Annotated in this window: 92 protein-coding genes, 17 tRNA genes, 2 rRNA genes, 1 pseudogene, 1 riboswitch and 2 other annotated features (2 of these 115 cut by a window edge); of the genes and pseudogenes, 18 read left to right on the top strand and 94 right to left on the bottom strand. The window is 29.9% G+C overall.

Annotated elements, in window-relative coordinates:
* The 31 genes from hpt to purR form a co-directional block, all read right to left on the bottom strand.
* Positions 1-63, bottom strand: the start of a protein-coding gene (gene hpt, locus KEC93_RS00605; RefSeq protein ID WP_011967463.1) for a hypoxanthine phosphoribosyltransferase. It extends 477 nt beyond the left edge of the window; only the first 63 of its 540 coding nucleotides appear in the window; its start codon is at positions 61-63; the stop codon falls past the left edge of the window.
* A 2-nt stretch (positions 64-65) separates the two neighbouring features.
* Complete coding sequence (tilS, locus tag KEC93_RS00600) at positions 66-1,472, bottom strand: tRNA lysidine(34) synthetase TilS (RefSeq protein WP_023976916.1); 1,407 nt, start codon at positions 1,470-1,472, stop codon at positions 66-68.
* Positions 1,473-1,738: 266 nt separating this feature from the next.
* Complete coding sequence (gene spoIIE / locus KEC93_RS00595; protein ID WP_077723627.1) at positions 1,739-4,150, bottom strand: stage II sporulation protein E; 2,412 nt, start codon at positions 4,148-4,150, stop codon at positions 1,739-1,741.
* 664 nt (positions 4,151-4,814) lie between these two features.
* Positions 4,815-4,890, bottom strand: a tRNA-Met gene (locus KEC93_RS00590).
* A gap of 19 nt (positions 4,891-4,909) precedes the next feature.
* A tRNA-Leu gene (locus KEC93_RS00585) sits at positions 4,910-4,998 on the bottom strand.
* Positions 4,999-5,068: 70 nt separating this feature from the next.
* A tRNA-Met gene (locus KEC93_RS00580) sits at positions 5,069-5,144 on the bottom strand.
* Positions 5,145-5,165: 21 nt separating this feature from the next.
* A tRNA-Leu gene (locus tag KEC93_RS00575) sits at positions 5,166-5,254 on the bottom strand.
* A gap of 6 nt (positions 5,255-5,260) precedes the next feature.
* A tRNA-Met gene (locus KEC93_RS00570) sits at positions 5,261-5,337 on the bottom strand.
* Between the two features lie 7 nt (positions 5,338-5,344).
* Positions 5,345-5,420: transfer RNA gene (locus tag KEC93_RS00565), tRNA-Met, on the bottom strand.
* A 21-nt stretch (positions 5,421-5,441) separates the two neighbouring features.
* Positions 5,442-5,530: transfer RNA gene (locus tag KEC93_RS00560), tRNA-Leu, on the bottom strand.
* A 6-nt stretch (positions 5,531-5,536) separates the two neighbouring features.
* Positions 5,537-5,613: transfer RNA gene (locus tag KEC93_RS00555), tRNA-Met, on the bottom strand.
* Between the two features lie 7 nt (positions 5,614-5,620).
* Positions 5,621-5,696: transfer RNA gene (locus KEC93_RS00550), tRNA-Met, on the bottom strand.
* Positions 5,697-5,717: 21 nt separating this feature from the next.
* A tRNA-Leu gene (locus tag KEC93_RS00545) sits at positions 5,718-5,806 on the bottom strand.
* A 275-nt stretch (positions 5,807-6,081) separates the two neighbouring features.
* Positions 6,082-6,492, bottom strand: a complete 411-nt coding sequence (locus KEC93_RS00540; protein WP_017209499.1) for a S1 domain-containing RNA-binding protein — start codon at positions 6,490-6,492, stop codon at positions 6,082-6,084.
* A 149-nt stretch (positions 6,493-6,641) separates the two neighbouring features.
* Positions 6,642-6,929, bottom strand: a complete 288-nt coding sequence (locus tag KEC93_RS00535) for an FtsB family cell division protein (RefSeq protein WP_023976792.1) — start codon at positions 6,927-6,929, stop codon at positions 6,642-6,644.
* Between the two features lie 77 nt (positions 6,930-7,006).
* A complete protein-coding gene (gene yabQ / locus KEC93_RS00530) occupies positions 7,007-7,399 on the bottom strand; it encodes a spore cortex biosynthesis protein YabQ (protein WP_011967458.1) in 393 nt (130 codons plus the stop codon).
* Between the two features lie 9 nt (positions 7,400-7,408).
* Positions 7,409-7,702, bottom strand: a complete 294-nt coding sequence (gene yabP / locus KEC93_RS00525) for a sporulation protein YabP (protein WP_011967457.1) — start codon at positions 7,700-7,702, stop codon at positions 7,409-7,411.
* A 203-nt stretch (positions 7,703-7,905) separates the two neighbouring features.
* Entirely contained in the window at positions 7,906-8,166 is a 261-nt protein-coding gene (locus KEC93_RS00520) for an RNA-binding S4 domain-containing protein (protein WP_011967456.1), read from the bottom strand.
* A 70-nt stretch (positions 8,167-8,236) separates the two neighbouring features.
* Positions 8,237-8,512 (bottom strand): non-specific DNA-binding protein Hbs, encoded by a 276-nt coding sequence (locus tag KEC93_RS00515; RefSeq protein ID WP_008422747.1) that lies wholly within the window; start codon positions 8,510-8,512, stop codon positions 8,237-8,239.
* A 220-nt stretch (positions 8,513-8,732) separates the two neighbouring features.
* Positions 8,733-10,184 carry a bifunctional methyltransferase/pyrophosphohydrolase YabN gene (gene yabN / locus KEC93_RS00510; RefSeq protein WP_077830336.1) on the bottom strand — a complete coding sequence of 484 codons (1,452 nt, stop codon included), beginning with the start codon at positions 10,182-10,184 and terminating at the stop codon, positions 8,733-8,735.
* 17 nt (positions 10,185-10,201) lie between these two features.
* A complete protein-coding gene (locus tag KEC93_RS00505; protein WP_077830337.1) occupies positions 10,202-11,737 on the bottom strand; it encodes a putative polysaccharide biosynthesis protein in 1,536 nt (511 codons plus the stop codon).
* Between the two features lie 95 nt (positions 11,738-11,832).
* Complete coding sequence (gene spoVT / locus KEC93_RS00500) at positions 11,833-12,381, bottom strand: stage V sporulation protein T (RefSeq protein WP_011967453.1); 549 nt, start codon at positions 12,379-12,381, stop codon at positions 11,833-11,835.
* Positions 12,382-12,636: 255 nt separating this feature from the next.
* The gene (locus tag KEC93_RS00495; protein ID WP_023976795.1) at positions 12,637-13,671 is read right to left on the bottom strand and encodes a peptidylprolyl isomerase; all 1,035 of its coding nucleotides are present in this window, start codon (positions 13,669-13,671) and stop codon (positions 12,637-12,639) included.
* 288 nt (positions 13,672-13,959) lie between these two features.
* Positions 13,960-17,460: a transcription-repair coupling factor gene (mfd, locus tag KEC93_RS00490; protein ID WP_077868642.1), complete on the bottom strand. Its 3,501-nt coding sequence runs from the start codon at positions 17,458-17,460 to the stop codon at positions 13,960-13,962.
* Positions 17,461-17,474: 14 nt separating this feature from the next.
* The gene (gene pth / locus KEC93_RS00485) at positions 17,475-18,050 is read right to left on the bottom strand and encodes an aminoacyl-tRNA hydrolase (RefSeq protein ID WP_011967450.1); all 576 of its coding nucleotides are present in this window, start codon (positions 18,048-18,050) and stop codon (positions 17,475-17,477) included.
* 22 nt (positions 18,051-18,072) lie between these two features.
* The gene (locus KEC93_RS00480) at positions 18,073-19,494 is read right to left on the bottom strand and encodes a HAMP domain-containing sensor histidine kinase (RefSeq protein WP_077868641.1); all 1,422 of its coding nucleotides are present in this window, start codon (positions 19,492-19,494) and stop codon (positions 18,073-18,075) included.
* A complete protein-coding gene (locus tag KEC93_RS00475; RefSeq protein WP_011967448.1) occupies positions 19,495-20,181 on the bottom strand; it encodes a response regulator in 687 nt (228 codons plus the stop codon).
* Between the two features lie 318 nt (positions 20,182-20,499).
* Positions 20,500-21,465 (bottom strand): ribose-phosphate diphosphokinase, encoded by a 966-nt coding sequence (locus tag KEC93_RS00470; protein WP_011967447.1) that lies wholly within the window; start codon positions 21,463-21,465, stop codon positions 20,500-20,502.
* 47 nt (positions 21,466-21,512) lie between these two features.
* Complete coding sequence (gene glmU, locus KEC93_RS00465; protein WP_023976797.1) at positions 21,513-22,880, bottom strand: bifunctional UDP-N-acetylglucosamine diphosphorylase/glucosamine-1-phosphate N-acetyltransferase GlmU; 1,368 nt, start codon at positions 22,878-22,880, stop codon at positions 21,513-21,515.
* A 195-nt stretch (positions 22,881-23,075) separates the two neighbouring features.
* Positions 23,076-23,351 carry a septation regulator SpoVG gene (gene spoVG, locus KEC93_RS00460; protein WP_011967445.1) on the bottom strand — a complete coding sequence of 92 codons (276 nt, stop codon included), beginning with the start codon at positions 23,349-23,351 and terminating at the stop codon, positions 23,076-23,078.
* Positions 23,352-23,681: 330 nt separating this feature from the next.
* Positions 23,682-24,497, bottom strand: a complete 816-nt coding sequence (gene purR, locus KEC93_RS00455) for a pur operon repressor (protein WP_011967444.1) — start codon at positions 24,495-24,497, stop codon at positions 23,682-23,684.
* A gap of 287 nt (positions 24,498-24,784) precedes the next feature.
* Here purR and murC point away from each other — a divergent pair, with 287 nt between their 5' ends.
* From murC to asnS, 3 genes are all read left to right on the top strand, one after another.
* Positions 24,785-26,164, top strand: coding sequence for a UDP-N-acetylmuramate--L-alanine ligase (gene murC, locus KEC93_RS00450; RefSeq protein ID WP_077868640.1), 1,380 nt, complete (start codon positions 24,785-24,787; stop codon positions 26,162-26,164).
* A 36-nt stretch (positions 26,165-26,200) separates the two neighbouring features.
* Positions 26,201-26,899, top strand: coding sequence for a metallophosphoesterase family protein (locus KEC93_RS00445; RefSeq protein WP_023976799.1), 699 nt, complete (start codon positions 26,201-26,203; stop codon positions 26,897-26,899).
* 332 nt (positions 26,900-27,231) lie between these two features.
* Positions 27,232-28,626, top strand: a complete 1,395-nt coding sequence (gene asnS, locus KEC93_RS00440; protein WP_023976816.1) for an asparagine--tRNA ligase — start codon at positions 27,232-27,234, stop codon at positions 28,624-28,626.
* 501 nt (positions 28,627-29,127) lie between these two features.
* Here the strand turns inward: asnS and serC are convergent.
* Positions 29,128-30,210, bottom strand: coding sequence for a 3-phosphoserine/phosphohydroxythreonine transaminase (gene serC / locus KEC93_RS00435; protein ID WP_011967440.1), 1,083 nt, complete (start codon positions 30,208-30,210; stop codon positions 29,128-29,130).
* 381 nt (positions 30,211-30,591) lie between these two features.
* On the opposite strand from serC, the gene KEC93_RS00430 reads away from it, so the two are divergent.
* Together KEC93_RS00430 and KEC93_RS00425 are read left to right on the top strand one after the other, a co-directional pair.
* Entirely contained in the window at positions 30,592-31,677 is a 1,086-nt protein-coding gene (locus tag KEC93_RS00430) for an HD-GYP domain-containing protein (RefSeq protein WP_077868639.1), read from the top strand.
* Positions 31,678-31,752: 75 nt separating this feature from the next.
* Positions 31,753-32,718 carry a glycosyltransferase family 2 protein gene (locus KEC93_RS00425; RefSeq protein ID WP_023976818.1) on the top strand — a complete coding sequence of 322 codons (966 nt, stop codon included), beginning with the start codon at positions 31,753-31,755 and terminating at the stop codon, positions 32,716-32,718.
* A gap of 55 nt (positions 32,719-32,773) precedes the next feature.
* Here the strand turns inward: KEC93_RS00425 and KEC93_RS00420 are convergent, their stop codons facing one another.
* From KEC93_RS00420 to KEC93_RS00395, 6 genes are all read right to left on the bottom strand, one after another.
* Positions 32,774-32,971 carry a hypothetical protein gene (locus KEC93_RS00420; protein ID WP_023976819.1) on the bottom strand — a complete coding sequence of 66 codons (198 nt, stop codon included), beginning with the start codon at positions 32,969-32,971 and terminating at the stop codon, positions 32,774-32,776.
* 127 nt (positions 32,972-33,098) lie between these two features.
* On the bottom strand, positions 33,099-33,710 hold the full coding sequence (locus KEC93_RS00415) for a DNA-3-methyladenine glycosylase (protein ID WP_023976820.1): 612 nt from the start codon (positions 33,708-33,710) through the stop codon (positions 33,099-33,101).
* Between the two features lie 165 nt (positions 33,711-33,875).
* Complete coding sequence (gene nrdG / locus KEC93_RS00410) at positions 33,876-34,385, bottom strand: anaerobic ribonucleoside-triphosphate reductase activating protein (protein ID WP_017209516.1); 510 nt, start codon at positions 34,383-34,385, stop codon at positions 33,876-33,878.
* Between the two features lie 207 nt (positions 34,386-34,592).
* Positions 34,593-36,515, bottom strand: a complete 1,923-nt coding sequence (locus KEC93_RS00405; protein WP_077868638.1) for an aconitate hydratase — start codon at positions 36,513-36,515, stop codon at positions 34,593-34,595.
* 15 nt (positions 36,516-36,530) lie between these two features.
* The gene (nifV, locus tag KEC93_RS00400) at positions 36,531-37,700 is read right to left on the bottom strand and encodes a homocitrate synthase (protein WP_077868637.1); all 1,170 of its coding nucleotides are present in this window, start codon (positions 37,698-37,700) and stop codon (positions 36,531-36,533) included.
* A 574-nt stretch (positions 37,701-38,274) separates the two neighbouring features.
* A complete protein-coding gene (locus KEC93_RS00395) occupies positions 38,275-40,383 on the bottom strand; it encodes an anaerobic ribonucleoside triphosphate reductase (protein WP_065416621.1) in 2,109 nt (702 codons plus the stop codon).
* A gap of 460 nt (positions 40,384-40,843) precedes the next feature.
* Between KEC93_RS00395 and KEC93_RS00390 the strand changes: the two genes are divergently transcribed.
* On the top strand, positions 40,844-41,692 hold the full coding sequence (locus KEC93_RS00390; RefSeq protein ID WP_039773399.1) for a DegV family protein: 849 nt from the start codon (positions 40,844-40,846) through the stop codon (positions 41,690-41,692).
* Between the two features lie 409 nt (positions 41,693-42,101).
* Positions 42,102-42,202: riboswitch (TPP riboswitch) on the top strand.
* A gap of 54 nt (positions 42,203-42,256) precedes the next feature.
* On the top strand, positions 42,257-42,934 hold the full coding sequence (gene thiT / locus KEC93_RS00385; RefSeq protein ID WP_077869386.1) for an energy-coupled thiamine transporter ThiT: 678 nt from the start codon (positions 42,257-42,259) through the stop codon (positions 42,932-42,934).
* Between the two features lie 230 nt (positions 42,935-43,164).
* Here thiT and KEC93_RS00380 read toward each other — a convergent pair whose 3' ends face one another.
* The 15 genes from KEC93_RS00380 to KEC93_RS00310 all read right to left on the bottom strand — a co-directional run bounded on the left by KEC93_RS00380 (position 43,165) and on the right by KEC93_RS00310 (position 60,064).
* The gene (locus KEC93_RS00380) at positions 43,165-43,356 is read right to left on the bottom strand and encodes a ferredoxin (protein ID WP_011967430.1); all 192 of its coding nucleotides are present in this window, start codon (positions 43,354-43,356) and stop codon (positions 43,165-43,167) included.
* Positions 43,357-43,485: 129 nt separating this feature from the next.
* Positions 43,486-44,325 (bottom strand): Mrp/NBP35 family ATP-binding protein, encoded by an 840-nt coding sequence (locus tag KEC93_RS00375; RefSeq protein WP_017209521.1) that lies wholly within the window; start codon positions 44,323-44,325, stop codon positions 43,486-43,488.
* A gap of 18 nt (positions 44,326-44,343) precedes the next feature.
* Positions 44,344-45,126, bottom strand: coding sequence for a YhfM domain-containing protein (locus tag KEC93_RS00370; protein ID WP_207716411.1), 783 nt, complete (start codon positions 45,124-45,126; stop codon positions 44,344-44,346).
* A 43-nt stretch (positions 45,127-45,169) separates the two neighbouring features.
* Positions 45,170-45,940, bottom strand: coding sequence for a prolipoprotein diacylglyceryl transferase (locus KEC93_RS00365; RefSeq protein WP_023976828.1), 771 nt, complete (start codon positions 45,938-45,940; stop codon positions 45,170-45,172).
* A 219-nt stretch (positions 45,941-46,159) separates the two neighbouring features.
* Positions 46,160-46,732, bottom strand: coding sequence for a hypothetical protein (locus tag KEC93_RS00360; RefSeq protein ID WP_077869387.1), 573 nt, complete (start codon positions 46,730-46,732; stop codon positions 46,160-46,162).
* Between the two features lie 11 nt (positions 46,733-46,743).
* Positions 46,744-48,840 (bottom strand): DUF7922 domain-containing protein, encoded by a 2,097-nt coding sequence (locus KEC93_RS00355; protein WP_077869388.1) that lies wholly within the window; start codon positions 48,838-48,840, stop codon positions 46,744-46,746.
* Between the two features lie 169 nt (positions 48,841-49,009).
* The gene (rsmA, locus tag KEC93_RS00350; protein WP_011967424.1) at positions 49,010-49,855 is read right to left on the bottom strand and encodes a 16S rRNA (adenine(1518)-N(6)/adenine(1519)-N(6))-dimethyltransferase RsmA; all 846 of its coding nucleotides are present in this window, start codon (positions 49,853-49,855) and stop codon (positions 49,010-49,012) included.
* A complete protein-coding gene (gene rnmV, locus KEC93_RS00345; protein ID WP_011967423.1) occupies positions 49,856-50,413 on the bottom strand; it encodes a ribonuclease M5 in 558 nt (185 codons plus the stop codon).
* Between the two features lie 162 nt (positions 50,414-50,575).
* A complete protein-coding gene (locus KEC93_RS00340; protein ID WP_011967422.1) occupies positions 50,576-51,628 on the bottom strand; it encodes a resuscitation-promoting factor in 1,053 nt (350 codons plus the stop codon).
* Positions 51,629-51,923: 295 nt separating this feature from the next.
* Positions 51,924-52,709 (bottom strand): TatD family hydrolase, encoded by a 786-nt coding sequence (locus tag KEC93_RS00335; RefSeq protein WP_077869389.1) that lies wholly within the window; start codon positions 52,707-52,709, stop codon positions 51,924-51,926.
* A gap of 358 nt (positions 52,710-53,067) precedes the next feature.
* The gene (gene metG / locus KEC93_RS00330; RefSeq protein ID WP_077869390.1) at positions 53,068-55,005 is read right to left on the bottom strand and encodes a methionine--tRNA ligase; all 1,938 of its coding nucleotides are present in this window, start codon (positions 55,003-55,005) and stop codon (positions 53,068-53,070) included.
* A gap of 273 nt (positions 55,006-55,278) precedes the next feature.
* Positions 55,279-55,522: a binding site (T-box leader), on the bottom strand.
* Between the two features lie 147 nt (positions 55,523-55,669).
* Complete coding sequence (locus KEC93_RS00325) at positions 55,670-57,445, bottom strand: aminopeptidase P family protein (RefSeq protein ID WP_077869391.1); 1,776 nt, start codon at positions 57,443-57,445, stop codon at positions 55,670-55,672.
* Between the two features lie 107 nt (positions 57,446-57,552).
* Positions 57,553-58,797 (bottom strand): aminopeptidase P family protein, encoded by a 1,245-nt coding sequence (locus KEC93_RS00320; protein ID WP_039773403.1) that lies wholly within the window; start codon positions 58,795-58,797, stop codon positions 57,553-57,555.
* A 116-nt stretch (positions 58,798-58,913) separates the two neighbouring features.
* The gene (locus tag KEC93_RS00315; RefSeq protein ID WP_023975935.1) at positions 58,914-59,435 is read right to left on the bottom strand and encodes a spore maturation protein; all 522 of its coding nucleotides are present in this window, start codon (positions 59,433-59,435) and stop codon (positions 58,914-58,916) included.
* Between the two features lie 53 nt (positions 59,436-59,488).
* A complete protein-coding gene (locus KEC93_RS00310; protein ID WP_023975936.1) occupies positions 59,489-60,064 on the bottom strand; it encodes a nucleoside recognition domain-containing protein in 576 nt (191 codons plus the stop codon).
* Between the two features lie 112 nt (positions 60,065-60,176).
* Between KEC93_RS00310 and KEC93_RS00305 the strand changes: the two genes are divergently transcribed.
* Positions 60,177-60,362 (top strand): hypothetical protein, encoded by a 186-nt coding sequence (locus KEC93_RS00305; protein ID WP_011967415.1) that lies wholly within the window; start codon positions 60,177-60,179, stop codon positions 60,360-60,362.
* Positions 60,363-60,417: 55 nt separating this feature from the next.
* Here KEC93_RS00305 and KEC93_RS00300 read toward each other — a convergent pair whose 3' ends face one another.
* The 4 genes from KEC93_RS00300 to ileS all read right to left on the bottom strand — a co-directional run bounded on the left by KEC93_RS00300 (position 60,418) and on the right by ileS (position 66,839).
* Positions 60,418-61,791, bottom strand: a complete 1,374-nt coding sequence (locus tag KEC93_RS00300; RefSeq protein WP_023975937.1) for an MATE family efflux transporter — start codon at positions 61,789-61,791, stop codon at positions 60,418-60,420.
* A complete protein-coding gene (locus KEC93_RS00295) occupies positions 61,784-62,227 on the bottom strand; it encodes a MarR family winged helix-turn-helix transcriptional regulator (RefSeq protein ID WP_077869392.1) in 444 nt (147 codons plus the stop codon). The genes KEC93_RS00300 and KEC93_RS00295 overlap by 8 nt, the downstream gene beginning before the upstream one ends.
* A 238-nt stretch (positions 62,228-62,465) precedes the next feature.
* A complete protein-coding gene (locus KEC93_RS00290; RefSeq protein WP_011967412.1) occupies positions 62,466-63,464 on the bottom strand; it encodes a LacI family DNA-binding transcriptional regulator in 999 nt (332 codons plus the stop codon).
* A 261-nt stretch (positions 63,465-63,725) separates the two neighbouring features.
* Complete coding sequence (gene ileS, locus KEC93_RS00285; protein ID WP_077869393.1) at positions 63,726-66,839, bottom strand: isoleucine--tRNA ligase; 3,114 nt, start codon at positions 66,837-66,839, stop codon at positions 63,726-63,728.
* Positions 66,840-66,932: 93 nt separating this feature from the next.
* Positions 66,933-67,180 (bottom strand) — a binding site (T-box leader).
* Between the two features lie 261 nt (positions 67,181-67,441).
* On the opposite strand from ileS, the gene KEC93_RS00280 reads away from it, so the two are divergent.
* Both KEC93_RS00280 and KEC93_RS00275 read left to right on the top strand, forming a co-directional pair.
* Entirely contained in the window at positions 67,442-67,744 is a 303-nt protein-coding gene (locus KEC93_RS00280; RefSeq protein WP_077869394.1) for a zinc-ribbon domain-containing protein, read from the top strand.
* A gap of 5 nt (positions 67,745-67,749) precedes the next feature.
* Positions 67,750-68,115: a DUF2085 domain-containing protein gene (locus KEC93_RS00275; RefSeq protein WP_077869395.1), complete on the top strand. Its 366-nt coding sequence runs from the start codon at positions 67,750-67,752 to the stop codon at positions 68,113-68,115.
* Positions 68,116-68,268: 153 nt separating this feature from the next.
* On the opposite strand, the pseudogene KEC93_RS00270 reads toward KEC93_RS00275, so the two are convergent.
* Positions 68,269-68,496, bottom strand: a pseudogene (locus tag KEC93_RS00270) (ATP-binding protein); the annotation flags it as partial.
* 155 nt (positions 68,497-68,651) lie between these two features.
* Between KEC93_RS00270 and KEC93_RS00265 the strand changes: the two are divergent.
* Positions 68,652-68,870 carry a (2Fe-2S)-binding protein gene (locus KEC93_RS00265; RefSeq protein WP_011967406.1) on the top strand — a complete coding sequence of 73 codons (219 nt, stop codon included), beginning with the start codon at positions 68,652-68,654 and terminating at the stop codon, positions 68,868-68,870.
* A 188-nt stretch (positions 68,871-69,058) separates the two neighbouring features.
* On the opposite strand, the gene KEC93_RS00260 is transcribed toward KEC93_RS00265, so the two are convergent.
* From KEC93_RS00260 to mnmL, 3 genes are all read right to left on the bottom strand, one after another.
* Complete coding sequence (locus KEC93_RS00260; RefSeq protein WP_031276413.1) at positions 69,059-70,669, bottom strand: IS1182 family transposase; 1,611 nt, start codon at positions 70,667-70,669, stop codon at positions 69,059-69,061.
* Positions 70,670-70,798: 129 nt separating this feature from the next.
* Positions 70,799-71,515: a 2-phosphosulfolactate phosphatase family protein gene (locus KEC93_RS00255; RefSeq protein ID WP_039773405.1), complete on the bottom strand. Its 717-nt coding sequence runs from the start codon at positions 71,513-71,515 to the stop codon at positions 70,799-70,801.
* A 40-nt stretch (positions 71,516-71,555) separates the two neighbouring features.
* The gene (gene mnmL / locus KEC93_RS00250; RefSeq protein ID WP_039773406.1) at positions 71,556-72,485 is read right to left on the bottom strand and encodes a tRNA modification radical SAM protein MnmL/YtqA; all 930 of its coding nucleotides are present in this window, start codon (positions 72,483-72,485) and stop codon (positions 71,556-71,558) included.
* Between the two features lie 118 nt (positions 72,486-72,603).
* Here mnmL and KEC93_RS00245 point away from each other — a divergent pair, with 118 nt between their 5' ends.
* Together KEC93_RS00245 and KEC93_RS00240 are read left to right on the top strand one after the other, a co-directional pair.
* Entirely contained in the window at positions 72,604-73,680 is a 1,077-nt protein-coding gene (locus KEC93_RS00245; RefSeq protein ID WP_077868837.1) for a YkvI family membrane protein, read from the top strand.
* Positions 73,681-73,737: 57 nt separating this feature from the next.
* On the top strand, positions 73,738-74,706 hold the full coding sequence (locus tag KEC93_RS00240; RefSeq protein WP_077868836.1) for a radical SAM protein: 969 nt from the start codon (positions 73,738-73,740) through the stop codon (positions 74,704-74,706).
* Between the two features lie 132 nt (positions 74,707-74,838).
* Here the strand turns inward: KEC93_RS00240 and KEC93_RS00235 are convergent, their stop codons facing one another.
* The 5 genes from KEC93_RS00235 to murI all read right to left on the bottom strand — a co-directional run bounded on the left by KEC93_RS00235 (position 74,839) and on the right by murI (position 80,680).
* The gene (locus KEC93_RS00235; RefSeq protein ID WP_077868835.1) at positions 74,839-78,024 is read right to left on the bottom strand and encodes a S8 family serine peptidase; all 3,186 of its coding nucleotides are present in this window, start codon (positions 78,022-78,024) and stop codon (positions 74,839-74,841) included.
* 152 nt (positions 78,025-78,176) lie between these two features.
* Positions 78,177-78,845 (bottom strand): helix-turn-helix domain-containing protein, encoded by a 669-nt coding sequence (locus KEC93_RS00230; protein WP_017209542.1) that lies wholly within the window; start codon positions 78,843-78,845, stop codon positions 78,177-78,179.
* A gap of 1 nt (position 78,846) precedes the next feature.
* A complete protein-coding gene (locus KEC93_RS00225; RefSeq protein ID WP_011967399.1) occupies positions 78,847-79,218 on the bottom strand; it encodes a DUF3783 domain-containing protein in 372 nt (123 codons plus the stop codon).
* A gap of 52 nt (positions 79,219-79,270) precedes the next feature.
* Positions 79,271-79,795, bottom strand: coding sequence for a peptidylprolyl isomerase (locus KEC93_RS00220; protein WP_039773411.1), 525 nt, complete (start codon positions 79,793-79,795; stop codon positions 79,271-79,273).
* 105 nt (positions 79,796-79,900) lie between these two features.
* Positions 79,901-80,680 carry a glutamate racemase gene (gene murI / locus KEC93_RS00215; protein ID WP_039773412.1) on the bottom strand — a complete coding sequence of 260 codons (780 nt, stop codon included), beginning with the start codon at positions 80,678-80,680 and terminating at the stop codon, positions 79,901-79,903.
* Positions 80,681-81,163: 483 nt separating this feature from the next.
* On the opposite strand from murI, the gene KEC93_RS00210 reads away from it, so the two are divergent.
* The gene (locus tag KEC93_RS00210; RefSeq protein WP_017209545.1) at positions 81,164-82,273 is read left to right on the top strand and encodes an HD-GYP domain-containing protein; all 1,110 of its coding nucleotides are present in this window, start codon (positions 81,164-81,166) and stop codon (positions 82,271-82,273) included.
* A 121-nt stretch (positions 82,274-82,394) separates the two neighbouring features.
* Here KEC93_RS00210 and KEC93_RS00205 read toward each other — a convergent pair whose 3' ends face one another.
* The 8 genes from KEC93_RS00205 to trhA form a co-directional block, all read right to left on the bottom strand.
* Positions 82,395-82,628, bottom strand: a complete 234-nt coding sequence (locus KEC93_RS00205) for a hypothetical protein (RefSeq protein WP_017209546.1) — start codon at positions 82,626-82,628, stop codon at positions 82,395-82,397.
* Between the two features lie 194 nt (positions 82,629-82,822).
* Positions 82,823-86,032 (bottom strand): carbamoyl-phosphate synthase large subunit, encoded by a 3,210-nt coding sequence (gene carB, locus KEC93_RS00200; protein ID WP_011967394.1) that lies wholly within the window; start codon positions 86,030-86,032, stop codon positions 82,823-82,825.
* A 14-nt stretch (positions 86,033-86,046) separates the two neighbouring features.
* Positions 86,047-87,096, bottom strand: a complete 1,050-nt coding sequence (gene carA, locus KEC93_RS00195) for a glutamine-hydrolyzing carbamoyl-phosphate synthase small subunit (protein ID WP_017209548.1) — start codon at positions 87,094-87,096, stop codon at positions 86,047-86,049.
* A gap of 640 nt (positions 87,097-87,736) precedes the next feature.
* Positions 87,737-88,516, bottom strand: coding sequence for an SDR family NAD(P)-dependent oxidoreductase (locus tag KEC93_RS00190; RefSeq protein ID WP_077868834.1), 780 nt, complete (start codon positions 88,514-88,516; stop codon positions 87,737-87,739).
* A gap of 293 nt (positions 88,517-88,809) precedes the next feature.
* A complete protein-coding gene (gene mgsA, locus KEC93_RS00185) occupies positions 88,810-89,169 on the bottom strand; it encodes a methylglyoxal synthase (RefSeq protein ID WP_011967391.1) in 360 nt (119 codons plus the stop codon).
* 274 nt (positions 89,170-89,443) lie between these two features.
* The gene (locus tag KEC93_RS00180; RefSeq protein ID WP_077868833.1) at positions 89,444-90,688 is read right to left on the bottom strand and encodes a glutamate-5-semialdehyde dehydrogenase; all 1,245 of its coding nucleotides are present in this window, start codon (positions 90,686-90,688) and stop codon (positions 89,444-89,446) included.
* A gap of 25 nt (positions 90,689-90,713) precedes the next feature.
* Positions 90,714-91,517 (bottom strand): glutamate 5-kinase, encoded by an 804-nt coding sequence (gene proB / locus KEC93_RS00175; protein WP_017209551.1) that lies wholly within the window; start codon positions 91,515-91,517, stop codon positions 90,714-90,716.
* Between the two features lie 229 nt (positions 91,518-91,746).
* A complete protein-coding gene (trhA, locus tag KEC93_RS00170) occupies positions 91,747-92,394 on the bottom strand; it encodes a PAQR family membrane homeostasis protein TrhA (protein ID WP_011967388.1) in 648 nt (215 codons plus the stop codon).
* Positions 92,395-92,615: 221 nt separating this feature from the next.
* Here trhA and KEC93_RS00165 point away from each other — a divergent pair, with 221 nt between their 5' ends.
* Entirely contained in the window at positions 92,616-93,209 is a 594-nt protein-coding gene (locus KEC93_RS00165) for a DUF1836 domain-containing protein (RefSeq protein ID WP_077868832.1), read from the top strand.
* Between the two features lie 232 nt (positions 93,210-93,441).
* On the top strand, positions 93,442-95,037 hold the full coding sequence (locus KEC93_RS00160; protein ID WP_041893271.1) for an ABC-F family ATP-binding cassette domain-containing protein: 1,596 nt from the start codon (positions 93,442-93,444) through the stop codon (positions 95,035-95,037).
* A gap of 147 nt (positions 95,038-95,184) precedes the next feature.
* On the opposite strand, the gene KEC93_RS00155 is transcribed toward KEC93_RS00160, so the two are convergent.
* Together KEC93_RS00155 and KEC93_RS00150 are read right to left on the bottom strand one after the other, a co-directional pair.
* Positions 95,185-95,973: a Cof-type HAD-IIB family hydrolase gene (locus tag KEC93_RS00155; protein WP_011967385.1), complete on the bottom strand. Its 789-nt coding sequence runs from the start codon at positions 95,971-95,973 to the stop codon at positions 95,185-95,187.
* A 161-nt stretch (positions 95,974-96,134) separates the two neighbouring features.
* Positions 96,135-96,719: a TetR/AcrR family transcriptional regulator gene (locus KEC93_RS00150; protein ID WP_017209556.1), complete on the bottom strand. Its 585-nt coding sequence runs from the start codon at positions 96,717-96,719 to the stop codon at positions 96,135-96,137.
* Between the two features lie 381 nt (positions 96,720-97,100).
* Here KEC93_RS00150 and KEC93_RS00145 point away from each other — a divergent pair, with 381 nt between their 5' ends.
* Positions 97,101-97,991, top strand: a complete 891-nt coding sequence (locus KEC93_RS00145) for a phosphatidylserine decarboxylase (RefSeq protein ID WP_011967383.1) — start codon at positions 97,101-97,103, stop codon at positions 97,989-97,991.
* A 34-nt stretch (positions 97,992-98,025) separates the two neighbouring features.
* Here KEC93_RS00145 and KEC93_RS00140 read toward each other — a convergent pair.
* The 3 genes from KEC93_RS00140 to KEC93_RS00130 all read right to left on the bottom strand — a co-directional run bounded on the left by KEC93_RS00140 (position 98,026) and on the right by KEC93_RS00130 (position 99,890).
* Positions 98,026-98,100, bottom strand: a tRNA-Arg gene (locus KEC93_RS00140).
* Positions 98,101-98,287: 187 nt separating this feature from the next.
* The gene (locus KEC93_RS00135) at positions 98,288-99,193 is read right to left on the bottom strand and encodes a sensor histidine kinase (protein WP_020372901.1); all 906 of its coding nucleotides are present in this window, start codon (positions 99,191-99,193) and stop codon (positions 98,288-98,290) included.
* Positions 99,194-99,407: 214 nt separating this feature from the next.
* Positions 99,408-99,890 carry a DUF1189 family protein gene (locus KEC93_RS00130; RefSeq protein ID WP_017209559.1) on the bottom strand — a complete coding sequence of 161 codons (483 nt, stop codon included), beginning with the start codon at positions 99,888-99,890 and terminating at the stop codon, positions 99,408-99,410.
* A 215-nt stretch (positions 99,891-100,105) separates the two neighbouring features.
* Between KEC93_RS00130 and KEC93_RS00125 the strand changes: the two genes are divergently transcribed.
* Positions 100,106-101,287 (top strand): L,D-transpeptidase, encoded by a 1,182-nt coding sequence (locus tag KEC93_RS00125; RefSeq protein WP_077868831.1) that lies wholly within the window; start codon positions 100,106-100,108, stop codon positions 101,285-101,287.
* Positions 101,288-101,357: 70 nt separating this feature from the next.
* On the opposite strand, the gene addA is transcribed toward KEC93_RS00125, so the two are convergent.
* The 15 genes from addA to KEC93_RS00050 form a co-directional block, all read right to left on the bottom strand.
* On the bottom strand, positions 101,358-105,095 hold the full coding sequence (gene addA, locus KEC93_RS00120; RefSeq protein WP_077868830.1) for a helicase-exonuclease AddAB subunit AddA: 3,738 nt from the start codon (positions 105,093-105,095) through the stop codon (positions 101,358-101,360).
* Positions 105,096-105,187: 92 nt separating this feature from the next.
* Positions 105,188-108,667 carry a helicase-exonuclease AddAB subunit AddB gene (gene addB, locus KEC93_RS00115; protein ID WP_077868829.1) on the bottom strand — a complete coding sequence of 1,160 codons (3,480 nt, stop codon included), beginning with the start codon at positions 108,665-108,667 and terminating at the stop codon, positions 105,188-105,190.
* Positions 108,664-109,179, bottom strand: coding sequence for a GNAT family N-acetyltransferase (locus KEC93_RS00110; protein ID WP_023976924.1), 516 nt, complete (start codon positions 109,177-109,179; stop codon positions 108,664-108,666). The genes addB and KEC93_RS00110 overlap by 4 nt, the downstream gene beginning before the upstream one ends.
* Before the next feature lie 125 nt (positions 109,180-109,304).
* Positions 109,305-109,395 (bottom strand) — tRNA-Ser (locus KEC93_RS00105).
* A gap of 18 nt (positions 109,396-109,413) precedes the next feature.
* Positions 109,414-109,504, bottom strand: a tRNA-Ser gene (locus KEC93_RS00100).
* A 242-nt stretch (positions 109,505-109,746) separates the two neighbouring features.
* Positions 109,747-109,837: transfer RNA gene (locus tag KEC93_RS00095), tRNA-Ser, on the bottom strand.
* Between the two features lie 30 nt (positions 109,838-109,867).
* Positions 109,868-109,958 (bottom strand) — tRNA-Ser (locus KEC93_RS00090).
* A gap of 119 nt (positions 109,959-110,077) precedes the next feature.
* Positions 110,078-110,305 (bottom strand): DUF1667 domain-containing protein, encoded by a 228-nt coding sequence (locus KEC93_RS00085; protein ID WP_011967376.1) that lies wholly within the window; start codon positions 110,303-110,305, stop codon positions 110,078-110,080.
* Positions 110,306-110,321: 16 nt separating this feature from the next.
* Positions 110,322-111,707: an NAD(P)/FAD-dependent oxidoreductase gene (locus KEC93_RS00080; protein WP_023976925.1), complete on the bottom strand. Its 1,386-nt coding sequence runs from the start codon at positions 111,705-111,707 to the stop codon at positions 110,322-110,324.
* A gap of 2 nt (positions 111,708-111,709) precedes the next feature.
* Positions 111,710-112,231, bottom strand: a complete 522-nt coding sequence (locus tag KEC93_RS00075; protein ID WP_023976926.1) for a transcription repressor NadR — start codon at positions 112,229-112,231, stop codon at positions 111,710-111,712.
* A 14-nt stretch (positions 112,232-112,245) separates the two neighbouring features.
* Complete coding sequence (locus tag KEC93_RS00070; RefSeq protein ID WP_039773422.1) at positions 112,246-112,761, bottom strand: HD domain-containing protein; 516 nt, start codon at positions 112,759-112,761, stop codon at positions 112,246-112,248.
* Positions 112,762-112,854: 93 nt separating this feature from the next.
* Positions 112,855-112,930: transfer RNA gene (locus KEC93_RS00065), tRNA-Ala, on the bottom strand.
* Position 112,931: 1 nt separating this feature from the next.
* Positions 112,932-113,008, bottom strand: a tRNA-Ile gene (locus tag KEC93_RS00060).
* 12 nt (positions 113,009-113,020) lie between these two features.
* Positions 113,021-113,137, bottom strand: a 5S ribosomal RNA gene (rrf, locus tag KEC93_RS00055).
* A 109-nt stretch (positions 113,138-113,246) separates the two neighbouring features.
* Positions 113,247-115,343, bottom strand: a 23S ribosomal RNA gene (locus tag KEC93_RS00050) (it continues 812 nt past the right edge of the window).

Here is a 115,343-nt window from a genome sequence, read left to right as displayed (position 1 = left end):
TTCTTTAATTCTCTTACTTAAAATTTCTTCTGAGTATAGTATCTCTTGTATATCTTGTTTCATATTTAATATTCCTTTCTTTGAACGACTACTTTTAATATATTCGTACTTTTACTTGTAAGTTTATATTCTTCTGAGATTCTAATTCCAATAACCCATGCAATCCTTTCATCAAAGCATAAAATAGGGATGCATTCTCTTTCATTCTTAGGAATTTTCATATCAATAAAAATATCTTTTAATTTTTTGCTACCACTCATTCCTAGTGGAATAATTTTATCTCCATTCTTTCTATTTCGTATTGAAATATTATTATTAATTTTATCAAAATCAAAATACTTAACGAAATCTCCTTGCTTTAAGTTTATAGAATTTTCATTATAACCATTAATTATAGAAAATTGAATAACATACTTATGAAACTCAACTGTATTTATATATATGTTATCTTTACCTAAAATTATTTCTTCTTTTTTACTATTTATATCTGATTTTTTTGTCTTTGTTTTTATGTATATATCTCCATAAACATTTTCAGCACAAACTCCATTTGGAAGATGCACTAACTTTCCAGAGTACTTTTGAGCCAAACAAGATATTTCATATATATGCTTAACTTCAAAATCGTAATTAGACTTTGAATACCTTGTTAACGCATGCCTTAATACTCTATTAACCAAAGATTCTTCCTCTTTAAATATTTCCTTTTTTATTATAAAATAATCATTACATTCCATACAATATTTATTGTATAAACCAGCGGATAATTTTTCAAGGAATTCATTATCTTTTTGCAATAATGTAGACATCCTATTCAAAGTCTGTACTATATCTTCATTAAAATTTTCTTTCATATATGGCAATATATCTAATCTTATTTTATTTCTATTATAAATTTTTTCAAAGTTAGTTTTATCAATTCTTGGATTTAAGTTCTTTAGTTTTACGTAGTTTTCTACTTCTTCTCTACTCAAGCATAAAATGGGTCTTATTATTTTATCATCTCTAGACGCCCTAATTCCTCCCAACCCTTCAAGGCCTGTTCCTCTCATAAGCCTAAATAAGACTGTCTCCGCCTGATCATTTGCATTATGCGCAGTAGCAATCTTATTAAAGCCTTCTTTTTCTAAGATTTCATCAAAAAAATCATATCTAGCATTCCTCCCAGCCATTTCCGAAGACAACTTACTTTCCTTAGAATAAGCATTAATATCTACACGTTTGACAAAACATTTTATTCCCATATCATTGCATGTATTAATGACATATCTCTCATCTTCAAATGCATCTTCGCCTCTTAAAAGATGATTTAAGTGTGCAGCAGCTATACTTATATTTAATTCTTCTCTTAGCTCAAATAAAACATTCAAAAGACATATAGAATCTGGTCCTCCAGAAAGAGCAATCAAAATTTTATCATTGGGTTTAATAAGGTTATTGTCTTTTATATAAGACAGTACTTTTCTATACAAAAATAACACTCCTACTTATTTATTATTATGTCATATACAATTCCGCTTCTTATATTTTACGTATATATGTTCTAAATGTAAACATTATTGCTTCAATTTAACAGTTCAAAACTCATTCTATATAAATATAACATTATTCTTAAAAACAATCTTATTTATTTACTTAAATATGAAACAAATATAAATAGCTGTTTCAAATTTAACTTACGATTTAAATTTTTGAAACAGCTATTTATAATATTTTAATAACTTATTGCATGATAATCTTAGCTATCTAAATAAACTTTTGAAACTACTACTGTCATATCATCTTTAATTGTTCCATTACTTAATTTTTTCGCTCTTTCTAACACCTTTTCTGACAGTTCTCTAGGATCTGAATTAATTGTCTTTAAATATTCTTCAATCCAAGTTGATTCTCCCGAGTTTGATTTATCTATATCTAAAATACCATCGCTGACATTAATTAAAATATCACCAGGTCGTAGCACTTCTCTTATAACTTCCACGTCCACTTCATCTACAAGTCCAAAAGGTAAATTCTTAGAATTAATAGATATTACATCACGGCCTCTTTTTATAAAGCTAGGTGCTGCGCCTATCTTTACAAATATTGCATTACCATTATATAAGTCAATTCTATTTAAATCTAAAGTTGCATATTTTTCATCTTCCGAAAATCTCATTCCCATTATAGAATTAACTGTGTTGACCGTTATATCTTCATCGAACCCTGCTTCAATAAGCTTTTCTACCAAATCAACAGTTGCTTTGCTTTCTTCCTTAGCCTCTGGTCCAGACCCCATCCCATCACTTAGAATTGTCATATACGTTCCATTTCTTGTCCTTCCAAAACTATAACTATCACCTATTTGAGTTTCTCCACCTTTTGGTTCCATTGCACCATAAGACACCATATAATACTTTGGTTTTTCCTCTATCGTTATAATACATTCATTTGTCTGTGGATTTATTTTACAACCATCATCCCCAATACATAATTTCATTCTCATAGCACTGCTCAATAGAGAAACTATGTTTTTTCCATAATAATCAGCTCCTTCGCAATTATTTACACTTAATCTAATCTTAACCCTACCGCTTTTATCTATATAGCAAAAAATATCATTGTAATATATGGAGTTTTTATTCAGTATACGTTTCGTCAATCTTTCTAAATCAGTATCTATTCTAACCTCCTTTTTAAAATCATTAAGAAGATTATCTAAAGTACACGATATGTTAGTTATATGGGATGATAATATATTTCTTCCTTCTGCTAATCTTTCCTTTATTGATTCATTTACATTATAATTGGTTACAATCCCCTCTGCATTTTTTAAAAGTGTAAAATTTTTGATACATCTTTTTTGCAAATCCATAGGAATTGCTAATTTGCCCTCCTCCTTACTTTGAATTAACATTTGAAAAGAATTAAATGTTTGATGAAACTCTCTTTCCCAGCATAAAGGCCTATTTTCACAGCTTGAACAACTTCTATCTGCCAAGTTTTCTACTAATGCACTCCCTTTCGATTTAATCAATAAATTTTCATTATCATTGTTAGTTAATAAGCATCTTGATACATTTGTAAGTACACTTGTAAGCTCTTTTAATTTAAAAGTAAATTCCTCCTTTATTGCATTTAATTGAATTTCGCCTAAAGATGCTTTCTTTCTATATGGATTTATCTCAATTTCAATACTTGTAAATACAGGTTTTGGAACACACAAGAATAAAACAGAACTAGTAAGAACCTCAACTCCCAACTTCAATGTTACTGCATTAGAGTACAAAGCTAATGCAGTATAAATTATTATACCTGATAGTATTGAAAATATTTTCCCAGTATCTTTAAATATGCCAACAATTAAGCCTCCAACTCCAAAAAAGGCTACACTATACATCATGTCATTTGAAGCAACTCCAAGCATTATACCCATAGAAACTCCAATCATAGTTCCATATGTTGCACCGCCTACATACGCAATCGTCAAAACTAATGTAAGTGCGCATATATTTCTTATAGAGTAATTACTAATATTTATATTACCTATTCCTGCAACTAATAAACATAAAAATATTCCAATACTTACTATTTCCTCCGAAGAAAAGAAGTAATTGGTATTAACCTCTTCCAAAGAATTTAACGCATACTTTATAACATAATATATGGGCAATACAATTAATGTCTGTATTAAACATAAAGTTATATTTACGCCAAGTTCATATTTATTAACTAGTAAACCATAACAAAAAAAACTACTTAGAATTATTACAAAACCTACTAATTCCTTTTTTCTATTTTTAGCTGGTGCTATAAACACATAGTAAATTGTAACTAAAGCTACAGCTACTAAATATACATAACCGTCTGTCAGTAAACTACTTATTGTTAGATATCCTATAGCGATTCCTATCGCCACAGTTAAACTATTTCTCCTATTCTCTTTTGTAACTACAGCTATCAAATACGCAATTCCTATTGGCGCTATACCAAGACTATCTGATTGATTTAATAATAAATTTACTCTACCGAGCAAGATTCCTGAAATTAGAATAATCCCTAACTTCACTATAGATGTTTTCATCCATAACTTTTTTCTTAAGTTTTCTACTCTAGTTATTCCTTCATACTTATCCAACCCTAATCCATACTGCACATTAGCTCGCCTCATTTCCAAATAATGTAATTTGATTATAGCATCATAACCTTACGATAAATGTCATAAGGTGTTTATCGTATAAAGTTTTCGTAGGACAACTTCATCTATATTTCTCTAATATCTAATGATTTAATAGATTATTTTCTTTATTACATTTTGATCTAATATCATACTTAGTCAAGGTAAATCAAGATATCTGGCTAATTATTAAACTTAGAACGTTATAATTAATTTGTCGTTAATCTCATTTTATTAGAAATTTATATATAAAATATTTTTCATAAAATTATAAATCGTGAATACACTTTTTAATTACTCCTTAAAATAATATTTTTTACGATTATTCTCGGATTTTCTTGGCTTAAGTGACCAAAATTCGTATTCGGTAATCAATCTTATGACAAGTTAACTTACAGTACTCAAAATATTAAGTACTAAAAAAAGCCTAACATAAGTGTAGTCATCTACATTCATATTAAACTTCTATCTATAACTAATTTAAACACCATGTTAGAAAAGTAAACTTTAAATATCTCATTCTTAGCATTATAAATAGATGCTAAAGTTTTCTTCTCACTGGCTAGGAATTTATTCATAATATTATGCCTTTATCTTATACTTCATATAATAAATATTTTCCAAACAAAAAAAGACCTGAGCTACTGCTTAAGTCTTATGGTTGCGGAGGCAGGACTTGAACCTACGACCTTCGGGTTATGAGCCCGACGAGCTACCAACTGCTCCACCCCGCGATATTATTTTTTTCATATATGGTGCCGAAGACCGGAATCGAACCGGTACGGTGTTTAACTACCGCAGGATTTTAAGTCCTGTGCGTCTGCCAGTTCCGCCACTTCGGCATATTCATTGTATCCTACAAGTTCACGACATATAAGTTAAAGCTTTGATAACAAAGCTTACTAAACTTTATGGTTGCGGAGGCAGGACTTGAACCTACGACCTTCGGGTTATGAGCCCGACGAGCTACCAACTGCTCCACCCCGCGATATTATTTTTTTCATATATATGGTGCCGAAGACCGGAATCGAACCGGTACGGTGTTTAACTACCGCAGGATTTTAAGTCCTGTGCGTCTGCCAGTTCCGCCACTTCGGCACATATTGGTAGCGGAAATAGGACTTGAACCTACGACACCTCGGGTATGAACCGAGTGCTCTAGCCAGCTGAGCTATTCCGCCATATTTATGGTTGCGGGGGCAGGACTTGAACCTACGACCTTCGGGTTATGAGCCCGACGAGCTACCAACTGCTCCACCCCGCGATATTATTTTTTTCATATATATGGTGCCGAAGACCGGAATCGAACCGGTACGGTGTTTAACCACCGCAGGATTTTAAGTCCTGTGCGTCTGCCAGTTCCGCCACTTCGGCACATATTGGTAGCGGAAATAGGACTTGAACCTACGACACCTCGGGTATGAACCGAGTGCTCTAGCCAGCTGAGCTATTCCGCCATATCAATGGTTGCGGGGGCAGGACTTGAACCTACGACCTTCGGGTTATGAGCCCGACGAGCTACCAACTGCTCCACCCCGCGATATTATTTTTTTCATATACATGGTGCCGAAGACCGGAATCGAACCGGTACGGTGTTTAACCACCGCAGGATTTTAAGTCCTGTGCGTCTGCCAGTTCCGCCACTTCGGCATATCTTATAAACTAAGTGCCAACGACAAAGCTAATTATAATACATATTCTTTTTAGTGTCAACAATATTTTTTTATTAATCTTATATATTTAAAATTTTAATTGCAATAATCAGTAAATCACAAGTTTTAAGCACTATAAATATCCATTTATAATCTTAATAATGCAGAATAAACTGTAAACAAATATAAAAATTTCTCTACAAATCTATTCTACATTTGAAATTTATCAAGCAAATTTTATATTTATTTTCCTAATAAAGATTTTAAAAATTTTTAGTAGCCTTTTTTTCCACCTTTACTTTTAAATTCTTGATGTTTCTTTACATCTTGCATTCTTTCTTCACTATCTTTTAGAAACTTAGACATAATATCTTCGAAATTTCCTGAATTAGTAGTTTTCTTCTTATCAGGTGCCTTCCAATCAATCTCTGCTGGTTTAACCGATTTTCTTTGAACATTTGCTTGCTTTATTGAAAGACTGATTTTACCATTATCATCAATTGAGATAACTTTCACTTTCACTTTATCTTGCTCACTAAGATGTTCTCTAATATCTTTTACGTAAGAATCTGCCACTTCTGAAATATGAACTAATCCAGTTTTGCCTTCAACTTCAATAAAAGCTCCAAAGTTTGTGATGTTTATCACTGTGCCCTCTACTATGTTTCCTGCCATTAAGGTCATGTTTAAAAGACTCCTCCTTAAATTTAAAAATATATAAATTTATAAGAACAAATCTGCTGTGCAGATGCTCTTTAATTTAGAATACAAATTTAATTATTTAGCTACTATAATATTACCAGAGTTTTATAAGTTTTTCTATAAATTGAAATTTAATTTTGATTTGTTATCTCACCATTAACAACTTTTTCACCAGGCTTAATCATCCCAAGTCTTTCCCTTGCTAATTTTTCAAGATAATCCGATGAGCTTGAATTAATTTTATCAACTTCATCTTGAAGTCTTTCGTTTTTTTGCTTAATTTCATTTAACTGAACTTGTTTACTGTCAATTTCCTTTTGAATTCTATTCATTGTCATACTTTGCCTAATGTAACTAAAGACAAAGAAAATAATAAATCCAGTAATTATTGTCCGCTTTAATATTAACTTCGTTTTCATCTATAAGAACCTCTATTTTGCAAATTCTCTTAAGTCTATTGTAAACACTATATTAGTATTATTCAAGTAATTTTTTATCATTTCCTTTTATCAGTAATTTTATATGCAATTATTTTTAATGGATATAATAAATTTTTCAATAAAATTCTAATCAACTTATAAGATAATTTTGCAATTAGCATCTCGCTGTTATAAAAATACTTACTAATAAATTTAAAGTATAATATAATGGCCATAATTATGAAAATATATACATAGGGAGTTAAAAATGCATAATTAGTATATAATAAAAAGGTAAAAACAATCAAAGCAATAAGTACACAAAATAGCATATCTTCTATTATTGTTAATATCTTTATAGAGTTTAATCCTCTTATTCCTCTATATATATCAAACAATATTCCCGTTATAACACCTCCAATTAAGCTGCATATAACAAGATTAATCTGCATATTCAATCCTAAAGGCATACTATATTCCTACTTAAACAATCTGCTTATTATGCTTTCATTGCTTTTCTTAGATATCTTTCCGTTATATACCATAGATGCAATGCTTCCAGCAATTATAACATCACCATTTTGCACATCCAACTTGTTCATTTTTAACTCTTCTCCCTTGATAGTTAAATTTCCTAGATTAGTTGTTAAATCTATTTTTTGCTCATCAAAACTTATAACCTCTATAACACCACTTAAAGTTAATTTTTTTCTATTCTCTAGAGATAAACTTGATTTATTATCTTCTACTTTATTTTCCACTCTTTTCTCCATTAAAAATTCCTCCATTTATTTTTCTTATACAATATATGTTTGTATTTTGCATTTTAGAATTTAGAACCTTTAATAAGTTAAGTATAGTGGAATTTATTTCTTAAAAGCTGTTAAGTGGAATTATTTATGATAATTTCACTTAACATAAATCTTTTTTGTTCAATCCCCATATATAGATAAAGAGTAGATAAACTATATAGTTTCTACTCTTTATCTTCTTCACCCTCAAGGATAATATACATTTCTTTTGCTTCTTCTTTTCTCACATGTTCTACTACACTAGCAATTTCCGCTTTTAATACTTTATTAGCAAACGTTATTTCAATTATATCCCCTTCTTTTATTTTTGTAGAAGGCTTTGCTACTTTCCCGTTTATTAATATACGGCCACTCTCACATATTTCTTTCGCTACAGTTCTTCTTTTTATAATACGCGATACCTTTAAATATTTATCTAGCCTCACAATTTCTCCTCCATTCAAAAGAACCCGAGAAAACTCGGGTTCATATTTACTCTGTCTAACTTGTATTTTATTACTTGTTAACTTTATCTTTGAATTCCTTACCTGCTTTAAATACTGGAACTGTTGTTGCAGGAATGTTTATAACTTCTTTAGTTCTAGGATTTCTTCCTTCTCTAGCTGCTCTTTCTCTAGTTTCAAAAGTTCCAAATCCAACTAATTGAACCTTTTCTCCTTTTTCTAGTGCTTCCTCAACACTTTCAATTAAAGCTTTTAATGCTAATTCTGCATCTTTTTTTGTTAATTTACTTTTTTCCGCCATACTAGTAATTAATTCTGCTTTATTCACAATAACATCCTCCTTAAAATCCAGTTACATATTTTCTAACTGTTTTCTTTATGTACTAAATTGCACTTCTTTATTATATAACCTCTTCAGCTACCCGTCTATAGAAAAACGCTTTCTTTTCCTATATATAACTAAATAATCCAATAAATCGTTACAAAGTAGTTCTTTATAAAATTATTATTCTTCATAAACTAGAAAATTCCTTTATTTAAATTACCTATTAACCTAAGTTTTTTGAAATTTCCCATAGTTCATTCATTTCATCTAAAGTCATACTTGTTAATTCAATATTCTTATCCTTAGCTGCTCTTTCAATATACTGAAATCTTTTTATAAACTTGTCTATAGTATAATTTAATGCTATTTCTTCGTCTACTTTCAGAAACCTTGCAATATTTACACATGAAAATATTAAATCTCCGACTTCTTCTTCTATTTTCTCCACATTTTCTGTATTATATACATCAATTACTTCTTTTAACTCTTCTTTTACCTTACTTACAGCAAAATCTATATTTTCAAAGTCAAATCCAACCTTACTTGCCTTTTCTTGAATCTTATGTGCTCTTAAAAGTGCAGGTAGTCCCTTTGTTATTCCTTTCAGTTCATCTACAACACTATTATATCCCTTTTCTTTCTTCTTTAACTCATCCCACTTTATTAATACATCTTCTGATGAATTCAATCCATCAGCATCTTTAAATACATGAGGATGCCTACTTATCATTTTATTACAAATTCCTTCTATCACATCTCCTATATCGAAATATCCGTCTTCTTTTCCAATAGATGCATGAAAAACAACTTGTAGAAGTACATCTCCTAATTCTTCGATTAACGAATTATCATCATCTTGATCTATTGCGTCTATTACCTCATAGCTTTCTTCTATTAAAGCCTTCTTAAGAGACTTATGGGTTTGTTCTCTATCCCACGGACATCCATCTTCACCTCTCAAAACTTCTATTATGTCTAAAAAGTCATTAAAGTCTTTTTTGTTTTTTAAATCCTTTGGTATATAAATAGATGTTAAATAATCTATGTCCTCCTGCATATCCAGTTCAAATAACGGTATCTTTCTTATGCTTTCCTGACCGTCTATTCCGGCTGCTCTTACATAATAAATCTCTGTTTCATCATTATAGCATTCTAGCAATCTTAATTTAACTTCTGATGCTATCAATTGATTGTATACCTGCGTAACAATTGTTCCTATTCTTTTGTCTAAAATTTGGTTACTTATGTCAAAAGAGTCTATAACCTTTAACCCCTCTATAGGATCAATCTTAAGGCTTTCAATCATTGCATCGATAAAACTTACTGCTGGTATAACTTTATATTCTATTCCATTTTTTTTACATAGTTCTATTAAGTTAAATACTGATTTTTCTGCAACCAATGGATGACCTGGAACTGCATAAATTAAATCAGTCATATTTTTATGCTTATTAATTATGTCTTTTGCGATATTTAAGTATACTTCATCAAAATTATCTATACTATCATAAATATTATCATAAGTATCAAATACGATATTTTTTTCCTTCAGGTAATCTACTGTTGGATGCTTTTCCGTTCTTAGAAATATATGTTTGCTTGCTTCGAGTTCATTTATTGTTCCTATTGTCAATGCATCCTTACTTCCTGGTCCTAATCCCACTATCTTAATCATTAGAATTTCTCTCCTTTTTACTTTCTTTTAAATCTATCTCTTATTTCTTCAACATTAAATACCTTGAATACAATTATCATTATAATATATACTATCATACCCAAAAATATAGATGTCAAGCAAGATATTCCATTACTAATTGTATTCTTATATAAAATATTATAACTTATTAATACAATTAACATCATAATACTGGATGCATAGCAAGGTTTTATTAATATTTCGTATAAGTTAAGTCTTACTCTTAGTGTAAATTTCATCATCATTATATTTAAAATACTTACTGTTAAATAAGCTCCAAAGCTCGCCAAAACAGCACCATATATGTTAAACATTTGCATAGGAACTAATACCCATGTTAATACAATTTTAATCAAACATCCAATCAGGAGGTTAATAACAGGTTTTATATAATGCCCTGTTCCTTGTAGTATTGCTGTTGTTGTTTGAGTAATTATTATAAAAGGAATTGTTAATGATAAATATTTTAATATCTCTATTCCTTCAAACCTACCTGGAAATATAAACTTCATTACTGGTTCAGCTAAAAAGAATAACCCAAAAGTGCACGGAATAGCAATTACTGATGCCATTTTCATAGATGCATCTATTTTGCCTTTTAGCTCTTTCTGCTTCTTAAGTATGAAATTCTCAGCTATGATAGGAATTAGAGATGTACAAATAGCCATAGAAAGAGTTAATGGAATATTTACGATTACAGACGCTTTACCTGTTAATTGCGCATATAATACAGTTGATTGTACATTTGTGAAGCCCGCATCTAATAGTTTTTGTGGTACTAAAATGGAATCTATTAAATTCATAATACTTGATACTGTAGTACCTAATGATATTGGTATTGCAATCTTTAATATAGTATTTAATATTTCTGGATTGCTTTTTATTTTTTTAATGGCATAACGTTTCTTTACTCTTTTATAATTCGAGTATAAATAAGCTCCTCCAAGAACAGCTCCCGCAGTTGCTCCAAATGCTGCACCACCTGCTGAGTACTCTATGCCTCTAGGTAGTAAAAATACAGCAAGTCCAACACCGAATATGACTCTACCAATCTGCTCTATTATCTGTGATATAGCTGACGGAGTCATATTTTGCAGCCCTTGAAAGAATCCTCTAAATATAGTTACAAATGATATTACAATTGGTGCAAATGATATTCCGATTAATGAATAATACGCTTTTGTATCCCACTTCAAAAATAATACTATTGGTTTTGCAAAAAAGAATAACGCTAAAGTTGTGCCTGTCCCTATTATTGTCATTAAAATAGCAGATTCTTTCATTACTTCAAAGCTTCCATATATATCATTTGTTGCATTCTTTTCTGATATCATCTTAGAAATTGCAACTGGAACTCCAGAAGCCATAGCTATAAAAAACATATACAGCGGGTATGACATTTGATAATATCCAATTCCCTCATCTCCAATTAACATTATTAGTGGCCATCTAAAAAATAGACCTAAAAATCTTGTTAATATTCCTGCAACTCCAAGAATTATGCTCCCTCTTATTAGGGATTGTTTTTTCATAAAACACCTCCAAACTTACATGTTACTAATTAATTATTATTGTAAGTTTGGAGGTATTATTCCTTTTATTTTCATAATGTGGTTATTTATAAGTATTATTGCTCCATTTGTTTGCCTAAGAATGCTGCAGCTGTCTCAACTAGCTTTGTTTCAACTTCGCCAAGCTCTCCATCTTCTTTTGAAAGAATAATTACAGCTCCTATTTCATCACCTTCAGCTATGATTGGTGATATAACTTGACTAGTGTACTCTGTTTCATCGTCATCATTATGTAATGGTATTACTGCGTTATCAGCTTTATTTAATAATACAGTTTTTCTTCCGTCCATTATCTTTTCTAGCTCACTGCTTACTTTTCTTTCTATGTAGTCTTTTTTTGGTGCTCCACTTACTGAAACAAATGCATCTTTATCAGCTATTAGTACTACATGACCTATAACTTGTTGCAAGCTTTCACAATATTCCTTTGAAAAGTTAGTAAGTTCTTCAATTGGTGAATATTTTTTTAAAATTACTCCACCATCTCTATCGGTAAAAATTTCTAAAGGATCTCCTTCTCTTATTCTTAAAGTTCTCCTTATTTCCTTTGGTATTACTACTCTTCCTAAATCATCAATTCTTCTAACAATTCCTGTTGCCTTCATTGGTTATATAACCTCCTTTGAACTCTATTAATTGGTTGCACTATTATTATTTGAATTTCTAGAAATTTTATACACTTATAGACAAATTTTATATTAATTATTTTTTTGTTAATATAAATGCTGTTATTTCAATGTAATACATATAGTAGAAACAAAAATAGGACTACTTTGAATAATCAGAGATATTTCAAAGTAGTCCTAACTTTCATTATTAAATAGCTAAATTATTAATAGATACCTAATTATATTTTAGTATTATAATTTATCTTCATAAGTTTTTACTTTTAGGTCTGTTTTCCATTCTGTAATCTTAGCACTTAAAGCATCTTGTTGCTTTTGTTGTAATAATGATGATTTTATTTGATCTTTAACTTGTTCAAAAGGAGTTACTTGTGAGTCTTTTAATCCAGTAGCCTTAATTATATGATATCCGAACTGACTCTTTACTGGCGCTGAAATTTCCCCTTCTTTCAAATTCTTAAACCCATCCATAAATTCAGTAACTAATTGTGTTGAGTTGTATGCTACAAATCCTAAACTACCACCATTATCTTTGGTTGCTGCATCTGTTGAGTTCTCCTTAGCTAATTTCGCAAAATCAGCTCCGGAATCTAATTTTGATTTTATAGCATTAGCTTTTGTTAATGATGCATCATAATCTATTGATCCATCACTAGCCTTTTCAGCTATTAAAATATGCGATGCATTAGCTCCAGCTCCTTGTGTATATTTTGAATCCTTATTTTCATTATAATATGTTTGAACATCGTCATCAGTAACTTCTATATCTTTCACTATATCTTGTTGAACAGCCTGCATTATAACATTATTTTTTACAACATCTTTTAGCTGATCTTCAGTCAATCCATTTTGCTCTAGAACACTTTCAAATTGTCCTTCTTCTGAATATTGGGATTTAATTTGAGCTATTTGATCATCAACTTGCTTATTTATATCATCATCAGATGGCTTAAGATTTAACTCAGTAGCCTTTTGTAATACTACTTTTTGAGTTACTAAGCTATCTAATTCCTGTTTTTTTGCTTGTTGCAACTGATCTTTAACTTGAGCATTACTTTCATAATTATCTCCATACTGCTGTTTTAGTTGTGCAGTATACTTTTCCATTTCTTTATCTAAATCACCTTTTGTTATTTTTTCATTTCCAACTGTTGCAAGAACTGTTTTCTGTATCGCTTCTGGTGTTTTCTCAATCATTTTGCAACCCATAGCTGATACCGCAATTGTCACCATAGCTAAAGCTGCAACAAATTTTTTTAATTTTTTCAAAGTTTTCCCCTCGCTTATTCTAGATTTAAACCCACTAAAAAATAACTTTCCACATAAATATATATAATTTAGACAAGCTAAAATCACTTTTCAAATTCTACTTAAACAAAACTTTCTATAATTATAAAACGAAATTTGAAAAGCTAAATTAATTTTTGTCGGACGATATTATTCTTTTAGGTTTTTTACTGTAAAAATTCATAACATTAGTATATCAATATTGCTTTTATAATTCAAATTTTTTACACTATTTTATTTCTTCTACTTTTCTTTTATATCATAGATTTGTTACAATATTATGTCATCGAAAACTTCCTTCAGAAACTCCAATTTATTTTCCTTCTTAATATATTTTAATTTAAATGCGAAATAAGGGTTTGAACCAAACTTTAATACTACGCTATTCTTATATTTTTCCATCAATATTTTAAATATATTTTTATATTCACTTTCACCTTGTGCAAACTTGAACAATAATTCTTTTGGAGTTTCTTTTATCTCTTCAATGAATATAGATTTAGCTCTACTCTTTATATAAGCAATATCCATTAAATTATACACAGGTTCTGGTATCTTAGAGTATCTATCTTCTAGTTCTTCTTTGATATCACTATAATCGTCTAATCCCTCAATTGCAGCAATTTTCTTATAAACTTCAATTTTTTGAATTTCATCTTCTATATAATTTTCTGATATAAAGGCATCTACTTTTATATCTAAGGTTGTTTCTATAGGTTCTTTTTGAATTTCACCTTTAAGAAGTTTAACAGTATCTTCAAGCATTCTGCAATACAGATCATATCCTATAGAGGCCATATGTCCATGTTGAGAAGATCCCATCATATTACCTGCACCTCTAATTTCCAAATCTCTCATAGCTATTTTAAAACCAGAGCCCAATTCAGTGAAATCCTTTAATGCTTTAAGCCTTTTTTCAGCAACTTCTGTTAATACTTTATCCTTAGTATATAGCAAATACGCATATGCAATTCTATTTGATCTTCCAACTCTACCTCTAAGCTGATATAACTGAGAAAGTCCCATCTTATCTGCATCATATATTATTATAGTATTTACATTTTGAATATCCATTCCAGTTTCTATTATAGTAGTGCAAACTAATACGTTATACTCTTCTGACATAAAGTCAAACATTTCCTTCTCAAGTTGTCTTTCTGCCATTTGACCATGAGCAATTCCGACTTTACTCTCTGGAACTAACGATTGAACATACTTAGCCATCCTTTCGATATCTTCCACTCTATTGTATACGAAGTAAACTTGGCCGCCTCTACCTATTTCCCTAAGAATTGCGTCTCTTATAAGCTGATCATTTTGTTCAACAACATATGTTTGGACAGGGTATCTTTCTTCTGGTGGTGTTTCTATGACTGAAATATCTCTAACTCCACTTAGCGACATATGCAGGGTTCTAGGAATTGGAGTTGCACTTAGAGTTAAAACATCAACATTTTTCTTAATTCCCTTAATCTTTTCTTTTTGCTTAACTCCAAATCTTTGCTCTTCGTCTACTATTAATAAGCCTAAATCTTTAAATTGAATGTCTTTAGATACCAATCTATGAGTACCTATTAAAATATCTAAATTACCTTCCTTCACCTTTTGAAGTATTTCTTTTTGCTGTTTCGCTGTCCTAAACCTGCTAACCATGTCTATCTTTATCGGAAAATCTGAAAATCTATTTTTTATATTTTTATAATGTTGCTCTGCTAAAATGGTAGTTGGAACTAAAAGAGCAACTTGCTTTCCATCCATTACTGCTTTAAATGCAGCCCTTATAGCAACTTCTGTTTTACCGTATCCAACATCTCCACATAAAAGTCTATCCATAGGTTTATCAGATTCCATATCTATCTTTATTTCTTCTAGTGATGTTAATTGGTCTGGAGTTTCTTCAAACGGAAACTCATCTTCAAATTGTTTTTGCCATTCAGTGTCCTTGGAAAACTTATGTCCTTTTACAGTACTTCTCATTGCGTAAAGCTTAACTAGATCTTCAGCTATTTCATTTATTGATTTTCTTGCCTTTGCTTTTGCTTTTTGCCATTCAGCGCTTCCAAGTTTATTAACTTTAGGTGACTTTCCTTCACTTCCAATATACTTTTGAATTAAATCTAATTGATCTACTGGAACATATAATTTATCACCTTTATCATAAACAATATCTAAATAATCTCTTTTATGCCCTCCAACATCTATTTGTTTAATTCCTTTGTATACTCCGATACCATGATTTGCATGTACTACGTAATCTCCCGGCTTTAATTCCGCAAAGCTCTTGATTTTAGAAATTCCCTTTTTCTTTGCTTTACTACTTTTTAATTTTCTCTTTGCCGCACCAAATACTTCTTTATCTGATATTATACATACTTTATATTGTGGATATTCAAATCCTCTCAACTGATTACCAAAAGTTATTACAACTTCACCATGCTCAATTTTATCAACAGTATCCTTGTAGACACTTTCTATCCCTCTGTCTCTTAATGTTCCAACTAAACGTTCCCCTCTAGCTCGAGTTCCTGATAAAATTAGTGTCTTATATCCTAAATTCTTTTTACCTAATATTTCATCAATTAATAAATCTAGCTGACCTTGATAGTTATTTAATGTTGTCTGAGCTACATTTATTATTGATAGTGGCTTTAGCCAGCCAGAAACTTTTGTCAATGCTTCGATAAAAGCAATCTTTTCATCTTCAAATGATTCTAATACTTCTTCTTTATTTATTAATAAATTTCCTTGCCCGGGAAATATATCTCCTCTTTGAGAAAAAGCTGTGAAATTTTCTTCAAACTCTAAATAAGTTGATTCTAATTTTCCATTACATCTTTGAACATTATCTACTATAAATAAATAATTCTTAAAATAATCAAAAAGACTTTCTGTTTCTTTGGTAAAGTACGGAAGATAACTATCTATTGTTTCAAAAGACGAAGTCTCTTCTAGTAGTTCTAAGTTTTTATTTAATATTTTTCTTAGTTTTTCTACTCTTTCACTATCTTTATCACTTTCAGCAATTTTATTAAACTCTTCCTTAAGTTTATTTCTTCCAACCTCTAACATCTCTTCTGAAACTATTACTTCTTTTGCAGGGAAAATATCTATCTTTTTAACTTTCTCAATACTTCGTTGAGATTCTGTATTAAAAGTTCTTATTGATTCTATTTCATCGCCAAAAAGTTCAACTCTATATGGATAAGTTGAACCTGTTGGAAATACGTCTAATATGCCTCCTCTAAGTGAAAATTGTCCTTTGCCCTCAACCATTTCCACTCTTTCATAACCTGATTGAATTAATTTCTTTGATATATCGGCAAGATTAACTTCATCGCCTTCTTTAAATTTCATGCTGTATTCCAAAAATAAATTATGAGGAGTATATTTTGCAGCAAAAGCTTCTATTGATGTCACTATTATTTTTTTCTTATTATTTAATATTTCATTTATTACTTTTAATCTTGCCCATCTCAAATCTCCAGAGATAGCATCAATATTATAGAAAACCATTTCCTTTACTGGAAAATAATATACCTCACTAGTATAAAATATCAAATCTTCATAAAGATTTTTTGCCTCCATATCGCTTTGAGTTACAACCACAATTGATCTGTTAGTATTTTCAAATATTCCACTTATAATGTATCCTCGACCTGATTCAGATGCACCATATATACCAATAGGGTATCTTTTACTTTCAATCCCTTGTATTATGTCTTGAAATTCTAAACTACTTTCCAAGGGCTCCAATAACCCTTTTAATCTCATCCCATGCACCTTCCTTAAACTGTTGTACTCGCCTTGAATCCATTGAACTGATTCATAGCTGTCTTAACATCATTTTTAATTATTTCCGCCGCCGCCTTTGTGGACGCTTCTATACTTTCACTTAGAATAGCAGTTTCTTCTTTTGTAAATTTACCTAATACATGCTTTACTAAATCTCCATTAGGTTGTCCTACCCCTACTTTTATCCTTGAGAAAATTTCACTATTTAAATGTGCTATAATGCTCTTTATTCCATTATGCCCTCCAGCACTTCCTTTTTCTCTTATTCTTAATTTTCCAACTTCTAGACTTATATCATCATATATAACTAGTATCTCATCGTTGTTAAGATTATAAAAATCAACTACTTCTCTTACACTTTCACCACTTAAGTTCATGTAAGTAGTTGGCTTTAAAAGCATAACCTTTTTTCCATTTATAAAACCTTCTCCATACATACCTTTAAATTTTTGCCTGTTTATTTCAATATTATACTCTTTTGCAATATTATCAATAACTTTAAAACCAATATTATGTCTTGTATTCTCATACTCATTCCCTGGGTTTCCAAGACCTACTATTAAAAACATACTTGTGTCCTCCTTAGCGCTCTTATCTAATCTTATTATTTTTATATTTTGTAAGAGAAAATGTAAATGTGACTCCTATATTAGGATGATTCTTGACCCATACTTCCTCACCTTGTTGCATAATTATCATTCTTACTATTGGCAATCCGAGTCCAGTACTAACTTTGTTTGTTCTAGATTTATCTGATTTATAAAATCTATTCCATATATGCCTTATTTCTTCATCTGCAATTTTAGGTCCATTATTATATATCTCAACAAATACTTTAGAACCCTTGGAATATGTACTAATTCTTATAATTCCATTATTTCCGCAGTATTTTATTGCATTATCTAATAAATTAGTTATGACTTGCATTGTCTTATCTTCATCAGCTTTTACATAACAATTCTGGTCTTTCAAATCTATTTTTAACATTATTTGCTTTTCTCTTATCTTTTGTTCATTATTTATAACACATAATCTAATTAACTCATTTATATCGATCTTTCTCATATTGAATTTTAATTTACCTGATTCAATGGCTGATAAATCTAGTAAATCATTAATTAATCTTGTAAGTCTTTTTATCTCACTGTATACTATGTCTAAATAATATCCTTCTTTATCCCTTGGAATCACTCCATCTATTATTCCAGCAATAAATCCCTTTATAGAAGTTATTGGTGATCTCAACTCATGAGAAACATTTGATATAAAATCTCTTCTATTATTCTCAACCTTTTCTAAAGACTCCGCCATTATATTAAATGAGCTTGCCAACTCACCAATCTCATCACACGATTCTATATGAACTCTTTTATTAACTTCTCCATTAGCAAACCTTTTGGCTGCCTTGTTTATTTCAGCTAAAGGATTAATCAATATTTTCTTTGAAACTAATGATAAAACTACAGATGCAAATACCATTGCTCCTAATGCCGATATCCATACAATAAGATATATTCTATGCAACTGTTTACCTATTGTTGATAAAGGAGCTGTCATGACAATATATCCTTGAAACTCATCATCTTCTAATATCGGATATATATAGGTGTAACGATCTCCAATATACTCTACTGGCTTTCCATCCAATAAAGAATATTTACTATTATCTAGATTCTCTGGTTTATTGTCTATCTCCTTAGTACTTGAAGTTTTGGAGTATATATATATATTATCAAACTTATCAGAAACAGTAATATCAGCATTTGCTCCAACACTTGACATATCCACTATAGCCTGTAATTTATCATATTCCAATGAATTTTTGTTAGAATTGTATGTTTTTATAGATTCGGATATATACTCTCCATCTTTCTGAAACTGCACCTTCTTTTCAGTAAAATATGTTATTCTAAACCATATAGATAATAACCAAGCTAATGAAACTAAAACAATAGTCAAAATAACTATAAATGTTATTATAAGTTTTTGAAGTAAGCTTCCACTCTTTTTCATTTAATTTACCTCAAATTTATAACCAACACCCCATACTGTTTGGATTTCCCACTGTTCTCCACTACTTAATTTTTCTCTTAATCTTTTTATATGAACATCTACAGTTCTAGAATCTCCTGGATAATCATATCCCCATACTTCACAAAGTAATTGCTCTCTCGTAAAAACTTTATTTTTATTATTAGCCAAATAATATAATAGTTCAAATTCCTTTGGTGGCATTTTTATTTCTTCTTCATTATATATAACTTTATACGAAGTTGAATCTATTGATAAATCACTTAATTTTATTACTTCATTTTTAATATTCTCTGAAGAATATCTCCTTAATACAGCTTTTACTCTGGCTAACAACTCTTTAGGTTCAAAAGGTTTTACTATATAATCATCTGCACCAATTTCCAGTGCTAAAACCTTGTCAAAGGTGTCCCCCTTTGCTGTAATCATTATAACTGGAGTTTCCTTCTGTTTTCGTATCCATTTTAGAATATCAATTCCATCTATATACGGTATCATAACATCAAGCAAGACAATATCTGGATTATATTCTAAATAAAATTCTTGAGCCTCTTTACCATTCAAGGCTATCTTTGTATTATATCCAGAGCTTTTTAAATACATGTCTATAACTTCACTAATGTTTTCATCGTCATCCACAATCAGAACCTTGGTTGTAACTCCATCCATTCTTCTTTCCTCCTTAATTTATTACTATTGCATAAGCATTCATATCCTAATATAACATAAATATACTATTTATTATAGAAAACAAAATTATCCTTTAATTATAATAAATATTCTAAAAATATATAAGTATAATAATTATTTAATAGATCCTATTTTAATTAAATCATAAAACTTTTCTCGTTTACAATCTTAATATTGACTTAATAAAATAAATTTATTTAACTATAAAAAATAGAATATATATTTACCCTAATTACTTAGAGTAAATATACATTCCTTTCAATATCTTATTTATTTAAAAACTCTTTAAATTATTATTTATTGTTGACATTCAAATAACTTACTTATTGGTTGATCATCATAAATTCTCTTTATTGCTTCTGCAAATAAAGGAGCTACTGATATAGATCTAATTTTGCTATTATCGTTACCTTCTTTTAACGGAATTGTATTTAATAGTACTAATTCTTCAATTGCTGAAGTATTTATCCTGTCCATTGCAGGGCCAGACAATACTCCATGTGTACAGCAAGCATATACATTCTTAGCCCCTAAATCCTTAAGTGCATTCGCTGCATTTGCAATAGTTCCTGCTGTATCTATCATATCATCAATTAATATACATCTTTTTCCTTCAATATCACCAATAATATTCATTATTTCTGAAACATTTGCCTTTGGCCTTCTCTTATCTATGATTGCTATTGGAGCATGTAAATTATCCGCAAATTTTCTTGCCCTCGTTACACTTCCTAAATCTGGTGAAACTACAACAACATCATCTTGATCTACTAATCCTTTTGATATATAATGCTCAGCAAGTATTGGTGCTCCAAGTAAATGATCTACTGGAATATTAAAGTATCCTTGAATCTGAGATGCATGTAAATCCATAGTTAAGACCCTGTTTGCTCCCGCTGCAGTCAATAAATCTGCAACCAGTTTTGCAGTTATAGGATCTCTTGATTTAACTTTCCTATCCTGCCTAGCATATCCATAATATGGAATAACCGCTGTAATTCTACCCGCTGATGCCCTTTTAAATGCATCAATCATAATTAGCAATTCCATTAGATTGTTATTAACAGGTGAAGATGTAGATTGAACTATGAACACATCATTCCCTCTAACAGTTTCATTAATATCAACAGATATTTCACCATCACTAAAAGTTGAAACCTTAGAGTTTCCTACTGGAACTCCTAAAATCTCTGCTATATCTTGAGCTAACTGTGAGTGCGAATTTCCAGTAAATACTTTTATATTTCTTCCATGAGTTATCATAATTGAGAAGACCTCCTTAAAATTTTGGCTGATTTATTATTAAAAAATTATTTTTTTAATCCCTTTTTATCTACCCATCCACTGATATTTCTTTGCTTAGCTCTTGCAACTGCAAGATCACCTTCTTTTACTTCAGATGTAATGGTCGATCCTGCCGCAATATAAGTATTATCGTGAATTGTGACAGGTGATACCAAATTGGTATTACAGCCTATAAAGCTATGATCTCCTATAATAGTCTTATGTTTATTCTTACCATCATAATTTACAACTACTGTACCACATCCGAAATTACATTCCGATCCCACTTCTGCATCTCCTATATAAGTTAAGTGAGAGACTTTAGTTCCATCTCCAATAGTAGATTTCTTTATTTCTACAAAATCTCCTATTCTTGCATGCTTACCAATTGTAGTTTCTGGTCTTATATACGCAAACGGACCAACAGTAGTATTATCACCAATATTACTATTTAATATAACTGAAGCTTGAACATCTACCTCATTACCAATATTACTATCAACAATTCTTGAATTTTGATAAATTAAGCAGTTATTACCTATCTTTGTATTTCCCTCTAAAATATTATTAGGATATATTATTGTATCTTTGCCTATTTCAACATCAATCCCTATATATGTTGTTCTAGGATCAATTAGAGTAACTCCATTTTCCATATGCATAAGATTTATTCTATTCTTAAGTATTTCTTCTGCTTCTGCTAACTGAACTCTTGAATTTACTCCTATAGTTTCTTCATATTCAGTTACGACTGCACCTATTTTTTTACCTTGAGATTTTAATATTCCTATAGCATCTGTAAGATAATATTCACCTTGTCCATTATTATTTGTTATCTTACTTAACGCATCTACAAGTAGCTCAATATCAAAACAATATATTCCTGAATTCATCTCGTTTATCTTAAGCTCTTCTTCAGTGCAATCTTTATGCTCTACAATTTTTGATACGCCGTCATTCGTTCTTACTATTCTTCCATAACCTGTAGGATCATTAACTATTGCTGTTAATATAGTTGCTGAATTTTTTGCTTCTATATGTTCATTAAATAGCCTTTCAATTGTTGATTGCTTTATTAAAGGAGTATCACCAGTAAAAATTGCGACTACTCCTTTCTTATCCTTTAAGAACTCTTCAGCACACTTAACAGCATGACCAGTTCCTAATTGTTCAGCTTGCATTGAATAACTAACATTTCTATCTAATGTTCTCTCTTTAACAAGCTCAGCACCTTTCCCTATAATTACATCTATATCATCAATTCCTGATTTTCTTATCGAATCTATAACATGTTTTAGCATTTCTTTACCACATACTTTATGCAATACTTTAGGTAAATCAGATTTTATTCTTTTACCTTGACCCGCTGCTAAAACCAGTGCACATTTATACATTATATACCACACCTCATTTATAAATTTATATTAACACGATTATTTACTTACAATAATCGGTTAAATATTCATATCAATTTAATTATATTGGAAAGCTACTCTTATTTCAACCCATTAGTACATTTAATATTTGGCTATAGAAATACTTTATGACAAAACAAAAGGAAGTTATTAAAACTTCCTTTTGTTAAAATCCTAGCCTTCTACAACTTCTTCTGAGACTGCTTTTTCATAAGCTTCTAAAATTGCAGTTTGTATTTTTTCTCTTGCTTCTGTATTTATTGGGTGAGCTATATCCTTAAATTCTCCATCTGGTGTTTTTCTACTAGGCATAGCAATAAATAAACCCATTTGTCCTTCTATAACTTTGATATCATGAACTACAAATTCATTATCAAATGTGACAGAAACTATTCCTTTCATTTTACCTTCTGATGCAATTTTTCTAATCCTAACATCTGTTATTTGCATTTTACTCCACCCCTCCCAGTTGCCTTAAAAATATTTAATATTATATAATTTCTCCACAAATTTCTAAATTCCTTTTTTATATTTGATAAATCCTTATAAAATTTATTTTTTTGTGTAATCTTATACAAATACCAAATTTCTGGGATTGTCCTATTTGAATTTCAGAACAATTTCTATTCACGACAACTTGAAGTAACAATAAATATTTACCATAAAATCAATATTTTTCTTGTTGGGCCTATCTACAAATTTAATGTTCATTTATATGTATACTGAATTAAAAGTATTTGGAATTACGCGGCATCTTTAGAGTAAAATTTTCTGTTAATTTTAAGAAAATGTTTTTGAAGGTTGTATCCCTATAATTGCTGATTTATCAACAGCTTTTAACTCTACAATAGAAACATATTCGTCTACTAATTTTTTTTCAATTTGTTTATTATCGACTAATACTCCTATTCCTACTAGCTCGCTATCGAACTCTTTCAATAAGTCCTTAATACCTATTGCAGTTCCTCCACCCTTCATGAAATCATCAATGAATATACATTTACTTGATGGTTTCATGGACTTTTTTGATAGAGACATTTGTTGCAATCTTCCATTGCTTCCTGATACATAGTTTATAGTAACTGTAGGACCTTCCGTTACTTGACTATCTCTTCTAGCAATAACTAATTGTACGCCTAAATTTCTAGCAACCTCATAAGCTAAAGGAATACCTTTAGTTTCTACCGTTATTACATAATCAATCTCTTTTCCTTGAAAACACGATGAAAGCATGACTCCTGCTTTATTTATTATCTTAGGATCATACATTAGATCCGTCATATATATTATATTTCCCGGTATAACTCTTCCATCATCACTTAATTGCTGACATAATTCTAATGCAAAAGCTTTCTTCTCTTCTTCGCCACTTTGAGGAATGTATTTTATCCCACCTGCTACTCCTGCAATTGTTTCAACTTTACCCATTTCAAGTCTTTCTAGAATTTCTCTAACAACAACAATATCTTCACTTATAGTAGATTTAGCTGCATTTAGTAATTCTGAAAATTTATTTAATCCCAATATTTTATTTGGGTTTTCTAATAATATTTTTGTTATGGCAACTACCCTATTATTTCTTGTAAACTTCTCCATAAAATCACCCACACGAATTTTTTTTATATTAAATCGCTTTAATATTCATATTTTATGCTAATTTCAAGTTAATATCAATATTTTTAGTTATAAAGTTAATTTATATTTATAACTTGTTCACAAACTCGCTAAATATGCATAAAATATTGTGTATTTATTTTTTACTATGGTTGATTTTTTGAAAAATGTATATAATTATAGTTAAAGTATAAAACTAAAAATTCTATACTCAAATTTTGGAACTTATAATAACATTTAGTTTTATTAATTAAAAAGGAGTTGATCATTTGTCTTTCAATTTTATAAAAGATAAAGATAAAAAAATTCATTTCATTGGCATTGGTGGAATTAGTATGAGCGGACTTGCTGCTGTTTTATTAAATAGTGGTTATAGTGTATCTGGCTCTGACTTTAAGGATTCTGCAATCATTGATAAATTAAGATCTTCAGGTGCTGAAATTTACATAGGTCATAGAAGAGAGAATATTAATAATGTAGATTTAGTAGTCTATACCGCTGCAATCCCATCTGATAATCCTGAACTTTTAGAAGCCAAGGAAAAAAATATTGCATTAATGGACAGAGCTGAATTCTTAGGGCAAATTATGAAGGGGCATAAATACAGTGTTGCAATATCTGGAACTCATGGAAAGACTACATGTACATCCATGCTTTCTCATATAACACTTGCTGATAATTTAGATCCAACTATCTTAGTTGGTGGTGAATTAGATGCAATTGGAGGAAATTTCAGAATTGGTAATAGTGAATATTTCTTAACTGAAGCTTGTGAATATAAACGTTCATTTTTAAAATTCCCACCTTACGTTGGAATAATTCTAAATATTGATTCTGATCATCTTGATTACTATAAAGATATAGATGAAATTGCTGATACATTTTTACAATTCTCAAGACTTATCCCAGAAGATGGTTATCTTGTTGGATATGCTGACGATCAAAGGGTAAATGAAATTCTGTCTGAGACAAATTGCAATACTCTAAGTTATGGATTTAGTGACAATGCTAATTTAACTGCTAAAAATATTCATTTCAATACAAATGGTTGTGCCACTTTTGATGTGTATAAGGACTGTAAAAACTTATTCAATATTACTTTAAATGTGCCAGGTAAGCATAATATATTGAATGCCCTTGCTTCGATTTGTGTTTCTCTTATATTTAATATTTCTAATGACTGTATTATTGAAGGATTATCGAACTGCAAAGGAGCGCATAAAAGATTTGAATATAAGGGAAAATTAAATGGTGTAACTGTTATAGATGACTACGCTCATCACCCTACAGAGATTAAAGCCACATTAAGTACTGCTAAACAAATGAATCATAATAAGACTTATTGTATTTTTCAACCTCACACTTATACTAGAACAAAGGCCCTATTTGATGAATTTACAGAATGTTTCAATGATGCAGATGAACTTATACTAATGGACATCTATGCAGCTAGAGAGAGAAATACTGGACTTGTATCTTCTGACGAACTTGGTGATGCATTAAGAAATAAAGGATTGAAATGTATCAATGTTCACTCACATGATGAAGCACTTAATTACGTAAAATCAAAACTAGTTTCTGGTGACTTGCTATTAACAGTAGGTGCTGGTGATGTAGTTATTGTTGGGGAAAAATACCTAAAATCCTAAATACTTAATTTGCTAAATAACTTAGGAGGAATGCTCATGAAAATAGCAATAATTTCAGATATTCATGCTAATGTCTATGCTCTTATTAATCTTTTAGAAGATATTGATATTGAGAAAGTTGATACAATTATTTGCCTAGGAGATTTGGTTGGTTATGGTCCTCACCCTAACGAAGTAATTTCCATGATCAGGAGACGTCATATTCTTTGCATAAGAGGAAATTATGATAGTTCTGTAGTTGATAATGAATATTCATATATAAGAGAAACTCCTATTAATGCTTTTTCTCTTCCTTGGACAGTTAAAGAATTAAGAGAAGAAAACAGACTATTTCTTGCTAATTTACCTTCAACTTTAACCTTGAATATTGCTAATAAAAGTCTCTTATTTGTTCATGGAAGTCCAGATAAAATAGATGAATATCTCTTAAAGGACGGAGATAATACTTCAGAAGTTATGAACTCCATTTCTAACGACGTATTAATTTGTGCACATACGCATATACCTGGAATGAAGGATTTTAAAAATAAGGTATATATAAACTCTGGCAGTGTTGGAAAGCCTAAGATTGGTAGGCCAAATAGCACTTATTGTATTTTAAATATCAGTAAGGAAGATGGAATGAAAGTTCAGATAAAAGAAATTTCCTACGCATATAAAAGGATAGTTAAAGATATGACAATGTTAAACTTTCCAAAAGAATTGATTCAGAGTTTTGAAAACGGCTTAGAATAGACAAGCATGTTAAATAAATACTCTTAATATAAAAAAAGCTTTATTTTTTATAATTTTACTATAAAAAATAAAGCTTTTTTATGATAAATTACATATATTCGTAGTTTATATATTTATTTCACGTATTATTTATACTCAGACGCTCTAAGGCACTGGTTTATTATATGTTTAGGGACAGGTCCTAAGTTGCATTCACAAAAAAAGTATTGTAAAATCTATTTATTATCAAGGGTAATAGGTTACATAAATGATATTTTAAAATAGTGAAAAATTTTTTTCATTAATAATATGTTTTGATCACAAGATTAATTATAAAATGGAGGTCATGCAATATGGCAAAATCAATTTTAATTAGAAGTCTTTACAGAAATACTGATGATTTCTTATCAAAGGAAATAACAATATCAGGTTGGATAAAAACTTTAAGATCATCTAACGCTTTTGGATTTATAGAAGTTAATGATGGTTCTTTCTTTAAAAATATTCAAGTAGTTTTTGACGATAAGTTAAATAACTTCAAAGAAATATCTAAATTACCTATAAGTTCATCAATTTCAGTTATTGGTATCTTAGTTGCTACTCCTGAAGCAAAACAACCTTTTGAAATTCAGGCTAAGAATATTATTATCGAGGGTATGTCAAACTCTGATTATCCACTTCAAAAAAAGAGACACACTTTCGAATACTTAAGAACAATAGCTCATTTGAGGCCTAGAAGTAATGCATTTGCTGCAACTTTTAGAGTTCGCTCTGTTGCTGCTTATGCAATACATAAGTTCTTTCAAGATCAAAATTTCGTGTATACTCACACACCAATAATAACTGGTAGCGATTGTGAAGGTGCTGGAGAAATGTTTAGGGTAACAACACTTGATCCTAAAACTCCTGAATTAAGTAAAGATGGAAGTGTAGATTTCAGCAAGGATTTCTTTGGCAAAGAGACTAATCTTACTGTATCTGGTCAGTTAAATGCTGAATGCTTTGCTTTAGCGTTTAGAAATATCTATACATTTGGACCAACATTCAGAGCTGAAAATTCAAATACTACAAGACATGCTGCTGAATTTTGGATGATTGAACCTGAAATTGCCTTTGCAGATTTACAAGATGATATGGACCTTGCTGAAAATATGCTTAAATATGTTATTAAATATGTTATGGATGAATGTCCTGAGGAATTAGAGTTCTTTAATCAATTTATTGATAAAGGTTTATTAGAAAGATTAAATCACGTAGTTTCATCAGATTTTGCTAAAGTTACGTATACAGAAGCTGTTGAAATACTACAAAAGTGTGGAAAGAAATTTGATTACGATGTATCATGGGGCATTGATTTACAAACAGAACACGAAAGATATCTTACTGAAGAACACTTTAAAAAGCCACTATTTGTAACAGACTATCCTAAAGATATTAAAGCTTTCTATATGAGATTAAATGATGATGAAAAAACAGTAGCTGCTACTGATCTTTTGGTACCAGGAATCGGAGAAATTATAGGTGGTAGCCAAAGAGAAGAAAGACTAGATGTGCTAAAAGATAGAATGACTGAATTAAACCTATCTGAAGATGATTACTGGTGGTATTTAGAATTAAGAAAATATGGAGAAACTAAGCACGCTGGTTTTGGTTTAGGTTTCGAAAGATTAATTATGTATATAACAGGAATGACTAATATTAGAGACGTAGTTCCATTCCCTAGAACTCCTGGAACAAGCGAGTTCTAATTACTTAACTGTTAATTTTATATTATCAATAAAGAGGGGTATATCGATTAATTCGATAGCTCCTTTTTTGATATTATGTAATGATTAATTTAATATATATATTGCAATAGTAACTTTGCATTTAAAATTCTATCAAGTTAGTTAGCAAATTAAGATTTATGAACTAATCCAAAACATATTTATATTAAATTTTTCCACCTTGTATTCTGCTTGAATATCTTTATATGGCTATTATACTTCTATAGATTTATTTAAAATTTATTTCATCTGTAATCTATACTTGAGTATTCTTTTATATGTCTTTTATATGGCAATTAATCTAATATTCGCTTATAAAAACATTACATGTACTAACAATATTTAAAATTGTATATATTGTATTGATTATCTATACATAATACATATTATAATTCAGATATTAGTATAATTTTATTTATAAAATTAATTAAGGAGATAACCAAAAGCTGATTATCTCCTTAAATTTAGTTGATTTTTATTCTATTACTTATTGTCTTCTTCGAATTTTCTCATGAATTCTACTAAATCTTTAACACCTTCAATTGGCATAGCATTATATATACTTGCTCTCATCCCACCAACTGTTCTATGTCCTTTTAGATTTTCAAATCCTACTGCTTTAGCTTCTTTTACAAATTTAGCATCTAGTTCATCTGAACCTGTTACAAATGGTACATTCATTAAAGAACGATCTTTCTTTACAACAGTTCCTTTAAACATGCTACTTGAATCAAGAAAATCATATAAAATAGAAGCTTTTTCTTCATTAATTTTCTTCATAGCTTCTAGTCCACCCTTATTCTTAACCCATTTAAATACTTTTCCGCATATATATATTCCATATGCTGGTGGTGTATTATATAGTGATTTATTGTCTGCATGAACCTTATATCTTAACATTGTTGGAGTCCCTGGTAATACATCTTCTGTGATTAAATCTTCACGAATTATTACTACAACAACACCAGCTGGTCCTGCATTTTTTTGTACTCCTGCAAATATTAGTCCATATTTTGATACATCTACTGGCTCAGATAAGAAATCTGATGACATATCTGCTACTAATATCTTATCCCCAACGTTTGGTAATTCTTTATACGTAGTTCCATAGATTGTATTGTTATGACATATGTAAACATAGTCTGCATCCTCTGAAACTTTTAAATCCTTTAAATCTGGTATATATGAAAAAGTTTTATCCTCTGAAGACGCTAATATATTAACTTTTCCAAATATTTTTGCTTCTGACGCTGCTTTTTTTGCCCATTGCCCTGTAATAATATGATCCACAACTTTATTTTTCATTAGATTCATTGGAATCATTGCAAATTGTTGTGATGCCCCACCTTGAAGGAATAATACCTTATAGTTATCCGGAATATTCATTAATTCTCTTAATGTTTTTTCAGCATCGGTGATGATTTCTTCGAACGCTTTAGAACGATGACTCATCTCCATAACTGACATGCCTGTCCCCTTGTAGTCTAGCATTTCCCCCGCAGCTTCTCTTAGGACTGACTCCGGTAATACAGCTGGTCCTGCTGAAAAATTATAAACTCTTGACATTGAAAAAGCCCCCTTTGATATTTTTATTTGTAATCTATAATATTATAACACAATTTAAATATCAAGTAACAAAATTATCATTTATTAATATAAAAAGTTAATGGACTTATATATACTTAAATCTGCTAAAATACTTAATTTATTATCAATTATGAGTTTAGTATCTTATATCAAATCTGTTGTATAAAAATCTAATTATCAGACCTGTTTTCTAACTAGTAGTTAGTTCTATTTTTTAAATATGTTAAACAAAATAATATATTTTTTCATCATAATACTATAAATACGCCAATTTTACTGATATACTACTATTATGTTTAACATTTAACTAAGAATTATGTTGTAAATTGTACTATAACCAACATTTGAGGAGAAGATAATATGAGATTAATTCCAATTGAATGTGTAAAACCGAATACAGTTATTGGTAAGACATTATACGATTCTGATGGTAGAGTATTAGTAAGAGCTGGTATGGTCCTTAGTGAAAGAATTATTTTTAAGATAAAGGATTTAAATATTTTATCAATATATATAATTGATGAATTTAGTTCTGATGAAATTGAAGATATTATTAAACCTGAATTAAGACAAAAAGCAATTCTAACAATAAAAGAAGCTTTTTCAAATATAAATAGACTTACTGTTGCTGATAAGTTTTCAAAAAAGGAATCAGTATATTTCAATAATATTGAGTCTATGGCTGAAGATTTAATTGAAAATGTTCTAAATAATAAAAGTGTCTTACTTTCACTAATAGACATAAGAAGCATGGATAATTATATCTACTCTCATTCTGTGAATGTTGCCGTAATATCACTAGTCCTTGGAATTGCATTGAAGCTTCCAAAAAGACAACTTCAATATCTTTGTATTGGAGCATTGCTTCATGATGTTGGGAAAACATTTATTCCAAAGGAAATTCTTATGAAAGAGGAAGAACTAACGGATGAAGAAGTTACAATATTAGACCAGCATCCAATACTCGGATATAAATATTTATCAGACTCTTATAATCTGAGCGCTAATAGCAAAATAATAACACTACAGCATCATGAAAGACCTGACGGATTAGGTTATCCTAATAGGCTAGCTAATGATGAGATAAGTACCTTAAGTAAAATTGTAAGCATTGCTAACGCATATGACTCCTTATCAACCGGTAGACCTAATAAAAGAGCAATGTTTCCAAGTGATGTTCTTGAATATTTAATGTCTAATGCAGGCAAAAAATTTGACTATGAAATTGTTAATATATTCTGCAAAATTGTAATTCCTTTCTCAAAAGGAACTTTAGTTGATCTAAGTAATGGTGACATAGCTGTTGTGCAAGAAACTATACCTAACTTCCCACTAAGACCTATTGTAAAAATTCTTAAAAGTTCTAGACCAGGTAGGGTTAACACTGAAATTAATTTAATAAGCGAAACCTCTGTAGTTATATCAAATATAAGATATGAATTATAAAATAATGAATATTAAGATTACAATTGAATAATATTGTTAACTTATTTGGTTATACTAATCATTGGAGGCGATTTTATGAAGGATATACTATATCTTGTAATTCCTTGCTACAATGAAGAAGAAGTTTTACATGAAACTAGTAAAAGATTGCTCGTAAAAATTAAGACTATGATTTCAAATAACCTAATATCTAATAAAAGCAAAATACTTTTTGTTAATGATGGTTCAAAAGATAGAACTTGGAGCATAATTGAAGAGCTTCATTCTAAAAATAATATATTTTCAGGAATCAACCTTTCAAGGAACAGGGGCCACCAGAATGCCTTACTTGCTGGGCTCATGGTTGCTAAAAATTATTCAGATATGACTATATCATTAGATGCAGATTTACAAGATGATATAGATGTCATAGATGCATTTGTAGAAAAATATTATGATGGATGCGATATTGTTTATGGAGTAAGATCCACTAGAGAAACTGATACCTTTTTCAAGAGAACAACTGCATTAGGTTTTTATAAATTAATGCGTATTCTTGGCGTAGACATGGTCTATAATCATGCAGATTATAGGCTTATGAGCAAACGTGTTGTAGACGGGTTAAGTCAATATAAGGAAGTTAATTTATTTCTTCGCGGAATGATTCCATTAATAGGATATAAATACTCAGTTGTTGAATATGAACGTCATGAAAGATTTGCTGGTGAATCTAAATATCCTCTAAAAAAGATGATTGCCTTTGCCTTAGACGGAATTACATCCTTTAGCATAAAACCAATAAGATTAATAACCCTCCTTGGTTTTACTATATTTTTTGCTGGAGGCGCAGCCCTAATTTATACTCTTATAGTTAAAATTTCAGGCCGTACAGTTACTGGTTGGACTTCATTGACCCTTTCAATTTGGGTACTTGGCGGAGTTCAGCTCTTATCTCTTGGCGTAATAGGAGAATATATCGGAAAAATATATAATGAAGCTAAACACAGACCTAGATTTATCATTTCAGATAAATTAATCAATGTTGATAAAGAAAATAAGTAATACAAAGATGACAATACATGTCTTAATTAATCCATGTACTGTCATCTTTATATTACTATTTTTTTATAGACTTAGATATATTTCTATTAAGATCTGATACTGATATAATTCCTTTTTTCCTAAGCATTTGTACATTCTCGAGTATTTCACTAAACGATATAATATTTTCTTTAGTAACTTTTATTTTTAAAGATGCTTTCCTCTTTTTATATTTATACATACTAAAATTTCTATTAATTACTCTAGCAATCATAAATCTATCTCCTATAAAAAAATATCTTATGATAGATTTATCGTATTAAATATATTACTCTTTATTTCTTTTTAGTAAAAATTTGTATTTAAATTAAATGCTCAATGGGAATTACATTGAAAGTTTGTTACTTTTTCGATATGTATTTATTTCCCTCTATATAAAATCTCCATGGAAAATCTATTGCTTCTTCTGCATAATCTATTCCGATTCTTTTCGTTTCCATTATTTTAAACGTATCTTTTTCTCCTTCTTCTATATAAAAATCACCTTCCTCGTATAACCTTTTATAATTTTCCGATTTATCTATTGAAAATGCAATACACAGTTTTGATGGTCCATTTGTAATTGCCTTTTTCTTTGTTTCTGAAAGTTCATCATAATTTTGATTAAACCTTTTTTTTGCAAGATAATCAAATTCATTTAACGGCTCCAATGCTCTTATTAGAACTCCTTCTCCCTTGTCTTCTAATCCACTTATAACATTAAAACAATAGTATTTTCCATAAATGAAATAAACATAAGCAATCCCACCTTCTCTAAATAAAGGTTCAGTTCTTTCAGTCCTTCTTCCATTATAAGCATGCGATGCCTTATCTATTTCTCCTATGTACGCTTCTGTTTCAACAATTTTGGCTCTTAAGGCCACTCCGTCAACCTTTCTTATAATAACTTTTCCCAAAAGTTCCTTCGCTAAAATTAATGCACCTTGTTTATAAAATTCTTTATTTAAAATCAAGCTTCATTCACCTAACTTTCACTATAAGTAATATAACTTATATTGTGATATATGGGCCTATTTTATTACTCCAAAATTTATCCACATAGTTCAAATAATAATCCACAACTTTTTTAATTATACTCACACATTTGTGGATATTTTTAAAAACATCTTATATTAATGTTAAAGTTCTATAGTAACAATTTGTTCTTTTTTTATACTTTCTTTAACATCTATTATTCTTTGATTAGTTGAACCTCTAAACTTAAGTCCATCCGACATCTTACTTTCTTCAAATTTTCCATCTACAAGAACATCAATATTGTTTAATAAATCACTCCAGCCTAATCTCGAATCCTTATTTTCTAAAATATATTCATAAGTATATCCTGTATAGCTCCAAATATTTAAACCTTTTTTTCTAAACTCCTTTGCCATATATGCAAATTTATCTGCCTGTTCCCACGGATCTCCGCCACTAAATGTTACTCCCTTTATAATTTCATTATTTAATGTATCATTAATTAATTCATCTATATCTCTTTGCTCTCCTCCATAAAAATCATGAGTATCAGGATTAAAACAACTTTTACAGTTATGCTTACAGCCTTGTGAAAAAAATACTCTCCTTATACCAGGCCCGTTAACTAAACTCTCATATGCTATCCCTGCTAATCTTATAGTCTTTTCCATTAAACTTACACTTCTTTCTCATCAATCTATTTATATACATTCTATTAGATAATTAATTATAACGTAAGTATAATCACATTTACAAATCACCTGCATATTACACCTATCTTGAACTTGAATTATAGCCCTTAAGCATTTACATGCTTATTTGTATAAAAAAATGCAGAGTCTTAAAGACCCTGCATTTTCACTCTCTTTATCTTATAATTAACTATTTGCTTTAACATAATTAAGTCTTCCGCCTTCTTTAATAACAGCAATTTCTTTCTCTGTTAAATCAACTGTAGCATCAAACTCAGTTCCCTTAGTTAAGTTCTTAACTTTAACTATTCCTGATTCTAAAGCTGCTTGAATGTCTTCCAGCTTCAAGTCATCAGTTAACTCAATCTTGTCATAATCAGCTTCATTCTTAAATTCAATTGGAACTATTCCATTATTAATTAAGTTTGCTTTATGAATTCTTGCAAATGATTTAGCTATAACAGCCTTAACTCCTAAGTACAATGGTGCCAATGCTGCATGTTCTCTACTTGATCCTTGTCCATAATTTCCTCCAGCAATTATAAATCCACCATTAAACTCCTTAGCTCTCTTAGGGAATTCTGTATCAACTGTGTTGAAGCAATATTCTGCAAGATAAGGTATGTTCGATCTAAATGGCAATAACTTAGAATTCGAAGGCATAATATGGTCAGTTGTAATATTATCTTCAACCTTTATTAATACTTTACCAGCTAATTCTTCTGCTAATGGCTTACTTACTGGGAATGGCTTAATATTAGGTCCTCTAACAACTTCAACTTCAACATTAGTTGGTGCTGGTGCTAAAATCATTGAATCATCTATTAAGAATTCCTTTGGCATATCTATTGTTAAATCTACATCTACTTCTGTTGGATCAGTTAAAAATCCATTTATAGCCGAAACTGCAGCAGTTTCAGGACTTACTATATATATTTGTGCTGATAATGTTCCACTTCTACCAAAGAAGTTTCTATTTACAGTTCTAAGCGAAATTGCATCAGTTCCTGGTGATTGACCCATACCGATACATGGTCCGCAACCATTTTCAAGTATTCTTGCTCCTGAACTAATTATATCTGCTAGAGCTCCATTTCTAGCTATCATTTCCATAACTTGTCTTGATCCTGGTCCAATTACCAAACTAACGTCTGGATGTACTTTATTTCCCTTTAATATCTTGGCAACTTTCATTAAATCTTCATAAGAAGAGTTGGTACAGCTTCCTATAAATACTTGGTCAACTTTAATCTTACCAATTTCGCTAACCTTAGCTACATTGTCTGGGCTATGAGGCTTAGCTGTAAGTGGTGTCAATTCACTTAAATTAATTGTTACTACTTCGTCATATACAGCATCTGCATCTGGCTTAAATTCTATAAAGTCTTCTTCTCTTCCTTGTGCCTTAAAAAATTCTAAAGTTCTTTCGTCACTTGGGAACATCGAAGTTGTAGCTCCAAGTTCTGCTCCCATATTAGTTATAGTTGCTCTTTCAGGAACTGAAAGTGTTTTAACACCTTCACCAGCGTATTCAAATACTTTACCAACGCCGCCTTTAACTGTTAATTTTCTTAGAACTTCAAGAATAACATCTTTTGCAGCAACCATTCTATTTAGTCTTCCAGTTAGTTCAATCTTTACAACTTTTGGAGTGTTAATATTGTACGCTCCACCTCCCATAGCAAGAGCAACATCTAATCCACCTGCACCCATGGCAAGCATACCAACACCACCAGCTGTTGGTGTATGACTATCAGAACCTATTAATGTATCTCCTGGTGTTGAAAATCTTTCTAAGAAAATTTGATGACAGATTCCATTCCCTGGCTTTGAAAAATATACTCCATATTTAGATGCAACTGTTTGAATAAACTTATGATCGTCTGCATTTTCAAAACCTTGTTGTAACATATTATGATCTATAAATGCTACTGATTTCTTTGTCTTAACTCTATCTATTCCCATAGCTTCTAATTGAAGATATGCCATTGTTCCTGTCGAATCTTGAGTCAACGTTTGATCAATCTTTAATGCTATAGGCTCTCCTGCCTTTAATTCACCTTCAACAATGTGGCTTTTTAAAATCTTATAAACTAAATTATCTCCCACGTTTACGCCCCCCTATTATTGCTTATTTCTTTCTTCTAATCGTCTATGATACTCTTTATATAATTGAACTACTTCTTTATCAAATAAAGTTCTCTTTAATCTAACTGACGTAGCTCTTACAAGTTCAAGTATTCCTTTTGCCTCATCCTCTGTAAGTTCTCTATTATATTCTCTAAATTTATTTATTATTGAAGCTCTTCCTGAATGCTTTCCTATGACAATTTGTCTTTCAAGACCAACTATATCTGGATCAAATGCTTCATAATTCTTAGGATCTTTTATTGCTCCATCTGCATGTATTCCTGATTCATGTGCAAACATATTAGTTCCAACGATTGCTTTCCATATTGGAAGCTCTCTACCTGATGCTCTTGATACATATTGTGATACTTCTCTAAACATTTGCGTATTTATTCCATCACCATTATATCCGTAAACAAGCATTAATGCCATTATAACTTCTTCTAATGCTGCATTACCTGCTCTTTCTCCAAGACCATTTACAGTTACTCCAACATGCGATGCTCCACCCTTAATACCTGCTACCGCATTAGCCGTTGCCATTCCAAAATCATCATGAGTGTGCATTTCTATATCAAATCCTGTTTTATCATATATATATTTAATATCATCTCTAATCTTAAATGGCTCCATAATTCCTACAGTATCGCAATATCTAAATCTATCTGCACCTGCTTGTTTAGCTGCATTAATATATTCAACTAAAAAGTCTTTATCTGCTCTAGATGCATCTTCCCCATTAACAGATACATAAAGACCATTTTTCTTTGCAAATTCTACGGATTTAACCATGCTTTCTAATACCCATTCTCTAGATGTTTTAAGCTTATGCTGAATGTGTATATCTGATACTGATATTGATATGGCAACTGCATCAACTCCACAATCTATTGATTGTTCTATATCACTGACTACAGCCCTATTCCATGCCATGATACTCGGTTTTAAATTTCTTTTTACAATCTCTTTTATAGCCTTCTTTTCGTCCCCACCCATTGTAGGAATTCCTACTTCTAGTTGATCAACACCTAAGTCACTTAACATTTCTGCTATTACTATTTTTTCTTCATTAGCAAAAACTACCCCTGCTGTTTGCTCACCATCTCTAAGAGTAGTATCTACTATAATAACTTTTTTATTAGTTTTTAAATTACTAAGTGCCATTTTAGTCCCCCCATTTATATTATTTTCTTATTACTTAAAGCATATTTTTAATAAATTAACATTTTTACTGTATATTTATAATATCATATATTAATAAATCTATACAAGATTTATTTTATTTTTTTGCAACGAAACAGCTACTCTCCTTCATGTATTTTCAAATTTTAATTGTTTTTAATGAAAATCCTCTCAATTATTGCAAGTTTTTTTTTTGATGTTGCAATACATTGATAAATTAACAGTCCATTTTCTTTAGCAGATTTACCCAAAGCATTTAGTATTCATACCAAATAATTACATTATATTCTCTATTAATTTCATTAATATATTAAAGTTTACTTTTTATACCTCTATTTTTTAATAATTCTTATAGAAAATATGTTTTTTTGCTTCCTTAATATATAACTTCTGTATTATATAACTCATTCCTCATAAAATTATTTGTTTCATATTGCCTTATAAGCCAATATAACATCTGATGAATTAAATATAGAAAAAAAAGATGAGATTAATAAATCCATCTTCTTTTTCTATATTATAATTTATAAATTAAAAATCTATCATCATTATGCTTTTAGTAGTGATGCCCATGTCTCTCAGTATGTGATATTCTATCTTCTCTTTCATGATACTTTCCAGCACCGAATCTTTCATCTAAACTTAAATATCCTGTAACTCTTGATATTCCTTGAATATTCTGACTGCCACATTTAGGACACTTGTTTTCATTGTTTTGAAGATAAGTACCACATTCTCTACAATATCTTATATGAAAATTAATACCCATATAACTGATATTAGTATTTCTATATGCATAATTTATTATATCCATTATTGTTTCTGCATCTGGTGTGTCATCTACTTCAATATAACTTATATGTCCACCATTACAAAGTTTATGGTATGGTGCTTCAATATCAATCTTATCTTTAATAGATATTGGGTACGAAACAGGTATATGATAACTATTTGTGTAATATTCCTTATCAGTTACTCCTTTTATTAATCCAAATATCTTTTGATCTTGCTTTATAAATTTACCTGAAAGCCCTTCTGCTGGAGTCGCATAACAACTCCAATTTAGTTTATATTCCTCTGTAAGCCTATCGCAATATTGTCTTATATGTTCAACAATCTTTATTCCCAATTTTCTTGCTTCTTCATCTTCACCATGATGCTTCCCAACCAAAGCTAATAATGCTTCTGCAACACCTATGAATCCTATTCCCCAAGTTCCTTGCTTTAATATTGGTTCTATAGAATCATCAGGTTTTAAGCCTTCTGAACCCTTCATAAGTCCTTGACCTGCAACAAAAGGTAAATCCTTAACTTTTAGATTTTTCAAAATCTCATATCTATGCATTAAAGAATCTTTTGCTAATTCTAATCTTGCATCTAATATACTGAAAAACTTATTTATATCATTTTTAGCTTGCAACCCTATTCTTGGAAGATTAAGAGTTGTTGGTGCTATATTCCCTCTTCCCTTACAACCAGGCTCACCATTTACATTTTTCATAAGATAAGTTCTACATCCCATTGTAGCTGGAACATAACCTTTATCGTAATATTCCTTATTAAAATCTGCATCAATATTCATAAAAGTTGGATTCATTCTCTTTGCAGCTACTCTACATGCTAGTTTGTATAAATAAAAATATTCATCATTCTCTTCCCTATTAACACCTGACTTAACTCTAAAAATTATGTTAGGAAAAATTGGTTGTTCACCTTTACCTAATCCTTTTTCATATTCTAAAAGAAAAACTTCACATACTAATGCTGCATCTGAGCTTGTAGGTAAACCAATATTAATTGAACTAAATGGTACTTGAGATCCCGCTCTAGAATGCATTGTATTAAGATTATAAACTACACCTTGCATTGCTTGTTGTACCTTTTTTCTTACTTTCTTTTCTACCATAGCTTCTAACTTTTCTTCTGATACACCTAGTTCCAATAATTCTTCTCTAATTTCTTCTCTAGTTGGCTCTACAAATATACCCATGTCATTATCAAAATCCGGATGAGATTGACCACCAAACATATCATTTTGAGTTGATTGCAATAATATACATGATAATTCAGCAGCAGTTTCAATTCTCTTAGGAGCATTAATTGTTCCATATCCAGTATTAAATCCATTCTCTAATATCTCTTTTGTTGGTATATGCAAGCAGTTTACAGTTAAATTATAGCTATCTAAGTCATGATAATATAAATCACCATTCTCATGAGCCTTTGCCAAATTCTTTGGCATAGTAGCTAGTGTATTCCACTTATTTGATTCAGATGCTATTCTTAATAACTTAGAACTGAAATTATTTCCTACATTTGCATTATCTCTATCAGTTTCAACTCCAATTTGTCTTATAGCCTTCATTAAATCTGATTTTATATCTCTGACTTTAGTTCTTTCACGTCTGTATGCTGAATAAGCGACTGCTATATCTTTGTGTCCCTCATTTCTTAATGCTTTCTCTACAAAATTTTGTATTTGTTCTACAGTTATAGTCTTCTTATACTCTTCTTCTATATAAGTAATCACCTTATGTACAGTATCTAGAACTTGACTTTCTTTTAAATTTAAACCGATTTCACTAGCTGATCCTTTAATTGCTTGAGCTATCTTATCTGAATTAAATTCAACTTCTCTTCCATCGCGTTTCACAACATATAGCATTATTATTCCCTCCATGGCACAATATATAGTATTTTTACTACCGTACTATTATACTGTATTAGGTATTCATTAGCAACACTTCTAATTTTTTATTTTTAAACCACTAGATTTTAATTATCTCAATTTATATCCTATTATCTTTCGATTTATTCAATTTTTACGACTTTTTTATGTTTGACTTATTGTAGATAATCTTTATTGTTGTAATTTACTATGATTTATAGTATTTTTTCATAACAAACTATAAGAAAATTATTATTATATGTGTTCTAAAAAGTTAAATTGATTAAAATTTACTGTAAATTATCATCTTGTGCGAACCAAAAAGTTTTATTAAAAGCATAGTTTATTATCTAAAAATATAATATAAATTATTTCTTTAAGTAATATATAAGAAATGTATTTTTTACAAATAGTGTTATAATTAAACTAAGACTATATATTTCTAGGAGGAACTAAGATGGATAAAATAGCATTAATAACTGATAGTGCTTCTGATTTGAATACAAATTTCGTAATAGAAAATAATATTAAAATAGTCCCGTTTAAAATTATATTCTCTGATAAAGAGTATATTGATGGAATAGATATAACGCCAAAGGCCCTATATGAATATTTACCTAAGGAGATACCCAAAACTTCCTTACCTGGTGTTGATGATTTTACATTTGCTTTAGAGCAAGTAAAAAACGAAGGATATACACATGCAATTATTATAACAATATCAAGTGGCCTTTCTGGCGCTTATAACTCTGCAAGACTTGCATCTGAAAATGTCCCTGAAGTGAAAACTTTTGTATTTGATTCTATGACTTTAACCATGTCAGAAGGAGCTATGGTCATTGAAACTCTAAACCTAATAAAGCAAGAAAAATCCTTTGATGAAATAGTGATAACTTTACCTTCATTTAGAGATAAGATTGATGTGTTTTTTACAATAGATACATTAGAATACTTAATAAAGGGAGGACGAGTTGGTAAAGTTGCCGGAACTATAGCGGGCGTGCTCAATCTAAAGCCTATTATTACTGTTGGCGATGACGGCATATACCATACGGTTTGTAAGATAAGAGGCATAAAACAGTGTATATCTAAATTAACAAATATATTAACAAATTATCTAGAAAATCATAAATGTAAAGTTTGGGTTTTAGACGGGAATGCACCTGAAAAATCTAAAATGCTTTATGATTCTATAAAAGATATTCCTAATCTAATTGAATGTACTTTAGGAGGATCAATAGGCCCTGCTCTTGGCGTTCATACCGGACCTGGCCTTGTTGGATTTATAGTTGAAAGATTAGATTAAGCGAAAAATATATATGTTAACTATTCATTCATAATTAAAGAGCTAGATATTAAAATTCATATTTTTTTATTTAGCTCTTTGTTATTATTATTTACAAGTATACTTACTTTTCTACTTGTAAATAATAATAACAAAGAAATCTTTACTGAAAGGACTGTTTTGTTATTATGAAAGGTTTTATATTAGATTCAACATACAAAGATGCTACTATTGTTAATAGAAATGATGATATATTCACCATTTCATCAAATAAATTGCCAAATAGCACAATCCCACATCACTCTATAAATTTGATTGCGTCTAGCTCAAATTCACATTCCAATTTAAGTAATAATAACAAATTTAACACATACAATGTAATTGACTATCTATAATAATAGGTATAAAATAGTATAAGTGTAATATATTTATAATGTGCTAGGGGAGCCGAGAGGCTGAGATTTGATATTCATAAACCCTTAAAACCTGATCTAGTTAATTCTAGCGTAGGGAATGCAACCTCTTAAAAACTTTAAACTATTTATTTGGTTGATAATCTCCGAGCACAATTAAGGAGGTTTTTTTATGTCAATTTTTAATGATTGGATCGAACAATTTTCTAAACTTTTCCAGAATTTCTCCCAAAACGTTCAAGATATTCTTGCAAGTCCAATGTCAATTATAACTTTATTAGGATGTATTTTACTACTTATAGCATTAGCTAAGGCAAAAAAGATAAAATTCACGCCAGAACTAATTGCTAGAATTGGTATAGCATTAGCGTTAGCCACCATATTAAAAATGCTAAGATTATATCATTTTCCTCAAGGTGGTAGCATAACTTTAGGCAGCATGATACCAGTATTGCTTATAGCATTCATATACGGTCCTGAAGTTGGATGTTTAACAGGATTTCTTTATGGTGTAATAACCCTAATACTGGATCCATATATACTACATCCGGTTCAAGTTTTATTTGATTATCCATTGCCCTTTACAGCATTAGGTCTTGCCGGATTCTTCAAACAAAGAAGATTAGTTGGAGTGAGTATTGCAATACTGGTCAGATTTTTATGTCATCTTATTTCTGGTATAGTTTTCTTCGGGTCATTTGCCCCAGAAGGGATGTCTCCAGTAGTTTATTCTTTACTTGTTAATGGTCCGATGATTGGAATAGAAGGAATCATATGCTTAGTAATTTTATCCGTTCTTCCTATAGAAAGAATTTTTCATGCATCATCAGTAAATACTATTTCAAACTAACTATCATATAAAACAATTTATATATACAATTAAGTTTCCAAGCTATGCGAAGTAACTAAACATTTCACTTATCAGCATTTTAAGCTTATTAATACAAAATATATAGAATAAAAATAGGATTAATTTTGTTTTATAAAACAAAATTAATCCTATTTTTGATCAAATAATAAATAACTATGATTTATAAATTATTTATTTTAGACGTTTTAGTCGTATTTTGCAATCAAATTTTATTCTTCTATTTCAATTGCATTTACTGGACAGCTTTCTTCTGCTTCTTTTGCCTCATCTACACAACCTTCTGGAACTTCATCAACTATAGCTCCTGCTTTTCCATCATCTTGCATGTCAAAGCACTCTGGACATATAGATGGACATAATCCGCAAGCTATACAAGTATCTTTATCTACTTTTGGTTTCATGGTTTACTTCATCTCCTCTAATATCAAATTACAAGCTTATTATTTCCCAAGAAATATTAAGTTATGTATATTTAATAATATAATTTAAAATGATGAAATAAGTATAGTATAAGGAAAAGAAGTTTTCTTTTAATACAATCCTTCAAATATTAGTGAATATAGCGGATTCTCCTTAACGTATTCCTCTGCTTTTCCTTGCTCCAATGCTTCTGTAAGTTCAATATTAATTGGTAACTCTCCTATTAAAGGAATTCCAAGATACTCCGCATTTTCTTCTGATGACTTTCTGCTAAATACTCGTATCTTTTTATCACAATCTGGACAGTTTATATATGCCATGTTCTCTACTACGCCCTTAATCTTCACCCCTATCTTTTGGGCCATAATAACAACTTTCTTGACTATCATGGACACCATATCTTGTGGTGTAGAAACTATTACAATTTCATCAATAGGGAATTCCTGCATTACAGTTAAAGCAATATCTCCTGTACCTGGTGGCATATCTATAAGTAAATAGTCAAGCTCTTCCCAATTAGTTTCTACAAACATCTGCTTTAACACCCCTGTAATTACAGGTCCTCTCCAGATTACAGGTTCATCTTCTACCGCTGTTAAAAGATTCATGGAAATTATTTTTATCCCGCTTTCTGTTTCCACTGGCTCAAATTTTACCATATCATTTTCTAATGGAATTATTTTAGCTCTTTTATTGTTAACCCCAAAAAATCTAGGCATAGATGGACCTGTAATATCTGCATCCAACACTCCTACTTTATATCCCTTCTTAGATAACATACTTGCCATCATTCCAGTTACAGTTGATTTACCAACTCCACCTTTTCCACTTATAATACCTATAACATTTTTAATATTTCCATATCTGGATGTTAACTTTAAACTTTCTTCACTACATCCTGTTCCTTTAGATTGACATGTGTCTTTACTTTTACAACTTTCACAACTCATTTATATATGCTCCTTTACTTACCAATCTTGTGGGACCTTATTAGGCTCACTTATTTTAATATCCCAGTCTTTATAATTATATTCTGCCGTTACATAGTAACTTTCAAAGGAATTATCCTTTTTATTATCTACTGTTATTAGTGTTTTGAAAACAGTACTATTATATCCTCTATTTTTTACTTTAATTATTGTATCAAAATCTTCATAATTATTGTTTACTAAATCAACACTAGGTAAAGTTTTGTTCAAACTTTTCTTAAAATCTTCTAAATCCACAGAAAATATGTATTTCAAACAATCTGTATCTCCAGATATGTTCACTCCAACTTTGTTTCCGTTGGATAAGCTATCTTTTTTCTTATCAATAACTTTTAATATTGATTGATAATATATATAATTAAAGTCTCTTGGCTTTCTTATGAATGAAAGATTTTGCATTATTGTATTCTCTAAATTTTTAGGTACTGAAAATGCCTTATCGTCATCATAAAAGTTTCCTGTCCCATGTTCGTTAGCTCCAACTACATACTGATACTTTCTCACTTCATCTCCGGTACACACCTCAAAAATATAATCTGGATCTAATGAGCTTTTCTTTGAAACTTCACTTCCATCTGATAAAATCTTGTAAATGTCATCTATGGCTTTAGGATCATTAACTACAAACCTAAATCCACTATCTCTAACACTTTGTATAATAATTTTATCCACCTTATTTTGCTTTATATAATCAAATTGTTGATTTTTAAGATTCATTTTAACTTCTATATTATCAATGAAGCTACATCCTGAGAGCATCATACTAGAGACCAATACCAATGGTAAAACTATTGTTAAAAACTTACTATTTCTCACTATTCTTCTTCGCTCCTTTGAAAATCCTATGGTTATTAAATACAACAATACCAATCACCAAAGTAAATATTGCGATAAATTGTGATGTTGATAGAATCCCGACACTCCCTCTTGGATCATCTCTTAAAAATTCTACTAAAAATCTACCTATACTATATACTATTAAATATAGTCCCACTATCTTTCCTGTTTGTTTTTCTTTCTTACTATAGTACAAAAGTATAAATCCTAGCAAAAAGTCAAATATTGATGAATAAATTTGCGTTGGATGCACGTGTATTCCTGCTGGTGCTAAAGATCCTTTTGGAAATGTAACACCTATTGGTAATTCGGTTTCTGCTCCATAACAACATCCAGCCAGAAAACATCCAATTCTACCAAAACCTTGGGCTATTGCAAGACCTGGAACCGTCATATCCAACATTTCAACAATGTTCCAAGACTTTTTCCTAGAATATAAGTACATAGCCAAGGCTCCTCCACCTATGGCACCATATATAACAAATCCATATCCAAAGTTCAGCAATATGCTTGGCTCTTTAATAATATCTTTAATCTCAGTTAATATAAATAATCCCTTTCCACCAAGCGCTCCACCTATTACAGCTAAAATCACTAAATTTAATAAAGAATCCTCATCATAGCCTTTTTTCTTTCCTTTATTTATAAATATAGCAGCTGCAACTATTATTCCAATTGCAATCATTAATCCATAACTCTTTATTTGTATCCCAAATATCTCAAATAATATTATCCTCATTGCTCGCCTCCAAACGTCAAATAAGTATCAAGGAGAAGCTATTCTGGCCTCTCCTTGATACTTAAATTATAATACTTATGCTTATCCTTGGCAAATCTTATTTAACTCATCAACTCAACATTCACACAATTATATATTTTATATCAAACATATAATGTAGTCTTTTCATATCAACCACTTATAATCCATAAAACTTTATATACAATAAATTGGCTAATTTCAACTTTGAGATGATTTAATACTTGAAATAATCGTATTTAAAATAGTCTTCATATTATCCTTATAATCCTTTGACTTAAGATTAAATAATATCTTTGCTGTCTTACCTTCTCCTAAATTTAGATAATAGCATTCATTGTTAAAATCATATCCATTCTTTACTTTTGTTTCATATTTAACTAATACTCCAGAATTATAGGAATTTTTAAAAGGTGTTAATTCTGAATTATAATATTCTAGGCATTGACTATTTAAATCTTTTTCTGCAAACACGTTTATATCATCTTTGGTATTTACTACTTGCAATAAACCAGTAAGCTTATTATTTTTGTCTTTAAAATCTAATTCATAACTCACATATTGCCCTTTACTTTCTTTTTCCTCCACATTCCATTCACTTGGCAGAGATATAACATATTTATTCTCGTCAAAAGAATATTCTTTAAATCTATTTATTCCCTGATCCATAAGAATTACCTGTTCGAAATTTTCTTTAAAGAAGCCCTGGGTTATGACCAGTATCAACATCAATGATAACAATATTGACGTAACAATCAACTGCTTCTTATTCATAACAATGTTCTCTATCTTGCCGGAATTACGATTGAAGAATTTTTAAAATCATAGAACATTAACCAATATCCTTGGCCATTATTACTATCATTAGTCCATGTTACGAAACCTGTTCTTCCACCATATGGTTGATCATTTTTTTCTTTGCTTCCTGGTATTGCATATATAATATATTGCATTTCTCCATCTTTATTGCATTTATATCCTAATAAGAAATGTCCTTTTTTACTAATGTAAGGATAATAATTTAACATTGGATAATATGCTAATGTATATTTGTTATAATTTGTATCATTTGATAAGTCTTCTATACCATTTACAATGATTTTATACCACTTACAGAAGTTTATATCATTCAATTTTCCAATAAATGGCTTAAAGTCTTGTGCTAACTTCTCAAAATACTTACCTATATCTCCACTTATAGTGAATCCCTGATTTGAAGTATTTTGATTATTATTATTTTCATTTGATGTATCTCCCATATTTAAGTCTAGCTGTCCCATACCTCCAGTTTCACCGCTAGTCTCTGGCTGTTCCATTGTCTCTGTGTTCATTTGATTCATTCCAGTATTTGATGATGTTTGATCTATTCCAGTATTACTGCCGGTCTGGTTCATAGCTCCTGTGCCAGTCTGACTTACCGAGTTCCCTGACCATGGTTGCCACATTGTTCCTGTATTAATCTGGCCCATTCCAGTATTAGAGTTGCCTTGTTCCATAGACTCCCCTGTACCAGTCGTATTCATCGTAGATGTATCATTTGCTCCTGTGGCTCCACCTAAATTTCCTTGTTGAATATTATTTTCATATTCATCGAAATCTATTATGTCCATTCTGTCGGATGTATCCACGTCATTCAATTTATCCAATTTAAAGTTTTCTTCTATTCTCCTAGAGCTAACTTGCACATTATCTATATCCTGATTTTCATTTCTACATTTCTTTTCTAATTTGAATTTCTTCCATTTAGAATTATCATTCTTCTTATCCTTTATAAATCCATATACTATAACCTCTTCATACATGTGATGACTTACTTTTAGGTCTATTACCCCATCATAAGTATCTAATTTATTAGCTATTTTACCAATAACATCATCTATATCTTCCTCTTTTTCAAAATAGTCATACTTATCATGTTTATCATATTTATCACACTTATTATATTTTTCATCTTTATCCCATTTATCATATTTGTCGTACTTATCATATTTATCCGCTTTATCATATTTGTCATGTTTATCGCATTTATCGTGTTTATCACACTTATCATATTTGTCTTCTTTATCACATTTATCGTGTTTATCACACTTGTCATATTTATCTTCTTTATCATGCTTATCGCACTTGTCATGTTTATAATCTTTCTCACATTTTTTGCTCTCTTTATTCTTGTTTCTTTCCTCATCTAAATTATCTATAGTTTCAGTTATGTTTTGATGATCTTCTGGAATCCTATTTTGTTTATCTTCAACTTTAGATTCTATGTTCGCTTTAGGTTGAAGATCAATATCATCTTTTTTTCGTTCAACTGATTCATCTTGTAATTTAGGTGCCTTTACTAATTCATCCTCTTTCGTACCTGATTGAGTGATAGTTTTATTTAATGTACTTACAGTCAAATTTTCTTTTTCCTTAGTTTGTAATGTTGTTTTATCAACATATTTCCTAGAATCAGCTTTTATAATCTTAAACTTTCTCCAATTATCAGCAGATTCTTCTCCATTCATAAAACCATGCATTACAAATTCTGTTTCATTATCTTTTACCCTACATATAGCAGCACCAGATATTTTTTCATAAGATATTCCAAGACTAGCTATGTTATTTACATAATATTCTTTGCTAGTATCTCCTTTTCCGACTTCATTTATTGCTAAAGGTCCAATATCAATTAATTGTTTTAAATCCTTCTTACAACATATAAGTACCATGGAATAATTATCTTCCTGCCTAAGATTCTGCGCATAAAATGAGATTTTACACTTATCACCTTTAGCCTCCACCTTAGCATATCCAGACAAAGCTTTATCATTAGATTGAGAATATCCTCTTTCATCTTCTTGTAATATTATAAAGTTTCTATACAATTTGTTGTGTGCCAACCCTATATTCCCTCCACATATATTTATTCCATATAGTATATGTTTGGAAATTAGAATTATGATTTAACTAATACTTTTCTATATTTTCATACTCTATATAGCCCAGCAATTTTAATAGAAACTAAAAAGCAGAGAACGAATAATTCAATAATTACTCATTCTCCACCTTTTAGTTTCTTATATCATATATACAATCTGATAAGGCCGCAAATTCTTCTAGTGTTAATGTTTCAGCTCTTCTCTTAGGATCAATTCCTGATTTCTTAAATGCTTCTTCTAATTTCTCTTTATCTACTTTTAATGTTTTTGCTGCATTCCATAAAGTTTTTCTTCTCATATTGAAACCTGCTCTTACAATCTCAAACATAATATTGATATCCTTAGTTTTAACTCTTGGTTCATCTAATCTATCTAGTCTTATTACTATAGATTCAACCTTTGGTCTAGGAATAAAACAAGTTGGTGGTACCTTCCTTATTATGTCTGTATTACAATAATACTGAACTAAAACCGATAATGCACCATATTCCTTACAATTAGGTTCAGCATTAATTCTCTCTGCAACTTCCTTTTGAATCATTATAGTTAATGATTTAAAATTATATCCACCTTTTAGAAGCTTAACTATTATAGGGGTTGTAACATAGTATGGAAGATTTGCTACAAGCTTAACACTTTTCTCATCTCCAATAAGTTCATTAAAATCCACTTTAAGTGCATCTTTATGTATTAAACTAAAATTCTTGTGCTCCCCCAACTCTTGCTCAAGTATCGGAATTAAATCATTATCTAATTCAATAGATGTTACTTTTTTAGCTTTCATCAAAAGTTGAGCGGTAAGCGTACCTACACCTGGTCCAATCTCTATAATAAAATCTTCATTGTTAACTTCTGCTCCATTAACTATATCATCAAGAACAGAATCATCAACTAAGAAATTTTGCCCAAGGCTTTTTGAGAACTTAAAATTATATTTTTTGACTAGTTCCTGAGTTTTTATATCTTTTAAATCCATTTATTTCTTACCTACTTCCAATTGTTTTTCTATTTCTTTTATAGCATTAGTAAATTCTTCTTTAGTTATTCCATAATTATTTAATCTAGAAACCATCTGCGCCGCATTTCCATAACCTATTCCTAATAACTTACCAAGCATATTTCTTCTAATCTTTGAAGTATTATCTCCTGTAAGCTTGAAATAAAACATATCCTGCATAGTAAAAAATGATTGTTTTTCTTCTTGTGTTATCTTTGCCATTTCAAGCGCCTTCAAAATAACTTCTGGGCATGCATTTTCTACTCCAATATCTCCGTTCTTAAGTCCATCTTCTTTTGCAATATATGCATGTTTTATTCCTTTAACTCTTTTTGCTATTATTCTTCTTATTTTTTCCCCTGCAAAATCTGGGTCTGTTAATACAATTACCCCTTTTCTTTTCTGGGCCTCCTGTATTCTTGCTATGACCTTTGCATTTATTCCAAATCCTCCTACAGCGATTATTTCTGCATCTATAGCTTTCTTTACAGCGTCAACGTCATCTCTACCCTCAACGACTATTACTTCTTTTATCAATGTGTTACTTCCTTTCTTTATTAATAATTACTTTATTGCATTCATATATCTATACCATAAAATAGCCTTAAATTTATTTTATCTCATTTCTAATAATATGATAAAACATCCACAAATTCAAAGAAAAAAATAGAGATAACATCTGTTATCTCTTAAAATAGCTTACCATTGCCCTGGGTAAGCAACTACTAATACATCAACTGGTCTTCTTCCCCACGAATCACATTCATTTGACGAATTAAGGTATATGTCAATTCTGTCGCCCTTTATAGCACCACCTGTATCTGATGCAATTGCATATCCATACCCTTCCACATATACTTTACTTCCTAGCGGTATTACGGATGGATCTACTGCAATCGTACTCATACCACCTTGATTTCTAACAGGCGTTCTTCCTGTAGCTGTAGTAGAATGGTTACTATAAGCTGTTGCTGTGCAATTAATCTTTTTCTTATAAGTTATTCTGTCTCCACCTCTGCTTGCGTACACTTGACCAGTTCCTTTGACCACAACTTCATTTTGTGGTTCCAATATGGTTTTAGTACTCTTTACATTACGAGAAATTTCTACCCCATCTTTATATATTATTTGATAAGTAATTTGTTTCTCACCATTAACTCCTTCACTCTTAACCTTCTGAACACTACTGTCCAAATTTTCATCTTTTTCTACAATTGTATCGAAGTTAATTGGCTGTTTTTCGGTGACATCTTTTGTTTCCACTTTGACAAGTTGGACACTTTCGTTACCCTCTAACTTAGACTCTAGGGATGGTGATACTTCATCTACGTCTTTGTCAAATTCTATTCCTTGATCTTTTAATGTATTTTTCTCTGCATCCAGCATATCCTCAACCGTATCCTCTGCCGTTTGCAATTGTACTTCCATTCCACCAGCCTTAATATCTACTGGAACAGCCTTTTTTACTTTAATAGTTTCTTTTTCAGATACTTTGGATTCCAAGGACGGTTGCACTTTATCTTTAGGCGATACTTCTATCCCATTTTCTTGCAACACACCTTTAACAGTCCCCTTGTAAGTGACAAAAGTCGCTTCTTTACCGTCTATACTTATTACGAGCGTTTTTCTTATGCTCATTATAGTCACTGCTGTAACAACTACAAATGCTATCGCAATTGTTCCAATTATAATTTTTGCCTTCGGACCGTTAGAAAAACTTTGCCTAATAAATTGTCTCAATTTTTCTATCATTATTTTCCCTCCTTTGGCAAGAGTGTCTTTTGAATTATATATTAATATTCTAGACTTGTCAAATTAGTAAACTCTTGCAATATAATGAAGCATTGTAATAATGCACTTTGTGCATAAAATATAATATATAAAAATGATAGCGGTATTTAATATTACTTCATTATGAAATTAAAAATTTAATGATATGAAATTATAGAAACATTTATTAAACTTAATGATAATTTCAGTTTAATATTAGATTTACTTTATGTTGAATACAGAAATTATATTTAAAGTGTACATTTAATATTTTACCTTATTTTTCCTTTCTTATCAATCTAAAAAAATTCTCGTTAAATCTCAAATTTGCCTCATAAGGGTCAATATTCTTAATTTCTGCTATCTTAGTTATTATATATTCAATATAGTCTGATTTATTTCTCTTTCCTCTGTTTGGTTCAGGTGCCATATACGGGCAATCAGTTTCTACAAGTATTTTTTCTAAAGGGATTTCTCTAACTACTTCAACAACTTTTTTTGCATTTTTAAATGTAACAACACCTGTTATTCCTATATAATATCCTAGTTTTACGCATTCCCTTGCAAATTCTACACTTCCTGAAAAACAGTGAACTACACCTGTAACTTCTGGAAATTCCTTAATTATTTCTAATGTGTCTTGATGTGCATCTCTATCATGAATAACAACTGGATAATTTAGTTCTTTAGCTAAATTCATATGGCTTCTAAATACATCCTTTTGAATATCTTTAGGTGGATTTTCATCCCAATAATAGTCTAATCCAATCTCCCCAATAGCTACTATTTTGTCATTATTCTTAATATAAGATTTAATTTCATCTAGTGTATCGCCTTTCATCTCATTCGCATTTTCCGGATGTATTCCTAAAGCTCCAAAGACAAAATTATGATCTTTAGTTAGTTGATCTGTTGTTTTTAAACTATCATATGATGATGCGCAATTTAGGATTCCAATAACTCCATTTTGATTAATTTCATTTAGCAAGGATTCCCTATCTTCATTAAAAGCTTCATCATCATAATGAGCATGACTATCTATTATTTTAAATTTTTGATTCATAAACCAATATTCCTTTCCTATTAACATTATTTCCAAATTGTCATATTCTAAAACTACTGCATTTAAATTTAGGATTACTTATTTAAATAATAACATAAAATTATTACTTATACCTCTTTATGATAGCTTTACTTAAAACTATATGATCAAATGCAAATCATAGCAATTAAAATAAAAATAAATTCGTAAATACTAATTTTTTTACGAATTTATTATTTGACACTTAAATGACATATTAATGCATTAAAATTAATATTGTAAAGTAGTTAAAGCATTATTATTTACCCCTTTTAACCATTTATTTAGTATGGTTAATGAACGTCTCACTCCCCTAAGTGAGACGTTCTATTTTTTATAATTATCTTACAATGCTACCTGTTGGAATCTCACCTGGATCCACTGCTTTTAATATACTGTCATCATCTGTTGCAGCACATAAAATCATTCCTTGTGATAATTCGCCTCTAAGTTTTACTGGCTTTAAGTTAGCAACTAAAACTACATTTTTACCTACTATTTCTTCTGGTTTATAAAACTTAGATATTCCAGAAACCACTTGTCTTTCTTCTCCACCTAAATCAACTTTTAATTTTAATAATTTCTTAGCTCCCTTTATTGGTTCACATGCTAATACTTTTACTACTCTTAAATCAACCTTTTCAAAATCATCTATTGTTATTTCTTCTTTTATAGGTGTAATTTCTCTCTTAGCTGGTGTTTGAGCAGCCTTTAAAGCTTCTAATTCTTCTAATTTCTTATCTACATCTATTCTTGGGAATAAGTTGTCAGCCTTTACTACCTTAGTTCCTGCCTTAATTCCATCAAATGACTTTAATGATTCCCATGAAATTTCTGTAGTATTAATTTGCTCATTAATCTTCTTAGATGTTTCTGGCAAGAATGCTGAAATCATTACTGATGCAAATCTTAAGCTTTCGGCTAAATTATAAAGAACTGTTCCAAGTCTAGCCTTTTTACTTTCATCTTTAGCTAATATCCATGGAGTTGTTTCATCTATATATTTGTTTGCTCTTCTTATTAATTCAAAAACATATTCTAAAGCTTGAGGTATATTTAATTCGTTTATTGCCTCCTCAATTTTAGCTGGTGCTGATAATGCTAAATTTATTAATTCATCATCAATAGCTTCTTTTTCATCTTGAGCTGGCATTTCTCCACCAAAATATTTTTCAACCATTGCAACTGTTCTTGATAAAAGATTACCTAAATCATTACAAAGGTCTGAATTTATTTTCTTTATAAATATTTCATTATTAAATAATCCATCTGCTCCAAATGGAATTTCTTTTAATAAATAATATCTTACAGGATCAACTCCAAATTCATTTACAAGAACAACTGGATCTACTACATTACCTTTAGATTTTGACATTTTCCCACCATCAACAAGTAGCCATCCATGACCGAAAACTTGCTTTGGAAGAGGTAGATCTAGCGCCATTAACATTATTGGCCAATAAATAGTATGGAATCTTAAAATATCTTTTCCTATTAGATGTACATCTGCTGGCCAGTATTTATTATATAAATCTTTATTTTCTTGGCCATATCCAAGGGCAGTAATATAGTTTGATAATGCATCAATCCAAACATATACAACATGACTTTCATCAAAAGTTACAGGTACTCCCCAGTTAAAGCTTGTTCTTGAAACACAAAGATCTTGAAGACCTGGTCTTAAGAAATTATTTAGCATTTCATTTTTTCTTGATTCTGGTTGAATGAACTCTGGATGGTCTTCAATATATTTGATTAACTTATCAGCATACTTGCTCATCTTGAAGAAATATGCTTCCTCCTTTGATTTTTCAACTGGTCTTCCGCAATCAGGGCAATTTCCATTTACTAATTGTGTATCAGTCCAGAAAGATTCACAAGGTGTGCAATACCAACCTTCATAAGAACTCTTATATATATCTCCTTGATCATATAATTTCTTAAATATATCTTGAACAGCTTTAATATGATAATCATCAGTAGTTCTAATGAACTTATCATAACTTATATTCATCATGCGCCAAAGATCTTTAATACCAGCAACAACTTCATCTACATGTTGTTTTGGTGTGATTCCCTTTTCTTCAGCTATTCTTTGGATCTTTTGACCATGTTCATCTGTTCCTGTTAAGAACATTACATCATAGCCTGTTAATCTCTTAAATCTTGCTAAAGCATCAGCAGCTACAGTTGTATAGGTATTACCTATATGAAGCTTTGTTGATGGATAATAAATTGGTGTCGTAATATAATATGTTTTTTTACAATCTGTACACATTATTTGTGTCCTCCTTATATTAAAGCAATTATTTATTGCTATTTTTCTATTATAATATTAATTTTTACCTTCTATATATTGTGTCATAACATATCCAGCCCGCATTTTTCAAGCATATTCTTCAGAATATTAGAATATTAGAATATATATTCTAAAGAATATATATTGTTAAGATTATTATCATCTTCATGTTTTTGTCTTCAAATTATCTTGGCTCTATCTTTTAATCTTTTCATAAGCACAAAAAAATCTCTATATAAGTATTAAAACCTATATAGAGACGTATTATACGTGTTACCACTCTAATTCTTATTTACCTCACAGCAAATAACTCAGTAGGTGACCAACATCACCCTGCAATATAACGGTCGCTTCCGTATTTCCCTAACCAAATAATTTTGACTCAAGAAACATGCTCTGAGACCATCTTCATAAAATTCACAAACGCTAACTTTCAGCATATATTAGCTCTCTTATAGAATGATTCTTTTATTACTCTTCTCTTCATAGCATTCTATTTAATTAATACTAGTTTATTTAAGAGATTATTTTATGCAAACTTTATAGATAAAATTTTTAACCTATAATATATATTAATCCCCAAATTATTTACATTATACTATTTGTTGCTTACAAGTGCAATAACCTATTTATAATGTTTAAATTATATTTCCTTAGTTGATTCCTTAAGAAATTGTTTTTCACTATCACTTAAGAATGGACTTAATTTATCATAAGTCTCTTTATGATAATTATTTAACCATTCTTTTTCATCCTCTGTCAGCAATTCAACATTGATTCCACCTAAGTCTATTGGACAATATGACATGGTTTCAAATTTATAAAATTCTCCAAACTCAGCATTTCTTTCGTCCTCAACAACTAGCATAATATTTTCTGTCCTTATTCCATGTTTGCCTTCTCTATATATTCCTGGCTCATTAGTTAATATCATTCCCGGTTCTAATTCTATTGTATTCGGTACTGGCCTTATTGTTTGTGGACCTTCGTGAACGCTTAAGCAGAATCCAACCCCATGACCTGTTCCACATTTGTAATCTATTCCTTCTTCCCATAAAACTCTTCTACTTAAAATATCTATATTGGATCCTGTAGTTCCTTTTAAAAATTTTGCTTTCATAAGGCTGATATGTGCTTTTAGAACCAGCGTAAAATCTCGTTTTTCTTCTTCAGTTAATTTTCCCAAAACAATGCTACGTGTTATATCTGTAGTCCCATCAAAATATTGTCCACCGCTATCGACTAACAATATTCCTTCTTTTTCTAACTTATATGCACTTTCTTCTGTTGCAGAATAATGCATCATCGCTGCATGTTCTTTATATCCTGCAATTGTTCCAAAGCTTTCCTCAATAAATAAATCTCCTTGACTCCTAAAATCGCATAACTTTTCCGCTAAGGTGATCTCTGTTATATCTTCCTTATCTAGACCTTCTTTGATCCACTTAATAAACCTTACCATTGCAACTCCATCTTTAAGTTGACAATTTTTAAGATTTTCTATTTCCTTCTTATTCTTTATGGCCTTTAATTTTGTAGTTATATTTATTTCTTCTATCTTCTTTATTCTTTTATTAATCTGATTGTATATATACGCACTTATTTTACTTGGGTCTAATATAACACTATCTTGTACTTCTTTTATATCTTCAAATATATCCTCATAATTTTTTATTATTATGCCTTCTTTAGTTAATGTTTTTTCATCAGCAGATGATATCTTTTCTCTATCTATGTATAGCACAGCTTTCTCTTCATCAATTAATGCATATGCTAAAGTTACTGGTGTATACTTTACATCATTTCCTCTAATATTAAAAATCCATGCTATATCATCTAATGATGATATTATATATGACTTTCCACATAGCTTTTTCATTTCATTTCTTACTTCTTGAATCTTTTCATTTGCAGTTTTTCCGCAATACTTTACTTCATGCAAAAAAACTTTTTCTTTAGGCATTTTAGGTTTATCTTCCCATACTTGTTCAATTAAGTCTTTATTCATTACTATGTTTATATTTTTATTTTCTTTTATTTTTAGAATTTCTTTATATTGATTAACCGATAATACTCTTCCATCAAAACCTAAAGTTTGGCCATCCATCATATTTTCCATCAACCACTCTTCTAAAGTCGGCCATCCAGGAATTCTCATCTTAAAAAGCTCTACTCCAGAATCTTTTAATTGTTCATTGGCTTGTATAAAGTATCTTCCATCTGTCCATAGTATTGCTTTTTCCATTCCGATCAATGCTGTTCCTGCTGAACCAGTAAATCCTGTTATATATGCTCTAGACTTAAAACATTCAGCCACATATTCACTTTGATGAAAATCTTCACTTGGCACTATATAATAATCTATATTCTCTTTTTTCATTATTTCTCTTAATTTTTGTATTCTTTCTGATACTCTCATATTTATTCCCTCTTTTAAATATATTTTTTAAGAACGTCATAAGACCTAATAAGTAAACACATATATGTATCTTAATCTTATTAGGTTCTTATTTTGGCAACAATATATTATTTCATGAATTCTTCGATTTCATCAATTTCCTTAATCATGTTCTTTGTTAAAACTTCACATCCATCTTTAGTAACTAAAATATCATCTTCAATTCTTATGCCTATATTTTCTTCAGCTATATATATACCTGGTTCCACTGTAAATACCATTCCTTCTGCAAATGTAAATTCTCTACCAAGTATACCTAAATCATGAGTATCTAGGCCTAAACTGTGACCTATTTTATGCCAATAATATCTGTTAACTTCTGATTTTTCTTTTATAAGCCCTAATCCAATACATTCTTGTGCAATTAAATCTTTAGCCCATACATTTAATTCTCTTGAATCCACTCCAGGCTTTATTCTTTCAATTACTGCTTTATTAACTCTAAGTACAGCTTCATAAACTTCCTTTTGTCTTTGAGTGAACTTACCATTTATAGGGAATGCCCTTGTTATATCTGCATTATATAAATTCCATTGAGCTCCAAGATCAAATAGAATTAAATCTCCATCTTTTAACTCACTGTTATTATCTACATAATGAAGTATTGTTGCATTTTTCCCTGCTGCTGCTATTGTCCTAAAAGCATAATCTTTAACGCCTCTTGTTTTGCATTCAAAATCAAAATAAGCCTCGATTTCATATTCCTTCATTCCAGCCTTCACATTTTTCATTAAAGACTTTACACCTTCAATAGTTATTTCTATTGCTTTCCTCATTTCTTTTATCTCATTCTCAGACTTAACCATTCTTAGAGGTGCAATTATACTTGTAAAATTCTTTATATTAATATGTGGATACTTACTAATAATCTCTTTTGCAAATCTATTTGATACAGAATCACTTTCTTCAAACTCTTCTCTATCCAAATCTAGATACAAATTAACTTTTTCTTTTCCCTTTATTAATACATTTAGGTAGGAAGTAAACTCCTTCATATAAGATACATCATTTATTCCAGATATCTCTTTTCCCTCAAAATCTCTTAATGTTTTTCCACTCCACATTTCTTTATCCAAATCTAAATCTGTCAAAAATAACTTTTCACTTACTATATTATTATATTTAGATAATACAACCAAATGTCCGTCTTCTTGTATTCCTGTTAAATAATAAAAGTTCTTATCTGGAGTAAATTGATAGAATTCATCTCCAGTCTTTTTAGCTGGTTTACCTGCAAATAATATCATTACTGAATTATCTTCTACACTATTCATAAGTTTGCTTCTGTTTTCTATATAAGTATCTTTATTCATAATTTAGCCTCTTTTCTACTATTAAAATATATTCCTATGTTAATATAATACTCCAATGATTCTAACTAATAAATATTCTGACTAACAAATTTTATCAAATAATTAAACTTGTTATTTTAAAAACATATATTTACCATAAATATAGCCATAATTATTGCTGTTGCATCAGCAAATACTGCTGCCCATAAAGTATGCCTTATCTTTTTTACCTTAATTGCTCCAAAATACACTGTAATTGTATAAAATATAGTTTCTGTGCTTCCCATTACAACTGACGCTATAAGACCTGTTCTTGTATCTGGTCCTAAACTTTTTATTATATCTGTAAACACACCAATTGCACCACTTCCTGACAGTGGTTTTATTATTAGTAATGGTATTAGATCTTTAGGTAATCCTATTAAATTTGCAAGTGGAGCAATTAGATTATTTAGTAAATCCATTAATTTTGCCTCTCTAAATACTTGCACTGCAATTATCATAGCTAAAAGATATGGAAATATTCTTAAGGTTACCATCAATCCGTCCTTAGCACCCTCTATAAACCATTCATAAACCTTTCTTCCTTTGAACATACCATATGTTATTATAATTAAAAATATTATTGGTATTATGCTTTTACTTAAGTAATTAAACATAATTCTATAATCCTCCTTGCAACATTTCTAATTAAATTGCATTGTTGAAATTTCTAAAAGTATTTCTGTAATATCTTGCAGCATATTACTCCAACTATTGCAGCTGTTGCTGTTGATGCTATAGTGGGTAAAATTATTATTCCAGGATTAACCGAATTACATGCTGCTCTTATAGATATTATCGTCGATGGAACTAACTGTATACATGTAGCATTTAAGACAAGAAAAAGCGCCATATCATTTGAGGCTGTTTCTTTATCTGAATTAAGTCTATCCATTTCTTCCATCGCCTTTATTCCAAAAGGGGTTGCTGCATTTGACAATCCCATCATATTAGCAGTAAGATTCATAACAATAGCACCTAAAGCCCTTTCATCCTTTGCAGCCTCTTTAAAAATTCTTTTAAGAATAGGCTTTAATAACTTTGATAATTTTTCAGTGAGTCCGCTATTTTCAGCAACCTTCATAACTCCACACCAAAAGCACATTATTCCTGTAAGTTCAATTATAAAAGTTACAGTATTACCTGACGAACTAATTATTGCTTTGGAAATAAGCTCTCCATTTCCAGTCAATAATCCAACTAGAATTCCAAAAAATATTAGAAAAAACCAAATATAATTTATCATATTCTCCCCCATAGTATAGTTATTCTTTACATTTATATTCCTTGCACTTATTTTTTAGTAGTGATAGGATATAATTACTAAACATAATTATATTATTTTAAGGAGAATTTTTATGAACGATTCAAATTTAAAGATAGCTCAACAAGATGTAGAAGAAGCTCTAAAGACTGTAGAAGACATGGAAAAAGTTATAAGCAATGATGAACCGTCAAAAGAACAGTTAAAAGAAAAGTTTATTTGTTTATCAAATAGAGTTCAGAAATTAGAAGATATTCTAAAAAACGAAGGAATCCTTTAAATAAAATAGGTATGTCTCAATATATTAAGAACTACATTGAGGCATACCTATTCTTTTAATTTTCTAAAATAACTTTTTGTTCTTTTCCATTTCCCATTAAATCCTTTGATGTCTTAACAAATACGATGAGTGTAATTATAACTGATAGTATATCAGATGTTGCTCCTGCGATCCATACTCCATCTAATCCTTTGAACCTTGGAATTATTATAAGACATGGAATTAATATTATTACCTGTCTCAATAAGCTTAAAAACATCGATATTTTTACTCTTCCTATTGATTGAAAGAAATTCGTAATTATAATTTGCGCTCCTATAAATGGCAGCATAATTAAAAATATTCTCATTCCATGAGCAGTTACTTCTATAAGCGATGATTCATTATTAAAAATCTTAACTAATGTTTCTGGAATTCCCTCAATTATTATAAATCCTATTACCACTATTATTGTAGCTGTAATAACTCCATATTTTACTGCTTGCTTAACTCTATCATATTTTCTTGCACCAAAATTATAACCTATTATAGGCTGAAGACCCTGATTTAATCCAAATATAGGCATTAAAAATATCATAGCTAAGCTGTTCACTATAGTCATTGCTCCTACAGCTAAATCACCACCATATGACTGCAATGAATTATTAGTTATTACTTGAACTGCACTTTGTGCAAGCTGCATGCTAAATGGACTGACCCCTATAGCAAAAATACTTAAAACTGCGTCCTTTTCCAATTTTAAATTTTTCCTTCTTATCTTAAGTACACTAGATCCCTTTGTGAAATAATATAAAATCCATATACTGCTTATTGCCTGCGCAACAACAGTTCCAAGGGCTCCTCCTTTAACTCCAAGGCCTAAACCGAATATAAATATTGGATCTAAGATGATGTTTATAATAGCACTCATTAGCATAGACGCCATTGCTATTTTTGGGCTTCCATCACTTCTAATTGAATGATTCAAACCGAAACTCATCAAATTAAATATACAACCGCTAATAATTACCCTTATAAAATCTTCACCATAACCTATAATATTTTCACTCGCTCCAAATGCTTTCAAAAGCGGATTAGCAAATATATGACCAAACAACGTTAACAATACACCAATTATTATTATCAATGTAAACGCATTTCCTAGAAGCCTTTCTGCCCCTTCCTTATCATGCTCTCCAAGCTTTATTGACACTTTTGTAGCTGTACCTATTCCGATTAACATACCAAATGCTAAAATTATAAACATTATTGGCATTGTAATTCCAACACCAGCCATGGCGAGTTCACCTATGCCTTCTATATGCCCAATAAATATTCTATCTATTATGTTATATAATGTATTAACTAACATTCCTATAACGGCAGGGATTGAAAACTCAAGCAACAATTTTCCTACACCCATTTCTCCTAATCTATTCTGCTTATTCATGAATATCCTCCTTATTAATTAAAGAACTCTTAGATAACTTATTCAACAAATTCATTAATTCTTGAGATTCCTCATCAGTAAAACACATTCTAATCTCAGATTCCCATTCATTCATTATAGAATATACATCATCTTTAATTTGTTCTGCTTTCTCAGTTAGTTCCAATCTATATGCACGCTTATCACTTTCTTTTTTTATTCTCCTTACATAACCTTCATCCTCTAATTTCTTTATTGCCCTAGCTGTTGTCGCTTTATCTAATCTAACCTTTTTCGTCAATTCTTCTTGTGTTATACCATCATTTTCATAAAGATTTAAAAGAAATAAGTACTGACCAGCCCCTATCCCAAATTTACTAAATCTCTTGCCAAAGTACATATAGCTAGATCTATGTATTTCACCAATATACTTACCTATATGCTGATAGCAATCCATATTACTTCTCCCCTACCTTAATCATATTAATATAGTATTAACAATAATCATATTTCATATCCAAATAATTACATACAAATTATATTAACACAAGTTAGTTGTATATGCAACTAATTACAACTTTAACGCTAATAAAGGACTACTCCCAAATAGCTTTAAACTATCTTGAAGTAGTCCTCTATAAACATATACATTTAATCTTTATACTAACTAAACATAAAATTTAATTATTTTTCTATTAAACTGTACTTTCTCTTTCAACTAGCTGATGTTCTAAAACATAATGTGGCTCATCTAGCTCTTTCTTATTTAAAAGTTTTATAAGCATTCTCATAGCAACAGATCCCATATCATAAGTTGGTTGAGAAATTGTTGTGATCTTTGGATAGAAAATTGAAGCTGCAAAATTATCATTAAATCCAATTACACTTACATCTTTTGGAATATCTAAGTTATTATCTCTTAGTGCATTAATTGCGCCCATTGCAATATCATCAGAAGCACATACAACACCTCTAAATTTCTTATTTTGCTTTATGAACTTTTGTATGCCTTCGTATCCACTCTTTACTTTCATTGAGCTTAGATGAACTAGTTCAGGATCTATTTCTATTCCTGATTCCTTCATTGCATTTTCATAACCAACGTATCTATCACCCCAAGCATTTTTGCTCTCTTTTTCAGCTCCTATAAAGGCAATTTCTTTTATTCCCTTTTCAATTAATAACTTTGTACTATCATAGCTAGCTTTAACATTATCAATTGTTACACTTGGTAGAACTCCTTCTTTATCCTTAGTTTCAACTAAAACAGTTTTTATATCTAATTCATTGATTAGTTCTAATATTTCTTCATTAAGAGAACTACTCATATAAATTACACCATCAACCATTTTTTCTCTAAGTACCCTTAAGTACTCTTTTTCCTTTTCTATATCAAGGTCTGAATTACAAAGTATTATATTGTAATCGTATATATTTGAAACATCTTCAGCACCTCTTACAATTTCTGGGTAAAACTGGTTTGATATATCAGGAAGTAAAATTCCTATTGTCTTTGTTCTTTGAGTTTTTAAACTTCTTGCAACTATATTTGGTCTGTATCCAAGCTTTTTTATTGCATCTAAAACTTTCTTCTTAGTATCTTCGTTTACTACATCGATATCATTTAAAACTCTAGAAACGGTTGCAATTGATACTCCTGCTTCTTTTGCAACATCCTTAATAGAAGTAGCCATTATTATTCCTCCTTTGAATTTTTCTAGATAATCTCATTATACTAACATATTGCCTTATAAATCAACATAACTTAAAATAAATTATTATTTTATTGTAAGTTTTGTCAAAAATCATAGTTTTTAATCTTAAATTTATAAACATATTAACTAATTTACAATCTTATATAAGAAATATATATGAAAACCATATTAAATATGTATATAAATATTAAAATGACTAGGAATATTAATAAAATCTTTTATTCCTAGTCATTTTAGTTTTTATCTTACAACTTCAACATTCATGTTTAATGTTTCACTATTTATAACTGTTTCTGAATAATTAGATTCTTGATTATAAAGAACTTCACAAGTTAAAGTCTCTTTCTTTATTGTTTGTTCGAATTTCTTAATAACATCAATTAACATATCGTTATTTGATACATAAAGATTTATTCTATCAGCAACTTCAAATCCTTTATCTTTTCTCATATTTTGAATCTTTGAAATAACTTCTCTTACATGCCCTTCCTCTTGAAGTTCTGGTGTTACAGTTGTATCTAAAACAACTCCAAGTTCACCTTCTCCTGCGAATGCATAACCTTCTAAACCTTGCATTGTAACTAAAAGATTCTCATTTGTAAGAACTATTTCTGTATCATTAACAATTATAGTTTCACTTCCACCATTTTGAATCTTTTGAGCCAATTCCATTTGGTTCTTTTCAGAAATTGCCTTTCTGATTTGAGGAATTAATTTTCCATATAACTTACCTATAACAGGTAGATTAGGTTTTATTTCAAAGTTAACATATTTTGAAAGGTCCGCTCCAAGCTCAACCTTTTTAATATTTAATTCTTCTTTTACAATATCTCCATAATAATCTGGAAGAGATTTTGTTGATATAAGTAATTCAGAAAGTGGCTGTCTATTCTTAACATTTGCAGCATTTCTAGCACTTCTTCCAAGCTTAACAAGCGTATACGCTAAATCCATTTCTTTCTCTAATTCCTTATTTATTGCAGCCTTATCAACTTCTGGCCAAGCACATAAATGAATGCTTTCTTGAGCATTTTTATCAAGGTTAACAACTAAATTTTGATAAATTTCTTCAGTCATAAAAGGTACAAATGGTGATGCCACTTTAATTAAATTTGTTAGTACCTTATATAAAGTTACATAAGCTCCTATCTTATCGTTTGTTAACTCTTGTGACCAATATCTTGATCTGTTTCTTCTTACATACCAGTTTGATAATTCATCAGTAAAATCTTCAATCGCTAATGCTGCTTGAGTAATTTTATAAGTATTTAATCCATCATCAACTGTTTCGATTAATGTGTTTAATTTAGATATAATCCATTTATCCATTATATTATCTGAAACAAAATCAGAGTACTTAGTTGGATCAAATTTATCTATTTCAGCATATAAAACATAGAAAGAATAAACATTCCACAATGTTCCTAAAAACTTTCTTTGAGCTTCTGCAACATCATCAATAGAGAATCTTGTTGGAAGCCATGGTGCACTTGCAGTATAGAAATGCCATCTTGTCGCATCTGCTCCTTGACTATTTAATACTTCAAAAGGATCTACAACATTTCCTTTGTGCTTAGACATCTTAAGTCCCTTTTTATCTAAAACGTGACCTAATACTATACAATTTTCAAATGAATTTGTGTCAAATAAACATGTTGAAATCGCAAGTAATGTATAGAACCAACCTCTTGTTTGGTCAACTGCTTCTGAGATAAATTGTGCTGGGAAGTTCTTTTCAAAAGTTTCCTTGTTTTCAAATGGATAGTGCCATTGTGCAAAAGGCATTGATCCTGAGTCAAACCAGCAGTCTATAACTTCATGTGTTCTCTTCATTTCTTTACCACAATGTGGACATTTTAACTTTATTCCATCTACGTAAGGTTTATGCAATTCAATCCCCTTACAATCTGTAGTTGCTTTTTCTTCTAATTCTTCTCTGCTGCCAATACACTCTTGATGACCACATTCACATTGCCATATTGGAAGTGGTGTTCCCCAATATCTGTCTCTTGAAATACCCCAGTCAATAACATTTTCAAGGAATTTACCCATTCTTCCTGTTCTAGTGTTATCAGGATACCAATTTATTTTATTATTATTTTCAAGTAACTTATCTCTCATTTTAGTCATCGCAACAAACCAGCTATCTTTTGGATAGTATAGAAGCGGTGTATCACATCTCCAGCAATGTGGATATGAGTGAGTGTGCTTTTGTGCTGTAAATAATTGATTACGTTCTTCTAAATATTTAACAATACTTTCATCACACTTCTTAACAAACTTTCCTGCCCATGGAGTAACTTCTTCAACAAAATTACCATTTGTATCTACTAAATTTATAAATGCAATTCCATTTTTCTTTGAAACAAGACTATCATCTTCACCATAAGCTGGTGCAATGTGTACTATTCCTGTACCGTCTGATAATGTTACATAATCTCCATGAATTACTACGAAAGCTTTTCCTTCAACTTTTGCAAAAGGTAATAATTGTTCGTATTCAGTACCTAGCAATTCTTCACCTTTAAACTCTTTAACTATTTCGCATTCAGTATCTCCTAACACCTTACCTACTAAATCTTTAGCTAAAACATAAATTTCTTCTCCTACCTTTACTTCTGCATATGTATAAGATTTATTTATACATAATGCTAAGTTAGATGGTAATGTCCATGGAGTTGTTGTCCATGCTAATATATATTTATTTTCTTCACCTTTAACTTTAAACTTTACAGTTGCAGTTAAATCTTTAACGTCCTTATATCCTTGAGCAACTTCATGAGATGAAAGCGCTGTTCCACACCTTGGGCAGTAAGGCATTACTTTGTGGCCCTTATACAATAAGCCCTTATTCCACATTTGCTTTAAAGCCCACCATTCAGACTCAATATAATTATCATGGTATGTTACATATGGATCATCCATATCAACCCAGAATCCAATTTGTTCAGACATTTCCTTCCATAAGCTAACATATGAGAATACGCTATCTTTACATTCATGAACAAACTTTTCTACACCAAAGTCTTCTATTTGCTCTTTTCCTGAGATTCCAAGTTTCTTTTCTATTTCTAACTCTACTGGAAGTCCATGAGTATCCCATCCAGCTTTCCTAAGAACCTTATACCCTTTCATTACTTTATATCTTGGAATTATATCCTTCATAACTCTTGTCAAAATATGCCCAACATGTGGCTTTCCATTTGCTGTTGGTGGACCGTCATAAAAAGTAAAATATTCTCCATCTGAATTTGAGTCAAAGCTCTTCTTTATTATGTCTTTCTCTGTCCAAAGCTTTGCTATGTCTTTTTCAATTTTGACGGTACCTTTTGATGAATCTACCTTATTGTACATTAAAAATTCCCCTTTCAGCTAAGTAAACTATATTGTTCTCTTTAAGAATTGTTTCCTGATTACATACTTTTCTAAACATAAAAAAACTCCATCCTAAAGGACGAAGTTAAATTCGCAAACCACCTAAGGTTAAAACATCTAAATACAAAACTAAATGTTTTATTTCAAGTACATACATACTCTATCCTTTAACGCAGGCTCTACGTGATAACTTATTCGGCATTAAGCCTTTCAGCCTCCAACTCCTAGGTGATTTTCTCTAAGATCTATTATAGCTTTACACCAAACAGCTACTCTCTAAAAATAATATCTAAGATACTTTTCCTAATCATCGTCTTTTATTTTAATAATTATATATTAATGATTTTTAAATGTCAATTGATGATCACCATTAATTGTATCTTTATTACTAATTAATGTAATAAAGTAATTGAATCCTAATTTCCTCAATTTAATGTGATGTCATCTTAGTAATTTTATAACTTAACTGAGATATAAAATTTAATATCTTCATGAATATAACTACATATTTGCTCATAAGTTGTATTATTAACAATACTATACTCTATTAATATAAAGTATCGCCTTAAAGGGGGAAATATATGTTTTGTAAGAATTGCGGACAACAAATAGATGATAACGCTGCCGTATGTATACATTGTGGTGTTGCTACTGGTAATAATATGTCTTCTAAAAGTACTTTAGACAATCCATCTCACTTAGCCGGAATTGCGTCTTGTTGCTTTCCAGTAGTAGGAATAATCTTATACTTCTTATGGAAGGATGAAAAGCCTCAAAGTGCTAGCCTAGTATGTAAATGGATGATTGGTGGAATAATTATTTGGGTAATTTTTTACGTTCTAGCTTTTGTACTCGGAATGCTAGGAAGCTTATCATCATACTAAGTTAAATGCTTAATTGTAAAAAAGTCTTAAACTATATGTTTTTCTGCCATCAATTACCTGAGAGATCATTCTTTTTTAGAGGTCGTCAATTCCCATTATGTGCGAGATGCACGGGAATATTACTGGGATATATCCTCGGACTCACATACGTAATATTATCTAAAAATATTCATATAATTATAGAATTATTACTGATGCTACCACTTTTAATTGATGGATTTGGTCAATATCTCATGTACTTTAAAAGTACTAATACAAGGAGATTAATCACCGGAATCTTAGCAGGCATATCAACTATATGTTTATTTAGATTGGCAATAGTTTTAGGTCTTCAATCTGGACATTGGTTTTATAATTTTATTCATATATAACTGTACTGATTTCTTACTACAGTTATAATAATACTAATATAAAACATAGCTATCTAAATCTAGTATTCTTAATGATTTAGATAGCTTTACATTTTTGAATAAAATAGCTATGTAGACCCTTTAGCAAATAAAATAACATTTCCTAGTATTATCTTATTTAATTATTTTAGGAATTAATAATATAAATTCAGATCCAATGCCATATTCTGAATTCACTTTTAACTTAATACCAAAATTCTTTGAGATAGATTTCAATAAACTAAGGCCAATTCCCGTTCCATTAATATTTTGTCCTCTAACTATATCGCTTCTATAAAATCTATCAAATATTCGCTTTTCTTCGTCATTCTTAATTCCTATTCCATTATCTACAACATTAATATAATAATAAAAATTATTATTTAATATAGGATATTTTTTTATAATTATTGTTATAATATTAATTAACTATACTTTTATTTTAGATTATAAAATGTATAATTAAGATAAAGTTAGTTTTTCAATTAACTTAAAAAATGTTTTTAGGAGATACTATTATGGAAAATAATTTGAATGAAGCAATTTTAGATAAATTAACAAAAACTTGCACTTGTAAGGCAATACCTAGATCAAAAATTAAGGAAGCTATTAAAAATGGGGCTTCAACTATAAAAGAAGTCCAAAAGGCTACTGGTGCAGGCAGTGGTTCGTGCGGAGGTAGAAATTGTTCTCCACGAATAAATGATTTACTAAAGCAATCAAGAGAAAACATATAATCGTAAAACTTTTACTCATAGTAAATTCGAAAAGGGAGTGTCGCAAAATGATTAAATTTTAATCAGGAGCGATGCTCCTTTTCGGTTTAAGCCAGCAAATCTCCAAATATTTGAAATACAATATTAATTATTTAAAGAATTCTGATTTTTAAGCACACTAAAATAAGCCTAGTTAATTTATTCCATAATTAGGCAGTAGGTTTCAATTCATGAAGATGATTCTGAGTTTTTTCATTTTGTATTTTTGAATGTAATTTGTTAATATTATAACCAAAACAAAGCAAAATAAATTCAGTTTGAACGCTATTTTTTCCACGTGTTAAAAATCTATTGAATTCATAATCACTTTTTAGAACTCCAAATGCTCCCTCGACCTGAATAGATCTATTCATTCTTAATTTAGTTCCAAATTCAGTTGTAATATTTTTATAGGATATTTCACGCTTTTCCACAAAAGTTTTTGAAACCTGCATTTTTCTATTTCCTTTTGCTTTTGTGCATTTTACTTTGTAATCGCAATTATCACAGTTTTCGCATTCATACACAGTTACTTCTGATTTGTATCCACTTGCGGATTTTCTATAAATAATAGAGGTAGGTATTAATTTTCTATTGTTATGACAAATATAAAAATCCGATTCAGCATCATATTTCATATTTTCGCGCTTACTTATATCATTTTTAAAACTTCTTTTTTTCCACTTCTCATAAGTTTGTGGTTTTATATAAGGAGTTTGCTTATTTGATTCTAAGAATAAATAGTTTTCTTCGCTTTCATAACCTGAGTCTGCAATTATATTAAGATATTTACGACCAATTTTTTCTTTCATATTATTAAGCATAGGTATTAATGTTGCTATATCATTTCTATCATCAAATATTCCGACGCCGGTTACGTATTCACTTTCAACTGCGATTTGCACATTATATGCAGGTTTTAATTGACTATTTCTCATATGATCATCTTTCATATGCATGAAAGTTGCGTCTGGATCAGTTTTAGAATAACTATTTCTTTTTGAAAATATTTTTTTACTCAAATTATATTTTTCTTCTCTCTCTTTATATTCAGATAGTTGCTCTGTCCACTTTTGAATTTTGGTTTTTCTTTTACCAATTCCATGAACAAACTCTATGTTTCTTTTCTTTTTTTCATATTCAAGCCATTGAAGAATTTTATCAATATCATCTATTAATGTTTCTTTCTGAACAGTAAATTTTTTTAATTCTCCAAGGTTAATATTTTCTAAAAGAACAAGAATTTTATCAAACATTTTTTCTTCATTTTTTAAAATAGTTTTTTTCCAAACAAATGTATAACGATTAGCATTCGCTTCGATTTTAGTACCATCAATAAATGCATTTTCAAATAGTATTTCATTTTGATTTGCTAAATAATTAACTTGTTGATAAAATAAATCTTCAATTACCTCATTTGAAATATAGTCTTTACGAAATCTACTGATTGTAGCATGATCCGGTGCCTTATAACATTGAAGTAACCACTTAAAATTTATATCTCTTTTGCATGCTTTTTCGATTTTCCTGCTTGAATAAATATTTTGAGAATAAGCATATGATATTATTTTGAACATAATTTTAGGTTCCACTGCCGGTTTTCTTCCAACGGAAGAGTACGCCTTATACAACTTCGTGTAATCTAATCCCTCCAATACATGGCTTAGCAAGCGGACTGAATCATCTGATGGTATTAAATTTTCTAGATTTAATGGTAATATAAGTTGAAAATTATCATTAATCTCAGTATAATCTTTATTGTGTAATTTGGTTTTTAGCATAAGTAAATTATACAATGAATGTGAGTTCTTCGGAATTCACATTTTTTATATCTAAAAAAATGAGCCGCTACAAAACTAACTATGTTAGTTTTGCAACAGCCCCTTTTAATTATAATCTTAAACAGTTTTTCATTCACAGGTTATTTTTCCATCTTTATATTCTGGAACTATATCTATGATGCTTTTTTTTATGCAATATTCAATATCATTATTTAATCCTAAGGATTTCATTACTGAATAGTGAGATGCTTCTCGTACATAGCTTAAGATATTTATATTTTCTTTATATATCATACAGGCAGTCTTTGCTATATCTGTTAACTCTATATTTCTATTAATATCTAGCATTTGGTTAATTATATATCCACTACAAATAAAATCATCCATTGAAAAGTTTCCATTTGTTCCTGCATTAATAATAACCACATCATCATTTATATTAATCAATTTTTTCGCCACTGATTCTCCATTTATCATAGCACCTATAAAAACTCTTTTAGCCTCCATTGACTTTGTTAAAGCTCTTGTTCCATTTGTTGTAGTCATAAGCACTGTTTTGCCTTCAACTTTTTCTTTTGTATATTCTAATGGAGAATTTGATAGATCAAAACCTTCAATTTTAACAGCTTTTCTCTCTCCTCCTAAAATATAATTATCTCTACTAAGTTTCTTTGCATATTCCAGTGTTTCCTCAATAGTCAAATAAGGAATAACTTCTCTTGCTCCATTATCTAGTGCTGTTATAATTACAGATGTAGCTCTAAATATATCAATTATAACTGCAATCTTATTCATTACTCTGCTTTCAACTATATCATCTGCTGAAATTATAATATCTATTTTCATTTTACTTACTCCATTCCTAATCATTAGAATTAATATATAGTTACTCTCTGAAATTTTTTCCTTGCCATAAGTTGTTATCTTCTAGAGTCCTATCTATTGAATTTAAAACTTCCCATTTTTTTAAACTCCACATTGGTCCGATCAAGAGATCTCTTGGTGCATCGCCTGTTAACCTGTGAACTACCATGTCCTTTGGAAGTAGTGTTATTCCATGAGTCACAAGATCTATATAATCATCTTGCGATAGAAACTTAAGATCTCCTGCCTCGTATAACTTTACCATAGGTGTTTGCTTCATTAAATGTAGTAGATGCAGTTTAATTCCTTTAGCCCCTGAATGAGCTATATAATTTATTGTTTCTAACATATCCTCTTTAGTTTCACCCGGTAATCCTAAAATATCATGAACTACTACATCAATATTTCTCTCTTTTAATTTTCTCATTGCATTTTCAAATACATCTAATTTATATCCTCTATTAATTCTTTTAGCAGTATCATCATTGCTGGTTTGAAGTCCAAGTTCTATCCAAAGATAAATCTTATTGTTTATGTTCTCCAATAATTCTAATACATCCTCATCTAAGCAATCAGGTCTTGTTGCTATTGCGATAGCTACAACTCCCTCCTGATTTAATGCCTCTTCATATTTTCTTTTCAACTCATCAATAGGTGCATACGTGTTTGTGTAAGCCTGAAAATAAGCTATATACTTACCACTTTTCCACTTTTGTGACATCATATCCTTTATATCATGAAATTGCTTTGAAATAGACAATTCTCTGTCACCAGCATAATCTCCTGAACCTCTTTCACTACAAAAAAGACAGCCCCCATTACTTATCTTTCCATCTCTATTCGGACAAGAAAATCCTCCATCTAAAGATATTTTAAATACTTTTTCACCAAATTTATTTCTTAAAAAATAGTTTAAACTATGATATCTTTTTCCATCCCAAAAACTGTTCATATTTCCTCCTCTTTATGTGTCTAATATACCTTCTTTAAATATTGTAACATTTAAAGAATAAATTAAAAGTAAACCTTATATATTTAATAAAAGGAACATTCTTTAAGGGGGATAAATATTGAAAAAGGAAATAGTAAAAGTATTTCAAGTTGCCACTGTGTTTATCGGAACAATAGTTGGGGCTGGTCTTGCTTCTGGAAAAGAAATCACAGAATTTTTTACTCAATACGGTATATCTAGTTTCATAGGAATTATAGGTTGTGGTATTTTCTATATCTTAATAAGTTCTATAATTTCTAGAATAAGCATTAATTATAATCTTAGCTCTTATAGTGATGTTATGAATATAATAAGTCCTAATATATTTGGTAAAATCACTGGTTTTATAACAACTCTCTTTCTTATTTCCAGCGCATCTATAATACTTGCTGGAAGTGGTGCTTTGATACATCAGTTTTTTGGAATACCCAAGATAATTGGCTCACTGATAATGATTGCAATAGCCATATTTTTTCTACTTAGAGATACTGAAGGATTAATTGAAGTTAATTCCTTTATTGTTCCAGGTTTAATTTGTACTCTTACTTTGATTACAGTTTTATATTTTGCATTTTGTAGAAATACAGTTTCGTTAGATAATATCGCTAGCTTTCCAAAACAAAAAACTGGAATCTTTATTTCAACAGTACTTTATGCTGGATATAATACACTTTCAGCCTCAGGAGTCCTAGTACCACTTAGCACTCAAATGAAGAAAAGTAAAATAATGATTACTGGAATAGTAACCGGCGCAATTGGACTAACTATACTTTGTTTAATGATAAATTTATTATTAACAATTAATCAACCTTATATATATAAATATGAGATACCTTTACTTTTTGTCGCTAATAGATTTGGTAACTTAATTCAAGCATTGTTACTCGTGATAATCTGGTTGGAGATGTTTTCTACTGAAGTTTCTGACATATATTCCATAAGTAAAACCCTAGAGCAAACATTTAATATAAAATTTAAAAAAGCAATTTTTATCGTAATAAGTCTTGCTCTTTTAATTTCCCAATTTGGATTTGGAACTCTTATAACTAAACTATATCCTATATTTGGGCTATTAAGTTTGATTTTTATATTCCAATGTATACTATTCTTTTTTAAGCATAAAAAAGATTTTTCTAACACGACTCAAATCAAATAATTATGATATACTTTTTATAAAATATATTAATAATTATTCTTAAAGGATTTGATATAAATGAATTATCTAGATTTATTAAATGAATGTACTTTATGTAATAGAGATTGTAAAGTAAATAGAAATAATGGTGAAATAGGATATTGCAAAGCTAGCAATATCCTAAAAGTGGCTAAGGCTTCCCTTCATCTTTGGGAAGAGCCACCTATTTCACAAGGAAATGGTTCTGGTACTGTATTTTTTTCTCACTGTAATCTAAAATGCGTATTTTGCCAAAACTATAATATAAGTCAGGGGATTAGTGTTAATTCATCTTCTTCTGATTTTAATAAAAATAGTATTAAAAACACATCAATTGTTGGTGCAGAAATATCTATTGAAAGACTTTCTGAAATTTTTCTAGAACTTCAGAAAAAAGGTGCAAACAACATTAACTTAGTGACTCCTACTCATTATGTTCCTCAAATAATTGAATCCTTAAAAATAGCTAAAAAAAATAATTTAACTATCCCAGTTCTTTATAATACCAATAGTTATGATTCTATTGAAACTATAAAATTATTGGATGGATACATTGATGTTTATTTGCCGGACTTCAAATATTTTGATAATAAATATTCTCTAAAATACTCTAAAGTTAATGATTATGCTTCCAATACTATCAAAATAATAGATGAAATGCTAAGACAAGTTGGCACTCCCAATTTTGATTCAAAAGGAAATATACTAAAAGGAGTTGTTGTAAGGCACCTAATGCTTCCTGGACTCCTTTTTGATTCAAAAAAAATAATAGATATTCTATATAATAGATATAAAACCGATATTTATATAAGTCTAATGAATCAATATATTCCTATGTTTAATGCTTGCGATTATCCAGAAATAAATAAGAAGCTTAATCCAAAACACTACGATAGCCTAATCAATTATGCTTTAGATATTGGCGTAGTTAATGGATTTATACAAGATGAAGGTGCTAACATATCTGATTTCATTCCTGAATTTAATCTAGAAGGAATAGAAAAATAAATTTTTATCATACATATATCTTCTAATAATTTCATTAATTATAGCAGCTCCTATTCTAATCACAGCTATATAATGTAGCTGACAGAGAAAATGGGAACTGCTTCTACATCTAAAAACCATCTTAATATAATTCTAATAATAAAATTTAGGAATTCCTCTTTTATTATCTAAACCTGGTATAATCGGAGGCATAAATTCATTCATTCCAAGCGTACTTCTTAAACTTGAAGAATCTCTAAGTTCTGCTATCCTTGATACTCCAACATAGATGTCCGATATTCTATACCATGTTGCATAATCAACAATTCCGGTTTGTGGTAATGTAAATATTTGTTGAAATGTTTTTACTGCATCTGCTGTCTTTTGATTAAACTGTCCATCCTCAGCAACCTTAGGTATCAAAGGATAATTTCTAGCTATTCTATTCAATTGATTCTGGATAGTTCTTACTGCTGGACCTGAAGATCCTATAGTAAGCGGTTCACCAGGGTATGACTGTGGGCTTCCAGAAACTTTTTCAGCTGTAGTTAGTTCGATATCATTTCCATAATAATTTTTCAAAATATCATATGGAACCATTCCTTGTTGAGCTAATTGCTGACTTCCCCATTGGCTTAACCACTGAGGGCAGGTAACACTCTTTCCATCACAATATTGTGTCAAAAGTGGTTGTTTAGCTCCAACTCTCTTTATATAAGTAGAAAATATTTCATCTACAATAGCACTTATACTATCGTAAATATTTCTTCCATAATTAAATGCGTGATCATAAGCTGTTGAACTGGTAATATCAAAATTCTTTCCTTTTCCTCTGTACCATTCAGTATAAATTCTATTTAGCGTAAATGATACAATGCAGAATACATTTGCTCTTATAGCAGATTCATTCCAAGTTGAATATATTTCACTGGAAGCAACATTTTTAATATAATCTTTAAAAGGTACTTTATAATTTGGTGCTGATGGATCATTTGGCCCACCTTGGTGTACAATAATATATTCTGGAACTATTGGTTGAGGCAATACAACTCCAGAACTTGGTGGGGGTAACTGCTTTTCTGGATCCTCTGGTATTTTAGGTGGAAAATTTCCATTCAATGTATTTGGTTGTATATTTATAACCTCTTGTCTCATCATTCCCCTTCCTAAGTTACTTGTCAAATTACAAATCTGATAGGCAACCTGTGTAGGAAATACTTGACATCCTCTTATTACTATTGGGTTAAATCCATCTCTTTCAACCGTTATATCATATAAACTATAAGGCACTTGGTTGCTATTAGGATTCAAAGAATATTCTAAAGGTGGCGCTGTCAATTCAATTATTTGTGTCAATCCAACTGAATCTGTAACTAGCTGAATACTATTAACACTTTCAGCGCCTTGTGGTGTTCTTACAGTTATTCTGGCTCCATCAATTGGAATATAATCCTCCCCCCTGAAACATTGAATCTTTAACCTACCGATATTTGTTGAGGTATTTCCACTATTCGTATTCTCCATAACTTCCCTCTTTATATTTTTTCTCAAAATATTATATTTATTAGGTACGCTATTTGTTACCTGTATATCTCTTGAATTTATATTTCCTCTAGTCAAAATAGCATTTAAATCATTTTGTAACGCTCTTAAACTGTTGAATATACATACTTCACCATATCCCCATGAGGGATTTGGATATGTTACATCTGTACGTCTTCTTCTGGCTCCTCTTAATAAATAATATTTTAACCTTTGACCAAACAAATATGGATCATTTCCTTTAACTATTCCCCATTGCATCATTAACGCACATATTCCAGATACTTGAGGAGTAGCCATTGATGTACCTGTTTTATTATCGTATCCACCATTTGGTACCGGCCCTGCAATATCCTCTCCTGGGGCTACTAAATCAGGTCTTACTATATTCTGATCTTGTGCACCTCTTCCACTGAATGATGATAAATTATTGGTTCTATAATTATAACTTCCTACAGCTATTATATTATCTACTGTTGCTGGTATGCCAAGCGTATTATATTGATTAGGTTCTAAAAATTTAGTTGCAGGATTTAATCCTTCTAAAACCGGAAGCCATATTGAATATGCTCCTAAGTATTCATTCGTAACATTTATTTCTAATGTCCATACACCTTCAACAAGAAAGCCAGATCTAGCAGAAAGAATTATTCTGATTTCACTATTCAATTCAAAAGGTTTAGGTCCAGATATATATATATCGTATCTATCACTCCCTATTGTTCCTTGAATGTAACCTTCTTGTATATTAATATTTCCAGTTCCTTGGCTTGTTGGATTTATTATATTAACTGATATATTAGGTAATATTGTCTTATAAAAATTCATTACTATTGATTTTTCTTCGCTTGCTATATTAAAAATTTGCCTTTGTGTTTTAACTAATTGTCCGCCAACATGATGACCTGCATCACCTTCATTTCCTGCCGCAATAACAATAGATACTCTTTCCAAGTTAGATATAGTCCTAATGTATTGCTCTAGTAAGCTGCTTCCATCGTGTGCTCCATCATTAGTGCTAAGACTAATACTAATAACTAGCGGCATATTCAGTTCTTTACCTCTATCTATAAGAAATTTGATTCCCTGCATAATCTGAGAGCTTAAGATTGCAGTTCCCCTAGCAGCTTTAACCATTGCTATAGACGAATTAGGAGCTACACCTCTATACATAGGATTTATTCTTCCCCCACCACATGCGATTCCTGCAACGTGAGTTCCATGTCCACTATTGTCTATTGATGGAACTACTGAGAATGGATTATTGGATTTTATTGCTTCATTTATCATTTGCTTATTATATACATTTCCCCCTGTACTTAAATCATAAATGTATTCTATTCTAGTGGATGTTCCGGTCGAATCCATAAAAGCAGGGTGAGTATAATCTATCCCAGAATCTACAAAGCCGACTAATATCCCTTCACCTGAAACATCAAAATTTGGAGCCAATTGAAGTATACAGGATGCCCTATTACTTTCTTGGTCTTGCTCATATAAGTTCTTTGGTAATTCTATATATTGAATAGAATTACTCATTGATAGCTGTTCTAATTTATCTCTGGGTATATTAACAACAGCAAAGTTAAATCCTAAATCCTGAAAAGTTCCTCCTAAGCCTTCAACAAATGATTTTGTTTGTTCTTGAGTATCTCTATATAAAATAGTGAGCTCCACATTGTTACCCTGACTCTGATACTTATAACCTAGTTCATCTAATATAGCTTTTGGAACATTAGCTAATAATCCTATTGATGCATCTACCTTTGAAGATATTTGTGTCTCCAATTCAGGCATAATTACCACACCTTAATTAAATATATTCATAGATATACTATGCAATTAAATGTTTTAATGTAACAAAAACAGAGAATAACTGAAAAATTCAATTATTCTCTGTTTCTACCTACGCTTTAATTCTTCAATATAAGAGTTCTTACATTAGTTGTTTATAATGTAATTTCTAGTCTTTCTAATTTAGCAATTACATCTACTTCTTTTAATTCCATGGTTTCAGTAAGAAGACTTCCAGCATTGCTTACTAAAAGTAATTTAGAATTACCTAATACCTTTATTTGTCTTACTTTCCTTTTTCCCTTATAATCTATTAAGAAAAATCCGCTATTACTTATATCCTTCACAGCATGTGCAAATGCAACATCACCCTTTAGCATTCTAAATCCATTCATTTCATCATCTTCAATTTCTAAATAAAATACTTTATCTTGAGGATAATTCTCGATTTTATTTGAATGAATAGGCATCTCTTTAGAACCCTTTTTATTAGATAGTGAATAATCATATATTGGAACACTTCTAAGTACTGATGAGAAAGCATCAGTCCAAACTTCTGAACTTTCTACATTTCTTTTAGGAACTTCCTTTAAAGTTTTTCTTTCTTCCATCAATACTTCATCGGTAACAACCATGCTTATGTCATTTAAATCAGCTTTTAATACCTTGCCCGCTTTATCTATTAGTGATTCAGGTGCAACTTTTCTTCCCATTTCAACTTCATTTAAATATTTTTCTGCTACACCTAGTTTTTTAGCTAAAGCTTTAACCGTAAGTCCGCTCTTTTCTCTAGCTTGTTTTATATTTTCTCCTACACGACTCACTTTACTTTCTCCCCTTTTGTTGTTCTTTATACCATTCTCTTTCTTCAATTAAGTGCTCTAATAGATATTTAAAAGTCCACTTGTAATTCTGTGCTGTAGATACAGCAAGTACTCCACCTTGAATAAAGCTTCTAATATATCTAATAGTAACTTTCAATTGTTCATCCTTAAATCCATTGAAAATTAGTGCCTTTTCACTCAACTGCATTTCATCGTAAGAATCTTCATTTTTGTTTCCATTAATTATATCTTCTAATGTCATTAAAGTCATATTCTTATTAATTTCTATAACTTTAATATTCTGACTCTCAATTTTCTTAATTTCATCCTCTTTTAATCCATACGCTAATATACATTTATTATTTGTAGCCATCCATGACACCTCTCTTCTTTTTACTTACTATAGTCTTGTAGAATGGTATTTTTTACTCTTCAATTATTTCAGGCTCTTTTATTTCTTCCCCTTGCATATCTACTGTAACACTTTTTATTACTTGATCTTCATAAGGCCTATCTGACATATCAGTTTTTTGTGCAACAATCTTATCGGCTACTTCCATTCCTTCAATAACCTTACCAAATGATGCATACTGGCCATCTAAATGTGGAGCATCAGCTACCATAATGAAAAATTGGCTTCCTGCTGAATCTGGATGCATAGCTCTAGCCATTGATAATACTCCTCTTGTATGTTTTAAAGTATTCTTAAAACCATTGCCTGTAAACTCTCCCTTTATTGAATATCCTGGGCCACCAATGCCTGTTCCTTCTGGGCATCCCCCTTGAATCATGAAATTTGGAATAACTCTATGAAATATTAGACCATCATAAAATCCTCTATTGATTAAGTCTACAAAATTCCTCACTGTATTTGGTGCTGCCTCAGGATATAATTCTGCTTTTATAACTCCACCATTTTCCATAGTCATTGTAATAATTGGATTCTTCATCTTTAAATATTCTCCTCTCGATATCAATCTTAATTAGTATTATTATCTAAAACATAAATTTAAATTCATCCTTATATTATATATCTCAATAAATCTGAATCATATTTATATTTTAAAATTAATTAAACTATAACAAAAATCTATCACTTTATCATCATTTATTGAATTACAAATTTCTATATTCCCCTTTTCTTTAGAATCATTTAGTAAACCACTTTCAATTAACTTCCTCTTCAATTCTTGAGCAGTACCAAATCCACCATCAATAAGAGGTATTTCCTTTCCAATAACGTTTGATAAAGCCTTTTTTATAAATGGATAATGAGTACATCCAAGAACTATGGAGCTTATATCATTATCTAAGTAACCTTTGAACTTTTCCTTTAAGTAATACTCTAGATCTTCGCCCTCTACTATTCCCTGTTCTATAAATTCTACTAACCCTGCACATGGTAATGATATTATATTAGCCTCATTTTTATATTTATCCATTAATAATTTAAATTTCTTTTCCCTCAATGTCATAGGCGTTGCCATTATTATTATTTGACCTTTTCTATTTAACTTAACAGCTGGCTTTAATGCTGGCTCTATTCCTATTATGGATATCTGTTTATATTTACTTCTAATCTCTTCTATTGCTGCACTAGTTGCAGTATTGCAGGCTATTACAACCGCTTTAACATTTTTACTTAGTAAAAACTCAACAGCATCAATTGTAAGATCTCTTACCTCACTTACTTTCTTAGTTCCATAGGGTGCATTCTTTGAATCTCCGAAATATATAAAGTTTTCATTAGGCATGATAGATATTGCTTCTCTCATCACGCTTAAACCTCCTACCCCTGAATCAAAAAATCCTATGGGGTCAGTTTTTATATTCAAAACGTCCTCACTCCATTTTTTCAAATATTTATGTATGCACAAATAACTAATCAGATATATGAAACCACATTTCAAATCTAAAAATAATTTTGGTTGAATCTTAAGTATTAACTAATATTTAAAATTACAATAATAAAAAAGTAAACATAAATCTGATTTATTATTCTTTAATATATTTTATCTACAAATATTTTATTACTTTATTTATCCAATGTCTATAATTTCTGCTTTCCATCTACTCAATTTGATAATTAAATGAATTATCAAATATTAACTTATTTACATAACCTTTTTAATTACATTATTAAATATAATTTTATCAAAAAACTCTATATCATTCAGAATAAACGTCTTTTTATATAAAAATATTTTCATAATATATGCGAATTTTAGATATTATTTTAAGATTTTTGCATTATCATTGTATAAATTTACATGTTATTTATGATATAATGATTATTATTAATTTGGTGAGGTATAATCATGCGATTAATTCCAATTGAATGTGTAAGAGAAAATTCATTGCTAGGCAAAGACATATATACCCCTGATGGTAGATGTCTACTTAGAGCTGGTATTCTGTTAAACGATATTATGTTGCAAAAAATTAAGGAATATAAAATATTCTCTTTATATATAATTGATGACTATAGTTCTGCTGAAATTGAAGATGTTATAAAGCCAGAATTAAGGCAAAAATCTATATCTGTAATTAAAGAAACATTCTCTGATATAGAAAGAATAGCTTCTGTTCATAAATTTGAAAAGAGGAGTATTAGTGAGTATACAAAGCAGGAACAACAATATTTCAATTCAATTACTAATATAGCAGAAGAGTTATTAGATAATGTTTTATCAAATAAAAATATACTGATTTCTTTAGTTGATATAAAGAGCATGGATAATTATACTTATGCTCATTGTGTAAATGTTGCTGTAATATCACTTATACTTGGAATCAGCTTAAATTTATCTAAGCGCAATCTAACTTATCTCTGCATTGGTGCGCTAATTCATGATATAGGAAAATCATTTATTCCAAGTGAAATTCTTCAAAAGCCAGGTAAATTAACACCTGAAGAATTTGAAGTAATAAAAAATCATTCTCTATATGGATATAAATTTTTGAATAACTTTTTTAGCTTAAGCTCTCATATCAAACTTATAGTTCTGCAACATCATGAGAGATTTGATGGACTAGGTTACCCTAATAGTATATCTGGTAATAAAATCAGCTATCTCGCTAGAATTGTAAGTATTGCAGATGTTTATGATGCATTAACTTCTGACAGGCCTTATAAAAGAGCTATGTGTCCTAGTGATGCACTCGAATACTTAATGTCAAATGCCGGAACACTCTTTGATCATGATATGCTTAACGTATTCTGTAAAATTGTTATCCCATTCCCTCAGGGAACAATTGTAAGCCTTAGCAATGGTGATGTAGGAGTAGTTGAAGAGACTATGCCTAACTTTCCATTAAGACCAACTATAAAAATACTTAAAAGCGATTATCCTAATAAAATTGGTTCTAAAGTCAATTTAATAGAAAATCTTTCAATTGTCATTTCTGATATAAAATATGAAATATAAAATAAGCTACTAAATTATAAAATTTTTGTAGCTTATTTTTTATATATTCTTTAATTTTTCACTAGTTAATGAATGAAAGTTTAGATATATAGTATGAAAATTCATCTAGATTTTATGTACTTTAATTTATGCTTCTTCTATTTAGAAATGGATTCAAATTTGCTAATGCTTCAGCTTCTTTAAAACTTTTAGCTCTAAAAACTAACGTCCAACCATTTTTATCATACTTTCCAGCACACATTATGTATTTTTCTTGTTGTTTTATGTAATTACCCTGTTTATCTATAATTAAGCTTCTAATATTATCAATGCTTTTACAGTTTAACTTAACAAAAAAATTTCCCGATTCGTTCATAATACACATCTCCTTAGCAAACATATGTTCATTAATTGTATTATACAGAACATATGTTCACTTGTCAATATTTCCTTTTAATAATATATTTCATGAAAAAAACTAGGATATCATCTGTCATATCCTAGTTTTAATTTTTAAATAAGTGCAGTAACTTGATTAGTCTTTTTAATACCGCTTTAACTCATTAATTTTTATTTTGCTATATTGAATACTTCCAAATCCTTATTCTCATCAAACTTCTCAAGTTCCACATCTGCAATTGCTCTTAATGTATCTAATGCTGTAATTACTCCTAAGTTTCTCTCAACTGCTGCTCTTCTTATTAAGAAACCATCTCTTTTCGAATCATTTCCTTTTGTTGGAGTATTTACAACTAGGTCTACTTCTCTGTTTTTAACTATATCTAAAATATTTGGTTCTTCTTCATCTATCTTTCTTATTTCTTCTACTTCTATACCTGCTTCCTTCAATAAAGCGCAAGTTCCTGATGTTGCAATAAATTTGTATCCTACTGATGCTAGATCTTTTGCTATTGGTAGGAATTCTGCCTTATCATGCTTATTTATTGTAGCAAGTATTTTTCCTTTTTCCTTTGAAGGATACATATACGCTCCAACAAATCCTTTGTAAAGTGCTTCCTTTATGTTTCTACCAACTCCTAAAACTTCTCCTGTTGATCTCATTTCAGGTCCTAAGCTTACTTCAACATTAGGTAACTTTTGAGTTGAGAATACTGGAACTTTAACTGAAACTAGTTCAGGTTCCTTATATACATCTATTCCATATCCCAATTCCTTTAATTTAGCGCCAAGCATTACTTGTGTAGCTAAATCTACTATTGGAACTCCACTTACCTTGCTTATATATGGTACTGTTCTTGATGCTCTTGGATTAACTTCAATTACATATAATTCTCCTTCAAATTCTATGAATTGAATATTTATCATACCCTTTATCCCAATTGCTAATGCTAATTTTTTAGTATACTCTAATACATCTGCTTTAATTTTGTCAGATATATTTTGGCTTGGATACATAGTTACACTATCCCCTGAATGAACTCCAGCTCTTTCTAAGTGTTCCATGATACCCGGTATTAAAATATTCTCTCCATCTGATATGGCATCTACTTCTATTTCTCTACCCATTAGATATTTATCTATAAGTATTGGATTTTTACTGTCTTTAGCGAAAGCATTTTCTAAGTAGTATGTTAACTCTTCTTCGTCATGAGTTATTTCCATTCCTTGACCACCAATTACATATGAAGGTCTAACAAGTACTGGGAACTTTAATCTCTTAGCTTCTTCTAATCCTTCTTCTAAAGACCATATTCCTTTACCTTTTGGTCTTGATATTCCTAATCTTTCTAGTAATTCATCAAACTTTTCTCTATCTTCAGCCATATCTATTTGATCTGCTGTAGTTCCAAGCGTTACAATATTTTGTTCCTTTAAGAAGTTTGCAAGCTTAATAGCTGTTTGACCACCAAATTGAAGTATTACACCATCTGGTTTTTCTTTTTCTATTATATTTAAAACATCTTCTTCCGTTAATGGCTCAAAATATAACTTATCTGATACATCAAAATCAGTACTTACTGTTTCTGGGTTGTTATTAACTATAATAGTTTCAATTCCAAGTTTCTTTAGTGCTTTTACGCAATGTACTGACGCGTAGTCAAATTCAATACCTTGCCCTATTCTTATTGGACCTGAACCTATAACTATAACTTTTTTATTATTTGATACTTCTACTTCATCATATTGCTCATAAGTTGAGTAATAGTATGGAGATAATGCTTCAAATTCTCCTCCACAAGTATCAACCATTTTATATGAAGGCTTTATACTCCATATGTCTCTTAATCTATATACATCGTCTGGACTAACCTTTAGCATATCAGCTATAGCTTTATCAGAAAATCCTTTTTTCTTTAAATGATGTAACCATTCCTTATCTAAATCTTCTATTTTACTTAATTTTAATCTTTGTTCTTCTTCAACTATCCACTTTATTTTTTCTAAGAAAAACATATCGATTCCAGTAATTTTATTTATTCTATCTATCATGTAATCTCTTCTTATCATCTCAGCTAATGCAAAGATTCTTTCATCATCAGGCTTCATTACTATGCTCTTTAATTTTGAAATACTATATTCTTTAAATTTATTATGATCTAATGAATATTTTCCTATTTCTAAGCTTCTAATTCCTTTTAAAAACGCCTGCTCAAAATTGGCTCCAATAGCCATAATTTCTCCAGTTGCCATCATTTTTGTTCCAAGTTCTCTGTCAGCACCAAAGAATTTATCGAAAGGCCATTTTGGTATTTTTACTACAACATAATCAAGTGTTGGTTCAAAACACGCATATGTTTTTTGTGTAACAGCATTTTTTATTTCGTCTAATCCATATCCAAGAGCTATTTTAGCAGCAAGTTTTGCAATAGGATATCCTGTTGCTTTTGATGCTAGTGCTGAACTTCTTGAAACTCTCGGATTTATTTCTATAACTGCATATTCAAAACTATTTGGATTTAGCGAGAACTGTACATTACATCCACCTTCAATTCCAACTGCATTTATTATATTTATTGATGCTGTTCTAAGCATTTGATATTCTTTATCTGAAAGAGTTTGTGATGGAGCTACAACTATACTATCTCCAGTGTGTATACCAACAGGATCTATATTTTCCATATTACATACAGTAATACAGTTTCCATAAGAGTCTCTCATTACTTCGTACTCTACTTCTTTCCACCCCTTAACGCTCTTTTCAAGTAGAACTTGACCAATTGTGCTTAGTTGAAGTCCCGATTCTAATATTGTTCTAAGTTGTTCCTCGTCATCAGCGATACCACCGCCAGATCCTCCTAATGTATAAGCTGGTCTAACTATAACTGGATAACCAATCTTATTAGCGAACTCCAAACCTGCAGTTAAGTCAGTTACAATTTCACTCTTTATAACTGGTTCTCCAATCCTATTCATCATATCTCTAAATAACTCTCTATCTTCACCTTCTTTAATTGATGCAATAGAGGTTCCGATTACTTTTACATTGTATTTTTCTAATATACCAGAATCATGTAATTCTACTGCAAGGTTAAGTCCTGTTTGACCACCCATTCCTGCAAGTAAGCTGTCTGGTCTTTCCTTAGCTATTACTTTTTCAACAAATTCTAATGTTAATGGCTCTAAATAAACTTTATCTGCAACTTCTTTATCAGTCATTATTGTTGCAGGGTTTGAATTTACAAGTACAACTTCTATACCTTCTGATTTTAATGCTTCACAAGCTTGAGTTCCAGAGTAATCGAACTCTGCTGCTTGACCTATGACTATCGGACCTGATCCTATAACTAAAACTTTTTTTATATCTTTATTTAATGGCATTTTACTAAAACCTCCTATAGTGCATATTCTAAGAACTTATCAAATATATATTCACTGTCTTTTGGACCTGCTGATGCTTCTGGATGAAATTGAACTGAGTATATTGGTAAAGTCTTATGTTTCATTCCTTCTACAGTTCCATCATTTATATTAACGTGAGTAACTTCCATGTCATCTGGTAACTTCTCTACTACATACCCATGATTTTGCGAAGTTATATGCACAATATTAGCTTCTAAATCTTTAACAGGATGGTTGCATCCTCTATGTCCAAACTTCAATTTAGTAGTTTTACCACCTAACGCTAATCCCAATAATTGATGCCCTAAGCAAATACCTGTTATTGGTTTCTTTCCAACTAATTTTTTAATATTTTCTATGGCAAAATCTAAATCTTCTGGATCCCCAGGTCCATTAGATAAAAATATTAAGTCCGGGTTAATATTTAAAACTTCTTCTGCTGTTGCTGTTGCTGGGAATATAGTTAATTTGCAGCCTCTCTTTTTGAAATTCCTTATTATATTAGTCTTTATACCGAAATCCATAACCGCAATATGTTTTCCTGTTCCTTCAACCACATAAGACTTATTTGTTGTAACAGTCTTTACAGCTTCCTTAGTAGAAAATCCTGCTATTTTTTCTTTCACATATTCATCGTCAACATCTTCTAGTGCTATAAGACCTCTCATAGTACCACTATTTCTTAAAACCTTAGTTAAAGCTCTTGTATCTATTCCTTCCAAGCCAATAACTTTTCCTTGTTTTAAAAAATCTTCAAGTTCTAATTCACATCTAAAGTTACTTGGCATATTACATTTTTCTCTAACAATAAAACCCCTTACTTTTATTGAATCAGACTCCATATCTTCAAGGTTTATCCCATAATTCCCTATTAAAGGGTAAGTCATCGTTACTATTTGTCCGTAATAAGATGGATCAGTAAGTACTTCTTGATAACCTGTCATTCCAGTTGTAAATACTACTTCTCCGACGCTTTCTTTTAGATATCCAAAAGCTTTTCCTTCAAAAATCATGCCGTTTTCTAATATAAGCTTTGCTTTCATACTTAAGCCTCCTACAAATATATTTTTGCTAAAACTACACCTTATGAATCTTTGTTTAATATAAAACAAAAGGATAATAAAGAGATTTCAGAAAACCTGATCTCTTCACTATCCTGTGATATACCATACAAATATTTGAATTCAAAAAATAAGCTATGAAATTTTTCATTCAGCTTTCAAATATCATAGTCATGCTTCCCTTTTTGGCCTCACAGGACCAAGTTAAAGTGTATCTTAACTTTTAAAATTTCTCTTTCTAACTATTCTAGTTGATAGATAATCCTGTGTCAAGATAATTTAAGGATAGTTTAATATTTAATATAATTATTTTTATTTATTACTTATTGTCTATTGCTTATTTATCTTTAATTTATTCAATATATAAATCTTATCATAAAAATAAGATTATATAAAGCATAAAAATACACTTATTTGAATTTTTATTCATATTCTTTTTATTTCAGATATAAATATACCATTAATTCAAATAATTACTTTTGTATGTTAATCCTTAATTATATGTGAATTAAAATATGTATCCCAATTAAGTAACTAAATATTTATTATGATAATGCTATATTTAAATCGATATAATGCATGCATATTTATATAAAAAAAAGAATAATAGCTAATATAAATACTAACTATTATTCTTTAATATAATTTTTCTTCCTAACGCTCTAGGGATTAATTTATTTCCTAAAATCAACAGCTTATTTTTATATCCTGGAATAATTATTGTCTTGCCCATTGAAAATTCTCTGTAAGCACATTTTGCTATATCACTAGCATTCATTAAATATCTTTTAGATCTTTGTGATTTTTTTATACCAGCCTTCTCTTGAAATGATGTCCTTACAGGCCCAGGGCAAAGGCAACTTACCCTGATTCCCAAATCTTTCAACTCATCATGTATTGCTTCTGTTAATGATAAAACATATGCCTTGCTTGAATAATATATAGACATTTTAGGACCACCAATAAATGCTGCTGTTGATGCCACATTTAAAATGCCTCCATGTCTTCTCTCAACCATCTTTTTAGAAAAGTACTTTGTAAGCATAGTCAATGCGGTAATATTTATATTTATTATCTTTTCTTCAAGTCCCTCTTCTAAATCATGAAAAAAACCAAAGCAACCTATGCCTACATTATTTATTAAATTATCCACAATTAAATTCTTTTCTTCCACAACTTCTATTATCTTTTTATAACCTTTATCCACAGATAGGTCACATTGAATTATTTCCACAATTACTCCATATTGATCTTCAAGCCTACTTTTAGTATTCCTTAGCTTAATTTCGTCTTTTGCTATAATAATTAAATTATCTTTATTTTTGGCATAGATTTTTGCTAACTCAAATCCAATTCCGTCACTACCACCAGTTATTAATGTATATCTGTTTAAATCAGTCATTATAATCCTTCCTTTTAAGATATTCTATTAGTTTACAAGCTATATTTCCTTGCTATTACCTTAGAATTATAATCATGTTCATACTCCATTTATACACAAATGATTGCTAATTGCAAATTTATATAATTTATGTTATCATATAATTAATAAAATATTCAGAAAATTTAGGCAGTTACAGTTAATTCTGAATTGACCTATCTCAAATTTAACACTACTTTTTCTAAAAATGTACTTATCATTTGATAAGTACATTTTGTTTTTGTATATATGATTTTAACTGGTTTGTCCATAATTTAAAATTGTTTAATTATAAGTTCTGCTGTTTTTATATTAGTAACAACAGCTACATTATGTACATTACAAACTCTAAGCAATGCTGATACATCTGGTTCATGAGGTTGCGCTGTCAATGGATCTGTAAAAAATATTACTAGATCAATCTTTCCTTCTGCAATACGACCACCTAATTGTTGATCTCCTCCATATGGACCAGATAAATATCTCTTAACTTCAAGACCTGTTGCTTCTGATATCTTCGTTCCAGTTGTTCCTGTAGCAACTAGCTCATATTTAGCTAGTACATCCTTATACTTCTTTGAAAATTCAATAATATCTTCCTTCTTTTTGTCATGTGCTATTAATGCTATTTTCACAATTGTCATCCCCCTTTTTAGATCCATTTGATACGTTTTCACATTGGATTATACTATACTTTTTTATAGTTATAAAGTCTATTTAATATTATTATTTTATCATATAAATATTTACATATTATTACAACACACTTTATATATTTTAAGATTATTTCCTTGGCAATACTTAATTATGTTGATTTATTCATGAAAATATTAATTTAGTATCTTTAATTATTATAATATATAAGAATATAAAGAATATCATGCAATAATATCCTTTATATTCTCTGTATTATCTTATTTGGCCATTTCCATAAATGATATATTTGATTGTTGTTAATTCTTTAAGTCCCATTGGACCTCTGGCATGTAACTTTTGAGTGCTTATTCCTATTTCTGCACCAAAACCAAACTCTGAACCATCTGTAAATCTTGTTGACGCGTTAACATATACAGCTGCTGCATCAACTCTTTGTAAAAACTTTTGTGAATTTTTATAGCTCTCTGTAATAATTGCTTCCGAATGCCCTGTTCCATATTTATTTATATGCGAAATTGCTTCATCTACATCTTTAACTACTTTTACGGCAATTATATAATCTAAATATTCTTTTCCCCAATCCTCTTCAGCAGCTTTCTCAATGTCGTTAATTATAGATTGTGATACTTCATCACCTTTAACAGCAACGCCGTTTTCTCTTAAGGCATTAACCACTATCGGCAAAAAGTCCTCCACTATCTTTTCATTTATAAGTAACTTTTCAGCTGCATTACAAACAGAAGGTCTTGATGCTTTTGCATTAATAACAATGTTTTTTGCCATTTCAAAATCGCAGTCTCTATCTACATATATATGACAATTGCCTGTTCCTGTTTCTATAACTGGAACAGTAGCATTTTTAAGAACAGCTTGAATTAATCCTGCTCCACCTCTTGGAATAAGAACATCTATAAACTCATTTAACCTCATCATTTCAGTTGCAACTTCTCTACTTGTATCTTCTACTAGCTGTACTGAATCCTTAGGCAAACCAGATCTTTCAATTCCTTTTGTTAATGCCTTAACTATAGCTTTATTAGAATTAATAGCTTCACTTCCGCCTCTTAGAATAACAGCATTTCCAGTCTTTATACAAAGCCCTGCTGCATCACAAGTTACATTAGGCCTTGCTTCATAAATTATTCCAATAACTCCTAACGGTACTCTCTTCTTACCTATTTGTAATCCATTAGGTCTTTGCCACATAGATATTACCTCACCTATTGGATCTTGAAGTTTTATGACATCTTTAAGCCCTGCTGCCATGCTTTCTATTCTTTCATCTGTAAGAGCTAATCTATCTAACATAGCTTTTGAAGTACCTTTTGATACTGCTATATCTAAATCCACTTGATTAGCTGATATTATGTCTCCTTTTGCCTTTATCAATTCCTCTGCCATAATCATAAGTGCATCATCTTTTTGCTTTGTTGATGCAATACCAAGATCATAAGAAGCATTTTTAGCATTTTGTCCTTTAATTATTAACTCACTCATTTTTAGCCCCCATTTCTTATTTTACCTACGATACAAATAAAGTTCCTATTTCTTCACCATTCAAAATATCTATTATTATATCTGGTTCACTTCCATTCGCTAAAATCATATCTACTCCTGCTTTTGTGGATGTCTTAGCTGCTGATAATTTTGTGATCATTCCACCAGTTCCTAGATTTGATCCTGCACCTCCAGCGCACTCTTCTAACTCAGGAGTTATTTCTCTAACTTCATTTAGTAATTTTGCACTCTCATTATTCCTTGGGTCTGAATCATAGAACCCATCTATATCAGATAAAATTATTAACAAATCTGCGTTAATTAATGATGCAACTATTGCCGATAGATTATCATTATCACCAAATCTAACTATATTCTCAATCTCATCTATTGAAACTGTATCATTCTCATTTACTATAGGAATTATCTTATTATCTAATAAAGTTTCAAATGTATTGCATACATTTTCCCTAATATGATCATCTTCTACTACATCTCTTGTGAGTAACACTTGCCCAACCACATGGCTATATTCTCCAAAAAATTTACTATATATATGCATTAGTTCGCATTGTCCAACTGCTGCTACTGCTTGCTTTTCTCTTATACTTTCGGGCTTTTCTTTCAATTTTAATTTATTAACACCAACAGCAACTGCACCTGATGTAACAAGCGTAACCTGCTTACCTGAATTAACTACATCAGATAATACGCGCGTTAGCTTTTCAATTCTACTTAAATTAATATTTCCATTATCATAAGTTAATGTTGATGATCCAACCTTTACTACTATTCTACTAGCATCTTTTAACCTTTGACGAAAGCCCATTTTTCCATCCCCTTAAAGTCTATTTATTCTTTATAATTTATCTTACTATACCTAATATATCTTATCAAGTTTTAAAAGATGTTTTATAATAAAACAATCTAGTTCCATATAAATGTAATTATGTTTTTATAAAAAAATAAGGATAAAAGGAATACTAAATTTATTTAAAATAAGTATTTCTTTTATCCCCTATATAATCTACTAGATTAATGCAACTTAAAATTCTGATTTAAATTATATATACAAATACACAAATAAAATGACAAAGGGTTCCCAACATAATAAATATATGAAATATTTCATGTCTTCCAAAGAGCCATACTTTTATTTTATCTGATTTTAATGCGTATATTATTCCACCTATTGTATACATTATTCCTCCAAGAACTAACCATGATAGTCCAAATGAAGATAAAACTTGAGACATTGGATATATGGCAAATACTGCAAACCACCCAATTCCTATATACATGCTACTGCTGAGCCATCTAGGACAAGTTACCCAACATAATTTAAATGCAATTCCGATTACTGCACATATTGTTACTGCTAGAAATAGATTTATTCCTACCTTTCCATTTAACGCCACTAGGCAAAATGGTGCATATGACCCTGCTATTAATATAAATATCATAGAATGATCCAATCGTTTTAGAATTTTTATTACTTTATCATTTGCTATTACTGAATGATATGTTGCTGATGCGCTATATAATAAAATCATACTTATCCCGAAAAATAAAACTGATACAAATGTTATTGTAGAACTTCCCCTTGTATATACCTTTACTAGCATTGCTATTAATGCAAATAATGATAGAACTGCTCCAATAAAATGAGTTAATCCATTAATAGGTTCTCTTAAATATTTCTCCATTCTTTTACCCTCCCATTTATTCCCACGTAGTTTTAATAACTACATGTTGCTATATTAGAATTATTTCATATTTTTTTTTATATTGCAACCCCATTTTTGTTTATTTTCTATTTATTAAATAGTATTTTACCCATAAATGCTTGAATTATCTACTTCTTTTCGATAATATTAAATTTATAATAATGACATAGTTTCTATTACTATGTGAGGAGTGAAATTATATGAATAACTTTAATATTGATGCATATATAAATTCACAAAAATCATCTAATAACATTAACTTAAATGATTTTCCTGAAATTGATTTATATATGGATCAAGTAATGCAGCTATTTGAAAGTAAATTAAGCTACACTAAAAGAAATGATGATGACAAAGTTCTTACTAAAACTATGATTAATAACTACGCCAAAGGTAATCTTTTAATGAAAATTAAAAATAAGAAGTATACTAAAAGTCATCTTATTTTAATGGGGTTAATTTACAATTTAAAAGGTGCACTGTCCCTTACAGATATAAAAACTATCTTGAGCCCCATAATTATTGCTTTTGAAAAAGAAGAAGAATATCCATTACATGATATATACCAATCCTTTCTTGATATATATGATTCAAACTTAGATGATTTAAAATCTTCCTCAACTAAAATTTATGATAATATTACAAATCTAATAAGTAATGAAGATAATTCTTTAGGAGACTATGAAGAAAAATTTCTGCTTATATGCGCATATGTTAGCATGAGTAATCTTTATAGACGTATGAGTGAAAAAATAATAGATGAATGTTTTGGGAGTACCAAAAATTATAAATAACATTAATTTTAATTAAGTAATAATACAAAAATTTAAAATTATAGAAATACTTAAAAATGCAAAAATCATTAATTATATGATATAATAAGCAACATGTAGTTAAACTATTTATACGATGCACAATTAAGGATGAAATTCCAAATTAATTTATGATAACATATTTTAACGATAAAAAGGATTTTTTCCCTAATTGTGCATTATTATAATTAAGAAGAAATGAGGTCGAAATATATTGATAAACGTATCAAATGTTAGTTTGAGATTTGGTGGACGTAAGCTTTTTGAAGATGTCAACCTTAAATTCACTCCAGGAAATTGTTATGGAGTTATTGGTGCTAATGGCGCTGGAAAGAGTACATTCTTAAAAATATTATCAGGTGAGGTAGAACCTAATACTGGTGAAGTTATAATTGCTCCTAACACAAGAATGTCTGTCTTGAAGCAAGATCATTATAAGTATGATAATTTTCAAGTCCTAGAAACTGTAATAATGGGGAATGAAAGACTATACCAAATAATGAAGGAAAAAGATGAAATTTATGCTAAACCTGACTTTTCTGATGAAGATGGAATTAAAGCATCTGAATTAGAAGGTGAATTTGCTGAACTTAATGGTTGGGAAGCAGAATCTGAAGCATCTTCGCTTTTACAAGGACTAGGTATAGGAACTGATCTTCACTTTAAAAATGTATCAGAATTGACTGGTGGAGAAAAAATTAAAGTTCTTTTAGCTCAAGCCTTATTTGGTAATCCTGGAATACTAATTCTAGACGAACCTACTAACGGTCTTGATTTAAAGGCTGTAAACTGGTTAGAAGACTTTTTAGGTAACTTTGATGGAACTGTTATAGTTGTATCGCATGATAGACACTTCTTAAATTCAGTTTGTACTCAAATGGCTGACGTTGACTTTGGAAAGATAAAAATTTATGTAGGTAACTATGACTTCTGGTATGAATCAAGTCAATTAGCTCTTCAAATGTCAAAAGATCAAAACAAGAAAAAGGAAGAAAAGATTAAGGAATTACAGGACTTTATTGCAAGATTTAGTGCTAATGCTTCTAAATCTAAGCAGGCTACTTCTCGTAAAAAACTTTTGGATAAAATTACTTTAGATGATATTCAACCATCAAGTAGAAAATATCCATTTGTAGGTTTTAAACCTGAAAGAGAAGTTGGTAATGATATCTTAATGGTTAAAGATTTATCAAAAACAGTAGATGGTGTTAAAGTATTAGATAACGTGAATTTCATAGTAAATAAAGGTGATAAAATTGCTCTTATTGGTAATGAAATAGCCGTAACTACATTATTCAAAATATTATCTGGAGAAATGGAACCAGATAGCGGTGAATATAAATGGGGAATAACTATAACTAATGCTTACTTCCCAGCTGATAACTCAAAATACTTTGACGATTGCAATCTTTCTTTAGTAGATTGGCTTAGACAATATTCAGAGGAAAAATCTGAAAGCTATATCAGAGGATTCCTAGGCAGAATGTTATTCTCTGGTGAGGAAGCATTAAAAGAAGCCAATGTATTATCAGGAGGAGAAAAAGTTAGATGTATGTTGTCTAAAATGATGCTTTCTAATGCTAATGTATTAATGTTAGATCAACCTACGAATCACCTTGACCTTGAATCAATTACAGCTGTAAATAATGGTTTGAAAGATTATAATAGTAATATATTATTTGCTTCTCATGACCATCAGTTCGTTCAAACTATAGCAAATAGAATCATAGATATTAAGGATGATGGTTCTATAGTTGATAGAACTATGACATTTGATGAATACTTAGAATTTTCTAATTCTAATAAATAATAATTTAACCATATAAATTAAGATTATATGTAATATACTTATAATAAAAAGTTCAGCATTTCTATAAATTGCTGAACTTTTATATTTCTTTAATAAATTATTTTCCATTTAATTTGCTGAATAAGTTATAATCTCTAAATTAATCTTTTATCTTAGCATATCTTCTATTACTTCAAAAACATGATCTACAAGATTATCAGCATATGGTTTAATTAGTTCTTCTACTGAATTAAATGTATAACTATTATTGGTAATCTTAAACATGGAAATATCATTCATTGAATCGCCGACCGTATATAAGCTATCAACGCCTTTATTTTCATCTTCCAAAATCATCATAATTGCATTTCCCTTTGAACAATTCTTTGCAACTATATCTACAAATACTTGATTTCTAAAAGCTTCTATATACTCATCATATTCATTTATCAACTTTTCTCTTACCAATTCTGATTTTTCTATAGATTGAGATACATTAAACACACTCATAATTTGTGAATCTGATACGCTACTCAATGCTTCTTCTAATGTTACCCTATTAGAAAAATGATTAAAAAAATCAGCATCTACAGCTGAAACATCAACTAATTTATTTTCTATCATATAAGTATCATTTCCATCATCATAATATATTAAGGAATCTCCTATATCATAAAAATCGGCTATTATTCTATTTTGTATTTTATTCGGTATTGATTTCTCATGTATAATATTATTTCTGTTATCCATTATCACTCCACCATTACACATAACCAAGTAATCATACTCAAATGGATATTCCTTTAAAATACTATTTACTCCTTTTAAACTTCTTCCTGTTGAAATTATTATCTTATTTCCAAACGCTTTTAGTCGCCTCAATGCATCTAAATCCTTTTCTGAAATTTTGTTATCTCTAAATAGCGTTCCATCTAAATCACTCGCTAAAAATTTCATTAGTATCCCCCAGTTCCCTCGTTATTTTATTCAATTTGGTAATGATTATATATACTGCTCATAAAAAATTTCTCTCTATACACTCCCTATTTATATTTAATTATAAGTGTAAACTAGAACTAATTACATTTATCTAGAATCTAAAATATAAACTTCATATTTTAAATATATCTATTTATATCTATTCCTAATCCATTCAATGTAAACTTAATAGTACTCTCTATAATATCTTCTAAATTTATCTTCTCTATATGTATAGATTCATATATTGCAGATGAACATAGTGATCCAAAAAATTGGAATGCAATAAGTTCTACATCTCCTTTTTTAATTTCCCCAATTTCCATTGCAGTTCTTATATTAATTTCAATTTCATTTATGTACTTTCGTATCTTATGACGCAATTCATTTTGTCTATGCTCAGTCCCCCACAACTGGCTCATTACTATTTTAAAAAAATCTGTATATCCATATAAAAATGTTAATTGTATTCTACATATTTTTATTAATTTTTCAATAGGACCTATATTGATATTCTGAACTTCAATAACTTGATTTTGTAATATTTGCAATCCCTCCTCAACAATGAAATTAAATATTTCCTCTTTACTCTTGAAATGATAGTATAATGTCCCCTTTACAAGTCCAGCATTGGCAGCTATATCATCCATAGTAGCACCTCTATATCCAGATTCAGAAAATATTTTTATTGCAGATTTAAAAATCAAGTTCTTTGTTTTGTTCATAACATTTCTCCTCATTTTTCAATAATTACTTATGCCAATATTATCAATATATTATATCATTTAGTTCATTATTAAACCACAATTCTACATATTACTATTTATATCAAAAATGAAACTTTCACTACATATAATCTTACTTTTGAAATTTTGATTATCTGTGATAAAATTAATATTAAGGTAAAAAATAAACTATGTATGTTACACATAATTTATTCAATATATCAGTTTTTCTATATTATTTACTAAATGATTATTCTATAGATTTAACTAGATATATCTAATTAAAATAAGAAATGGAGGATACTTGTCATAACTGTAACATTATAAATCTTTAGAGCTGTTATCTCTAAATTATTTAATAAAGTTTTGACATTTGTATTTATGATTCAAGTATATAATAGAACTACAAAATCTTATGAAGAAGAACTTATCGCTGGAAAGAAATATATAGAATGGACCTATGAATCACCAGTTGGTAAAACAATTACTGAACTTATTGCAAAGAAAAAATTATTTTCTAAGTTATATGGGAAGTATTGTGATACAAAGCTAAGCAAATCCAAAATTTCACCATTTGTAGATAGCTTTAATATTGATATGGCTATGTCGAAGAAGAAAATTAATGAATTTAAATCTTTTAATGATTTCTTTACACGAGAATTAAATTTTGATGCTAGACCAATAAATTCAGATAATAATATATTAATTTCTCCAGGAGATGGAAGAATAACTGCCTATGAAGACATTGACTTAGATAATATAATTCAAATTAAGGGATTAACTTATAGTTTAAAAGAGTTAATTAATGATGATAATGTAGCTAGTAAATATAAAAATGGAATATGCGTTGTATTACGCTTATGCCCTACTGACTATCATAGATTTCACTTTATCGATTCTGGTATTCCATATGAAAATCATCCTATAAAAGGGCACTATTATTCTGTAAATCCAATAGCTTTAAAATCTGTTCCTAAACTTTTTTGTGAAAATAAAAGAGAATGGTCTTTATTTAAATCAGATAACTTTAAAGATGTACTTCATATAGAGGTTGGTGCTACATGTGTAGGTTCAATAATTCAAACTTATTCCCCTAGAGTTAGAGTAAATAAAGGTGACGAAAAAGGCTATTTTAAATTTGGAGGATCTACAACTATATTATTCTTTGAACAAGGATCTATAGAAATAGATGCTGATATTATAGAACAATCTAAATTAGGCTTTGAATGTAAAGTTATATTTGGTGAAAATATTGGTACTAAAGTTTTATAAAATAAAAAGAATGGGTTACCCATTCTTTTTATTTTGGCAGAGCGTGAAGGAATCGAACCCTCAATGTACCGTCCGTAGCGGTATGTTATATCCGTTTAACTAACGCTCCATATTCAATTTTTGCAACAAGTTTATCTTATCACAAGCGGTTATAATAATCAAGTTTATAATTTGATTATTCTCATAATTTTATAAATTTAATACTATTATTCAACTTAGTCCCATATACAATTTGGAATAAGTTATCTAAAAATTAGGTTTAATTTTTAGATAACTATCCTTGTTCATGATGATTTTTACAAATATATATCAGAAAACTCTACCTCAAGTACTTCCACTTTACTTTTAATATTTAAACATTTATCTCTATTATTTTCATCATCCTGTAATCTTTCTATTGGTAACTTAATTATAAATTCACAACCAGAATTCTCTTCACTTTTCAATTCGATACTACCATTATGAGCTTGAGTTAAATATCTAACTAGATCAAGACCTATCCCACTTCCCGAATTCTCAGATTTTTTATTTCTTGAAGATTGAACAAATCTATTAAAAATTGTATTTTGCTCTTCCTTTGGTATCCCAATTCCTTCATCCCTTACCGAAATAGTTAATTGATTTATACTTTTCCACGCATTTATATATATATTACTTCCCTTTGGCGAGAACTTTATTGCATTAGAAATTAAATTCATTATTATTCTATCTATTGCTTCTGGGTCTACTGCCATTATGCACTCTTCAACATTTGTATCAAAAACTAAAGAGATCTCCTTCTGCTTAGCATATTTATCTATTGAAGATATATTCCACTCTATTAAGTTAATTACATCTAAATTCTCTCTTTTAATACTATAATGATTTTTTTCTAATTTTGTTGTATCTATTAGATTGTTTACAAGTTTTAATATTTTATATGAATTTCTTTTTATAACATCCATGTGATCCTGGCATTTACCATACCTTTTAATATCTTTATAATCATCCTTGTAACATTGTAAAACACTTAAAATTATATTTAATGGTGATCTCAAATCATGTGAAATATTCAAAATAAAATCTTCTTGATTTTTCTTAGATTCTGATAAATTAATAAGTTTGCTAACTAATTCATCTTTCGATAACTTAATAAGGTCATTTCTATTCAATATATTTTCCCTATCAATCTGATTATCTTTCAAAATATTAACCTCAACCATTTTTAAATCCCCTTTTGTAATTTTTTTTACTTTTTTTACCATATACCCTTAATATATAATATCACATAACTTCCCGGCTAACAACCATATTAAATAAATTTGATATGATATTTCTAATTCCAAAAGATTATATAATTGTTCGTTTAAGTTTAATAATTGAATATTACAAATTTAGATAATAATTTGAGAAATTTATATATATATGCTTATATTACTAAGTATAGTTTCTTATTATTTCATCCTTTATATACTTTAATATCAATATTACATAGGTTAATGTTCCAACAATAAACATAGTATCAAAGCTTATATTAGGATTAGCTATTTCTAGTATTATTTGTATTATTAATGGCAATGTAGCCGCATATAAGGTTAAAGAATATAAAGCTATATATTTGACTACCATTCTTAAAAATACTGTGAAAAGCGCTGCAACAATTGATACAATTAAGGAATTCAATAATAAATTAAAAAGTATTATTGAAAAATATGCTACCGTTTGATCTACTAAAGATATTATATCTAAATTATAATTCTTATATTGAACAAATGCACTCTTTAAGCCTCCCAATAAGAAACTAAGGAATATTGCATATGAGATTGATCTTAATATTCCTTCTTTCGCATATTTAGAAAAAACCTTTATGTCATATATAGAAGTTATAAGCTTTATAAAAAAATTAGTTTTATTAGTCATTTTCCCCTCCAGATAAATATTGTCTACTTTCATAAGGCCTATTAAGTATATTAACACATATTAAAATTAGTTTAAACTTCAAGGTTTATTATTTACTTTTATTGTCAATATTATATAAATAAAAGAGGACTTTGTAATTAAATAAAAGATTAATCGGCAATATCTTATTCAAATTCACTCTAAATATATTAGTTACTTCATTAGGAGGCATTTATTTGAGCATAAATACATTTTATTATAAAAAGTTAAAAACTAAAAAATTACCTAAAAGAATTATATATGTGCTAGCTTTATTAATAGCATTATCTTCTAGCTGCTTTTATGAGTTATACCGTTATAATAAACTTTTAAATAACTTCAAATCAAATTTTGATAATTATAAATTTTCTGAAGCTAATAATTTATTGATAACTAAACAAAACTTTAATCCATTTAAATTATCTATGATTAGTCATGATGTATCCAAATATCTTAGAACTAAAATTAATACTTTATCAGATGAAATCCAAGATAAGAAAATTTCTTCTGAAGATGCCTTAATTCAGTTTAAGGAAATAAAACGTTATAATCTAGTGAATGATGATGATCTACATAATGCTTCTGATTCGATAGACTTAATTCAAGATTCTATTAAAAATTATAACTCTGGTATTAATTCTTTTAATAATGAACAATATTCAGAGGCCATTTCATTCTTTAAAAAAGTTTCTGCTTTAGATCTTAACTATACAGATTCACTTATATACCTAGATGAATCAAAAAGTAAACTAAAGGAGAATTTATTTGCTTACTGCGATAATTTAATTAGCAATGATTACTATAGCGAAGCTATGTCTAAAATTTCAGACAATAATGATCTTTTGGGTGATGACATAGATGTAAAAGAAAAGATAGCAGATATAAAAGAAAAACAACAAGAATACTTAGATAAAAATTCAGCTATTGCTGAAGCTTCATCGCGTGCCTTGACAACCAATATTACATCAAAAAATATTAATACATTAAATATAGAGAGTACAACACCTTATCTTATAAATGTAAACATTCAAGATCAAAAGACTTATGTTTATAAAGGAAAAGCTGATAAGTGGCAATTGGTTAAAGCATTCCCTTGTTCCACTGGAATAAGTGGAGAAGATACCCCTTCTGGATCATTTACTATTAAAGAGAGAGGTGATTGGTTCTTTTCAGAAGAATATAAGGAAGGCGGCAAATATTGGACTCAAATTACTGGAGACATTTTATTTCATTCAGTTCCATTTGCTAAAGACAAAACTACGGTTCTAGATTATACCATGAATAAACCTTCTTCTCATGGCTGTATTAGACTCTCTATAGATGATGCCAAATGGATTTTTACTAACATACCTAGAGAAAGTAAAGTTATAATAAAATAACTATTAAAAAAGCAAGAAGATAAATTTATTTTTGTCTTCTTGCTTTTCTTATTATTTTACTTAAACATATTTATATTATTCTAATTTCTTTTTCTAAATAAAATGAATATAAGTACTTATATTTAACCTTTTTACCTGTTAACTTAAATATTGCATCACTATAATAATCTAATTGTTTCCTATACTTCTCTTTAAATTCATCTTCATGACCTTCTATAATATAATCGGTTTTGTAATCTATAAGTATAATATCTCCCTTATATTCAAAGAAACAATCAATTATTCCTTGTAATCTTATCTTTTCATCCTTATATATATTATCAAGTGTTTTATCTACTTCTAAACTGCTTATCTCTGTATAAAAAGGTATTTCTCTATAAATCTTTTCTCCACTACAATTTAAATCAAGAATTTTTTTCCCTAAATCCGACCTAAAAAAGCTCAGTATCTTAGTAGGATTAATTACCTTTAATTCTTCGCTAAGCAAAAGCTCCTTTTCAAATAATTCGTGCAATTGTTCTTTAATTTCCTCCGTAGATGATACTCTATTAAAATCTATTTTTTTCATTACAAAATGAACTGCAGTACCCTTTTCTGAAGGAGTAAGACCTTTCTTCTCTTGAAGAAACTTAGGGACAACTTTTACCTTTTCTCTATATAATTGTTCAGTATCATCATCTTCTTCTGCATTCCTTCTCTTTAAATCTGAAACTGAAATATTACTTTTAATTGTTGTTGAAGCTTTAAATGGATATTTATATGATAATATTTTATCTACTTCTTCATATAAAGAATTATCATATGGTTTATTATTTAGTATTGTTAACTCATATCCTTCACCTTGTTCTAACACTTCTGTCTTTGTCTTATCAATTAAGTCGCCCTTATTCCAAAAACTAACTTTCCACCTAGAATCATCATCCTTTAATATTAAATTTTCAGTTCCAAAACTTTCTGATAAGACACTACCATCTCTATGTTGGCATAGTGACATACAAATCCAATCTAAATATGACTTTCCTTTTAAAACTTCCGAAGGGGATATACGATTATAATCTAAAGATGCTGATCCTAACCATTTTTCAGCTGATTTTTCAAGATTTCCTACTGCACCCGTCATAATCAACTTTTCCTTTGCCCTAGTACATGCTACGTACAGTATTCTCATTTCCTCCGATAATGTTTCAAATTTCATCTTTTTCTTTATTGATTCTTTAGCTAAAGTTCCTGTGCTAAACCTTTTTCCTATATCTATAAAGTCTGGCCCAAGTCCTAGTTCATCGTGATACAATATGCTTTTATTTAAATCCATAAGGTTAAAATTCTTTCCTAACCCGCATAAGAATACCACTGGAAACTCTAGCCCCTTACTTTTATGGATACTCATAATTCTTACTACATCCTCATTTTCACCTAATACTTGAGCACTTCCCATGTCACCTGAAGATTTTATAAGTTTATTTATAAAATTTATAAAATTAAATAATCCCTTAAAACTCGTTTTCTCAAATTGTCTTGCTCTTTGAAAAAGTATTTTTAAGTTTGCTTGCCTAAGCACTCCATTTGGCATAGCTCCAACATATCCATAATAAGCAGTATCCATATATAAATACCATATAAATTCATCAATTGCCATATAAATTGATTTATCTCTCCACTTGTCAACGGAATTAATAAAATACTTGCATTTAGCTATCAATACATCAGAATAAGATTCATTAATTGAATTATAAGCTTCTTCACTTATATATTTTATATTTTCATAAAAATAATTATCTTTATTTACAAGTCTAATATCACTTATTTCTTCTGCCGAAAATCCCATAATTGGAGATCTCATTACTGATATTACTGGAATGTCCTGCATTGGATTATCAACAACCTTTAAAAGAGAAATTATTGTTCTAATCTCAATTGATTCAAAATAACCAGATCCTGTATCTGCATACACTGGAATTCCTTCTGCACTTAACTCATCTAATAATGGCTCTGACCAGTTTTTAGTGGCTCTAAGTAGAATAACTATATCCCTATATTTTAATGGCCTATATTCACCAGATTCCTTATCTAAAACTTTAAAAATTTGTTCATCTTCACTTTTTGACATTAGTTCTTTAATTCTTTTCGCAACGATCCTACCTTCTAAAATAACATTATTTATTTCTTCCTGTTCCTCATTATCTTCTACAACCGTTTCATTATGGCTCTTATCAATTATATTAACTTCAATAGGGCCTCCAACAATTGTATCTTTGAATTTATTTTCCTTAAAGTCTGCGCCTAAATTTAAAGCTTCCTCATCTGTATATTCTAACTCTCCAACAACTTCAGACATTACTTCTTTAAAGATGTAATTTACTCCATCTATAATTTCTCTTCGACTTCTAAAATTTTTATATAATTGAATTTTTCTATTCGTTCCATTACTTGAATCATATGTATTATATTTTTCAATGAATAATTCAGGTTTTGCTTGTCTAAATCTATATATACTTTGCTTAACGTCCCCAACCATAAATACATTTGGATTATCATCATTCTTTCTGGATACTAGGTTTATTATTGTTTCTTGAACGTTATTTGAATCTTGATACTCATCAACAAGTACTTCATCGAAATATTCTTTAAAATTCATTGCAATACTTGATGGAATTATATTATTCTCATCATCATAATCACTTAATATTTTTAAACATAAATGCTCTAAATCATTAAAATCTAATATATTTCTTTCTCGTTTTCGTTTACTAAACCTAGCACTAAATTCTAAAACTAATTCTATCAATTTTTTTATGTAATGATGTGCCCCTTGAATATTCCTTAACATTTGCTGTGGATTTACTGAATATGCATTATTTAATAATTCAGATATTCCCTTTTTAACATCATCTCTAATCTTTTTTACAGTATTTTGAGACAACTCATCTGAAACCTTATCTTTTTTTATAGATTTTAATCTACTGAATTGTATTGATGATAATGAATTAAACATTTCCTCAAGTCCATTATCAGTAGATTCATAAGCATTCCTTATATAACTTAATTCCATTAATAAGTTATCCATATAAGGTTCTAATCCATCAGTTTTGCTAGTAACCTCAATGGCCTTTTCTAACATTTTAACATACCCATCTAACTCAATTTTTACGCTTTGAGCTAAAACTCTCACCCAATTAGTTCTATCCAATTCATCTAATTGTTTAATATTAAAAGACTCAGCACTATTAGCAAGCCATTTTTCAGGCCATGGACCTGACATTGTAAAGCTATATAAATCTAATACTAAATTTTTTAAATTATTATCATTTTTATAGCTACTAAATATCTCAACCAAATTAGTAAACTCAGTATCTTCTTCCTCGTATTTATCTTCGAAAAGTTCTTCAATAACTTCCGATTTAATTAGTATTCCCTCAGTCTGATCACCTATTCTAAATGATGGATCTAGATCAATCCTATGGTAATTATTTTTAATTACATCTAAGCAAAACGAATGCATTGTAGTGATATTAGCTCTATTTAACAGCGTTAATTGCCTCTGTAGATTTTTAGACCTAGGATTATTCTCTAATTCCTTTGATATCGCATCTGCTATCCTTTCCCTCATCTCAGCAGCTGCTGCATTAGTAAAAGTTACAACCAATAACTTATCTATATCAACTGGATTCTCTTCATTAGTAATTATTCTTATGATCCTCTCTACTAAAACAGCAGTTTTACCTGAACCCGCCGCCGCCGCAACTAGTAAATTACAATTTCTCGTTTCAATTGCACTTAACTGTTCATCAGTCCATTTTGTATTACCCATATATAAATCTCTCCTGTACTAATTAAAATCGCTTTAGCTGTAAGAAAACCTAATTAATTTTAATCAAAAATATATTAGATTCTTTTATAGTACTATACTTCCTCATTCTCAACTTTAATTAATTTATTAGAATTATCAATTTCTTTTTTTATATTATTCCATATATCATTTGTAGATTTGTTTATTATAATTTTGTATTTATTGTCTTTTATTTCTGTATCAAATTGGCATATTGATGAAAAATCACAGTATTCACAATGAGCAATGTTAGAATTCTTAGTCGGCTGAATTTTAATATCTCCACTTAGCATTTCTTCACATATCTCTATCATCTTCCTATTTACATATTCTCTAAGTATTCTAAACTCCTCTTCTGTTACAACATCACTAGTTGCCTTAAAACTTCCATCAGCCTTAAATGATGCTGGTATAACCAATGAATATCCTTCTATATCCTTATCCATAGCTTTTACAACCCTCGCATCTTTTAAGACTAATCCTTTCATCTTTAAAGCACTTAATACTTCTTCTTCTACTTCTTCATAAGTCATTTCTTTCTTGCTTTTTATTATAGGATCATCTATTTTAAAGTATAATATTGCTCCTGGCTTTACTTGTTTATCAAGTATATATTTCGAATTCTTTATAAGTGCATCTAAATAAACTAATAATTGCATTTGTAATCCATAATATAGTTCATTTAAATCAAATTTTTTCGCTCCAGTTTTATAATCTATAATTCTTATATAAGTTTCACCATCTAAATCTAATTTATCTATTCTATCAATTCTTCCTTGAAGATACACTTTTTCATTATCATTCAAATTTAATGTTATAGCTTCTCCCGAGCTATAACTTCCAAAATCAAATTCAGTTTTAAATACTTCAAATTCACCTTTTCCTATTTGACTTGCAATAACTGAAACAGATTTAGATATTACTCTTTTAAATCTTTGCGCTAAATATTTAAATTTCTTAGTACTATTTAATATAGAATTACTTTCATCCATTAATTTCTTATCAATAAGGTTAGATATTATCTCCTTACATTTTTCATTGCTTAAATCGGACCATAGTATTCCATCTTCTCTAACTTTATTAGTGAATGAATCAAGCATTTCGTGTACAAATGATCCTAAGTCTGGTGGTGTAAATTCATATACCTTTCTATTTTTAGCTTTTAGTCCATATTGAACAAAATAAGAAAAAGGGCATTCTGCATACTTTTCTAACTTTGAAACACTAAATACTAACTTTTCTAAGTCATTCTGATAAAGTTTTCTAAGTTTGTTTTTTGAAACTTTATCTCCAATGTTTGAGTAACTAAGCCCCTTGAATATATTCTTAACTTTATCTCTAAACTCACCATTATTTTTAAACCATTCATATATCTCAGACCAGTAAGGCTCTACATATTCTTTATCAAAATCTTTTCTCATAGAAATTATAAGTTCATTAAATGTTGGAATTGGTGCAATAATTTTGCCAAATTTATTTTCAAGAATTTTTAAATCATAAATTGCACTTTCTTCAATTAAATTAGGAAATATCTTTTTAATTCTAGATATTACTATAGATGGTCTTAATGATTTACCCTCAAAATCAGCCATCGGATATGAAAGCATTAAATATTCACTACTAATTGTTAATGCTATATATAGTAGATACTGTTCTTCAAAAACTTTATTTCTAGTTGTTGATGATAAATTTATTCCAACCTCACCTAATGTTGTTCTATCTCTATCAGATAATAGACCTTCCTCTTTCTTGGATGCCGGTAGAACTCCATCATTAATTCCTACTATGTAAAGAACTTTAACATCTCTGCCCTTTATTCTTGCTATATCTCCAATATTAACCTGATCTAATGCTACAGGTATAATTCCTATCTCTTCATTGGCGAAACCAGAACTCAATATTCTAAAAAACTCAGAATACTCTAATCTCTCTTCGCCTATAACATCGACCGCTTGATCTAGAATGTCTATAACTATACTTTCAACCTGACTATATTCCTTAACTTTATCTTCTAATCCTAATTCTTCAAAATTTTTAATCCATTCATTAATTCTGTCAAAAACTTTTACATCCACTAAAAACTCATAAATAGCTGAACATATATCTTTAACTTTATGTTTTCCATTTATTTTATTATGAAAAATCATCAATGGATATCTTATCTCTTCCATAATTTCAGCTATTAAAACTTTATCATCCGTCAATTCACTATTTCCTATAAACCATTTCTCATTTACTGTTTCTCTTGATGTCCATTTATAACCCTTTACCCCATACTCTAATATAAAGTTCTCTAGCCTATCTATATATGAATTATCTATGCCAGTTAAACCACTCTTTAAATATTTAAATACACTTTCATAAGACCAATTCTTAAGCAAAATTTCAAAAGCAGAACTTATAAGTACAATCAATGGATTACTTAGTAATTGAATCTTTTTATCTAAAAAGTATGGAATATTATAATCTTTAAATATTACTGATATTATTTTTTCATAATCGTCTATATTTCTACAAACTACAGATATATCTCTATATCTATAACCCTTTTCTCTCACCAAACTTGTAATACTTTTTGATACTCTTTCTATCTCGTCATAAATATTACTTGCTTTGTAAAGTGTTATTCTCTCAGGGGTCTTATCATATTCATTAAATGGGTAAGAAAAAAAATACTTTTCTATATGATCAAGTTCCAGATTATCTTTAAACCTATAAGGAATTGCATTATTTAAGTTAACTGGCTTATCATAGGCTATATTGTTTTCTTTCATTATCTTTAATATTTTATTTTCAGTACTCTTTATAATATTGAATACATCAGTTATATCTTCAGAGTTGTTGTTTAGAGATTTGTTATCAATACAAAAAGTTATATTAACTCTTCTGCATCTCTTGGCTAATACCTTTATAATATCTAGTTGTTGAGGTGTAAAGCTAGTAAATTCATCTATCCAGACTTCAGAATCTACATACGCGCTACTTTCTAATAACTTTTTATTTAGTAATGTTAACTGATCATCTCCATCAATGTAATTTTCATGCATTTTTAAGTTAAATGCTTCATAAATTATCATCAACTCTTTAATTTTTTGATATAATTCATTATCATTTATTTTCTCATCTATTGCTCTTATACTATCAATGCTAATATTATACTTTTTAAATTCCGAAATCACTTCTGATATAATTTCATTAAATCCTTGTTCTCTAGACATCCTATTAAAATAATCCAAAGACTCAATATTTTCATTTATAACTCTATGAATTAGCATATTCCTTCCAGATTCCTTAATAATCTCTTTAACTCTTCCACCATATTCTTCAAAAATATTATGAGCCATTTTCTTAAAACTCAGCACCTCTGTCCTAAAAAAAGCATGTTCTCCTATTTCATGTAATATTTTATTTTCGGTCGTAAATGTATATTGTTCTGGAACTAATAGAATTAACTTATTTAAATCTAATTTCTTATCAATATTATTTTTTATCTCGTCAATGCAAAATTTACTCTTGCCTGTTCCAGATCTTCCATAAACAAATCTTATACTCATACGTATTTTCCATCCTCACATTTTAAATATGAATTATATCTTTCTCTAATTATCCCCATAATTATAATATCTATATATTCTCTATCTATATAACTAGAATATCTTTTAATATACTCCTCTATAAACCCACATTTTTTATAACACTTTATAGCTCTTATATTATAACTAGCAACGTATAATTCTACTTTCATAGCATTCAGCTTCTTAAATAAATATCTTAGAAGAGTTTTTATAGAATCTGCCCCATAACTTCTTCCCCAATACTCGCTACCTATCGTTATACCAATGCAGTATGTCCTACTATAATATTCTTTCTCCTTGTACGTTACAAAACCAATTAAATTATCATCCTCATTCACTATACTTAAAGCTTTTCTTAAATCTACTTTATTATCCATGCTATCAATTATTATATTATACTTTTTAACTTTCTCTTCACTATGTAACTTGAATAATATACTTACATCTTCCTTTTTTAGTAATCTTAAATGTACTTTGCTGCCGCTTAGCATAATTCACCTTCTTATAATAATTAATTTATTTTATAATCAGACATATTAATTATAATATTTCAAGTTTATTTTCTCCATAAAATTAATTCAAAACAAAAAAAACATCTAACAATTTGTTAGATGTTTGGCGGAGGATCCGGGATTTGAACCCGGGCGCCAGTTACCCGACCTACGCCCTTAGCAGGGGCGCCTCTTCAGCCACTTGAGTAATCCTCCATGTGCCTTCTATTTTAATGGCGGAAAGATAGGGATTCGAACCCTAGGTACGCTTACACGCACGCCGGTTTTCAAGACCGGTGCCTTAAACCAACTCGACCATCTTTCCATGTCTCACAACAAATATGATTATATCAACTAATTTTATTTATGTCAACATATTTATTTCAATAAATTTAATTTTTTCATTTAGCTAAAATTAATTTTAGCTACGAGTTACAGAATATCAAATAATTTAGAATAGTAAATTATATTTATTGAGCATTTATATAAATTTTCAACAAATAAAAATATATGTTTTACTAAGACTAATTAATTATATTAAAAAACACCTAACAAATGTTAGATGCTTGGCGGAGGATCCGGGATTTGAACCCGGGCGCCAGTTACCCGACCTACGCCCTTAGCAGGGGCGCCTCTTCAGCCACTTGAGTAATCCTCCAAATAAATTTTATATTTTTAGACAAAAAAATGGCGGAAAGATAGGGATTCGAACCCTAGGTACGCTTACACGCACGCCGGTTTTCAAGACCGGTGCCTTAAACCAACTCGACCATCTTTCCACATCTAGTGACATATATCATTATATCAATTACTTATACTTATGTCAACTATTTTATAATATTTTATTAAAATAAATTATTATAATAAAATATTAGCTTATAGATTTAATGTTTAGCTATTATTTTATCTTCCGTGTACATATTATATCTACGCCAGTATTAAGTATATTCTTACAAATATTATCGCCAATATTAGTAGGAGTACTAACATAAATCCTACTAAGAACCTTTGAAAATTCTTTCCATAAGTGCTTCTCAACGCTTTTATTACTTTTTACTGATACAACTTTGTAATTGATATTACCTTTTACTCTAACTAAACTGGTAAAAACATCTTTATTAGGCATTACTAATTACTCCAATCTAAATTTCATTAAACTCCTTAATTCTTCCAACTAAAATTTGTGAATCCATAGAATCATCTACTATATCTAAAACACTTTTATCCATCTCTCTTGCCAATATCTTTATTATCTTTATATTGCAACTTGAACCATTGCAGTTTCCAAGACCTATCCCTGTACGCCTTTTCACTCCCTCTACTGTTCTTGCACCTAAAGGTCTTCTTATTGAATCAATAATCTCTCCCTCAGAAATATTATTGCAATTACAAATAATATTGCCATAACGCTTATCAAGAGAAATTATTCTATTTATTTGATCTTTAGTCATCTCTCTAAATATATATGTCTCTCTCTTTTTATCAATATAATCCTTTTTCTTCGTTATATTCATACTTACTTTAACTTTCTTTTCAATATCCTGAGCAATTGCTGGTGCAACTGATATTTTAGCATAATGATTTCCTACAACCTTTATATAACCGGCCTCCAAATTACTATCATCTATTAACATATCATTTTCGCTGTATACTTCTGTAAATATATTAACTATTGACTCTTTTTTTATATTTTTCAATATTCTTTCTGGCAATTCTAATTTAGCGCTAAAATTATCACTGATCTTAATTCCAATTAAATTTTCATTTTCGGATATTGGCACCTTTATCATGGAATTTTCTTCATCTATATCTTCAATAATAATTTTCTTTAAGTTATCGCCTATACTTTTCTTAACTATTATACACTTAACTTTTTTATTTTTCATTTCGCTTGTTACATTACCACACATATCATTAAAGGATTCATTTGGAATTGTATTAATAACTAGTTTACAAGTAAACTTATTTTTATTCGTAGTTACTCTGAATCCCTTAGAAATAGTCTTAATATCTATAACCTCTTCTTCTAATCTAAAATTCACTCCATTATCTACAGCTATTTCTGCATATGAAACAGCTAGGTTATATGGTGATATTATTGAAGTATTCTCAGAATAGATAGCTTTATTTGCCTTTAAATTTAAACTTGGTTCCACATTATAAAGTTCATCACTATCTATTATGCGAACTCCATCTATTCCTCGCTCCATAGAATCACTGTACACTTTATTTAATAGTTCACCACTCTCATCTAAGAAAAGCCTTAATGAACCAATCTTATTATATCTAACATTGACCTTTTTACAATGCTTCCTTATTATATCAATACCTCTTTTCTCCAAGAGAGCCATTTTACTACTACTTGATTCTGAACCATCATAAACTACAGCTGTATTTGCAAATGAAATATCGTTTGCAACATCATATCCCTTTTCAATTAACGCTATATTTATATTATATTTTGAAAGTTCATAGGCAACTGCACATCCAATTATCCCACCGCCTAAAATTAATACATCATAATCCATTACTAGTCCTCCAAATCTGAAACTATAAAGTTGTTCTTTTTCAATTCCAATATAATTAAATCAATATCATCTTGAGTTTCAGCTGCTATTGTGTGAAGATGAACTCCATTAGTTAATGCAGATAGTAATTTTGCTTTTTGTTCCTTATATTTTTCAATAAATTTATTTAACTCATTATAATTCTTAATCATAAGCATGCCTTTTATTTCTCCATACAATGGATGCTCCACTACTACATCTTCAATCATTCCACCATATTTGATTACTATACTTAATTCCTCAATCATCTCATCTTCAGTATGAATTACTGCAATAATTGCTTTAGCTTTATTATTATTTGCATTAATTATATATCCATCTGGAGTTGCTATTATATTTTTACCTTTAGCTCTAAGAATTGCTATATCTTTTACTATAACCTGTCTAGTTACAGAATATCTTTTTGCTATAAAGCTGCCTTTCAAAGGCTCATTACTTTCTAGAAGTAATTTAATTATATCCTCTCTTCTCTCAATAGAATTCATATTTCCCTCCTATTTTAATTGCAATCATCAGATATACTTAATACTTTTAAATATATATTTTTCGAGTCAATATCACTTTTATTATGATGATACTTGATAGAATTTATTACGTCTAAGCATTCATCATTATTAATACTCTCAATCAGTCTTGCTCCAACTTCCGGATGATTATAATAACTTATTATTTTCTTATTTTTATTATACTTCAAAAATTTCCCGCGAGTAATACTATTTAAAAAAACAATAATGCCTTTATAAAATATATTTAATTTAGATTCTAATTTTCCTATGTCATGCAATAATGCACACCTAGCCATCCTTTTTTTATCGATATCAACTATATTATTATCCTCTATATATTTTATAGCCGTTCTACAGACTCTTATTGAATGTTGCCGCTCTGATTTAGTAAGTTTCATAAATAAATTCAACTCAGAAATACTAAGATACATCTTTAGTATTTCCATATCTTCCTTAACGAATATAGATTCTATTGCCCAATAAAATTGTTTTATTCTATATGAAAACATTCTTATCTCCTATGCTTATTCATACTGAACATAATTAAATAATTAAATAATTGTATAATAAAAGAAGTTATGAATTAATTCATAACTTCTTAATGGTGGAGATAAAGAGATTCGAACTCTTGACCCCCTGCGTGCAAGGCAGGTGCTCTCCCAACTGAGCTATACCCCCATGGTGGACCTTCAGGGACTCGAACCCTAGACCTACCGGTTATGAGCCGGTTGCTCTAACCAACTGAGCTAAAGATCCCTTTTAAATTTTACCTGGCGACTTCCTACTCTCCCACACAGTCTCCCATGCAGTACCATCAGCGTAATAGACCTTAACTTTCCTGTTCGGAATGGGAAGGAGTGTTACCTCTATGCCATCATCACCAGATCATTACAAATAATATTATACTTTGGAACATATCTTATGTCAAGTATTTTTTATATTATTCTTTCAAAATTGCACACAGTTTCTTTAATGTATTTACAACTTGACTATATTGGTCAAGCCCTCGACCTATTAGTATCAGTCAGCTAAATATGTTGCCATACTTACACCTCTGACCTATCAACCTTGTAGTCTTCAAGGGGTCTTACTAGCTTATGCTATGGGAAATCTCATCTTGAGGTGGGCTTCACACTTAGATGCTTTCAGCGTTTATCCCTTCCCGACTTAGCTACCCAGCTATGCTTCTGGCGAAACAACTGGTACACCATAGGTCAGTCCATCCCGGTCCTCTCGTACTAAGGACAGCTCCTCTCAAATTTCCTACGCCCGCGACGGATAGGGACCGAACTGTCTCACGACGTTCTGAACCCAGCTCGCGTGCCGCTTTAATGGGCGAACAGCCCAACCCTTGGGACCTACTTCAGCCCCAGGATGCGACGAGCCGACATCGAGGTGCCAAACCTCCCCGTCGATGTGAACTCTTGGGGGAGATCAGCCTGTTATCCCCGAGGTAGCTTTTATCCGTTGAGCGATGGCCCTCCCACGAGGTACCACCGGATCACTAAGCCCGACTTTCGTCCCTGCTCCACTTGTAGGTGTCGCAGTCAGGCTCCCTTCTGCCTTTACACTCTTCGAACGATTTCCGACCGTTCTGAGGGAACCTTTGGGCGCCTCCGTTACATTTTAGGAGGCGACCGCCCCAGTCAAACTGCCCACCTAACAATGTCCTGTCACCAGTTTCATGGCATCCAGTTAGAACTTCAATACTATCAGGGTGGTATCCCAACAACGACTCCACCAAGGCTGACGCCCTAGTTTCCAAGTCTCCCACCTATCCTGTACAGACAATACCGAAATTCAATGCTAAGCTACAGTAAAGCTCTACGGGGTCTTTCCGTCCAATCGCGGGTAGCGAGCATCTTCACTCGCACTACAACTTCGCCGGATTTGCAGTTGAGACAGTGCACAAGTCATTACGCCATTCGTGCGGGTCAGAACTTACCTGACAAGGAATTTCGCTACCTTAGGACCGTTATAGTTACGGCCGCCGTTTACTGGGGCTTAAGTTCACACCTTCGCGTTACCACTAAGTGTTCCCCTTAACCTTCCAGCACCGGGCAGGCGTCAGCCCCTATACATCAGCTTTCGCTTTAGCAGAGACCTGTGTTTTTGTTAAACAGTTGCTTGTGCCTATTCTCTGCGGCCTGATTTCTCAGGCACCCCTTCTCCCGAAGTTACGGGGTCAATTTGCCTAGTTCCTTAACTGCAATTCTTCCGTCGGCCTTAGGATTCTCTCCTCATCTACCTGTGTCGGTTTGCGGTACGGGCACTACTTCTCTCTCTAGATGCTTTTCTTGGAAGCATGGAATCAGATACTTCGGTTCCGTAGAACCTTCCCCATCACGCCTCAGAATTGTTGGAACGGATTTGCCAATCCCAACTCCCTAAACGCTTAGACTAGCATCCAATAGCTAGCACATCCTATCCTTCTCCGTCACACCATCGATAATAACGATTATAGTGGTATTGGAATATCAACCAATTGTCCATCGACTACGCCTTTCGGCCTCGCCTTAGGTCCCGACTAACCCTGAGAAGACAAACTTTACTCAGGAAACCTTAGATATTCGGCCTGTAGGATTCTCGCCTACATCTCGCTACTAATGCCAACATTCTCACTCGTAATCAGTCCACCGCTCCTTACGGTACGACTTCAGCCCGATTACGACGCTCCTCTACCGCTCACGTTAAACGTGAACCCGTAGCTTCGGTGGTAAGTTTGAGCCCCGGACATTTTCGGCGCAGGATCTCTTGACTAGTGAGCTATTACGCACTCTTTTAATGAGTGGCTGCTTCTAAGCCAACATCCTAGTTGTCTTAGAAATCCCACATCCTTTTCCACTTAACTTACACTTTGGGACCTTAGCTGACGATCTGGGCTGTTTCCCTTTTGACCATGGAACTTATCTTTCATAGTCTGACTGCCGGACTGATAGTATGTGGCATTCGGAGTTTGATAAGGTTCGGTAAGCGCTATGCCCCCTAGCCTATTCAGTGCTCTACCTCCACTACTCACATTTTCCGACGCTAGCCCTAAAGCTATTTCGAGGAGAACCAGCTATATCCGAGTTCGATTGGAATTTCTCCG

It is taken from the genome of Clostridium beijerinckii, from assembly GCF_018223745.1.
Lineage (GTDB): Bacteria > Bacillota > Clostridia > Clostridiales > Clostridiaceae > Clostridium > Clostridium beijerinckii.
The sequence above is the reverse complement of the archived record's forward strand: the minus strand, read 5'-3'. Positions and strand labels throughout refer to the sequence as shown.

What these genes read in the sequence shown, in the direction of transcription:
- spoIIE (WP_077723627.1), bottom strand. Translation starts at nt 4,150, where the DNA reads ATGAGGCGAGCTAATGTGCAGTATGGATTAGGGTTGGATAAGTATGAA.
- KEC93_RS00540 (WP_017209499.1), bottom strand. Translation starts at nt 6,492, where the DNA reads ATGACCTTAATGGCAGGAAACATAGTAGAGGGCACAGTGATAAACATC.
- KEC93_RS00535 (WP_023976792.1), bottom strand. Translation starts at nt 6,929, where the DNA reads ATGAAAACGAAGTTAATATTAAAGCGGACAATAATTACTGGATTTATT.
- yabQ (WP_011967458.1), bottom strand. Translation starts at nt 7,399, where the DNA reads ATGCCTTTAGGATTGAATATGCAGATTAATCTTGTTATATGCAGCTTA.
- yabP (WP_011967457.1), bottom strand. Translation starts at nt 7,702, where the DNA reads ATGGAGAAAAGAGTGGAAAATAAAGTAGAAGATAATAAATCAAGTTTA.
- yabN (WP_077830336.1), bottom strand. Translation starts at nt 10,184, where the DNA reads ATGATTAAGATAGTGGGATTAGGACCAGGAAGTAAGGATGCATTGACA.
- KEC93_RS00505 (WP_077830337.1), bottom strand. Translation starts at nt 11,737, where the DNA reads ATGAAAAAACAATCCCTAATAAGAGGGAGCATAATTCTTGGAGTTGCA.
- spoVT (WP_011967453.1), bottom strand. Translation starts at nt 12,381, where the DNA reads ATGAAGGCAACAGGAATTGTTAGAAGAATTGATGATTTAGGAAGAGTA.
- mfd (WP_077868642.1), bottom strand. Translation starts at nt 17,460, where the DNA reads ATGAGATTAAAAGGGTTATTGGAGCCCTTGGAAAGTAGTTTAGAATTT.
- pth (WP_011967450.1), bottom strand. Translation starts at nt 18,050, where the DNA reads ATGTTTTTAATAGTAGGTCTTGGAAACCCAGGGAATGAGTATGAGAAT.
- KEC93_RS00480 (WP_077868641.1), bottom strand. Translation starts at nt 19,494, where the DNA reads ATGAAAAAGAGTGGAAGCTTACTTCAAAAACTTATAATAACATTTATA.
- KEC93_RS00475 (WP_011967448.1), bottom strand. Translation starts at nt 20,181, where the DNA reads ATGGATGGAGTTACAACCAAGGTTCTGATTGTGGATGACGATGAAAAC.
- KEC93_RS00470 (WP_011967447.1), bottom strand. Translation starts at nt 21,465, where the DNA reads ATGATAACTCATGGAAGAAATATAAAAGTATTTACTGGAAATTCGCAC.
- glmU (WP_023976797.1), bottom strand. Translation starts at nt 22,880, where the DNA reads ATGTATAAATGTGCACTGGTTTTAGCAGCGGGTCAAGGTAAAAGAATA.
- spoVG (WP_011967445.1), bottom strand. Translation starts at nt 23,351, where the DNA reads ATGCAAATAACAGATGTTAGGATTAGAAAAATTGCATCAGAAGGTAAA.
- purR (WP_011967444.1), bottom strand. Translation starts at nt 24,497, where the DNA reads ATGGAGAAGTTTACAAGAAATAATAGGGTAGTTGCCATAACAAAAATA.
- KEC93_RS00445 (WP_023976799.1), top strand. Translation starts at nt 26,201, where the DNA reads ATGAAAATAGCAATAATTTCAGATATTCATGCTAATGTCTATGCTCTT.
- asnS (WP_023976816.1), top strand. Translation starts at nt 27,232, where the DNA reads ATGGCAAAATCAATTTTAATTAGAAGTCTTTACAGAAATACTGATGAT.
- serC (WP_011967440.1), bottom strand. Translation starts at nt 30,210, where the DNA reads ATGTCAAGAGTTTATAATTTTTCAGCAGGACCAGCTGTATTACCGGAG.
- KEC93_RS00430 (WP_077868639.1), top strand. Translation starts at nt 30,592, where the DNA reads ATGAGATTAATTCCAATTGAATGTGTAAAACCGAATACAGTTATTGGT.
- KEC93_RS00425 (WP_023976818.1), top strand. Translation starts at nt 31,753, where the DNA reads ATGAAGGATATACTATATCTTGTAATTCCTTGCTACAATGAAGAAGAA.
- KEC93_RS00420 (WP_023976819.1), bottom strand. Translation starts at nt 32,971, where the DNA reads ATGATTGCTAGAGTAATTAATAGAAATTTTAGTATGTATAAATATAAA.
- nrdG (WP_017209516.1), bottom strand. Translation starts at nt 34,385, where the DNA reads ATGGAAAAGACTATAAGATTAGCAGGGATAGCATATGAGAGTTTAGTT.
- nifV (WP_077868637.1), bottom strand. Translation starts at nt 37,700, where the DNA reads ATGGCACTTAGTAATTTAAAAACTAATAAAAAAGTTATTATAGTAGAT.
- KEC93_RS00395 (WP_065416621.1), bottom strand. Translation starts at nt 40,383, where the DNA reads ATGCTATATGTTGTGAAACGCGATGGAAGAGAAGTTGAATTTAATTCA.
- KEC93_RS00390 (WP_039773399.1), top strand. Translation starts at nt 40,844, where the DNA reads ATGGATAAAATAGCATTAATAACTGATAGTGCTTCTGATTTGAATACA.
- thiT (WP_077869386.1), top strand. Translation starts at nt 42,257, where the DNA reads ATGTCAATTTTTAATGATTGGATCGAACAATTTTCTAAACTTTTCCAG.
- KEC93_RS00380 (WP_011967430.1), bottom strand. Translation starts at nt 43,356, where the DNA reads ATGAAACCAAAAGTAGATAAAGATACTTGTATAGCTTGCGGATTATGT.
- KEC93_RS00375 (WP_017209521.1), bottom strand. Translation starts at nt 44,325, where the DNA reads ATGAGTTGTGAAAGTTGTAAAAGTAAAGACACATGTCAATCTAAAGGA.
- KEC93_RS00370 (WP_207716411.1), bottom strand. Translation starts at nt 45,126, where the DNA reads ATGATGCTCTCAGGATGTAGCTTCATTGATAATATAGAAGTTAAAATG.
- KEC93_RS00365 (WP_023976828.1), bottom strand. Translation starts at nt 45,940, where the DNA reads ATGAGGATAATATTATTTGAGATATTTGGGATACAAATAAAGAGTTAT.
- KEC93_RS00360 (WP_077869387.1), bottom strand. Translation starts at nt 46,732, where the DNA reads ATGAATAAGAAGCAGTTGATTGTTACGTCAATATTGTTATCATTGATG.
- rsmA (WP_011967424.1), bottom strand. Translation starts at nt 49,855, where the DNA reads ATGGATTTAAAAGATATAAAAACTCAGGAACTAGTCAAAAAATATAAT.
- KEC93_RS00340 (WP_011967422.1), bottom strand. Translation starts at nt 51,628, where the DNA reads ATGATAGAAAAATTGAGACAATTTATTAGGCAAAGTTTTTCTAACGGT.
- KEC93_RS00335 (WP_077869389.1), bottom strand. Translation starts at nt 52,709, where the DNA reads ATGAATCAAAAATTTAAAATAATAGATAGTCATGCTCATTATGATGAT.
- metG (WP_077869390.1), bottom strand. Translation starts at nt 55,005, where the DNA reads ATGTGTACAGATTGTAAAAAAACATATTATATTACGACACCAATTTAT.
- KEC93_RS00325 (WP_077869391.1), bottom strand. Translation starts at nt 57,445, where the DNA reads ATGAGAGTATCAGAAAGAATACAAAAATTAAGAGAAATAATGAAAAAA.
- KEC93_RS00320 (WP_039773403.1), bottom strand. Translation starts at nt 58,797, where the DNA reads ATGAATAAAGATACTTATATAGAAAACAGAAGCAAACTTATGAATAGT.
- KEC93_RS00315 (WP_023975935.1), bottom strand. Translation starts at nt 59,435, where the DNA reads ATGTTTAATTACTTAAGTAAAAGCATAATACCAATAATATTTTTAATT.
- KEC93_RS00310 (WP_023975936.1), bottom strand. Translation starts at nt 60,064, where the DNA reads ATGATAAATTATATTTGGTTTTTTCTAATATTTTTTGGAATTCTAGTT.
- KEC93_RS00305 (WP_011967415.1), top strand. Translation starts at nt 60,177, where the DNA reads ATGAACGATTCAAATTTAAAGATAGCTCAACAAGATGTAGAAGAAGCT.
- KEC93_RS00300 (WP_023975937.1), bottom strand. Translation starts at nt 61,791, where the DNA reads ATGAATAAGCAGAATAGATTAGGAGAAATGGGTGTAGGAAAATTGTTG.
- KEC93_RS00295 (WP_077869392.1), bottom strand. Translation starts at nt 62,227, where the DNA reads ATGGATTGCTATCAGCATATAGGTAAGTATATTGGTGAAATACATAGA.
- KEC93_RS00290 (WP_011967412.1), bottom strand. Translation starts at nt 63,464, where the DNA reads ATGGCTACTTCTATTAAGGATGTTGCAAAAGAAGCAGGAGTATCAATT.
- ileS (WP_077869393.1), bottom strand. Translation starts at nt 66,839, where the DNA reads ATGTACAATAAGGTAGATTCATCAAAAGGTACCGTCAAAATTGAAAAA.
- KEC93_RS00280 (WP_077869394.1), top strand. Translation starts at nt 67,442, where the DNA reads ATGTTTTGTAAGAATTGCGGACAACAAATAGATGATAACGCTGCCGTA.
- KEC93_RS00275 (WP_077869395.1), top strand. Translation starts at nt 67,750, where the DNA reads ATGCTTAATTGTAAAAAAGTCTTAAACTATATGTTTTTCTGCCATCAA.
- KEC93_RS00265 (WP_011967406.1), top strand. Translation starts at nt 68,652, where the DNA reads ATGGAAAATAATTTGAATGAAGCAATTTTAGATAAATTAACAAAAACT.
- KEC93_RS00260 (WP_031276413.1), bottom strand. Translation starts at nt 70,669, where the DNA reads ATGCTAAAAACCAAATTACACAATAAAGATTATACTGAGATTAATGAT.
- KEC93_RS00255 (WP_039773405.1), bottom strand. Translation starts at nt 71,515, where the DNA reads ATGAAAATAGATATTATAATTTCAGCAGATGATATAGTTGAAAGCAGA.
- mnmL (WP_039773406.1), bottom strand. Translation starts at nt 72,485, where the DNA reads ATGAACAGTTTTTGGGATGGAAAAAGATATCATAGTTTAAACTATTTT.
- KEC93_RS00240 (WP_077868836.1), top strand. Translation starts at nt 73,738, where the DNA reads ATGAATTATCTAGATTTATTAAATGAATGTACTTTATGTAATAGAGAT.
- KEC93_RS00235 (WP_077868835.1), bottom strand. Translation starts at nt 78,024, where the DNA reads ATGCCTGAATTGGAGACACAAATATCTTCAAAGGTAGATGCATCAATA.
- KEC93_RS00225 (WP_011967399.1), bottom strand. Translation starts at nt 79,218, where the DNA reads ATGGCTACAAATAATAAATGTATATTAGCGTATGGATTAAAAGAGGAT.
- KEC93_RS00220 (WP_039773411.1), bottom strand. Translation starts at nt 79,795, where the DNA reads ATGAAGAATCCAATTATTACAATGACTATGGAAAATGGTGGAGTTATA.
- KEC93_RS00210 (WP_017209545.1), top strand. Translation starts at nt 81,164, where the DNA reads ATGCGATTAATTCCAATTGAATGTGTAAGAGAAAATTCATTGCTAGGC.
- KEC93_RS00205 (WP_017209546.1), bottom strand. Translation starts at nt 82,628, where the DNA reads ATGAACGAATCGGGAAATTTTTTTGTTAAGTTAAACTGTAAAAGCATT.
- carB (WP_011967394.1), bottom strand. Translation starts at nt 86,032, where the DNA reads ATGCCATTAAATAAAGATATAAAAAAAGTTTTAGTTATAGGATCAGGT.
- carA (WP_017209548.1), bottom strand. Translation starts at nt 87,096, where the DNA reads ATGAAAGCAAAGCTTATATTAGAAAACGGCATGATTTTTGAAGGAAAA.
- KEC93_RS00190 (WP_077868834.1), bottom strand. Translation starts at nt 88,516, where the DNA reads ATGACTGATTTAAACAGATATACATTAATAACTGGTGGTAGTGACGGA.
- KEC93_RS00180 (WP_077868833.1), bottom strand. Translation starts at nt 90,688, where the DNA reads ATGAGTGAGTTAATAATTAAAGGACAAAATGCTAAAAATGCTTCTTAT.
- proB (WP_017209551.1), bottom strand. Translation starts at nt 91,517, where the DNA reads ATGGGCTTTCGTCAAAGGTTAAAAGATGCTAGTAGAATAGTAGTAAAG.
- trhA (WP_011967388.1), bottom strand. Translation starts at nt 92,394, where the DNA reads ATGGAGAAATATTTAAGAGAACCTATTAATGGATTAACTCATTTTATT.
- KEC93_RS00165 (WP_077868832.1), top strand. Translation starts at nt 92,616, where the DNA reads ATGAATAACTTTAATATTGATGCATATATAAATTCACAAAAATCATCT.
- KEC93_RS00155 (WP_011967385.1), bottom strand. Translation starts at nt 95,973, where the DNA reads ATGAAATTTTTAGCGAGTGATTTAGATGGAACGCTATTTAGAGATAAC.
- KEC93_RS00150 (WP_017209556.1), bottom strand. Translation starts at nt 96,719, where the DNA reads ATGAACAAAACAAAGAACTTGATTTTTAAATCTGCAATAAAAATATTT.
- KEC93_RS00145 (WP_011967383.1), top strand. Translation starts at nt 97,101, where the DNA reads ATGATTCAAGTATATAATAGAACTACAAAATCTTATGAAGAAGAACTT.
- KEC93_RS00135 (WP_020372901.1), bottom strand. Translation starts at nt 99,193, where the DNA reads ATGGTTGAGGTTAATATTTTGAAAGATAATCAGATTGATAGGGAAAAT.
- KEC93_RS00130 (WP_017209559.1), bottom strand. Translation starts at nt 99,890, where the DNA reads ATGACTAATAAAACTAATTTTTTTATAAAGCTTATAACTTCTATATAT.
- addA (WP_077868830.1), bottom strand. Translation starts at nt 105,095, where the DNA reads ATGGGTAATACAAAATGGACTGATGAACAGTTAAGTGCAATTGAAACG.
- addB (WP_077868829.1), bottom strand. Translation starts at nt 108,667, where the DNA reads ATGAGTATAAGATTTGTTTATGGAAGATCTGGAACAGGCAAGAGTAAA.
- KEC93_RS00110 (WP_023976924.1), bottom strand. Translation starts at nt 109,179, where the DNA reads ATGCTAAGCGGCAGCAAAGTACATTTAAGATTACTAAAAAAGGAAGAT.
- KEC93_RS00085 (WP_011967376.1), bottom strand. Translation starts at nt 110,305, where the DNA reads ATGCCTAATAAAGATGTTTTTACCAGTTTAGTTAGAGTAAAAGGTAAT.
- KEC93_RS00080 (WP_023976925.1), bottom strand. Translation starts at nt 111,707, where the DNA reads ATGGATTATGATGTATTAATTTTAGGCGGTGGGATAATTGGATGTGCA.
- KEC93_RS00075 (WP_023976926.1), bottom strand. Translation starts at nt 112,231, where the DNA reads ATGAATTCTATTGAGAGAAGAGAGGATATAATTAAATTACTTCTAGAA.
- KEC93_RS00070 (WP_039773422.1), bottom strand. Translation starts at nt 112,761, where the DNA reads ATGTTTTCATATAGAATAAAACAATTTTATTGGGCAATAGAATCTATA.